Genomic DNA, 111979 nt, shown 5'->3' on the forward strand with positions numbered 1-111979 from the left:
GCTCGGCGGCGAGGCCGGCGACCATCCGCGTGGCCCGGAGATCGGCACGGTCAGCGTCGTGCTCGAGGAGGCCGCCGCCACCGACCCGCTGCTGGGCGGCCTGCCGGCGCGCTTCGCGGCCCACGCGGTGCACTGGCAGAGCGCGCTGCGCCTGCCCGAGGGCGCGGTGCGGCTGGCCGGCAGCGCGCATGACCCGGTGCATGCCTTCCGCGTCGGCGACAGCGCCTGGGGCGTGCAGTTCCATCCCGAGTTCGATGCCCACGCGATGCGCGACTACATCGATCGCCTGGCCGGCCCGCTGAAGACGGCCGGGCTCGACCCCGAGGCGCTGCGCGAGCGCGTGCAGGCCACCGGCGATTCCGCGCAACTGCTCGGCCGCTTCGCGCGCATCGCCGAGGCGCGCCAGGGCCTCTGAGCCTGGCAGCGCCTCAGTACTGCACGCGCAGCGACAGCGTCGCGTTGCGCGGCGACCCATACCAGCCCTGGTTGAAGAAGGCGACCTGCGAGTAGTACTTGCGGTCGGTCAGGTTGTTGATGTTCAGGGTCGCCGAGACGTTCTTGCGGATCTCGTAGCGCGCCATCAGGCTCACCAGCGCATAGCCCGACTGCGCGACCACGGTGGAGCGGTTGGCCGGCGGCGCCATGACGGTCTCGTAGGCGCGGCCCTGCCAGTTCACGCCCGCGCCCAGGGTCAGCGCGCTCCAGTCGCCCGGCAGCTGGTAGCTGCTGAAGATCTTGAGCTGGCTGCGCGGATGCCCGGTGTTGATCGGCGTGCCGTTCGCGGCGCGGGCACGGAAGTGGGTGTAGCCCGCGGCGAGGTTCCAGCCGCGCGCGATCTCGCCGCTGAGCTCGAGGTCCACGCCCTCCACCTTCGCGCCGGCCACCGCGCGGTAGGCCTGGGTGTTGGGCACGCCGCCCGCGGTCTGGCCGGCGATGGCCTCGGCCAGGTTGTCCTGGCGCGTCTGGAACAGCGCGAAGGCGCCGTTGAGCCGGCCGTCCGCGTAGGCGGCCTTGAGGCCCAGCTCGAAGCTCTTGCCGGTCACCGGGTCGAGGATCTCGCCGGCCGCGTCGCGGTTGTTCTGCGGCTTGAAGATGCTGGTGTAGCTGGCGTAGGCCGTGTAGGTGTCGTCGATGTCGTAGAGCAGGCCCGCGTAGGGCGTGATGCGGTCGCGGTGCTCGTACCTGCGGATCGCGCCGAAGTAGTTCTGGTCGGTCTTCCAGTTGCTCACGCGCGCGCCCACGATCAGGTGCAGCGGATCGGCCAGGGAGAAGCGCCCCACGGCATAGGCGCCGTCCTGGCGCGCGCGCATGGTGTCGGCCTGCGAGGGCACGCTCGACCACAGCGGTTCGGCGATGCGGTCGACGCGCCAGTCGAAGAAGCTGCCGATCGGCGGCTGGTTCAGCGCGCGGTACTGCGGCAGGTCGAGCCGGTCGTCGAAGCGCATCCAGCCGAGCGAGAACTCGTGGTCGCGGCCCAGCAGGCGGAACGGGCCGCCGAGCGTGGCGTGGGCGGCGCTGCGCTTCAGTTCGCCGTCGTAGTAGATGTACGACGGCGCCACGCTCATCGCGCCGGTGAAGGCATTGACCGCGCCGCCGCGGTAGAGGTGCTTCATCATCATGTCGGTGCTGGCGTGGCTGTAGGCCAGCCGCGCGGTCCAGCGGTTGGCGAAGCGGTGCGTGAGGTCGAGGAAGGCGGTGGTGGTGTCGGTCTCGGCCCGGGTCCATGTCGTGTTGCTGGCCACGGAGCGGTCGAAGTCGGTGCGCCGGCCGTCGGTGTAGAACAGCGGGAAGCCGGCACCGAAGCCGCGCGTCACGGTGTCCTGCTTGCTCAGGCCCAGCGTGAGTTCGGTGGCCGGCGTCAGGTCGGCGCTGAGCACGCCGTAGAAAGTGTTCGAGCGGTTGCCTAGAAAGGTCGTGTAGCTGTCGCCATCCGAATGGGCCGCCACCAGGCGCGAGCGGATGCGCCCGTCCTGCGTGAGCGGCGCCGAGATGTCGGCCTCGGCACGCCGGAAATTCCAGCTGCCCACCGACACGCCGGCCGAGGCCGCGAACTCGCGCAGCGGCCGCTTGCGCACGAAGTTGATCGCGGCCGACGGGTTGCCCGCGCCGGTCATCAGGCCGGTGGCGCCGCGCACCACCTCGAGCCGGTCGTAGATGGCGGTGTCGAGGTTGCTCTCGCCGAAGGACCAGGGCGACAGCACCGGGCTCACGAGGCCGTCGAACTGGTAGCTGTCGATCGCGAAGCCGCGCGCCGACACCGAGAGCCGGTTGGCGTCGCTGCGCGTGATCGAGATGCCCGTGACGCTGTTCAGCATGTCGCCCGTGGTCTGCAGGCCCTGGTCCTCGACGATCTGGCGCGTGACCACGCTGACCGATTGCGGCGTCTCGCGCGGCGAGAGCTGCAGGCCGGTCGCGGTGCGCGCGGCCTTCGTGGTGTACGACTGCGTGCCCTCGGTGGTGGGCGTGACGGCCGTGCCGGTCACCTCGATCGCGGGCAACGCGGCGCTCGATCCGGCATCGGGTGCCTGCGCCAGCGCGGACATCGAAGGCAGCGCCGCGCCGAACAGCAGGTGCAGGTAATGGCGCCGGAACGGCGCGGTAGAACGGAAGGCAGTCGGCATGGCGGCGGTGAGGACAAAGGGTTTAACGACAAATGAGAATTGTTACTATCTGGCGATGCACCGACCTATGCCGAAGCGCGGCAAACGTATGCCGGGCGCCGAAAGCGAAGCGCCCCTCGCGCCCGGCGTTTCGCCGCGCCGCTTCAGCGCCGCCGACTTCGACCGGCTCGGCCGCGACGCGGGCTTCCGCTACCGCCTGCCCTATCTGTCGGGCGCACCGCGCGACCCCGAGGCGCTGTGCATCGCCGAGGGCCGCGTCGAGACGCATGCGCTGGGCCCGGGCCTGACGCTGGCCGCCTCCGACATCGTGGTGCACCACCACTACGAAGCCACCTCGCAGGCGAGCCCCCGGTTCTCGGCCATCGTGGTGCTGCAGGGCCAGGCGCAGGCCGCGCTGGGCCGCGGCGACAGCGTGCCGATGCGCATGCACGGCGGCCTCAGCGCCGCCTATGGCGACGGGCTGTCGATGACCGGCATCCACCCGGCACGCCAGCGGCTGCGCAGCATCAACGTGTCGGCCGCCGCGCCGCTCGGCACGGGCGATGCGCAGCTCGACGAGCTGATCGCCGCCGCGCTGCGCTCGCCGGCCGGGCGACCGCGCCACTGGGCCGTGCCGCCGCACCTCGTGCAGGCCATCGAGCAGGTGCTCGGCGGCCAGTGGCAGGGCCCGCTGCAGGCGCTGCTGTGCCAGGGCGTGGGCCTGCAGCTGCTCGCGCATGCGCTGGCCGATGCAGCGCCCGCGGCACCGCCGCTGCCGTCATCGCGCGAGCGCCAGCTGCTCGAGCGCGTGCGCCAACGGCTGCACGACGCGCCCGAGGAACACCACACGCTCGAGGCGCTGGCCCGCCTCGCCTGCATGAGCCAGAGCACGCTGCGCCTGAAGTTCCGCGCCGCCTACCAGTGCTCGGTCTTCGAATGGCTGCACGAGCGGCGCATGGCGCTCGCGCGCGAACGGCTGGCGCAGGGCCTGAGCGTGCAGGAGGCCGCGCAGCTCGTGGGCTACCGCCACGCGACGAACTTCGCGACCGCCTTCCGCAAGCGCTTCGGCGTGGCGCCGAGCGGCCGCGAACGCCGCTGACGCCGTCCGCGCCCGCGCGTCGGAGCGCGACTACATCGGGGGCCCGGCGCTTCGGTTAAGGTTCGGCGCATTTCCGCAGTTCCAGAAGGCTCCATGAACCGCCCCGCTCCCGTGCGCAAGCACTTCTCGATGATCCGCGGCTTCCACCTCGCCGACGTGTTCACGCTCGGCAACGCGGCCTGCGGCGTGGGCGGCGTGTTCCTCGCGATGGCCTACATGGCGAGCCAGTCGCTCACCCACTTCTACTGGGCCGCCGCGCTCGCGCCCGCGGCCTTCGTGTTCGACGTGTTCGACGGCCGCATCGCGCGCTGGCGCCAGACCCATTCGGCGCTCGGGCGCGAGCTCGATTCGCTGGCCGACATCATCTCCTTCGGCGTGGCACCGGCCGCGCTGGGCTTCGCGGCCGGGCTCGACGGCGGCTGGGACTGCGTGGCGCTGGTCTACTTCGTCTGCTGCGGCGTAAGCCGGCTCGCGCGCTTCAACGTCACGGCCGAATCGCTCTCGGCCGGCGGCGACAAGGTCAAGTACTTCGAGGGCACGCCGATCCCGACCAGCGTGGTGCTGGTCGGCGTGCTCGCCTGGGCCGCCTCGCAGGGCCGCCTGGGCGACGCGCTGTGGGGCGGCGCCTGGAGCGTGGGCCCGTGGCAGCTGCATCCGATGGCGCTGCTGTTCGCGCTCTCGGGCACGCTGATGATCAGCAAGACGCTGCGCATCCCGAAGTTCTGAGCCAGCACCAACCCAAGAAAGACACCCTCATGACCATGAAGCTGTATTTCGACCCGCACAGCCGCGCGCAGGTCGCCAAGTGGATGCTCGACGAGGCCGGCGTGGACTACGAGATCGTGCCCACGCTGCTGCGCGAGAAGGCGCACAAGACGCCCGAGTTCCGCAAGATCAACCCCGCCGGCAAGCTGCCCGCGCTGGTCGACGGCCGCACGCGGCTGTTCGAGAACGCGGCCATCTGCCTCTACATCGCCGAGAAGTACCCCGCGAAGAAGCTGGCGCCGCCCGTGGGCACGCCCGCGCGCGGCCGCTTCCTGTCGCTGATGGTCTATTCGACCGCGCAGCTCGAGCCCGCGATGGGCGACAGCATGCTCAAGCTGCGCAGCAACAACAGCGCGCGCGGCTGGACCGACTTCGAGGAGGCCAAGGACGCGGTCGAGCGCGAGCTCGGCGACGGCCCCTACCTGTTCGGCGCGCAGTTCACCGCGGCCGACGTGATGATCGGCTCGATGTTCATCTACCTGCGCGCCTTCGGCGGCCGTTCCAACCGGCCCCGGATCGACGCCTACGTCGAGCGGCTGCAGGCACGCCCGAAGGGCATGCGCTTCGGCTGAAGCGAGACGTTCCGGCGCCGGCTGCCGCGCCGGCGACAGGTGGCGCGGCAGAGGCGGGCCTACGCTCGGTCCCCCGCTGTTTTCCAACGAAGGCTTCGCGCCGCACCACCATGCACAACACCAAGAGACAGGCAGCCACCCTTCCCCTTTCCCTGCTCGCCGCTGCCCTGCTGCTCGCGGGCTGCGCCAGCGCCCCGCCACCTTCGGGGCGCGCGGTCACGATCGAGCGCACCACCTACGGCATCGCCCACGTCACCGCGCCCGACTACGAAGGCCTGGCCTTCGGCGCCGCCTACGCGCATGCGCAGGACAACGTCTGCCAGACCGCCGAGCACCTGGTGACGATGCGGGGCGAGCGTTCACGCTTCTTCGGCGCGCAGGAGCGCGGCGCCTTCGGCCTGGGCCTGATGCCCAACGCGCAGATCGACCTGTTCGTGCGCTACCACATGGACGACGCCGCGCTCGCGCGCGCCGGTGCCACCACCAGCGCCGAGGTGCAGACCATGATGCGCGGCTACGTGGCCGGCTACAACCGCTACCTGCAGGACGCCGGCCCCAACGGCCTGCCCGCGGCCTGCCGCGGCAAGCCCTGGGTGCGGCCGATGACCGCGGCCGACCTGGCGCGCGCCACCGAGCAATCGATGATCCAGGGCGGCCTGGGCGCGCTCGCGGGCGCGGTGCTGGAGGCGGTGCCTCCCGCGCCGGGCGCGCGCACGGGCGCGGCGCCGGTGCCGCTCGACCAGGCCGTGGCCGAGATCGGCCGCCACAGCTTCAACGCCAACCCCGAGGGCGGCGAGCTCGGCTCCAACGGCTGGGCCTTCGGGCGCAACGCCACGCCCGACGGCCGCGGCCTGCTGCTGGGCAACCCGCACTTCCCGTGGACCGGCACCAACCGCTTCTGGCAGCTGCACCTGACGATCCCCGGCCGCGTCGACGTGATGGGCGCCACCGGCGGCCTGAGCCCGGTGGTGGCGATCGGCTTCAACAAGGACGTGGCCTGGACCCACACCGTGTCGACCGGCAAGCGCTTCACGCTCTACGAGCTGCAGCTCGATCCGGCCGACCCGACCGTCTACATCGTCGACGGCCAGCGCCGCCGCATGACGGCGCGCACCGTGACCCTGCCGGCGAGCGAGGGCGCGCCCGCGCTGCAGCACACCTTCTACGAGAGCGAATGGGGCCCCCTGATCGCGCTGCCCAAGGCCGGCCTGGGCTGGACCGCGCAGCGCGCCTATGCGATCCGCGACGCCAACACGCTCAACGTGCGCTCGGCCGAGGCCTGGATGGGCATGGCGCAAGCGCGCAACGTGGCCGAGCTGCGCGCCGCGATGGGCAACCAGGGCATGCCGTGGATCAACACCATCGCGGCCGACCGCGACGGCAACGCGATGTACGCCGACCTGTCGGTGGTGCCCGACGTCTCGGCCGAGCAGCTGCGCGCCTGCGCGCCCTCGCCGGGCGCCGCGGCGCTGCTCAACGCGGCCGGCCTCGCGGTGCTCGACGGCTCGCGCGCCGCCTGCGCCTGGCAGCGCGATGCCACCGTTGCGTCGCCCGGCCTCATCGCGCCCGTGCGCATGCCGGTCGTGGTCACGCCCGACTGGGTGCAGAACAGCAACGACAGCTACTGGCTCAGCAACCCGCGCATCGCGCCGATGGCGGGCGTGTCGCCGCTGGTCGGGCCGGTGGGCGTGCCGCAGCGGCTGCGCACGCGCAGCGGCATCCTCGAGATCGAGGGCCGGCTCGCGGGCGTCGACGGCCTGCCCGGCAACCGCATGGGCGCAGCCGAACTGCGCAGCGTGATCTTCCGCGACCGCAACCTCGCGGGCCTGCTGGTGATGGACGACCTGCAGGCCGCCTGCGCGGCCGCCGGCGGCGCGCTCGACGTCGACCAGGCGCTGGGCTGCCGCGTGCTCGCGGCCTGGGACCGCACCAGCAACGCCGACGCGAAGGGCGCGGCGCTGTTCCGCGAGTTCTGGCGCAAGGCCAAGGACATCCCGAAGGTCTGGCGCCTGCCCTTCGATCCGGCGCAGCCCGTGACCACGCCGGCCGGCCTCGACATGGCCGCGCCCGCCACCCGCGCCGCGGTCTTCAAGGCCCTGGGCGACGCGGTCGGCATCCTGCGCACCGCGGGCTTCGCGGCCGACGTGCCGCTGGGCGTGCCGCAGTCGCGCGAGGTGCGCGGCCAGCGCATCGCGCTGCATGGCGGCGACGAGTTCGAGGGCGTGCTCAACAAGCTCGAGTCGCAGGGCCAGTCGCTGATCGACCCGAAGGGCTACCAGGTCAACTACGGCAGCAGCTACATCCAGGTGGTGGGCTTCGACGAGCGCGGGCCGGTGGCGCAGGGCCTGCTGACCTACGGCCAGAGCAGCGACCTCGCTTCGCCGCGCGCCTACGACCAGCTGCCGCTGTTCGCGGCCAAGCAGTGGCACGCGCTGCCGTTCCACCGCGCCGACGTCGAGGCGCAGCGAGAGGGACGGCCGCTGCAGTTCGCGTACTGAGTCCGGCGGCGCTCAGCGCCAGGCGAGCACACGCCAGCCCGGCGCGCCCTTGCGGTCCTTCGCGAGGCAGGCGATGCCAGTGGCCTGTGGCGTGCCCGCCTGTGCGAGCAGGGCCGGCGGCACGAACGCCCGTTCGCCGCGCTGGGTGAGCAGGAAGCCGAAAGCCTGTCCCTCGCGCTGCTCGATGCTGCCCGACAGCGCGCGGCAGAAGCCCGCGATCGCCGGCTGCGCCGATAGCCGGAAACGGCTGGGCCGCCGCTCGCTGCCGAGATAGCCGAGCTCGACGATCACCCCGGGCTGCAGCTGCTCGACGCCCTCGAAGGCATCGAAGTGCAGCACCGTGCCCTCCGCCATCGAGAACGCGACATGCACCAGTGCCTTGGGCGCGTTCCGGTTGTCGACCACGCCCGCGCGCCAGGACAGCGGCCGCTCGTCGAGCGCCTGCAGGATCGCGGCCGCCTGGCCCGGCGCCACGGCCTCGTCGGCCAGCGCCGCGAGGTCGCCGCGCCGGGCGAACCAGCGCGAACCCGCAAGCTGCTGCAGCGCGGGCGGGATCCGGAAGCCGTGGTCGACGCGGTAGGCGAGCGCGTGATGCACCTGGATCGCGGCGGCGTCGAAACGCCCCTGCTGCGCCAGCAGGTCGGCCAGCGACACGCGGGTGTTGGCCACCTCCATCGGCTTCACGGCCAGCCGCACCGCCTCGGCATGGCAGGCGATCGCCTCGTTCGGCGACTGCGTCTCGAAGGTCTGGCCCAGCAGCGTCCAGGCCCATGCGGCCTTGCGCTGGCGCCGGACCACGGGCGCGAGGCAGCGCCGCGCCTCCTCGACGAGTCCTTCGTCGAGCAGCCGCTTGCTGCGGTAGTAGTGGAGCCAGGGGTCGTCGGGATGGCGTTCGAGCGCTGCGCGCTGCTGCGTCTCTGCCCAGTCCAGCAGCTCGCGGTCGCCGTCCGTCGACGGGCTCGACAGCGCCCGCCCGATCGCATAGTGCAGCCGCATCTCGAGGCTCGGTGCCTGCCTGCCGTCGGGCAGCGTGAAGGGCTTCTCGTCGTCGGCCGTGAGATGGCGCGGCTCCCACCAGCGCGCGAAAGCGAGGAAGCCGGGGCAGGCCCGGCTCGCCTTGACCGCCTGGTTCAGCACCTGCGAATACAGCAGGTTCGGCCGCTCGTTCGCACCGAAGACGCGGTATTCGTCGAGCCAGCCTTCGAAGCGCCGCGCGAACTGCGGCGCGGGCACGCGCTGGCGCTCGAAATCCTCGATCTCCTGCTTGAGGAAGGCGTGCAGCACCCAGCCGTAGGCGCGCTGGACGTGGATGTCGCCAGGCGCGGCGGCGTGGCCGGCGCGCGCCTGCGCCAGCGCCTCGTCCAGCCGGCCTTCCTTGCGCAGCCGGGTGATCTCGGGGCCGCTGCTCACCGCGCCGCGTCCACGGCGCCGCTCACCTGCTGGAAGATGCCCCGGCTGCCGCCGGGTCCGCCGACCTCGGTGGCGCGCGTCCAGCGCTTCTTGCCGTCGTAGTGGAAGTCGACCTGGCCGCGCCGCCCGTCGCCCTCGAAGGTGATGCGCAGGCGATAGCTGCCAGGCTCCGCGCTCAGGATGCGCAGCCCGTCGGCCGCCACGGCGCGCTCGAGTTCGCGCCTGAAGTCGTCGAGGAAAGCATCGGGCGCGGCCTGCGGTGCCACCGACAGCGCGCGCTGCACGGCCTCCAGGCACTCGCTCAGCAGTGCGGCATCGCAGGGCGCGCCGGGCATCGCGACGATGCTGCCCACGCGCTGGTCGCCCTTGTAGAAATACTGAAGGGCGGCACGCGCACCGCCGCGCTCGAGCCAGTACTTCTGGCAATACTGCGCATGCTGCTGGCGGACGATGCCCACGCCCGCGGCCGACAGCGCGGCGCGCAGCCGCAGATGGTGGGCGAACAGCAGCTCCTGCCCCGGGTTGAAGGAGTAGCGGTCCCAGTCGGGATCGTCCTGCGGGTCCGGCGCTTCGGCCTGCGCGCCCGTGACGGGTGGCGGCGCTGCGACGGCTTCGCCGAAGTCGATGCCAAGGCGGCTGAAGCGCGGCGGATCGACCAGCAGCAAGCTGCCGCGCGCGCGCGTGATTGCCGTGTAGGCCCAGCGGAAGAAGGCCTCGTTGCGCCCCGCATTGGCGTCCGGAAAGTGCACGACCACCGTGTCCCACTCGCCGCCCTGCGCCTTGTGGCAGGTGACCGCATAGCCGTACTTGACCTGCACCGCATTGAAGTACGGATCCTGGCGGATCGTCGCGCGAAACTCCGCGCTCTTCGGCTGCAGTTGCGGATGGCGCTGGCGGAAGTCCACCAGCAGCGCACGCAGTTCGAGCGGCGACAACTCCCGGTCGCGCGACTCGAGCAGGTTCTCCAGCACGACCTCCTCGACCTGCACCACCGCGCCGTCGCCGTTGCGATAGGCCATCGTCATGCGCCGGAACCGCAGCGCCACCGGTTGCGTCTCGCCGCGGATCGGCACCTGGCGCACTTCCGGTTCGGCGTCGGCGGCCAGCAGCTTGACGAGGTCGCCATTCATCAACTGCGCCATCGGCGCGTTGCGGTTGACCATCAGCAGGTCGCCGGCCCGCGGCGCGGCATGCTCGTCGCCCCACAGCCGCGCGCGGACCGCGCGGTTCAGCTCGAGCGCCATCGCGTTGGTGCCGGTGACCAGCACCGAGTTCGCGCGGCTGCGGAACGCCTGCGCCACGTGGTCCAGGGCCTCGGCGAGCGGCAGGTGCCGGATCTCGCGCGCCGCACCGTCACCGGCTTCGGCGAGATCGAAGGCGTTGAAATCCTGGCGGGCGATCGCATCGCGCAGCGCCGTCGCGCGCTCGAGGATGGCGCTGCCCGAGGACTGGCGCATGACCTCGGTCAGCTCATGCGACTCGCAGCGCAGGCCGAAGGTCTCGCGCAGGTAGTCCGACGACAGCGCTGGCGAACGGTTGTCGCCCACGGGGGCGAGCTGCGCCGGGTCGCCCACGAACACGATCCGCGCGCCGCGCGCCGGGTCGCGTCCCGGGCGGCTCAGCCGCGCGAACTCGACCAGGTCGGCCAGCAGCCGGCCCGAGCCGAAGCGCAGCACGTCGCCCTCCGCGGCCTTGTCGCCGACCATGGAGGATTCGTCCACGATGAACACCGTGTCGGCGGGATCGTCGGTGCGCAGCGGATAGAGGAAGCGGATGCCCGGGTCGTTGCGCGTCTGCGCGTCCTCGAAGACCTCCACCGTCTCGAGGCGATAGATGCCGCGATGCAGCGTGCCGGCCGCCGAGCCGGTCCGGGCGCCGAGGATGCGCGCCGCGCGGCCCGTGGGTGCCAGCGAAGCGTGGGGACGCTGGGAGGCATCGAGGTGGGCCAGCAGCGCGCTCACCATCGTCGTCTTGCCGGTGCCGGCGCTGCCTCGGAGCAGGAAGCACGACGAATCGCCGCGCAGGAAGTCCTTCAGACGCTGCAGCGCCGTCGCCTGCGAAGGCGTCAACGAGATCTCATGCATGCGGGGATCGCCAGGAAAAGTAAGAAAAACCGCGTATGTTATTGAATCCACCGCCCCGGCCCGTCCGGGGCGAGAGCCCGACTCTTCCAGTGCGGCACCTTTCATCCAGAGAATCGACCCATGTCCCTCTCCAGCACCGCCTCTCCCGCCGCCACGGCCCACCGGCCCTCGGGCCTCGACCAGCTGATCGCCCTCGCCGCCGCCCAGCCGCTGGCGCCGGCCTGCGACCACTTCTACTTCCTGCGCCACGGCCAGACCGGCCGCAACGCGCAGCGCATCTTCCAGGCCACCGACGAGCCGCTGAGCGAGCTCGGCCTGCAGCAGGCCGCGCGCGCGGCCGAACTGCTGGCGGGCGAGCCGATCCGCACCATCGTCTGCTCCGATGCGCGGCGCGCCTTCGACACCGCGCACGCCGTGGGCAGCGCGCTCAGGCTGGTGCCCACGGCGCAGGCCGTGCTGCGCGAGCGCAACTTCGGCGCGCTGATCGGCACCTCCTCGGCCAACATCGACTGGGCCTGCGAGCCCGAGGGCGGCGAGACGCTGGCCCAGTTCGTCGCGCGCAAGCGCGCCGCGCTGGCCGAGGCCCTGGCCCAGCCCGCGCCGGTGCTGGTGGTGGCGCACGGCGGCACGCTCTATGCGCTGGCCGCGCTGCTGGGCGTGCCGGTCGACCTGGGGCTGCTGGGCAACGCGCAGCCATTGCGTTTCGACCGCAACGGCCCCACATGGGCCGTGACGCCGCTGCTGCGGCATGCCGACGGCGACGCCGCGCTGGCCTAGGGTTCTCCGAGCGCCGCGCGCGAGCCGTCCCCACACCCCACACCAAGACCATGGAATTCAAGGACTACTACAGCGCCCTGGGCATCGAGCGCATCGCGTCGGACGACGAGGTGCGCAAGGCCTACCGCAAGCTCGCGCGCAAGTACCACCCCGACGTCAGCAAGGAGCCCGACGCCGAGCAGCGCATGCGCGACATCAACGAAGCCAAGGACGTGCTCGGCGACAAGGAGAAGCGCGCCGCCTACGACGCCCTGGCCGACCGCGTGGCGCGCGGCGGCCGCCCCGACGGCGACTTCCAGCCGCCGCCGGGCTGGGACGCCGGCTTCGAGTTCCACCGCGGACCGCGCCAGGGCCCGGCCGACCATGCCGACTTCAGCGAGTTCTTCTCCTCGATGTTCGGCGAGGCCGAGCGCCGCGGCGCCGCACGGCAGAACTTCCGCGCGCGCGGCGAGGACCACCACGCCGCGATCGAGATCGCGCTCGAGGACGCCATCGGCGGTGCCGAGCGCGAGATCAGCCTGCGCTCGCAGGTGCTCGACGCGCAGGGCCAGCCGCGCTGGGAAACGCGCACCCTGAGCGTGAAGATCCCGCCCGGCGTGCACCCGGGCCAGTTCATCCGCCTCGCGGGCCAGGGGCTGCCGGGCCATGGCGGCGAGCCGGCCGGCGACCTCTACCTCGAGGTGCGCATCGCGCCGCACCAGCTCTACCGCGTCGAGGCGCGCGATCTCTACATGACCCTGCCGGTCACGCCCACCGAGGCCGCGCTCGGCGCGCAGGTCGAGGTGCCGCTGCCCGGCGGCGGCGCGGTCGAGGTCACGGTGCCGAAGCAGGCGAAGAGCGGCCTCAAGCTGCGCCTCAAGGGCCGCGGCCTCGCGGGCAAGACGCCGGGCGACCTCTACCTGCTGCTCGACATCGCGCTGCCGCCCGCCGACAGCGAGGCCGCGCGCAGCGCCTACGAGGCGCTCGCGAAGGCCTCGGCCTCGTTCAACCCACGCCAGCACCTGGGAGTCTGAGATGGCGACCGTTTCCATCACCACCACCGCCGTCGGCCAACTGCATCCGCTGGCCGCGAGCGAACTCGCGCATGCCTGCGGTGCCGACACCGCCTGGGTCGTGCAACTGGTCGAGGTCGGCATCGTGCGCATCGAGACCGAGGAGGCGCAACCCGAGCGCTGGCGCTTCTCGAGCGCCGACCTGCAGCACGCGCTGGAGGCACGGCGGCTCGAGCGCGACTTCGGCATCGGCCTCGATGCCGCGGCGCTGATCCTCGACCTGCAGCACGAAGTGCGCAGGCTCAAGACGGTGCTGCAGGCGCACGGCCTGCGATAGGCCCACGCGCCGCAAGGAAAAGCCGCGCCGCGGCTTGACCTTGACACCGTGCGAGACCGAAGACTTCGGGCCTCTTCCACAGGAGGCCGCATGACCCCTCGCACCCTTCCATCGCCCGTCCACGCCGACACCGCGCCGCGGTTCGACCTCGAGGCCGCGCTCGCGCGCGCCGGCGTTTCGCAACGGCTGCTGCGCCAGTGCGAGGCGCGCGGCCTGATCGCCGCGACCGAGCCCCGCTACACGCACGCCCACGTCGCCGTGCTGCGCTTCGCGCGCCGTGCGCTGGCGCTGGGCTTCGCCATGGACGAGATCGAACGGCTGGTGGCGCTGTGGCGCGACGAGGAACGCACCAGCGCCGAGGTCAAGCGCCTCACGCTGTGCCGCGCCGAAGCGCTCGATTCGCGCATCGAGGAACTGCAGGCGACGAAGCGCGTGCTCGAGCGGCTCGCGGAGCTGTGCCTGGGCGACCACCGGCCGGCGTGCCCGATCCTCGACGAGCTGGTCGAGCTCCGGGGCTTTGCCGCTACTGCATCTGCGGCAGATTCCCGATCCGCACCAGCATCTCGGTGAACATCTGCATGTCCGCGTCGAGGTCGGGCACTTCCTTGTATTCCTTGGCGTTGTGCGCGGTGTACTTCTTGCCGGGCATCGCGGGGCCGAAGTTGATCGCGTTGGGCATCAGCTTGGCGGTGGTGCTGCCGGCCGTGGGCACGGGCTTGGCCTCCAGCCCGGTGGTGTCGCCGTAGATGTTCAGCAGCGTCGAGAGCCAGGCGCCCTTGGGGTCGCGCGCCATCCAGTTGCCCTGGTCGTACTGGAGCTCGAGCGGGACCTTGGCCGCATCGGCCCAGGCCTGCACCTTCGCGGTGACCTGGGCCTTGAGTTCGTCGGGCGTGCGGCCGCGCGGCATGCGCACGTTGACCGTGACCTCGACACGGCCGTCGGCGCCCGCGCGCACCAGGTTCGGCGAGAAGGTCAGCGGGCCCATGAAGTCGTCGGCATAGCCCAGGCCCAGCTTCTCGCCGAGGTAGCCGGTGCCGTAGAGCGCATCGAGGTAGTCGATCGCCTGGCGAAAGCCGTTGGGCGCGAGCGTCAGGCCCGATTCCTTGAGGAACAGCGCGAGGCGCGGCACCGGGTTCACGCCCTCCTCGGGCCGCGAGCCATGGGCCGAAACGCCGGTCACCTTGAGCTCGATGCTGTCGGCGCCGCGCGCGATGTCGATCGCGAACTTGCCGCCCTGGGCTTCGTACTTGCGCAGGAAGCCGGCCTTCGCGGCCTCGAGCGTCGCGGCCGCCGCGGCGAGGTCGCCACCCTTGAGCGTGGCGGTGGCGGTCTGCGCGATCGCATTGGCCGAGGCGGCACCGGCCATCGCGACGATGGCGGTGGCCGCGGGGTCGGCCGGCTGCGCGGGGAAGAACACCTTGAGCGCGCCCGAGCCCTTCTCGGCCACCACCGCCGGGTACTTGCTGTCGAGCACGATGTTGTAGGCCGGCAGCGCAGTCTTGTTGCGGTAGTAGAGCATCGCGTCGCCACCAGTCTCCTCGGTGGTCTCGATCATCAGGCGGATGCTGCGCTCGAGCGGCAGGCCGCTGTCCTTGACCGCCTTCATCGCATAGAGCACGGCGGCGATCGAGCCCTTGTCGTCGATGGTGCCGCGGCCGTAGAGCAAGTCGCCCACGCGGGTCATGGTGAAGGGATCGAGCTTCGTGCCGTCGTCGAGCACCCATTCGGACAGCACGGCGGGCACCACGTCGGCATGCGTGAGGATGCCGAACTCCTCGCTGCCGCGGCCCTGGAGGCTGACCTCGAAGATGCGGTTGTCGACGTTGCGCCAGGCCAGGCCGAAGTCCTTCGCCATCTTCTCGACCAGCCGGCCGAAGTCGAGGATCGCGGGGCTCTCGTGCGGCGGCACCTGCACGTTGCGCACGGTCGGGATCGCGACCATGGCACCGATGCTCGCGATCGCCGCCTGCTGGTTCTGCAGCCGGTTGTACAGGCCGAGCAGGCGCGCGATGTCGACCAGCGCATCGCCCGCGAGCGGCTGGCGCTGGCCATACGCGGACACGGCGGTGGCCAGTTCCTTGTTGGCGGGGTTCGCGGCCACCGCCTGGGCCAGGAAGGCATTGAAGTCCCTGGCGGTCTGGCCGGCCTGCCAGCGCGCGGCGAGCTGGTCGAGGGCGGGCTTCTTGAGCGTGTCGGCGACGGCCGTGCCGCCGAGGGCGAGCACGGCGCAGCCGATGGAAAGCACGGGCAGCGAAAGACGGTGGGGCATGGAGGATCTCCCTCGAAAAGCGAACATCCTCCGACGATAGCCGAGCCCGCGGCGCTACCAGCGGTAGGTGGCGGTGGCCACGAGCGAACGCCGCTCGCCGTAACCGCAGCTGTAGGCGTCGCAGTTGCGCCCGAGGTAGATCCGGTCGGTGAGGTTGCGCGCGTTGAGCGCCAGGGCCCAGTGCTCGAAGTCGTAGCCCAGCATCGCGTCGAACACGGTGTACGACGGGATCTTCGCGGGCGCCGTGCCGTTCGCGCCGTGCGTCGAGCCCATGAAGCGCACGCCCAGGCCGGCCTTCACGCCGTTGCCGAAGCGGTAGTCGGCCCAGGCCGAGACCTGGTTGCGCGGCGTGCCCACGAGCTGCTTGCCGATGCGGTCGGGGTTGCTGTCGCTGACCACCTTGGCGGACGGCGTCCAGCTGTAGGCCAGCACGACGTTGAAGCGCGGCATCGGCTCGAAGGCCGCCTCGAGTTCGAGCCCGCGCACGCGCGCCTCGCCGGTCTGGCGCGGCACGAAGTCGCGGTCGAAGGTCACGATGTTCTGCCGCCGCAGGTCGAACACGGCCGCGCTGTAGCTGTCGCGCGTGCCCACGGGCTGATAGCGCAGGCCGACTTCGTACTGCTTGCCGGTCTCGGGCTTGAAGGGCTGGCGCGTGTCGGGGTCGATGGTGGTCGAGGGCGAGAACGACTCCGAGTAGCTGACATAGGGCGCGAGGCCGCCGGGCGCGAGGTAGACCAGACCCGCGCGGCCGGTGAACTTGTGGTCGGACTGGCGCGTCGTGCTCTGGTCGAGGTGGTTGTCGGTGTCGACGCGCGCGCGGTCGTAGCGGCCGCCGAGCGTGGCGACCCAGCGATCGTTCCACTTGATCTGGTCTTGCAGGTAGATGCCGGTCTGGGACAGCCGCACCCGCGAGTCGGTGTTCGGCGCGGGCATCGAGAACGGCTGCCCGTAGACCGGCGCGAAGACCTCGAGCTGCGGCGCCTCGCCGAAGTACATGACCTGGTCGAACACGCTGCGCTGGTAGTCCAGGCCCAGCAGCACGGTGTGCTGCCAGTCGCCCGAACGAAGCTTGGCCTGCACCTGGTTGTCGAGCGTGAAGGTCTTGCCACGCTCGGGGCTGCTGGCGAACAGCGAGCGGTTGATGGTGTGGAAGTTCGACGGATCGAAGACGTTGTCGGGATCGTTGGTGACGAAGCCGTTGGCGTAGATCTGGCGGTAGTCGGTCTTGATGCGGCCGTAGCGCGCGTTCTGCCGCACGGTCCAGGTGTCGTCGAAGCGGTGCTCGAACAGGTAGCCGAGGTCCCACTGGTTCTGGTTGTAGCGGTCGAAGCCGGGCTCGCCGACGAAGGTCGAGCTCGGAATGCGGCCGTAGGGCGTGCTCAGCAGCGTGCCGGTCACGGGCAGGAAGCCGTAGGCATTGCCGGCGCGGATGCTCGCGTAGTGGGCCAGCACCGTCAGCGAGGTGTCGCCCGAGGGCCGCCAGGTCAGCGAGGGCGCGAGGAACTGGCGCCGGTCGCCCACGCGGTCGACCTGGGTCTGGCTGTCCTGCGACAGCGCCGTGAGGCGGTAGAGCCACTGGCCCTGCGCATCGAGCGGCCCCGAGAAGTCGGCCGCCACGCGCTTGAGCGAGCGGTTGCCGGCCTGCACCTGCACTTCGCGCAACGGCTCCTCGGTCGGCCGCTTGCTGACGACGTTGACCATGCCGCCGGGGCCGGTCTGGCCGTAGAGCACCGACGAGGGACCGCGCAGCACCTCGATGCGCTCGGCGCCGTAGCTCTCCATGCGCCAGACCGCGTAGCCCGCGTTGTTGCGCATCTGCATGCCGTCGAGGTAGAAGCCCGGCGAGTAGGCATCGAAGCCGCGCAGCGAGAGCCAGTCGTAGCGGCTGTCGTAGCCGTCGAAGGCCTTCACGCCGGGCGTGTAGGCCAGCGCGTCGGGCAGGCGTGCGGCGCCCATGGCCGCCACGCGGTCGGCCGTGACGACCGAGATCGACTGCGGGGTCTCGATCAGCGGCGTGTCGGTCTTGGTGCCGGTGGCGCTGCGCCTGGCCACATAGCCTTCGACATGGCTGCTCGCGGTCTCGGGCTGCGCGCCGGCGGTCACGGTCACCGGCGGCAGGCTGCCGCTGCCGGCCTGCGGCGCCGCGGCGCGCCGCTGCAGGATGAAGCTGCCGTTGGGCTGGCGCGCCGCCTGCAGGCCGCTGCCGGCCAGCAGGCTGTCGAGCCCGGCCTGCACCGTATAGCTGCCGCGCAGGCCGTTGCTGCGCAGCCCGGCGGTCAGCTCGGTCGGAAAGGACAGCAGGATGCCGGCCTCGCGGCCGAAGCGGTTGAGCGCGTTCTCCAGCGTGTCGGCGGGAATGTCGTAGCCGTGGGCCGGCGCCGCGGCCTGGGCGCGGACCGGCAGGGGCGCGACGGCGCCGAGAACCAGCGCGGCGGCGAGCGCCACCGGGCCGAGGGCGAGCCGCAGCGGCGCCCGTTGTTGTGTCTGACTCATGGAAATTCGACCTTTCGCGGCCATGGAAGATGGCTGTTCACCTTCCATGTCCCGCGAGAAAGCGAAACGGACCAGGTCGCGGCAACTTTTTTTTGCCCGCGCGTTTTTTCAACGCTGCGGCGCGCGCGCCGTCCTGCTCCGGGGCACCAGCACCACTTCGGTGGCGCGCAGGCCCCAGAAGCGCGTGACGGTCTGGATCTCGAGCGACAGGGTGGCGCTCAGCGTGTCGAGCACCTTGTCGACGTCGGCCAGCGGATAGGTGCCGGAGATGCGCAGGCCCGCGATCGCCGGGTCGCAGCGAATCGGCTGCGCGGCATGGCGGCTCAGCTCGGCCAGGAAGTCGGCCAGCCGCATGCCGCGCGCCACGATCAGGCCCTCGGTCCAGGCCGCGCTGCCGGTCTCGAGCGCATGCGGCGCATCGACCCCGGTGGCCGTGAAGCGCGTGGCCTCGCCGGCCTGCAGCACGCGCGTGTCGCCGGCGGCCTGCCGCGGCCGCAGCGCGACCGCGCCCTCGAACACCGCGAGCAGGCTGGCCTCGGGCAGCCGGCGCACCGAGAAGACGGTGCCCAGCGGCTGCGCCTCGCCATGCGCGGTTTCGACCAGCAGCGGGCGCGCGGCCGCGTCCTTGGCGCTCGTCACCAGCACCTCGCCCGCGATCAGGCGGATGCGCCGCTCGGCCGCGCCATAGCGGATGTCGACCGCGCTGCCGCTGTTGAGCACCAGCGCCGTGCCGTCGTCGAGCACGATGCGCCGGCGCTCGCCGGTGCCGGTGCGGTGGTCGGCGGTCCATTCGCGCCATGGGGTCTGCTCGGCGGCGAGCCAGGCGCCGCCACCGGTGAACAGCAGCGCGGTCAGCGCGCGCACCGCCTGGCGGCGGCGCAACGGTGCGGCCGCTTCCAGCGTGGCGCGCGCGAGCGCGGCATGGCCGGGCGCGGCCAGCGGGCCCAGGGCGGCGTCGACCGACTCGATGCGGCGCCAGGCACGCTCGTGCTCGGGATGCGCCGCGCGCCAGCGCCGCCACTCGTCGCGCACGCGCGCGGGCACGGATTCGCCCTGGAGTTCGAGCATCCACTCGACCGCGCGGCGCGCGACCTCGGCCGAGACGGGCGGCTCGGCGATGCCGGGAGGGGGAACGCTGCTCACCGGCCCGCCGGCAGCGCGTCCGGGAAATAGCACTGCAGGGCGGCCTTGAGCACGTAGCGCTTGACCGTGGTGACCGACAGGCCGAGCGCCTGCGCGACCTCGTCATGGTTCAGGCCATCGAGCCGCGTCATCAGGAAGGCGCGCTTCACGGCCAGCGGCAGGCCGTCGAGCAGGCGGTCGATCTCGGCGAGCGCCTCGAGCAGCAGCGCGCGCTCCTCGGGCGAAGGCGCCAGTTCGGCCGGCACGAGGGTCAGCGCCTCGAGGTAGGCCTGCTCGAGCTGCTGGCGCCGCCAGTGGTTGGCCAGCACGCGCTGCGCCACGGTCGTGAGGAAGGCGCGCGGCTCCTGGATCGCCAGCAGTTCCTCGCGCGCGAGCAGCCGCACGAACACGTCGTGCGCGAGGTCGGCGGCGCGGTGGCCGTCGCCGAGCCGGCGCTGCAGCCAGCGCCACAGCCAGCCGTGGTGGTGGCTGTACAGGGCTTCAACCTGCGTCTGCAGCGGAAGGTCGGCGAGCGGGAGGGACACGGTCACGGACAGGCGCGGGCCCGCGCGGCTTGAAGATGGGAATGATTCTTATCTTACAAGCTGCGCCGCGTTTTCCGCCCTGCTTTACAGCCTCCCAAAACGAAAAACCGGGCCACGCTCGTCGCGTGGCCCGGTTTCCCTAACCAATTCTCTTCAACAGAAGCGGCTTGCGCCGCCCGGCATCACAGGCCGGCTTGACGCGTCAGCGTGCGGGCTTGCGCGGGGATCACGCTGCCCGGGAACGATTCGCGGCGCAGGTTCTGGCCGGGAGCGTGGGCGGCTGCGACGGCTTCGCCACGGACCACGGCGCGGTCGGTGTTGCCGGCCACGACGGGTGCCAGGTTGGCGGTCGCGCCGTCGGCGTAGATGTTGCCTTCGCGGGCAGCGGCGGCAGCCTGGGGCGCCACGTCGGCGCGGCTGTAGCCGGAGGTCACCGAATGCACGCCTTCATAGGTTTCCGCGTGGGCGCCGGCAACGGCGATCAGCGACAGGGCGGCGGCAGCGAGGATGTTCGAGGTCTTCATGAGAGTCTTTCCTTTGGATGGTCTTCTTTTGGGTGAGGCGGAGTTTGCCTCATCAAACCAGGGAAAACCCTTGCTCCAATGAATCACGGTGTTCACGAAATTGAAACAATGACCGGGAACTTTCAGACGACGACGCCCAAATAGCTACATTCGGCGCCGAATCGCCGGGCTTTCCGCCCGCGCGCCGAATACCTTCCGCCTAGCGCGGCCAGGCGCGCAGCACCGCGCGGATCGCGCGCGTGTCGCCGGCCTTGACCTCGGCGCGGTAGCTGCCGACCAGCGCCTCGCGCTCGCCATCGGCCTGCGCATCGCCGCGCCAGGCGGCGAGCGCGGCGATCTCCTCGTCGCCGAGCGCCGACAGCCAGACCAGCGTGAGCTGCCGCTCGAGCTCGCGCGCGACGGTCAGCAGGTTGCGCTGGCGCGTCGAGGTCACGCCGCGCGACCACAGCGAGTCGATGGCGCCCTCGAGCGTGGCCTCGGGCAGCGAGGTGAACTGGGCCGCGTTGCCGCGCGCCAGCTGCTTGACCACGGCGCTCATCAGCAGCTCGCTCGAGAAGTCGACCTCGCGCAGCTCGGCCACCGCCATGCGATCGAGCAGCCCGGTGCGTGCCGGCCCCGGCGGGTTGGCCTGCTGGCGCTTGATGAAGTCGGCGCGCGCCGCGTCGTCCATCGCGCCATAGTCGGCGCGGACCTTCGAAAGGTGCGCGACCGCACCCAGCACCGCGGGCGACGGCGCCGCGCCGCCCTGCCCGGCCGCCGCCACGGCCGCCTGCACCGCGGCCAGCGCGGCATGGGCGTCGAAGGCATGGGCCGAGGCGGCATCGAGCGCCTTGAGCGCACCGCCCGCGATGGCCTCGTCGGCCGGATCGAGCTGCTGCTTCGCGCCGCGCGGCACGGCGCCGGGTGCGTAGGCGGCCTGGTAGCGCGCCGGCACGCCCTCGAACTGCAGCAGCGCCTGCGCGCGGTCCTGGGCCGCGGCGGGCGCGGCGGCCAGCAGCAGCGAGAGGGAAAGGCCGAGGGCCAGGGCGGCCAGGCAACGGGAGCGGAGGAACGACAGCATGGCGCGATTATTGGCGCCCACCCGGTGGGGCCGCGTCGGACGAGCGCCAGCCGGGCGCGCCGGAAAAATCGCGCGGCGCGCAGAACCGAACGCCGCCGCGAGGATCGCAATCCATCGCCGGTCACCGCGGCCCGCTAAAGTCCGCCCCGCTCCCGTTCAATGCCCACCGCGCCATGCGAACCCTCTTCCTCCTCCCGCTCCTGCTGACCACCCTGCTCGCCCTCCCCGGCCATGCCCAGCCGCGTGCCGAGGCCGCGCCGCGCCCGATCGCCGCGCGCGGCGCGCTCGGCGCCGACGAGCAGAACAACATCGCCGTGTTCAAGGCCGCCTCGCCCGCGGTGGTCAACATCACCTCGATCGGGCTGGAGCGCGGCCTGTTCTCGCTCAACGTGCAGCAGGTGCCGCAGGGCACGGGCACCGGCTTCGTCTGGGACACGCAGGGCCACGTCGTCACCAACTACCACGTGATCCAGAACGCGGCCGCCGCGCGCGTCACGCTGGCCGACCAGAGCAGCTACCGCGCGCAGCTGGTGGGCGTGTTCCCCGACCGCGACCTCGCGGTGCTGCGCATCGATGCGCCCGCGGCCAAGCTGCGGCCGCTGCCGCTGGGCACCAGCGCCGACCTGCAGGTGGGCCAGAAGGTCTACGCCATCGGCAATCCCTTCGGGCTCGACCAGACGCTGACCACCGGCATCGTGAGCGCGCTCAACCGCGAGATCGATTCGGTCAACCGGCGCACCATCCGCGGCGCGATCCAGACCGACGCCGCGATCAATCCCGGCAACTCGGGCGGCCCGCTGCTCGATTCGGCGGGCCGGCTGATCGGGGTCAACACCGCCATCTTCAGCCCCTCGGGCGCGAGCGCGGGCATCGGCTTCTCGATCCCCGTGGACGAGGTCAACCGCATCGTGCCGCGGCTGATCCGCGACGGCCGCTTCGTGCGGCCCGCGCTGGGCCTGACCTACGCGCCCAAGGAACTCAACAGCGCGCTCGACCTGCCGCGCGGCGTGGCGATCCTGCGCGTGCAGCCCGACAGCCCGGCCGCGCGCGCGGGCCTGCGGGCCTTCGCACGCGGCGAGCGCGGCATCGTGCCGGGCGACGTGATCACCGCGATCGACGGCGCGGCCGTCGCCAGCGCCGACGACGTGCTGACCGTGCTCGAGCGCCTGCAGCCCGGCGACGCGGTCGAGCTCACGCTGTGGCGCGCGGGCGCGACGCGGCGCCAGAAGGCCACGCTGGCGACCTCCGACGAATGAGCGCGAATGAGCGCTAGGGCGTGGCGATGCGCTGCAGCAGCTGCACGGTCGGATAGCCGTCGGCCGGCTCGCCCACGCTGCGCTGCCAGCGCCGGATCGCATCGCGCGTGGCCGGACCGAGCAGCCCGTCGGCCGTGCCCGCGCCGAAGCCGCGCGCATTGAGCGCCTGCTGCAGCGCGATCGTCTCGGCGCGCGACAGCGGCTGCAGGTCGCGCGGCCAGTCGGCGCGCACGCCGGGCCCGCCCGCGAGGCGCTGCGCCAGCAGGCCCACGCCCAGCGCATAGCTGGTCGCGTTGTTGTAGCGCAGGATGGTGCGGAAGTTCGGCCCGACCAGGAAGGCCGGCCCGCGCGCGCCGGCCGGCAGCAGGATCGAGGCATCGGCCAGCGCGGGCAGCGGCGTGCCCTCGTCCATGGCGCGCACGCCCTCGGCGGCCCATTGGCTCGCGGACTGGCGCTGCTGCCCGTCGGCGCGCGCGAGGTCGAAGCCCGGCGGCAGCCGCACCTCCACGCCCCAGGGCTGGCCGGCCTGCCAGCCCGAGTGCTGGAGGAAGTTCGCGGTCGAGGCCGTGACGTCGGCCATGCTGTCCCAGATGTCGCGCCGGCCGTCGCCGTCGGCATCGACCGCATGCGCGAGGAACACGGTCGGCAGGAACTGCGTCTGGCCCATCGCGCCGGCCCAGGAGCCGATCATGCGGTCGCGCGGGATGTCGCCGCGCTGCAGGATCTTCAGCGCCGCCATCAGCTGCTCGCGTGCCCAGCCGGCGCGCCGGCCCTCGAAGCCCAGCGTGGCGAGCGCGTCGATGGTCGAGATGTCGCCGTAGTTGGCGCCGTAGTTGCTCTCCATGCCCCAGATCGCGACCACGATCTCGCCCGGCACGCCGTAGCGCGCGGCCACCGCATCGAGCTGGGGCCGCAGCGCCTGCAGCCGTTCCTGGCCGCGCGTCACGCGCTGGGCCGACACCGCCGTGTCGAGGTAGTCCCAGACCGCGCGCACGAACTCGGCCTGGCTGCGGTCGCGCTCCACCACCTGCGGCAGGTAGCTCGCGCCGTCGAAGGCGCTGTGCAAGGTGGCCTCGTCGATGCCGGCGGCGCGTGCCTGGGTGCGGAACTGCGCGACCCAGCGTTCGAAGTCCTGCTGGATGCGGGCATCGTCGGCAGCGGGTGCGACCGGCGCAACGGGCGCAGGCGCGGCGGTGCGTGGCGCGGTGGGTGCGGGCTGGGTCTGCGTGCGCGCGGGCGACGCGGCACAGCCCGCGACGAAGGCGGCGAGCAGCAGGCTCGCCGATGCGCGGTACGACAGGCGATGCGGTAGACGTGAAGTGGCATGAGGCATGCCCCCATTCTGACGATGCGCGCAAAGGCCCCGCGCCCGGCTGCGGCAACGAAGTGCCGCGCGACATGTCCTACGCCGCGACGCGGCCTGCGCGCGCCGGGCGGCCGATGCACGGTCGCCACGCTGGCGGATCCGAAGCAAGGAGCCAGCGATGCCGACCCGAAAGACCAAGGGCCTCTACGCCAACATCCACGCCAAGCAGGAGCGCATCAAGCACGGCAGCAGCGAGCACATGCGCAAGCCGGGCAGCGAGGGCGCGCCCAGCGACGAAGCCTTCGAGAAGGCCGAGAAGACCGCCCACAAGCGCAAACAGCGGCACTGAGGCCGCTGTCCTTCATCGAGCCGCGCCCGCTCAGGGCTTCTGGAACAGCTTCAGCACGCTCGAGAAATCGAGCGCGCCATGCCCCGCGAGGCTGTGCGCGGCATAGAGGTTGCGCGCGATGCCGCCGAGCGGCGTCGAGGCGCGCACCGCGGTCGCGTTCTCCTGCGCCAGGCCCAGGTCCTTGAGCATCAGGTCGGTGCCGAAGCCGCCCGCGTAGTTCTTCGAGGCCGGTGCGGTCTCCATCACGCCGGGCATCGGGTTGTACTTCTCGAGCGCCCAGTTGCCGCCCGAGCTGCGGCGCATGATCTCCGACAGCACCTTGGGATCGAGCCCGTTGGCCACGCCGAGCGCGAGCGCCTCCGAGGTGCCGATCATCAGGATGCCGAGCAGCATGTTGTTGCAGATCTTGGCGGTCTGGCCCGCGCCCGCGGCGCCCGCGTGGAAGATGTTGGCGCCCATCTTCTCGAGCACCGGCCGCGCGCGCTCGAGGTCCTTCGTCTCGCCGCCGACCATGAAGGTCAGCGTGCCCGCGATCGCACCGCCCGTGCCGCCCGACACCGGCGCATCGATCATCGCGATGCCCTTGGCGGCCGCCGCCTCTGCCACCTTGCGCGAGGTGGCGGCGGCAATGGTGCTGCTGTCGATCACGAGCGCGCCGGCCTGGATGCTCTCGAGCAGGCCGGGCTTGCCCGCGCCGCCGAGGAACAGGCCCTCGACGTGCGCGCTGGCCGGCAGCATGCTGATCACGACCTCGGCGTCGGCCACGCTGTCGGCCGCCGACTTCGCGATCGGCAGGCCCTCGCCCGCGAACTTCTGGCAGGCGTCGGCCGAGAGGTCGAAGGCGCTGAGCGTGTGGCCGGCCTTGAGCAGGTTGAGGGCCATCGGGCCGCCCATGTTGCCGAGGCCGATGAATGCGATCTTCATGTGTTGTCTCCGAAGGATTGAGTGTCTTTATTTCAGCGTCGCCAGCTCCGCGGGCATCTCGCCGCGCGGGCGCAGGTGGTCGTCGATGAAGGCCTGGGTGATCTCCTCGATGCTCGCGGGCGACCACTGGGGGTTGCGGTCCTTGTCGATCAGCACCGCGCGGATGCCCTCGGCGAAGTCCTTGTGCGCGCAGAAGCCCAGTGAGGCCCAGTACTCGAGGCGGAACACCTCGGCCAGCGACATGCGGTGCACGCGCTGCCAGAGCTCGAAGCTCAGCGCGGCCGAGCTCGGCGCACCCTTCATGAAGGTCTTGGCGGCGCTCTGCAGCCAGGCGTCGTCGCTCTGCAACGCGCGCAGGCGCTGCGCGATGTCGAGCAGGTCGTCGCCGGCCATCAGCGCATTGATGGTGTCGTAGTGCTCGCGCACCTTCGACGGCGGCAATTCGGCGCCCTCACCGGCCTTGGCGAGGATGCGCGACAGCGTGGCGCGGTCGGCCTTGCTCTCGCCGGCCCAGCTCGCGGCGGCGATGGCCTCGAGCACCCGGCCCTTGTGCTCCTGCGGCACCAGCACATCGGCCAGGCCGCAGAAGATCGCGTCGGCGGCGTTGAGGTTCGCGGCCGTCAGCGCGAGGAACAGGCCGGTGCGGCCCGGCGTGCGGCGCAGGAACCAGCTGCCGCCCACGTCGGGGTACAGGCCGATGCTGATCTCGGGCATGGCGATGCGGCTCTGCGCGGTCACCACGCGATGCGAGCAGCCCGACATCAGGCCCACGCCGCCGCCCATCACGATGCCGTGGCCCCAGCAGAGGAAGGGCTTCGGGAAGGTGTGGATCAGGTGGTCGAGCTCGTACTCCTCGCGGAAGAAGTCCTCGGCGTAGGTGTTGCGCTCGGGGCCGCATTCGAGCAGCGTCTGGTAGAGCTGGCGCAGGTCGCCGCCCGCGCAGAAGGCCTTCTCGCCCGCGGCCTGCAGCAGCACGCCGACGATGCCGTCGTCCTTCGCCCATGCGCGCAACTTGGGCGTGAGCAGGCGCACCATGTCCACCGACAGCGCGTTGAGCGAGGCGGGTGCATTGAGCGTGGCAACGCCGAAGCGCTGGCCGCCGGCGGTCTTGATTTCGTCGAAGAGAACTACGGAGTCGGTCATTGTCTTGAGGGGTTCCGGATGCGGGGCGTCAGCGGATATCGCTGTCCCCTTCCAGCAATTTTCGCGCAACGATCACGCGCATGATCTCGTTGGTGCCCTCGAGGATCTGGTGCACGCGGGTGTCGCGCACCAGCCGCTCGAGCGGGAACTCGCTGAGGTAGCCGTAGCCGCCGTGCAGCTGCAGCGCGTCGTTGCAGACATTGAAGCCCGCATCGGTCGCGAAGCGCTTGGCCATCGCGCAATAGGTGCTGGCGTCGGCATGGCCGGCGTCGAGCTTGCTCGCGGCCAGCCGCACCATCTGGCGCGCGGCCACCAGCTCGGTCGCCATGTCGGCCAGCTTGAACTGCAGCGCCTGGAAGCTGGCAATAGGCTTGCCGAACTGCTGGCGCTCGTGCAGGTAGCGGCGCGCCGCGTCGAGCGCGCCCTGCGCCGCGCCCACCGAGCAGGTCGCGATGTTGATGCGCCCGCCGTCGAGCCCCTTCATCGCGATGCGGAAGCCCTCGCCTTCCTTGCCCAGCAGGTTCTCGGCCGGGATGCGCACGTTGTCGAAATTGATGGTGCGCGTGGGCTGGCTGTTCCAGCCCATCTTGTGCTCCTTCTTGCCGTAGCTCACGCCGGGCGCGTCGGCCGGCACCGCGAAGGCCGAGATGCCGCTGGCGCCCGCGCCGCCAGTGCGCGCCATCAGCACCAGCACGTCGGTGGACCCGGCGCCCGAGATGAAGGCCTTGCCGCCGTTGATCACGTATTCGGCGCCCTGCAGCTCGGCGCGCGTCTTGAGCGAGCCCGCGTCCGAGCCGGCGCCCGGCTCGGTGAGGCAGTACGAGGCCAGCTTGCGTCCGCTCGTGAGGTCCTCGCCCCACTGCTGCGCCACCGCATCGGTGGCCCAGGTGCCGAGCATCCAGGTCGCCATGTTGTGGATGGTGATGAAGGCCGTGGTCGACGGATCGACCGCAGCCATCTCCTCGAACACCAGCGCGGCATCGAGCCGCGGCAGGCCGAGGCCGCCGATGCGCTCGGGCGCGTAGAGGCCGCAGAAGCCCAGCTCGCCGGCCTTGGCGATGGCCTCCTTCGGAAAGAAGGCCTCGGCGTCCCACTGCGCCGCATGCGGCGCGAATTCGGCCTGCGCGAAATCGCGCGCGCTCTGCGCAAAGGCGTTCTGCTCTTCGGACAGTTCGAAGTTCATTGTTCGCGACCCTTCCAGCGATCCAGTTCGGCGGTCCGTTTCCGGGTCGATTTCTCCAGGCATGAATTGAATACCAGCGGCCACATGGAGCCGCCCTCGTTGGCCTTCGAGGCGCGCTTGCAGGCCGGGTCACGGCCCTTGAGCCAGGCGCGCTGCTCGTTGCGCAGCGCGGTGCGCATCTGCGGCGACAGCGTCTTCATCACCTCGCCATAGCGGATGTTGAGCGCCGCATCGGCGGCGCGGAAATCGCGCGCCGCGCAGGCATTCATCTGCTGCTGGTTCCCGTTGGGATCGCAGTCGTCCGCGCCGGCGTCGGCGGCCGCCCGCGCGCCGCCGGCGAGCAGCGCGAGCGTCGCCACCGCGCCCCAGGCCGCGACGCGAAGGCGCTTCCTCACTTGAGGCTGATGGTGGTGTTGACGCCGTGCGAGACGGTGCTGTCGTCGAACCAGCGTGCCGTCACGGTCTTGGTCTGGGTGTAGAACATGATGACCTGCTTGCCGTACGGGCCCAGGTCGCCGAGCTTGGAGGCGCGCGAACCGGTGAACGAGAACATCGGGACCGGCACCGGGATCGGCACGTTGATGCCGACCTGGCCCACGTCGATGTCTTCCTGGAAGCGGCGCGCCGCGGCGCCCGACTGCGTGAAGATCGCGGTGCCGTTGCCGTTCGGGTTGCTGTTGATCAGCTCGATGGCCTCGTCGATGGTCTCGGCGTCGGCCACGCACAGCACCGGTCCGAAGATCTCCTGGTCATAGATGGTCATGCCGGGCTTCACGCCGGTGAAGATCGTCGGGCCGACGAAGTTGCCCTTCTCGTAGCCGGGCACGCTGGGCTTGCGGCCGTCGAGCGCGAGCTCGGCGCCGTCGGCCAGGCCGCGTTCGATCAGGCTGTTGACGCGGTCGTGCGCCGCGCACGAGACCAGCGGGCCCACGTCCACGCCCTTCTCGGTGCCGGCACCGATCTTCAGGGTCTTGGCCTTCTCGATCAGCTCGGGCACCCACTTGCGCGCGTCGCCCACCAGCACCGCCACCGACACCGCCATGCAGCGTTGGCCCGCGGCGCCGAAGCTCGCGCCGGCCAGCGCGTTGAGCGTCTGTTCCTTGTTGGCGTCGGGCATCACGATGGCGTGGTTCTTCGCGCCCATCATGCATTGCACGCGCTTGCCGGCCAGGGTGGCGCGGTTGTAGACGTGGGTGCCGACCTTGGTCGAGCCGACGAAGCTGATCGCCTTGATGTCCTTGTGGTCGCAGATGCCGTTGACCACGGCCTCGCCGCCATGGACCACGTTGAGCACGCCGGCCGGGATGCCGGCCTCGAGCGCGAGTTCGCACAGGCGCATCGTGACCATCGGGTCCTGCTCCGAGGGCTTGAGCACGAAGGTGTTGCCGGTGACGATGGCCATCGGGAACATCCACAGCGGGATCATGGCCGGGAAGTTGAACGGCGTGATGCCCGCGCACACGCCCAGCGGCTGCAGCAGGGTGTAGGTGTCGACGCCGTTGGCCACGTTGTTGGCCAGCTCGCCGAGCTGCAGGTTGCCGATGTTCGAGGCGTGCTCGACCACCTCGAGGCCGCGGAACACGTCGCCCTCGGCATCGGGCAGGGTCTTGCCCTGCTCGGCCGTGAGGATCGCGGCCAGCTCGGCCATGTTCTCGCGGATCAGCTGCTGGTACTTGAGGAAGATGCGGGCGCGCGCGCCGAGCGGGGTCTTGCGCCAGGTCTTGAAGGCGTCCTTGGCCGAAGCGACGGCGGCGTCGAGTTCGTCCTGCGTGGCGAAGGGCACGCGGGCCAGCACCTGCTGCGTGGCCGGGTTGACGATGTCGCGCCATTCGGTGGTCTTCGACTCGACGAACTTGCCGCCGATCAAGAGCTTGACGGTGGCGATCTGGGTCGAGGGCTGGGTGCTGGCGTCCATGTGCTTGTCTCCTGTGAATGCGGTGCCGAAGGCGGCGGAACAGCGGGCATCGTAGCTTTGCAGTTTTGCTATGACAATAGACAAAATTGCGCTGGGGTTTTGCATAAATGCAGATCGCCCGAACCAAGGCGCCGGCGGCGGCGCCGCCCGGAGGAACACATGGACTGGGACAACCTTCGCTTCTTTCTCGAACTCGCGCGCTCCGGCACGCTGATGAGCGCCGCGCGCCGGCTCGAGGTCGACCACACGACGGTGGCGCGCCGCATCCAGGCGCTCGAGAAGGAGGTGGGCGCGCCGCTGTTCGCGCGCGAGGCCGGCGGGCACCGGCTCACCGAGGCCGGCCGGCGGCTGCAGCCGCAGGTGGAGGCGATGGAAAGCGCCTTCCTCGCAGTCGAGAGCACGGCACCGGCCTCGCAGGAAGGGCTGTCGGGGCTGGTGCGCATCGGCGCCACCGAGGGCTTCGGCACCGCGGTGCTGGCGCCGCAGCTCGCGCTGTTCGCGCGCCAGCATCCGCGGCTGACCATCGACCTGCTCGCGATGCCGCGGCTGGTGCACCTGTCGCGGCGCGAGGCCGACATCGTGATCTCGCTCGAGCGGCCGGCGCGCGGGCCAGTGCTGGTCACCAAGCTCAGCGACTACACGCTGCGCCTCTACGCCTCGAAGCCCTACCTCGCGGCGCACAAGCCGATCGCCACGCGCGAGGACCTGCGCGGCCACACCTTCATCAGCTATGTCGACGACCTGCTGTTCAGCAAGGAGCTGCAGTACCTCGACGAACTGCACCGCCCCGACAGCTTCGCGCTGCGCAGCACCAGCGTGCTGGCGCAGCACCGCGCGGTGGCCGCGGGCGCGGGCATCGCGGTGCTGCCGGCCTTCCTGGCCGAGGGCGACGGCAGCCTGCAGCCGGTGCTGGCGGGCCAGGCCAACTTCACGCGCACCTTCTGGATGTCGATGCCCGCCGAGACCAAGCACCTGGCGCGCATGAAGGCGACCTGGGAGTTCCTGCAGCAGACGGCGCAGGCACAGCGCGACCTGCTGCTGCCCGATGCCGGCGCCTAAGCCACGCCCTCCAGCGCCGGCTCGCCTCGTGCGGGCGCTTCGGCCCGCACCAGCTCCCCCAAATGGCGCCACAGCCGCTCGGCCTGCTCGGCCAGCGGCGCGCGCCGGCGCATCAGCATGAAGCGCAGCGGCACCTCGAGCGCGGTGCCACCGGCTCGCACCAGCCGCCCGGCATCGAGGTCCTCGCGCACCAGCGCCTGCGGCAGCCAGGCCACGCCCAGCCGCGACAGCGCCATGAAGCGCAGCCCGTCGGTCAGGCTGGCCTCGTGGTGGCGCTGCAGCCGCAGTTCGCCATGGCGCTCGAGCAGCGGCGCCAGCGACCAGCCGAGGTGGCATTCCTCGGCATAGCCAAGGAAGGAAACGGGCCCGCCCGCGGGATCGCGCAGGTCGAACAGCGGCCCGCCCGCGGCATTGGGCGCACTCACCGGCACCAGCCGTTCGCGTCCCAGCTCCAGCGACAGGCAGTCGCCCGCCTCGCAGGCCGAGCCCGCGCGCGCGGCCACGGCGCCGGCCTCGTCGAACAGCGCGACCACGTAGTCGGCCGAGCCCTCGGCCAGCATCTCGAAGCACTCGGGCAGGTTGTCGGAGCTGACGCTGAACTTGGCGCTGCGGAAGTCGTTGTGCAGCCGCGGCACCCAGTCGGGGAAGAACACGGCCGACATGATGTGGGGCGCCGCGAAGCGGATGCGCAGCTGGCGGTCCTCGCCATCGGCCTTGATCGACTTGCGCAACCCCTCCAGCGCATAGACCACCTCGGAGGAGATCGCCTGCAGCCGCTCGCCAGGCTGCGTGAGCTCGAGCGCCGCGGTGCGCCGGTCGAACAGCGGCGCGCCGATCCACTGCTCGAGCCCCTGGATGCGCCGGCTCAGTCCCGACACCGACACATGGCAGCGCTCGGCGGCGCGGCTGAAGCTGCGCGTCTGGCACAGGACCAGGAAATCCTTCAGGCTGACCAGGTCGATCATTTGCGGCTTTCTCAAAAGTGGGCGGCCATCCGAGTCTACTTTCGCCTCACTGAGGCTTGGTTACTTCGGCATTCCGATCTTTTGCGGCTTTCGCAAAACCCGGCGCCCGATCGGCAACCCGCTGGAGGCCTCGGCCCCCAAGAATTCCGGCACCCCGAACCCTTGCTGGAATCCAGATGCCGTCCCCCACTCCCCAACGCCTTCGCGGCGTGCTCGCCCCGGTCCTCACCCCCTTCGACGCCGCGCTGAAGCCCGACGCCGCGCGCTTCCTGCGGCTGTGCCGCTGGCTGGTGGCGCAGGACTGCGGACTCGCGATGTTCGGCACCAATTCCGAAGGCAACTCGCTCTCGGTCGACGAGCGCATCGAGCTGCTGCGGCAGGCCGTGGCCGCGGGCGTGCCCGCCGCGCGCATGCTGCCGGGCACCGGCAGCTGCTCGCTGGCCGACGCGGTGCGGCTCACCCGCTGCGCGGTCGACCATGGCTGCTCCGGCGTGCTGGCGCTGCCGCCCTTCTATTACAAGAGCGTCACCGACGACGGCCTGTTCGCCTTCTTCAGCGAAGTGATCGAGCGGGTCGGCGACAGCGGCCTGCGGCTGTACCTCTATCACATCCCGCCGGTGGCGCAGGTGGGCTTCTCCCACGCACTGGTCGAGCGCCTGCTCAAGCGCTACCCCGGCACGGTCGCCGGCATGAAGGACACCGGCGGCGACTGGGACTACACCGCGCGCACCATCGCGCAGTTCGGCCCCGAGGGCTTCGACGTCTTCGCGGGCACGGAGACCATCCTGCTCGATACCCTGCGCCACGGCGGCGCGGGCTGCATCTCGGCCACCGCGAACGTCAACCCCCGCGCCATCGTGCGCCTGTTCGACACGTGGCAGGACGCGGATGCCGACGCGCGGCAGGCGGCGCTCAACGCGGTGCGCGCGAAGTTCGCGGCCCATCCGCTGATTCCCGCCATGAAGTCGGCCATCGCGATGGCCACGGGCGACGCGCAATGGGCGCGCGTGCGGCCGCCGCTCGAGGCGCTCGATGCGCAACGGCAGGAGTCGCTGCGGCAGGCGCTGCGCGACCAGTCCTTCGATCTCGCCGCACTCGACGTCGATGCCAGCGATCGCCACTGAGCCGGTCGCGGCAGCGCCCTTCACCGAGGCCGAGCTCGCACGCCTGCGCCGTGACACGCCCGCCTGGGGCGCCGGCGCGCCCCCCGCGCACTTCGCGCACGGCTCGGCGAGCCTGCCGCCCGAACCCGTGCATGCGCAATGGCAGGCCTGGCTCGAGGCCGAGCGCACGCTGGGCACGCACCGCGCCGCAGAACGGCATGCGGGCGCGCTGCACGCGGTGCGCGACAGCGTGGCGCGGCTGGTCAATGCGCAGCCGCACCAGGTCGCGCTGCTCGGTTCCGCGAGCCAGGCCTGGGCCACCGCGATGAGCGCGGCCCACGCACCCCATGTGATCACGACCCACGACGAATACGGCGCGAACGCGCTCTACCTGCTGAATGCGGCGCGCCAGCAGCGGCTCGGCTTCTCGGCGATCGGCACGCGGCCCGGCGCGACACCGCTGACGCAGCGCCTGGATCACGCGCTGCGCCGCGTACCCACCGGCCGCCGCCCCGTGGTCTCGCTCGCCGCCGTGCCGACCGCCTGGGGCGTGGCCACGCCCATGGACGGCGTGGCGCGCTGCGTGCATGCGCATGGCGGCCTGCTGTTCCTCGATGCCAGCCATGCCGTGGGCCAGGGGCCGGTCGACATGCAGGCCCTGGGCTGCGACGTGCTGGTGTTCCCCACGCGCAAATGGCTGCGCGGCCCGCGCGGCGCGGGCGTGCTGTGCCTGTCGCAGCGCGCGCTCGAAGCGCTGGGCACACCCGATGCCATCGACGTGGCCGGCGCGCAGTGGCTGGAGGCCGAGCGCCTGCAGCCCTGGTCCGATGCGCGGCGTTTCGAGGGCCACGAGTTCCATCCGGGCCTGCGGCTGGCTCTGGGCGCGGCCTGCGACTACGCGCTCGCGGTCGACCCCGCGCGCATCGCGCGACAGAACGCGCGGGTGCGCCAGCGCCTCGCGCAGGCGCTGCAGGAGCGCTTCGGCTGGCAGCCGCTCGAGGCCGGCTTGCCCGATCGCAGCGCGCTGCTGACCTATCGCCTGCCCGAGGCCTTCGGCGATGGCGCGGCCTTCGTCCGCCGCCTCGCCGACGCGGGCGTCCACGCCTCCTTCGTCGGCCCGCAGCACGCGCGCTGGGCACTGGAGGTCGCGGGCCTGCCGGGCGTGCTGCGGCTCACGCCGCACTACCTCACGGACGAGGACGAGATCGCGCGCCTCGTGGAGGCCATCGAGACCACGAATCCCCGCGTCCACCGCTGACGCTTTTCCATCGACACCCAAAAAGGAGACAAGCATGAAGATCCATCCCCACCCCCTCGCCCGCCTGGCCACCGCGCTCGCGCTGTTCGCCACCGTCGCCGCGAGTCCGCCGGCCGCCGCGCAGGCCTATCCCTCGAAGCCCATCAGCGTCGTCATCCAGTACCCGGTCGGCGGTCCCTCGGATGCCCTCGCGCGCCTGCTCGCGCCGCGCCTGCAGGCCGCGCTCGGGCAGCCGCTGGTGATCGAGGCCCGGGTCGGCGCCGGCGGCAACATCGGCACCGACTTCGTGGCCAAGGCCAAACCCGACGGCTACACGCTGCTGCTGTCCTCGAGCGGGCCGCTGGCGATCAGCCCCTGGCTCTATCCGAAGCTGCCCTATCGCCCGCTCAAGGACCTGGTGCCGGTGGTGCAGCTCGCGGCGGTGCCGCTGGTGCTCGAGGTCAACGACGCGAACCCGGCGCGCAGCGCGGCGGAGTTCCTGCGGCTGCTGAAGGCCAACCCCGGCAAGTACAGCTTCGGCTCGTCCGGCAACGGCACGCCGCAGCACCTGTCGGCGGTGCTGCTCGGTTCGATGACCGGCGTGACGCTCACGCACGTGCCCTACAAGGGCCAGGCGCCGATGGCCACCGACCTGATGGGCGGGCAGATCGACTTCGCGATCGACAGCATGGTCTCGGCCATGCCCAACCTCGCGACCGGACGGCTGCGCGCACTGGCCGTCACCGGCCGCCAGCGCTCGCCGCTGCTGCCCGGGGTGCCGACGATGGAAGAGGCCGGCGTGCCCGGCTACGAGGCGCTCGCCTGGTACGGCCTGATGGCGCCGGCGGGCACGCCGCGCGCCATCGTCGAGCGGCTCAACGAGGCCGCGCGCCAGGCGCTCGACACGCCCGCCGTGCGCGAGCAGATCGCGCGGCTCGGCAGCGCGCCTGTGCACGGCACGCCCGAGCGCTTCGGCGCCTTCATCCAGGCCGAGTACGACAAGTGGGGGCCGATCGTGAAGAGCACCGGCGCCGTCGTCGATTGAGGCCGCACCGCCCATGAAGATCCTCAGCATCGCGGAACGCACCGTTCCCATCGCCTCCTCGCTGCGCAACGCGCGCATCGATTTCAGCGAGATCACCGCCAGCGTGGTGGCCGTCGTCACCGACCAGTTCCGCGACGGCCGCCGCGTCGTCGGCCATGCCTTCAACTCCTTCGGCCGCTACGGCTGCGGCGGACCGCTGCGCGAGCGCTTCATCCCGCGCCTGCTGCGTGCCACGCCCGCGGAACTCAACGACCCCGACAGCGGCATCGTCGACCCGCAACGCGCGCTCGACCTGATGCTGCGGCGCGAGAAGGCCGGCGCCCATGCCGAACGCTCGATGGCGGTCGGCACGCTGGAACTCGCGCTCTGGGACATCGTCGGCAAGATGCGCGGCCTGCCGCTGTACCGGGTGCTGGCCGAGCGCATGGGCGAGCCCGGCATCGAACCCGCGCGCTCGGTGCGCTGCTACGTGGGCGGCGGCTTCTACCGCGAGCACGACGACCTGGCCCGGCTCGGCGACGAGGTGCGCGGCCACATCGATGCCGGCTATACCGAGGTCAAGATCAAGGCCGGCGGCCTGCCGCTGGCCGCCGAGCTGCGGCGCATCGAGTCGGTGCTGGCGCTGGTGGGGTCGGGTTCGCGGCTGGCGCTCGACGCGAGCTGCGCCTTCGGGCGCGACGAGGCGCTGGCCTTCGCGCGCGCCATCGCGCCCTACGGCCTGCGCTGGCTCGAGGAGCCCTGCGACCCGGCCGACTTCGAGACCTACCGCGCGGTGAGCGAGGCCTACGCGGGCACCGTGGCCGGCGGCGAGAACCTGTTCTCGCACGAGGAGGTCGCCAACTTCCTGCGCTACGGCGGCTTCGAAGGCCGCGTCGTGCTGCAGCCCGATCCGCCGCTGGCCTACGGCCTGCTCGAGCTGCAGCGCATCGTGGCGCTGGCACGGGCGCACGGCGTCGCGCGCGAGAACATCGTGCCGCACGGCGGCAACCTGATGTCGCTGCATGCGACCGCGGGGCTGGGGCTCGGCAGCGCGGAGTCCTATCCGGGGTTGTTCGGCCCCTTCGGCGGCTTCAGCCGCGAGGTCCGCATCGAGAACGGGCGCGCCACCCTGCCCGAGTCGCCGGGCATCGGCTTCGAGGAACAGCCCGCGCTCTACCGCATCTTCCACGAACTCGCGGCCAGCCTGGGGGTGTGAACGCGCGCGCGCCGGCCGCAGAATGCGCAGACAACGCCTGCCAGGAGACGCCCGCATGCCACGCCACCGCCCCGCCCGCTTGACCCACATCGCCGGCATCGGCGTCGACCGCATGGGCGCCATCGCCGACGACGCCGAGGGCCCGCCTTTCCTACGGCTCGAGAACCTCGACGTCGACATCCCGCCCGATGCAGAAGCCGTGGCGCGCACCGTGCGCGCCGCCACCGAGGACGCCGACAACAGCTACCTGCCCTTCGTCGGCCAGGCGCGGCTGCGCGAAGTCGCGGCGCGCCATGTGTCGGAACTCTCGGGCGTGGCCTACGAGGCGCGCCATTGCGTGATCTCGGCCGGCGGGCTCTCGGGCATCCTCAATGCCCTGCTGGCCACGGTGGAGGTCGGCGACGAGGTGCTGGTGACCGACCCGACCTATGCCGGCCTGCTCAATCGCATCCGGCTCGCGGGCGGCACGCCGAAGTACGTGCCGTTTCGCTTCACGCCCGGCGGCGAATGGAAGCTCGACCGCGAGGCGCTGCGCGCCGCCATGGGCCCGCGCGTGCGCACCATGCTGCTGATGTCGCCCTCGATGCCTTCGGGCGGCTTCTTCGACGCCGACGACTGGCGCGCGATCGCCGCGCTGTGCGCGCAGCACGACCTGACGCTGATCCTCGACGCCGCGATGGAGCGGCTGCTGTTCGACGGCCGCGAGCTCATCCATCCGGCTGGGCTGCCCGGCATGGCCGAGCGCACCATCACCGTGGGCTCGTCGGCCAAGGAGTTGCGCATGATCGGCTGGCGCGTGGGCTGGACCGTGGCGCCCGAGAGCTACATGCCCGACCTGGTGGCGGTGTCGCTGGCCAACGTGGTGGTGCCGGTGGGCATCGCGCAGGACGCGGTCGCCACCGCGCTCGCGCAATCGCCGCGCACGCTGGCGCCCTACGTGGCCGAACTCGAACGGCGGCGCGACACGCTGCTCGACGAACTGCGCGGCCTGCCCGTGGGCGTGCCGGCCGGCGGCTGGTCGATGCTTCTGCGCGCCAGCGATTTCGGCATCGACGGCCAGACTCTCTCCGAGCGGCTGCTGAAGGCGCGCGTCTGCGCCACCGCCATGCAGGGCTGGGGCGAGACCCATGGCGCGCAGTACCTGCGCTTCGTGTTCTCGAACGAGCCGGTGGAGCGGCTGCGCGGCCTAGGCGACAAGGTGCGCGCAGCGCTCGGGGCCTAAGGCCACTCCGCGGGGTGGCTCCCCGGCGGCATCGAGGGCCGCGGCCAGGCGGCAGGCGTGCGCGCGAGCAGCGCGCTGTGGCGCAGGCCCGCGAGCTCGCCGAAGCCCGAGGGCTCGGTTTCCACATAGGGCGCGATATCGGGCCTGGCCGTGGCGAGCCCGCCGGGCACGCGGCCGAGTCCGCGCAGCCAGTGGCCGGTCTGCGCGAGCGACACGCGCACCAGCCAACTGCCGCCCTCGCGCTGCTGGCGATGCAGCGCGGCGGCCGCGCCGAAGGCGATCAGGTAGCCCGTGGCCTCGTCGAGGATCTGCATCGGCAGCGGCTTCGGCTTGCCGTCGCCGGCCGCCTCGCCCTCGGCCTGGTTGAAGCCCATGGCGGTCTGCACCAGCGAATCGAAGCCGCGGCGGCCGGCCCACGGGCCCTGCGTGCCATAGGCCGTGAGCGAGACGCAGACGATGCCGGGCCGCAGCGCCGCGAGCTGCGCCGGCCCGAAACCCAACTCCTCGAGGCCGCCGGGCCGGTAGCCCTGCACGAACACATGCGCATCCCCGGCCAGCCGGCGCAGTGCCGCCTGTCCTTCGTCGGTGCGCAGGTCGACATGCGTCGACAGCTTGCCGCGGCTGGTGTCGGCGATGGCCTCGATGTTGGGCAGCCGCGGCGAATTGACCAGCAGCACGTCGGCCCCGTAGGCCGCGAGCGCGCGCCCGCCGACCGGGCCGGCCAGGATGCGCGTGAGGTCGAGCACGCGCAGGCCCGCGAGCGGCCGCTGGTCCTCGCGCAGCGGCGGCAATGCAAGCGGTGCCGCGTCGCCGATGCGCTCGATGGTGAACAGCGGCTGCGCGGCGATCGCGCGGCCCTGCGGCGTGGCATCCCATTCGTCGAAGCGGCGCAGCGCGGTGGCCACCAGTCCGCGCGCGGCGGCGGCTTGCTCGAAGTCGAGCGCACGCCAGCCGGCCAGCGCGGCCTCGGCATCGGCGCGCACGGCCGTCGCGGGATCGAGCCCCAGCAGGCGCAGCGCGCCTTCGCGGTGGTGCGCGAAGTTGGCGTGGATGCGCACCCAGCCGTCCGCCGTGCGGTAGAGGCCCGAGAACGCGTCCCAGAGTTCGGGCACGCGGCCGTCGAGGCTGAACCAGCCGGTGCATTCGAGCGCGGCATGGCGCATGTCGACCGCGACCGCCTGCCGCGGCACGCCGCGCGCATGGCCTAGTTCGCAGGCCGCCAGCGCGGCCGCGGCGATGCTGCCCTGCGCCGCCGCGCCGACCGCGAAGGACGACGGCAGCACCGGGTCGGCGCCCGTGAGCCGCGCCAGCGGCAGTGCGTCGGCCGGCAGGCCGGCCTGGCGCCAGAGGTCGTGGAGGATGTCGCTCGCGCTCATCTTTCGTTCTCTCCAATGAAAAAAGGCAGGGCCCGCTCGCGCGGCCCTGCCCTTCGTTTGTCGTACCTGCCTTCGCCTTACTGGATCAGCTTGGCGCCGGTCTTGGCCTGCAGCGCATCGAAGCTCACGCCGGGCGCGAGCTCGATCACCTTGAGACCCTCGGGCACCACGTCCATCACGGCGAGGTCGGTGATGATGCGGTCGACCACGCCCACGCCGGTCAGCGGCAGGGTGCACTTCTCGAGGATCTTGAAGTCCTCGGTGCCGTCCTTCTTCTTCGCCACGTGTTCCATCAGCACGATCACGCGCTTCACGCCGGCCACCAGGTCCATCGCGCCGCCCATGCCCTTGACCATCTTGCCCGGGATCATCCAGTTGGCGAGGTCGCCCTGGGTGCTCACCTGCATCGCGCCGAGGATCGAGAGGTTGATCTTGCCGCCGCGGATCATCGCGAAGCTGTCGTGGCTGCCGAAGATCGCCGAGCCCGGCAGCGTGGTGACGGTCTGCTTGCCGGCGTTGATCAGGTCGGCGTCGACCTGGTCCTCGGTCGGGAACGGGCCGATGCCCAGCATGCCGTTCTCGCTCTGCAGCCAGACTTCCTTGGTGCCCGTGTGGTTGGCCACCAGCGTCGGGATGCCGATGCCGAGGTTGACGTAGAAGCCGTCTTCCAGCTCTTGCGCGGCGCGCGCCGCCATCTGGTCTTGGGTCCAGGGCATCTCAGGCTCCTTCTTTCTTGTTGACGACCTTGGCCGGCACTTCGCTGCCGGCGGCGGCCTGGGCGATCGCCGTCTGGGCCTCGACCTTGGCGGCCGCGGCATCGACGCCGGCGCTCACGGTGCGCTTCTCGATGCGCTTCTCGGGCGTGGCGTTGAGCACCAGGCGGTGCACGTAGATGCCCGGCAGGTGGATGTCGTCGGGGGCCAGCTCGCCCACCTCGACGATCTTCTCGACCTCGACGATGCAGATCTTGCCGGCCATCGCGGCCGCGGGATTGAAGTTGCGCGCCGTCAGGCGGAAGCGCAGGTTGCCCGACTTGTCGGCCACGTCGGCCTTGACCAGCGCCACGTCGGGCACCAGCGAATGCTCCATCACGTAGGTCTCGCCGTCGAACTCGCGCAGTTCCTTGCCCTCGGCGACCTGCGTGCCCACGCCGGTCTTGGTGAAGAAGGCCGGGATGCCGGCGCCGCCGGCGCGCAGCTTCTCGGCCAGCGTGCCCTGGGGCGTGAATTCCAGCGCGAGCTCGCCCGCCAGGTACTGGCGTTCGAATTCCTTGTTCTCGCCCACGTAGGAGGCGATCATCTTCTTGATCTGGCGCGTCTCGAGCAGCTTGCCGAGGCCGAAGCCGTCGACGCCCGCGTTGTTCGAGATCACGGTGAGGTTCTGCGCGCCGGAATCCTTGAGCGCCTCGATGAGCGCCTCGGGAATGCCGCACAGGCCGAAGCCGCCGACCGCGAGCATCTGCCCGTCGGCCACGACCCCCTTGAGCGCCGCCTCGGCGGAGGGATAGATCTTGTTCACTCGTGCTCCTTGAATGGCTGTGTCGAGAGTGGGTGGGAAAGCCCTGAACGATACTACGTACCCGCATACGTAGTATTTCGTAATGGTGACCCCCGATGCAGGAGACGACCGATCGCAAGGCTGAGGCGGCAACGCCCGACATCGACTACCGGCTTGCCTTCGAGCATGCCCCGGTCGGGATGGTGGTGTCGCGCCACCGCGCCATCGTGGCCTGCAACCAGCGCGTGTGCGAGATCTTCGGCGCAACGCCCTCCGCGCTGGTGGGGCATTCGTTCAGCATCCTCTACCCCAGCCTCGCCGAGTTCGAGCGCATCGGCAAGCGCATGGAGCCGATCATGAATGCCAGCGGGCACTATGCCGACAACCGCATGATGCGCCGCCTCGGCAGCCTGCACGGCGCGATCGCGGGCGAGACCTTCTGGTGCCACGTCACCGGCCATGCGATGAACCGCGCCATCCCGCACGAGTCGGGCATCTGGACCTTCGAGGACCTGGGCTCGCGCCGCGCGACCAAGGCCCAGCTCACGCCGCGCGAGCGCGAGGTGGCGGCCCAGGTGATGCGCGGCCTGACCTCGAAGGAGATCGGCAAGGCGCTGGGCATCAGCCACCGCACGGTGGAACTGCACCGCGCGCGGCTCATGCGCAAGTACGCGGCGGCCACCACGGCGGAGCTGGTGCAGAAGCTGATCGCTGGCTGACCCCTGCCTGACCGCGATCTCACGGGACCACGCCCCGATCGTTTCGCGCGCGCCGGGTTCCTTTGGATCGTTGCCGAAACGGAAACGCCGTGTCGATGAAAGGCACGAACCATGGCGCTTTCGCAGGACTATCGTTGCAGTCATGCGGACACGGTGTCCGCGTCACTGTTCAAGGAGTCGTCTCATGACCACAGCTCTTCATTCCGAAAAGGCCCTTCTGCAATCGCGCCTGGCCGCGCATGCCCATGTGCTCGCCGTGCACAAGGCACCGGTCGCGCTGACGCTGGCCGCCGTCATCCTGTCGGTGCTCGGCGTGCGCGCCTGACCCTGGCACCGCGCCAGGGCTGAACGAGAGGCGCCGCGCCGCACGCATCGCAGGATGCGCCCACGGCGTCCCTCATTCAGCGCTCATTCTTCGCTATGCTCTGCCCCCTTTGGCAGGCACGCGCATGGCGATCCCCGACGAGATCCTTCCCTTCTGGCAACGCTTCGAGGCCGCCCTCGGCAGCGAGGCCGCTTCGCGCTTCTGCGAAGCCTTCCACTTCGACGACAACGAGGCCGGCGCCACCGAGCTCGCGCAGCTCGTGCTCGAAGGCCGCAAGCGCGGCACGGCCAGCCTCGAATGGTCCTTCGCCGCCACGGGCCGCCCGCGGCCGCGCCCCGGCGACCTCAGCGTGGTGACCGACTGGCACGGCCGGCCGCTGTGCGTGATCGAGACGCGCGCGGTGGTGGTCATGCCCTTCGAGGAGGTCGGCGCGGACTTCGCGGCGGTCGAGGCCGAGGGCGACGGTTCGCTGCGCTACTGGCGCGAGGGCCACTGGCAGTACTTCAGCGGCGAGTGCGAGCGCATCGGCCGCACGCCCGACCTGCGCATGCCGGTGCTGTGCGAGACCTTCGAGATGGTCTGGCGCGATTGAGCGCCGGCGGCCCTACTTCTTCTTCGGCGCGATCGAGGCCTTCGCCTTGCCATCCGCCGACACGGCCGCCCCGGCCGCTTCAGGCGCCTTGACCCAGCCACGCAGCATCAGCCCCATCAGCAGGCCGGCCAGGAAGATCGCCCAGTAGACCCAGGCCGGCAGGTTCTCGGCGCCGCTGTGCAGGTTCATGCCGAAGACCGCGCCGATCGCCATCAGCGGAAAGGTCAGCGCGGCGATGGTGTTGAGCTTGTGCTGCGCGCGCGTGGCCTCCAGGGCCGCGCGCGCCTGCGCCTCGGCCGCATGGGCGAGGCGGAAGTCGAGCGACATGCGGGTGTCGGCCAGCAGCAGCTCGAGCCCGCGCGCGATCTCGACCGCGCGGTCGCGCAGGTCGACCAGCAGCGGATCGTCCTTCACCGCCTCGCGCGCCGCCTGCAAGGTGGCCTGCAGGTTGGCGGCCGCGCGCGACAGCGGGATCAGCGGCCCGAGGATCTGGAACAGGGCCTCGGCATCCGCGGCCGCCTCGTGGCGCTGCTCGAAGGTGACCAGCGCGGCGCGGTAGCTCTCGAGCAGCTTCGCGAAGGCGCGCTCGCCCGGCGTGCTGCCCTTGTGGAACCAGCCGCCATCGGGCTTGCGCAGGAACACCGAATGACGGCGCTCGCTGCCGCTGCCCGCGGGCGGCTCGTGCAGGATCACCAGCAGGTGGCCGTCCTCGTGCACGATGCGCTGCGCGCCGTAGCTGTCGCGGCCCAGCCGCTGCAGCATGGCGGGCGGCAGCTCCCAGTCGTAGTCGATGCGTCGGCTCATCGGTCTTCCTGCAGTTCGCGCCACAGCGTGTCGAATTCGTCGGCGAAGCGCCGCAGCAAGGTGGCGTCGTTGCTCAGCACCAGGTTCTCCTCGTTGAACTCGCTGGCGCTGCGGGTCCAGTTGTAGCTGCCGTTGAGCAGCCAGGCGCCGTCGAAGATCGCGAACTTGTGGTGCATGTGGGCATCGGTGCGGTCGACCGCCACCGGGATGCCCGCGTTGCGCAGCCGGCCCACGTCGCTGCCGAGGTCGTATTCCTTGTCGTTGTCGGTCACCAGCCGCACGCGCAGGCCGCGCCGATGGGCCGCGAGCACCTCGTCGCTGATGCGGTCGTCCGACAGCGTGAAGACGCAGAGGTCGGCGCTGCGGCGCGCGCCGCGCAGCTGCTGGACGATGGCCTGCAGGCAGGCCGTGCCCGGGCTGAAGAACACCTGCGAGCGCGGCGCGGCGCCGTCGGCGGTGCCGGGCGAACGGCCGACGTCGATGGCGCGCACCACGCCCTCGAGCCACTTGAGCAGCCCGAGCTGCTGCGGATCGGCGGTGCGCGCGCGCACCAGGTCGAAGGCCCGGTTGCGCAGCTGACGCAGGCCGTCCTCGGGCGGCGAGGCCTCGCGCAGCGTGTGCACCAGCACGCGCCGCTCGTCGTCGCTCAGGCGGTGGTCCGCCATGGCGGCATCGAGCTGCGCGAGCAGCACCGGCAGCGCGTCGTGCCGCTCGGCAGGTGGCGTGCTCATTGGTCCTTCTCCGGCTTGGCCGGAGGCCGCTTCGCCGCGGCCTTCGCGCTCTGCATCTCGGCCGCGAGGCGCTCCATGTCGTGGCGGATGGTGCGGTCGAGCTCGAGCCGGCGCTCGGTGGCCGTGACCAGCGGCAGGATCAGCTCGCGGTAGGTCACGGCGATCTGCAGCATGGCCTCGGCCAGGCGCTGGCTCTCGCTCGGCGTCTCCGGCTGCGGCTCGGCCGGCGCCTCGGGCGGCGGCGGCTTGAGCGCATCGACCGCGCGCGCCACGTCGAGCAGGCCGCTGGTGATGCGCTGGCTGGCGTCGGCATCGTCGCCGCCGAGCTTGCGGCGGCGCACGAACTCCTCGCAGATCGCGCTCCAGCGCGCGGCCTCCTCGGCCGTGGGGCTGCCGAGCAGCTGCGCGAGCCGCAGCAGGTTCTCCTCGGCGCCGGTGGTCAGCGTCTGGGCCTCGCCGCGGTAGTGGTCGCGCAGCAGCGCATCGAGCTCGTCGTCGCGCATCAGCGCCGTGACCTTGCCCGCGAGCTTGGTCATGTTGCGGTAGCTGCCCTGCAGCTTGAACGGCGGCGCGGCGCGGTAGTGCTCCTGCTGCGCGGCCGACTCGATGTACGCGAGGTTGACCTTGAGCAGCAGGTCGCGCACGCGGAACAGGCGCTGCAGCAGGCCCTTGATCTCCTCGAGCTCGACCGCGCTGTAGGGATGCGACAGCGCGCTGCTCGGCACCTCCTGGCCCTGCGCCATCTGCACCAGCAGCTGCACGTCCTTCGGATCGCGCGAGGCCAGCGGCATCAGGGTGGCGTTGGCCGTGAGGCTGTTCTCGATGTAGGACAGCGCGAACGCGGCCTCGCGCCCCGAGAGCACGTCGCCGAGGTTGTAGATGTCGGCCCGGTTGGCGAGCATGTCGGGGATCTTGAACACGTCGCCCGACTCGGTGTAGGGGTTGCCCGCCATCACGATCGCGAAGCGCTTGCCGCGCATGTCGTAGCTGCGCGGCTCGCCGTTCCACACGCCCTCGATGCGGCGCGTGCCGTCGGCCAGCGCGATGAACTTCTGCAGGAACTCGGGGCTGGTGTGCTGGATGTCGTCGAGGTACAGCATCACGTTGCTGCCCATCGCCAGGCCCAGGTTGAGCTTCTCGAGCTCCTGGCGCGCCGCGCTGTTGGGCGCGCTGGCCGGATCGACGGCCGTGACGCCATGGCCCAGCGCCGGGCAGTTGATGCGCACGAAGATCAGCCCGAGCCGGTCGGCCACGTACTCCATCAGCGTGGTCTTGCCGTAGCCCGGCGGCGAGATCAGCAGCAGCAGGCCCATGCGATCGGTGCGATTGCCTTCGCCCGCCGCGCCGATCTGCTTGGCGAGGTTGTCGCCCACGATCGGCAGGTAGAGCTCGTCGATCAGGCGGTTGCGAACGAAGGTCGACAGCGGCTTGGCCTGGAACTGGCCGAGCTTGAGCCGCGTCTTCTCGTGCGCGAGCAGTTCGTGGCGCAGCGCGTGCAGCGCCTGGAAGTCGGGCACCGCGTGCGCGGCATGGAACTGGAAGCGGCGCCAGAAGTCGTTGAGGTTGAGCGTGACGCGGCCCTCGGCCACGCGCGGATGCTCGCCGCGCAGGCCCTCGACCGTGCGGTCGAGCGCCGCGTTGACACGCACCCGCTGCACCGGGATGGCGAGCACGCTGGCCGCGTCGTCGACCCAGGCCAGCGACTGCGGCGACTGGTGCAGCGCATAGGCGCGCACCCAGTCGCGCGCCAGGCGCCAGCGCTCGGGCGGCGGCGCGCTGTCGAGGTCGTGCTGCCAGGCCTCGCGCCGGCCGCCGCGCTCGAGCTCGCGCAGCAGCGCGGTGGCGAGGTCTTCGCCCGCGCCCGACACCACCCAGTGCTCGCCGCCCTGCGCGCTCGCGAGCTCGCGCACCAGGTAGGCGCCGGCGCGGCCGCAGAGCGTGGTGACCTCGTCCTGGTGCGCCTCGAGCGCCGCGTCGTCGGCGGCAGGCTCGGGCAGCGGCAGCAGGTCGGGCAGGAATTCCTGCGCGAAGTGGCGCAGCACGCGCGCCATGTCGGCCTCGAGCTGCGCCAGTGCATCGCGCCGGCCGAACAGTTCCTGCATCTGCAGCGCGGCGCGCGCGCGCCGCTGCATCGATTCGCGCATCGCCACCAGGTGGCCGTGCTGCCAGTAGAGCAAGGCCAGCGCGCGCTCGGTCGGGCCCCAGGCCAGCAGGCCGGCCTCGTCCTGCATCGGCACCAGCGCGGCCAGGAGGCGCAGCGCGTCCTCGTCGTGCACGCCCTTCTGGTAGCCCTCCTGGTAGCGCGGCGCGGCGAAGCGGCGCACCAGTTCCAGCAGCTCGGGATGCAGCGGGTTCTCGGCCAGCAGCGCCAGCAGCTCGGCCCAGTTGCGCTCGGCCCGGCCCTGGAGCAGCGCCTCGAGCAGGCAGCCGGCCAGGTACTCGGCGCGCGACAGCGCGGGCGTCTCGGACACCAGCGCCTGGTTCCAGTAGCGCCGCAGCGGCAGCAGGCGCTCGTCGTTGACCGGGCTCAGGTAGTCGGTGCCCGTGACCTGGTAGGCCAGGCCCTCGCCATGCGCCACCAGCGTGAGATCGATCGGCTGCCGGTGCACGGTGAAGGCATGGCGGCCCAGCCGCAGCGTGTCGCCGCCCTCGCTCACCAGCTCGCGCTTGTCGCGCACCGCGCGCAGCGCCTGGTCGCGCGCGGTCTTCAGCCGCGTGTCGAGCTCGTCGGCCGGCACCGCCGAACCGAGCGCGCGCAGGTCGGCGATCAGCGCATGCAGCTTGGCGATCATCGGATCGGCCGCGAAGTAGCTGTGGACCTGGCCCAACTCGCCGAACTGCGCCACGCGGCGCGCGATGCCGTCGAGGATGCGGCCGGCCGCGTCGATCACGCCCTTGGCGCGCCGCTGGCGTCCCTCGACCAATGTCTGGCGCCGGGCCGACAGCGCCTCGTAGACCGATTCGCGCTTCTCGGCGATGTCGGCCAGGAAATCCTCCTGCTCGGCGAAGCGGCCCTCGATCTCCTCGAGCTGGGCCAAGAGGCGCGTGAGCGCGTCGTCGCACTTCTCGGGCGTGTCGGCGAACTCGAGCGCGTTCTCCACCGCCTGGCCGAACAGCTTGAACTGGGCGCCGAACTCGGCGCGCGCCTCGTTCGCGCCCAGCGACTTGCGGCGCGCGCGCGCATCGGCGCGCATGCGGTTGATGTCGGCGTAGATCAGCGAGATGCGGTCGAGGATCGAGGTGCGCACCACCGCGTCGCCGCCCGGCAGGCTGCCGAGCTGCTCGGTCAGCAGGTCGAGGCCCGCGGCCTGCTCGTCGAGGGTGGCGAGCAGCTTGCCGAGTGCGGGCGAAGTGCCGAGCTGCGGCAGCTCGAGCGCGAGCTTGTCGAGTGCCTGGCGCTGGCCGTCGAAGGCGGTGTCGGCCGCCAGGAACTGCATCGCGCGCTCGCCGATGCGCTGCTGCTCGGTCTCGAGCGCGGCGTCCATCGCGGCGATGCGCGGCAGGTCGGCGTAGCGCAGCTCCTTGAGCATCTGCAGCTGGCCGCGACGCTCGCGCAACCGCGCCAGCGCCTTGACGAAGTCGTCGGGCGCGCGCCACAGCGTGCTGGCAATGTCGACCAGCAGCGCATGCTGCTCGGCCTCGGCCTGCGCCAGCGCGCGCGCCGTTTCGCGCCGGATGGTGTCGACCTTCTCGAACTCGGCCAGCGTGCCGCGCGCCACCTCGGCGATGCTGCGCAGCTCGCCCGAGAGGTTGTCGGTCTCGGGCGAGTCGAGCCAGAAGTAGGCATCGCTCACGCGCGTGCACTGGCGAATCAGGTCCTCGTAGGCGGCGCGCGTGGGCGCCTGTTCGCGCACTGCGCGCGCGATGCCCATGAGGTCCGACACGCCGCGCACCAGCTCGGCATTGCCGATCTTGCCGAAGAAGCCGGTGGCCGGCGGCTGGGCACCGGCATGCTCCTCGCTCGCGAACGGCGTCTGCCACAGCTGCATCGGGTGCACGCGGGTCGGCTCGTTCTCGTCGCCGTTGAACACCAGGATGCGCCCGTCGGCGAAACGCGCATAGCCGTTGGCGACGATCGGCGTGGCCAACGTCTTGTCGATCAGGTTGTAGTTGAACAGCGCGTAGCGCCCGGGCTTGGGGTCGTAGAAGACATAGGCCACGTCCTCGCCGTTGGGCGAGCGCAGCATGCGCTTGAAGCGCAGGCTGCCGACCATGTCGGCCGGCAGGTCGAAGCGCTTGTGCTCGCCCGACTGCAGGTAGTAGCCGCCCGGGAAGATGATGCCGTGGTCCTCGGGCAGTTGCACGCACGAGCCGCCGATGGCGTCGATGCGCTCGACCTGCTGCGTGCGGATGTTGAACACCAGGTAGCGCGTGACCTGCTCGCGGTAGGGCTTCACGCGCAGCAGGATCAGCATGCCGAGCTTGGCCCAGGCGATCTCGGCATCGGTCAGCGACTGGCTGCGGTCCTCCACCGGTTCGTTGTAGATGCCCAGCCCGGTCTCGGTGTTGTTCTCGACCTTGATCGTGAGGTCGCCGCCCAGCGTCTCGACGAACACGGTGTCGAGCACGTTCACGTGCGGATGCTTGCCGCCCACGTGGTCCTCGCGCGTGGCGACGGTCCATTCGAAGTCGTGGCTGGCCGGCAGCGCGATGTCGCGCTCGCCGCGGTTGTCGATGTAGTGGATGGAGCCGTCGCGCTCGATGGCCCAGCGGAACACGCGCACGTCGTGCAGCTGCTGGCCGATCTGGAACGCGGCCAGCAGCTTGTCCTGCGTCACGCGCAGCTGCAGCAGCGTGGCCTGCTTGTAGTAGGCGTAGAGCTCGCGGAAGTCGGAGGCGAAGCGCGCGTCCTCGAGGAAGGTGCCGGCGATCGGCACCGGCTGCAGCTCGTCGGCATCGGGCGCGCCGAGCTGCGCCATGCGGTAGAGGCCGAACACGTCGCCCACCGCGGTTTCCTTGCGCAGGCCGATGAAGACGTTGTACCCGAACAGCAGCAGGTCGCCGATGCGCACGATGTCGCGCGCCACGGCGTTGTTCTCGGTGCGCGCGCGGGTGCGCAGCACCAGCGACTGCTCGGAGCGGCCGAACTCGGCCAGCCGCTTCTCGTTGAGCGCGCGCGCCTTCTTCAGCAGGCCCTCGCCCTGGGTCTCGAGGCGCTTCTTCAGCAGGTCGTAACTGCCGCTGCCCGAGACCAGGGCCTCGGTCGCATCGGCCGCGGCACCGGGCGGATGGCCCGGTTCGTTGGTGTCCATGGGTGGGTGCCGTGCGGGTCAGCCCGCGCTCAGTTGCGGAAGGTGGAGATCAGGTTGTGCAGCGCCGATTTCTGGGTCTCGCTGCCCTCGGTGGCGATCTTGTTCACGAGCGCCGCCACGCTCAGGTTCTGGATCTCGCCCGAGGACGAGCCGAGCGCGCCCACGATGTCGCGCAGGTCCTGCACCACGTCGCGGTTGCCCGAGAGCTGGTCCTTGAACGCGACCTGGATCGCATTGCTCTTGGAGATCACGCCGTCGATGCCCTTGCCCACCGAGAGCGAGCGCACGAAGCTGTCGAAGTAGTCGCCCTGCCCGCCCACGATGTCGATCTTGGCGTTCGACAGCGCGGTGCCCAGCACCTCGGCCTGCTCCTTGGCGATGGCCGTCTGGGCCTCGATGCCCTTGAGGGTCTCGATGTGCGACTTCTCGAGGCGCATGCGGAATTCCTCGTGGTCGCGGGTCTCGGGGCTCATGGACTTCATGGCCTCGAACTTCTCGTGCAGGCCCTTGGCCTCGGCACCGAAGCGCGCCTCGATCACCTGCGCATCGGCCTGGCCCGACTTGAGCGTGGCCTCGGCATCGGCCGTGCGCACGTTGACCTCGGCCAGGCCGAGCTTTTCCTTGCCCGAGGCCTCGGCCTCGAACTTGGCGCGCATGCCCGCGGCCTCGGCCTGCGAGCGCGCCTCGATCACCTGCGCATCGGCCTGGCCGGCCTTGAGGATCGCGTCGGCATCGGCGGCGCGCACGTGCACGTCGGCCAGGCCGATCTTCTCCTTGCCCGTGGCCTCGGCCTCGAAGCTGGCGAGCTTGGCCTGGGCGGTGGCGATCTGCACCTTGGCGGCGGCCAGGCCCGGCGCGGCGGAGATGGCCTCCACGCCCTCGGCCTCGCGCTTCTTCGACTCGGCGTCACGCTCGGCCACCTTGAGCTTGGCATCGGCCAGCGTGAGTTCCTCGGCCGCCTTGTGGCGCGCGCGCTTCTCCTGCGTCTCGGCCGCCTTCACGTCGAGCACCATCTTCTCGTCGGCCTGGCCCTCGGCCATGATCACCACCGACTTCTTGGTGCGCTCGGCCTCGGCCACCACGCGCAGCTCCTTGATCGCCTCTTCCTGCTCGGCCACGGTGCGCTCGACCACGATGCGCTCGCGGATCACGTCGGCGATGGCCTTCTTCTGCACTTCGACGGCCTTGTCCTTCTCGATGCGCTGCAGCGTCACTTCCTTCTCGCGGTCGACGATCTCGAGGTCGCGGGCACGCGTGACCTTTTCCTCCTCGATCGCCACCGCGCGCTTGCGGTTGTTCTCGGCCACTTCCTTCTCGCGCTGCACGTTCTCCTGCTGCACGGCCACGGTCTGCTCCGAGAGCAGGCGCGCGCTCTCGGACTTGGTGCGCTCCTCGGCCTGGATCTTCAGCGTCTCGGCCTCCTCGCGGGCGCGCACGCTGGCGATCTCGCGGTGCTGGCGCGAGGTGGCGTCGGCCTGCTGGCGCTCGAGCTCGAGCAGCGCTTCCTGCGTCTCGACGTTCTTCTTCTTGATCTGCATTTCCTCGTTGCGGCGCAGTTCGTTGGTGCGCACGTGCTCGACCGCCGTCAGCTCGGTGATCTTCTTGATGCCCTGCGCATCGAGGATGTTGTTGGCATCGAGCTCAGACAGCGGCGTCTGCTCGAGGAAGTCGATCGCCGCGTCTTCGAGCACGTAGCCCGAGAGGTCGTTGCCGATCTGGCTCACGATCTGGTCGCGGAAGTTGTCGCGCGCCTGGTAGAGGTCGACGAAGTCCATCGACTTGCCCACGGTCTTGAGCGCCTCGGAGAACTTGGCCGAGAACAGCTCCTCGAGCGTCTCGTGGTTCGAGGCGCGCGCGCAGCCGATGCCCTGCGCCACCTTGAGCACGTCGTCGGCCGTCTTGTTGACGCGCACGAAGAACTTCACCTTGATGTCGGCGCGGATGTTGTCGCGGCAGATCAGGCCCTCGTTGGCCGAACGGTCGATCTCGATCGTCTTGACCGAGATGTCCATCAGCTCGGCCTTGTGGATGATCGGGTAGACCATGCGGCCGGTGAAGGTGACCTCGGGTTCCGCGCGCAGCGTGTTCACGATCAGCGCGTGGCCCTGTTCGATCTTGCGATAGAACTTGGCGAACATCGCGAACAGGCCGAGGATGACAATGGCCAGCACGGCGACGGCAATGAGGATGGGCTCCATCTTTTTTCTCCAGTACTTGAAGCGGAAAACAGGGGATCGGGCGGGGGCCGCGCTCAGGACGCGAGGTCGTCGTGCGCGGCGATGAGGTAGCGCGCGGCCACCTCGTCGTATTCGAGGATCAGCGCGATCGAGCCGCGCTTCAGGGTGTTGGGCACGGGTGCCCAGACGCGGATGTTGAGGCTCGCGCCGCGGCGCGCCACCTCGGCGCGGCCGTCCTTCTCATTGACCACGCCGGTGACGACCTTGCAGGTCTGGCCGACCAGCGCCGCGTTGCTCACGGCCGTGTGGCTCACGAACAGGCCGCGCAGCGGCCGGATCGCCACCGCCGTGACCGGGATCGCCACCACGGCGCTCGCCACCAGCAGCGCGGTGCCCGCGACCAGCTTGAGCAGCGTGGTCGGGACCAGCGGCAGCAGCCACTCGCCGCCGAGGCACGACACCACCCAGGCCACCAGCACCAGCAGGCTCACCGCGACCGAGAACGGCACGCCGTTGAGGCCCATGGCCACCACGTAGCTCGCGAGGTCGCCGACGTCCTCGGCATCGCCGTCGGCGTGCGCGAGGTCGACGTCGATGCCGTGGTGCTCGATGTCGACCAGGCCCAGCATCGCCAGCACCCAGTAGATCAGCACGACGCCCAGCAGCACCGTGTAGATCGCGGTCGGGTAGCCCGTGACCGCTTCCATGAAATTGCCCATCGATCCTCCCCCGGGCCAGCCGGTGGTCTCTGCGTTGTTGTTATCGCCGCGCCGGCTTGCCGGTGCGGGCGCTCTGCTTCACGCCGTCGGGAGCGCTCTTGGCGGCGCTCTTCGCAGTGCTCTTCATCGCGTTCTTCGTCGTGCTGTTCGCCGCGGCCTTCCCACCGCCCGCGAATGCGATCAGGTCGCGCGTCGCCCGTTCCTTGATGGCGAGCCGGTCGTCGGCCGCCAGTCCGTAGCGCGCCGCCAGGAACTCGTAGTCTGCCGCACCGAGCGACACCGTGAGCCGCGGGCGCTTGGGGCCCGCGGTGGTCGTGAGGCCCAGCACCTGCCGGATCTGGTCGGAGGTCGACACGTGCCGGTCGAACGCCGCCTTGCGCACCGCCTCGAGCACCGCCTCCTCGACGTCGAAGGCCACCTGCACCGCGCGAATGGCGTCGTCCGAGCCCTGCCAGCGTGCCGGCTTGGCCCGCACGGTCATTGCGCGCCGGACTCCGGCGTGCCGCCGCCGGCCGCGCCCGCCTGGCGCGCGCGGATGCGGTCCATGACCTTGCCGGTGCGGTTGGCATCGCTGCCGATGCCGGCCGCCGCGAGCTTCTTCTCGAGCGCGGCGTGGCCCAGTTCGTTCTCGAGCGACTCGCTGGCCGCCATGCGGTCGGACAGGTCCTCGTGGCGCTTGCGGATGCGTTCGAGCGACTCGCGCGCATTGGCCAGCCGCGAGCCGCCGCTGCCGATGTTCTCGGAGATCGACTGCGTGGCGCGGTAGACGCTCTCGGTGGTCTTGGCGATGCCGATCTCGCGCTCGTGCTCGCGGATGCGCGCCTCGGCCGAGCGGATCAGCTCCTTGAGCTTGCCGACCTGCAGCGCATACGAGGCATGGGCCTTGGCCTGCTCCTCGAGCTCCTGCTCGATGGTGCCGATGCGCGCGGCCACGTCGAGCGCCAGCCCCTCCTGCGTCTTGTTGAGCGCCTCGAGCGCGAGGCCCTCGTAGCGCGCCACCTCGTTCTTGAGGCGCTCGATCTCGCGGGCCGACTGCATCTCCTTGGCCATGACGCCCGTGAGGTCGCCCTTGGCCTTCTCGATGCTGTGCTTGGCGTCGATGATTTCCTGTTCGTAGATGCGGGTCGCGTTGCTGTCGACCACGCTCTCGCCGATCTCGCGTGCGCTGCCGCGCAGCAGGGTGACCAGTTTCTTGATGACCGTCATGATGACCTCGCTTAGTTCAGGAATTCGGACAACGCATCGAGTGCATCGAGCGCGTTGTCGCTGAGCACCGCGACTTCGCGCGCGATGTCCTCGACGCGCGCATCGCGCCCGAGCGCACCGGTGAGCACGTAGCGGCCGTCGACGCGTCCGAAGGACGACAACGGCACGGAGGGATTGAGGTCGAGCAGCGACTCCAGCAGCTCGGTGCGCCGCTCGGCTTTGACGTCGGCCTCGGTCCACAGGTAGCAGATGCAGATGATCTGCATGTCGGAACTCGTCACGAAGATCGGGAGCTCGTCGCGGCCCTCGATGCTCACCTGGATCACGGGCGTCTGGCCCGGGATCGGCTGCAGCTGCACCGTCACGCCGCCCATCGCGGCCCCCGCCAGAACGTCCAGACCCTCGAGTTGATTCAGCAGCGTTTGCATACCCCTCCTGGTGATTGAGTGACGTGAAGGCGCTCTTGCCTCGGTGGGTTCACTATAGGGCTGCCGACATAACATGTCAAAAAATCTTTTGGCCTACGACCATGACTTTGGGCACTGGCGCGCTCCCTAGAATTCGACGATGGACACCTTCCTCCTCGTCGCGACCCTCGCCTCGCTGCTCGCGCTCAACGCGTGGATCACGCGGCGCATATGGGCCATCGACGAGACCGCGCTGCGCCGGAATCTGCTGATCGCGATGGCCTGGCTCGTTCCCTTCATGGGTGCGTTGATCGCGTGGACCCACTTGCCCAGATCGCCGCGAGGCGCCGGAAAGGACGCGGACGATGCCGCGCCGCCCCACGGCTTCGTCGCCGAAGCGGCACCGGCCGAGCTTGCCGTCGGCGCTGCGCCGGCGTTCTCCCTGCCCGCGAACATGGACACGGCGCAGGGTCTGCCGCTGCTGGATTGGCAAGCGCTCGAAGCCTGGGCCTCCTCGCAGGACGATCCCGACCTTCGACGCGAGGCGCTCGCTCGGGGACGGCGCGCATGGCTGCTGCATCTGCGGGATGCCCTGGGCCCTCACTTCCATCTGTACGAATCGGAACAGGCCTGGGTGCTGTCCTCGCTCGAGCCCGTGGTCGCGGCGGCCACGGCGGCCTATGTGGTCGCCACGCGCAAGCGGATCCAGCAGGTCCTGGCCGGCATCGCCCTGTTCGAAGCCGGCGACAGGAGCATCCTGCTGGTCGTGGACGACGAGGAGAGCTACTACGGCTACGTTTCGGGCTACTACCCGGAGCAAGGCGAATTCGCCTTCAGCGGCGGCATGTTCATCGACGCAGGCTGCCCGCACTTTCTCGCGAAGCGGGCCGATCTCTCGGCCATCGAGCCCGTGATCGCGCACGAGATGACGCACAACGCCCTGTCGCACCTGGACCTGCCCCGATGGCTCGACGAAGGCCTCGCGGTCAACACCGAGCGGCGGCTCGCGGGCGCCGGCCCCGCGATGCACACGCCGCAGGAATTGCGGCGCAAGCATCTCGCGTTCTGGGGCGAGGCGGAGATCCAGCAGTTCTGGTCGGGCGAATCCTTCTTCCGGACCGACGACGGCAACCTGCTGTCGTACGAACTCGCCCGCATCCTGGTCGAGCAGCTGGCCCGGGACTGGAACGCCTTCGCGCGCTTCGCCTCGAGCGCGCGACGCGAGGACGGCGGTGCCGAGGCGGCGCTCGAGGTCTTCGATGCGGACCTCGGGGCACTGGCGTGCGCCCTGCTCGAGCGGCAACCCGATCGCCAATGGTCACCGGCGCCCGCGACCTGGTTCGCCGCGGCGCAGGCAGCCGCGCCCGCCTGACGCGCCGCGCCTCAGTCGGTGCCCACCATCACGCTCGAGGCCTTGATCACGGCATAGGCCGTCTGGCCTTCCACCAGCTTGAGCGAATCGGCCGAGTTGCTGGTGATGGTCGAGACGACCTGGACGCCGGGCGCGATCTCGAGCGTGACCTCGGTGCTGACGGGGCCGCGGACGATGGAAATGACCTTGCCCGAAAGGACGTTGCGTGCGCTGATCTTCATGGGTGCTCCTGGTTGGATGTGAAAGCCCTCGACGGTCGCGATGCGCGCCGCCGAAGCGCGGGGCCATGGTAGCGCGCAGTTCTTTCGATAAGCCTCGCCTATCGCCGCATCGGATCAAACGATTGGCGCCGCCATGCCGTTCGCGAAACCATCTCTCCCGTGCAGCGATGTGCTGCCGCATCAACCAGGAGATGACTTTGGCCAAGATTGTTTGCGTGCTCTACGACGACCCCGTGACGGGCTATCCCACCACCTATGCCCGCGACGACCTGCCGCATCTGGAGCGCTATCCCGACGGACAGACCCTGCCCACGCCGCGGCGCATCGACTTCCAGCCCGGCACCCTGCTGGGCAGCGTCTCGGGCGAGCTGGGCTTGCGCAAGTACCTCGAGGCCAACGGCCACCAGCTGGTGGTGACCTCGAGCAAGGACGGCGAGGACAGCGTGCTCGACCGCGAGCTGCACGACGCCGAGATCGTGATCTCGCAGCCCTTCTGGCCCGCCTACATGACGGCCGAGCGCATCGCGAAGGCGCCCAGGCTCAAGATGATCGTGACGGCGGGCATCGGCTCGGACCACACCGACCTGCAGGCCGCCATCGATCGCGGCATCACGGTCGCCGAGGTCACCTACTGCAACAGCAACAGCGTGGCGGAACACGTGGTGATGATGACGCTGGGCCTGGTGCGCAACTACATCCCCTCGTACAACTGGGTGGTGAAAGGCGGCTGGAACATCGCCGACTGCGTGGCGCGCTCCTACGACCTCGAAGGCATGCAGGTGGGCACGGTGGCCGCCGGGCGCATCGGGCTGCGCGTGCTGCGGCTGCTGAAGCCCTTCGACGTGAAGCTGCACTACCTCGACCGCCATCGCCTGCCCGCGTCGGTCGAGAAGGAGCTCAACCTCACGCACCACACCAGCCTCGAGAGCCTGACCCAGGTCTGCGACGTGGTGACGCTGAACTGCCCGCTGCATCCCGAGACCGAGCACATGATCAATGCCGACAGCCTGAAGAAGTTCAAGCGCGGCGCCTACCTGATCAACACGGCGCGCGGCAAGCTGTGCGACCGCGACGCGATCGCCTCGGCGCTCGAGAGCGGCCAGCTCGCGGGCTATGCGGGCGACGTGTGGTTCCCGCAGCCGGCGCCGGCCGACCATCCGTGGCGCACGATGCCGCACCACGGCATGACGCCGCACATCTCGGGCACCAGCCTGTCGGCGCAGACGCGCTACGCGGCCGGCACGCGCGAGATCCTCGAGTGCTACTTCGAGAACCGGCCGATCCGCAACGAGTACCTGATCGTGCAGGGCGGCCAGCTCGCCGGCGTGGGCGCGCACTCGTACAGCGCGGGCAATGCCACCGGCGGCTCGGAAGAAGCCGCGCGCTTCAGGAAGTAGGCTGCGGCGCCGCGCCGAGCAGTCCGTCGACCCAGCCCTGCAGGTCGAGGTCGCGGAAGCTGCGCAGCGCGGCATCGAGCACCGGCGCATGCGGCTGCTGCGCCAGCACCACCAGGCCGATGTCGCGCTGCAGCTGCGGCGACATCGGCCGCCAGCGCAGTTGCTCGGCGCCCTCGGCCAGGCACAGCACGCTGTGCGGCAGGATGCCGTAGAGGCCGGCCTGGCGCACATGCGCGTAGAGCACCGTCATCGAATCGGTCTCGACCTGCGGCACGGCCTTCACACCGGCGGCGGCGAAAGCCGCGTCCATGCCGCGGCGGCACTGCATGTTGGTGGTGAACAGGCACAGCGGCAGGCTCGCGGCATCCGACCACGACATCGAGGCCGCGCCCTCGAACATCGCTTCGTCGGCCGCCACCAGCACATAGCGCTCGCGGAACACCGGCAGGGTCTGGAAGGCGCCGAGCCGGTCGTCGTCGAGGTAGCTCAGGCCGATGTCGAGCTCGAAGTCGGCGATCTTGCGCAGGATCTCGGCGGCCGACAGCGTGTAGACCTCGTGCTTGAGGCGCGGATGCCGGCGCAGGCAGTCCTGCGTGAGCCGCGGCACCAGCGGCAGCGCCGCGGGAATCGCGCCCATGCGCAGCACGCCCACGGGGTCGTTGCCGCCCGCGCGCGCGTCCTGCCGCAGGCCCTCGCAGTCGGCCAGCACGCGGCGCGCCCAGGCCAGCACGCGCTCGCCATCGGCCGTGAAGCCCTCGAAGCGCCGGCCGCGCTGCACGATGACCACGCCGAGTTCTTCCTCGATGCTGCGGATGGCGCCCGAGAGCGCGGGCTGCGAGACGTTGCAGGCCGCGGCGGCACGGCCGAAGTGCTGTTCGCGCGCGAGCGCGACGACGTAGTTCAGCTGGCGGATGAACATCGATGCGGTGGGCGCGCCCGGCTCAGCCGTGCCGCGGACAGATCGGCGACGTGCCGGACGGCCCGTCTTCCCTGCCCTCGCCCTGCGCCTGCGCGCCTTCCGCCGGCCCCGAGAAGGCCGCGGCGAAGCAGCCGATGCCCGCGCTGCGCAGCGGCATGTAGCGCACCTGCTGGCGCGTGCACACCCGCTTGAGGTTGTCCACCGATTCGTGGTCGATGCAGTCGACCGGAAACACCACCACATGCGCCCAGGAGACGGCCGCGGCCAGCAGGCCCGCACGGTCCTCGAGGCCGCCGCCGTGGCGCCGGAATTCCCCGCCGTGGCGCAGCACGAGATCGCGGATCGCCGGATAGGTGCTGGGCCGCCCACCCACGTAGAGGATGCGGCGGCCCTGCAGCTGCGCATCGAGCTGCGCCGACTGGTCGTTGCGCCCGCCGTCGTCCGCGTTGATCCGCAACTGCAACTCGGCGGCGCCGAGTTCGCGGCCCAGCGCCTGGGTGTGGCGGCGCAGGTGCTCGAGCGTCTCGGCCAGTTGCGCCGCCTCGGCCTGCGCGGCGGCGGCGGTCTGTTCGGCGCGCTCGCGGCGCGCGGTCTGCAGGGCGATCAGCGCGGCCGCCTTCTCGGCCTTCTCTGCCTTGTCGGTCTCCTCCGCCCTTTCCTGGCGCTCGGGCGCCGCGGCGGCCGTGGCCTCGATCAGTTCGCGGCGCAGCGCCGCGATCTGCCGGTCGCGCTCCTCCATCAGTTCCTGCGAACGCAGCTGCTGACGGTCGAGCTTCTCGCGCAGCTCGGCGTTGTCGCGCTCCAGCGCCACGAGACGGCGGATGTCCGCACGGTTGGCCGCGCCGACCAGGTGCGACAGCATGTGGACGTCGCCGAACACGCGCTGGCGCAGCGCGGGCGTGGTCTTGCGGTGCGTCAGCATGGCCCAGTAGGCGCCGGGCACCTCGCCCTGGTGCAGCGATTCGTCCCAGTAGGCGGTCAGCGCCTCGGCGTCGGCGAGCTTCGAGGCGCGCTGCAGTGCCGGCGCATGCCGGTGATCGAGCGCCTTCTGCAGCGCCTTCGCGACCTGCGGGTCGTGCGAGGTCTGCCGCACCGCGTCGTGGTGGATGTCGAGGTCGCTGGCGCCCTTCACGTCGGCGAAGCGCGCCATCAGCTTGCGCAGCTCGGCCGTGCTCAGACAGGTGCCGATCACCGAGCAATGGAGGTGGTGGTCGAGGTCCGCCAGCCGTGCGCGGCCGGCCGCGACGGCCTCGTGCGCCTCGGGCTCGGGCGTGGCGCAGCAGTCGACCGCGGCATAGCGCAGCGGCGAATCCGCGCGATCGACGCGCGTGAGCGCGGCATCGGCGGCGGCGAGAAGGCGAAAAGGCGGCTGCTGCATCGGCGGGGCGCGCGACGGCGCGGTCTGGCGAAAACGACACCGCAATATACGACGCAACATAGCGAAAGCCAAGCGCGAGGGCTTTCGGCCCGGATTCCGCCCTGGGGCGGAAAAGGCTCAGGCCTTGGCGCTGTCGCGCTCGCGCGCCTCGAGCACGGCCCATTCCTCGTCGGTGAACAGCCGCGAGCGGGTCAGGAAGCGCACGCCCTCGGGCCCTTCGAGCGAGAACATGCCGCCGCGCCCCGGCACCACGTCGATGATCAGCTGCGTGTGCTGCCAGTACTCGAACTGCGGGCCGCTGATGTAGAACGGCATGCCGCCGATGTGGCCCAGCAGCCGGTCGTAGTCGCCGACGATGAACTCGCCCTGGGCATAGCACATGGGCGCGCTGCCGTCGCAGCAGCCGCCCGACTGGTGGAACATCAGCGCGCCGTGCCTGGCGGCGAGCCGGTCGATCAGCGCCAGCGCCGCGTCGGTCGCGGTCACGCGCAGGACTTCTTGCGTCATGGAAAACCTTCCTTCGGGGATGCACGAACGCCCCGCGCGCCCCTTCGTGGGCCGCGCGGGGCGCGCGGGGCGTGCCTTGCGGCAGGGATCAGAAGAAGCCGAGCTTGTTCTCGCTGTAGCTCACCAGCAGGTTCTTGGTCTGCTGGTAGTGGTCGAGCATCATGCGGTGGTTCTCGCGGCCGATGCCCGACTGCTTGTAGCCGCCGAAGGCCGCATGCGCCGGGTACTGGTGGTAGCAGTTGGTCCACACGCGCCCGGCCTGGATGCCGCGGCCCATGCGGAAGGCACGGTTCATGTCGCGGCTCCAGACACCGGCGCCCAGGCCGTAGAGCGTGTCGTTGGCGATCGCGAGCGCCTCCTCCTCGTCCTTGAAGGTGGTGACCGAGACCACCGGGCCGAAGATCTCCTCCTGGAAGATGCGCATCTTGTTGTGGCCCTTGAACACGGTCGGCTTCACGTAGTAGCCGTCCTTGAGGTCGCCCGCGAGCGTGTTGCGCTCGCCGCCGATCAGCACCTGCGCGCCTTCCTGCCGGCCGATGTCGAGGTACGACAGGATCTTCTCGAGCTGCTCGCTCGAGGCCTGCGCGCCGATCATGGTCTCCATCTCGAGCGGGCTGCCCTGGCGGATCGCGGCCACGCGCTTCAGCGCGCGCTCCATGAAGCGGTCGTAGATCGATTCCTGGATCAGCGCGCGCGAGGGGCAGGTGCAGACCTCGCCCTGGTTGAGCGCGAACATCGCGAAGCCCTCGAGCGCCTTGTCGAAGAAGGCATCGTCCTTGTCGAGCACGTCGGCGAAGAAGATGTTGGGCGACTTGCCGCCGAGCTCGAGCGTGACGGGAATCAGGTTCTGGCTCGCGTACTGCGAGATCAGCCGGCCGGTGGTGGTTTCGCCCGTGAAGGCGATCTTGCCGATGCGGTTGCTCGAGGCCAGCGGCTTGCCGGCTTCCACGCCGAAGCCGTTGACCACGTTGAGCACGCCCGGCGGCAGCAGGTCGCCGACGATCTCCATCAGCACCAGGATCGACACCGGCGTCTGCTCGGCCGGCTTGATCACCACGCAGTTGCCGGCCGCGAGCGCGGGCGCGAGCTTCCACACCGCCATCAGCAGCGGGAAGTTCCACGGGATGATCTGGCCGACCACGCCGATCGGCTCGTGGAAGTGGTAGGCGAAGGTCTCGTGGTCGATCTCGCTGATGCCGCCTTCCTGCGCGCGGATGCACGCGGCGAAGTAGCGGAAATGGTCGATCGCCAGCGGCAGGTCGGCCGCGGTGGTCTCGCGGATCGGCTTGCCGTTGTCCCAGGTCTCGGCGGCCGCGAGCACGGCCAGGTTCTCCTGCATGCGGTCGGCGATGCGGTTGAGGATGTTCGCGCGCTCGGTGGTCGAGGTGCGGCCCCAGGCGGCCTTGGCCTTGTGCGCGGCGTCGAGGGCGCGGTCGATGTCGGCGGCGCTGGAGCGCGGCACCTCGCAGAAGACCTGGCCGGTCACCGGCGTGATGTTCTCGAAGTACTGGTTGTCCACGGGCGCCACCCACTCGCCGCCGATGTAGTTGCCATAGCGCTTCTTGAACGGCACCGCGGTACCGAATTTGCCCGGTTCGAGCATGTCCATGCGTGTCTCCATTGTGTTGAAGGCGCCGCGACATGCGGCGTCCCGCACGAAGGTCTGCAAGGCCCGTACCCGCCGGACTCGGTGAAATCCCGAAGGCCCCGGCCCTGGGCGCGGCGCTGTCGCAAGGGTTTTCTTTCGCAATCTGCGACATATCCGCGCGAACATGACGGCTAGCATGTCGCGAAAGGCGAACCGGGCGAACCGGCTCGCACCCCGAACCGACTGGAGCCGTGGATGACCGACTCGCAATCGCCCTCGTCGCAGGTGGAACAGGCCCGGGAGCTCTTCTTCGTGCAGGGCCGCGACCCCGAGCCCTGGATCGCGCCGCACATCTCGCGCTCGTGGCGCCGCAGCCTGCCGGTCGATCCGCGCGGCGGCGAGTGCGAGCCGATGGCGGTGGCGCTGCTGCGCGAGCGGCGCGAACAGGCGATGCGGCTGCTCGACTGCGCCCAGCCCGAGCTCGACGGCCTGGCCGAGCACGCCACCGGCAACGGCTGCGTGGTGGTGCTGTCGGACGCCAGCGGCCTGATCCTCGACGAGATCGGCAGCCCCGACTTCCTGCCCAAGGCCGAGCGCCTCGCGCTGCGGCCCGGCGCCGGCTGGTCGGAACACCAGCGCGGCACCAATGCCATCGGCACCGCGCTGGCCGAGCGCCAGGCGCTGATGGTGCTCGGCGGCGAGCACTACCTGGCACAGAACGGCACGCTGGGCTGCGCGGCGGCGCCGATCTTCACCGGCCGCGGCGAGGTCGCGGGCGCGCTCGACATCTCGGGCGAGACGGTGCGCGTCAACAGCCATGCGCTTGGGCTGGTGCGCATGGCGGCGCAGCAGGTCGGCCACCGCATGATGCTCAGCGAGGCCAGCGGCCACCTGCTGCGCTTCCATCCGCGGCCCTCGCTGATCGGCACCGCGCGCGAAGGCCTGATGGTGATCGCCGACGGCCGCATCGCCGCGGCCAACCACGTGGCGCTCGAGCTGTTCGGGCACTCGTGGCAGGAACTGCTCGACCTCGACGCCGCCACCTTCCTCGGCCGCGACTGGGCGCGCATGGAGCGCCGCCGCAGCCTGCTCACGCTGCCGGGCGGGCGCCAGATCGCGACCGTGCTCGAGCGCTCGGCCCGGCCCGGCGAACCGCTGTCGCGCGGCGCGCGGCGCCAGTGGACGCCCGAGGATTCGGCCGCCGCGCCGCCGCCCGACGACGTGCAGCCGCTGCTCGAGCGCGCGATGCGGGTGCTGAACCAGGGCGTGCCGGTGCTGGTCAACGGCGAGACCGGCAGCGGCAAGGAGGTGTTCGCGCGTCGGCTGCATGCGGCGAGCCGGCGCAGCGCCGGGCCCTTCGTCGCGGTCGACTGTGCCTCGCTGCCCGAGACCCTGATCGAGGCCGAGCTGTTCGGCTACGAGGACGGCGCCTTCACCGGCGCCCGCCGCCGCGGCGCGCCGGGCCGCATCCGCGAGGCGCATGGCGGCATGCTGTTCCTCGACGAGATCGCCGAGATGCCGCTGGCGCTGCAGACGCGCCTGCTGCGCGTGCTCGAAGAACGCACGGTGCGCCCGCTGGGTGGCGGCCAGGGCGTGGCGGTGGATTTCGACCTGGCCTGCGCCACGCACGGCGACCTGCCGGCGCTGGTGGCGGCCGGGCGTTTTCGCGCCGACCTGATGTACCGCGTGGCCGGCTTCACCGTGGCGCTGCCGCCGCTGCGCGAGCGCGCCGACCGGCATGCACTGATCGCGCGGCTGTTCCTCGAATCGGGCGCGGCCGCGCGCGGGCTGCGGCTCGAGGACGAGGCGCTCGAGGCGCTCGCGGCCTGCTCCTGGCCCGGCAACGTGCGCGAGCTGCGCAGCGTGCTGCGCTCGCTCGTCGCGCTGGCCGAGCCCGGCGATGCGATCGGCCTCGACGCGCTGCCGGCGAACCTGCGCGCGATGCCCGGCATGCCGGCCGCCCCCGTCCCGGACACCACGAGCCCCGGCTTCGGCGGCCCGCCGCCGCTCGTAGCGATCACGCGGCAGGCGATCGCGCAGGCGCTGCAGGACTGCGGGCACGACGTGGCCGAGGCCGCGCACCGGCTCGGCATCCACCGCAGCACCGTCTACCGGCACCTGGCACGCGAGCGCGGCCGGCGGCCGGGCGGCTGAGCCTGGCGATGTCCCGCTCCCGCCATGGCTTTCGCTATGCTTTTTAAAATATAGCGAATCCACTTGCGAATCCGCCGCCGTTTCCACGTCCCGTGTTCCCCATGATCAGTACCACCCCTCTCCACGGCCTGCTCGCGCTCGCCGACGAGCGCCACCTGGGCCGCGCGGCGCAGGCCAGCCGCATGTCGCCGGCCGAACTCGCGCAGGCCCTCCAGTCGCTCGAGGCCGAATACGGCCATGCGCTGCTGCGCACCTCGGCGCCGCCGGCCGAACGCGGCCAGCGCTTCGAGGGCTTCACGCCGCAGGGCGAACGGGTGCTGGCCTGGGCACGCGGCTTTCTCGCGCAGAGCGAGGCGCTGCGCCACGAACTCCAGGCCTCGCGCACCGAGGCCGCATTGGCGCCGCTGCTCGAGCGCCGCTCGGTCTCGCCCAAGCGACTGCGCCCGCCCGCGCCCACGGCAGAGCACATCGACGCGATGCTGCAGGCGGCATTGCGCGCGCCCGACCATGGCGGCCTGCATCCGTGGCGCGTGATCGAGTTCCGCGAGGCGCAGCGCGCCGCGCTGGCCGATCGCTTCGAGGCCGAGAAGCTGCGCCGCGATCCGCTGGCCTCGGCCTCCGATCGCCGCCGCGCGCGCGAGCATGCGACGCGCCCGCCCGCGCTGCTGGCCTTCGTGGTCGTGCCGCGCGCACGCAGCAAGGTGCCCGCGCGCGAGCAATGGCTGGCCGCCGGCGCCGCGCTCGGCAACCTGCTCAATGCCGCGCATCAACTGGGCTTCGGCGCGATCGTGCTGAGCGGCGAGCGCTGCTTCGATCCGGTGCTGGCCAGCGAGCTCGGCGTGCGTCCCGAGGAATTCCTCGCGGGCTTCGTGAGCCTCGGCAGCGTGGCCGAGGCACCGCCCGCGCGCGACCACGCGCTGCCCGGCGAGGTCTGGTCGGCCTGGGCGCCGCCGCGCGAGCATCTATCGCCGCATGCCGGCGATGCGGGACGTTCGTCGCCATGAGCACGGACCACGGCGCCACCGAGCGCCTGTTCTCCTACGGCACGCTGCAGCTCCAATCGGTGCAACTGGCGACCTTCGGCCGGCTGCTCGCGGGCCAGCTCGACCAGTTGCCCGGCTACCGCCTGGAACGGCTCGCCATCCGCGACCCCGCGGTGCTCGCGACCAGCGGCAAGAGCCACCATCCGATCGTCGCGCCCACGGGCTGCCCCGAGGACTGCGTGGACGGCGCGGTGTTCGCGATCACGCCGGCCGAGCTCGCGCAGTCCGATGCCTGCGAGGTCGAGGACTACCGGCGCGAACGGGTGCGGCTGGCCTCCGGCCTCGAGGCCTGGGCCTACGTGGACGCGCGCGGCCGGCCCGGCTGAGACGGCGGCGCGTCGATCCGCAGTTCAGGGCGTGTCCGCCGCGAACACCTCGATCGCGACCAGGTTCGACACCGAGCGGCCCTGCTTGACCTCGCCCGGCACCACCAGGCGCGCGACACCGTTGGCGCCGAGCCCCGCGCCGTTCATGTCGTAGGCGACGATCGCGCCCTTGTTGCCGAAGCCCGGATCGATCTCGCCGAGCGAGACCGCGGCGCGGTAGCCGTCGCTGCCGGTGGCCACGGCGTACATCGACAGGCTGGGGTTCTTGCCCGCGGGCAGGCGCAGGCCCAAGCCGTTGAGCAGCGTCCACAGGCTGACGCCGGTGTAGACGTTGGCGCCCACGGTCTGCGTGACCGGCACCATCGCCTGCAGCGCCTTGAGGTCGAAGCTCAGCGGCGTGCCGACCGCGCCCGACACCGCGAAGCTCGTCGACACGCCGCCGCCCGTGCCGGCGGCGGTGGCGGCCGAGGGCTGCACCCGCAGCCGCACGAGCTGCGAGACATAGCGCCCGCCCTTGATGTCGCCCGGCGCGGTGACGCGGAACGGTCCGTCGGCCGCGGCCAGCGGCCCCGAGCCGGCGCCGGTGGTTTCGGCATAGGCCACGATGGCGGGCTTGTTGCCGAAGTCGGGGCTCAGCTCGCCGAGCGCGAACACCACGCGGTAACCGTCGGCGCCGGTGGCCAGCACGTGGCGGCTCAGCAGGTCGTTCTTGCGCGTGGCGTCGGCCTGCAGGCCCGCGTCGGACAGCAGCGACCAGAGGCTGGTGCCGGTGTAGGTGCGGGTCTGCGGCGTGCTGCCGCTGTTGAAGTTCACCGTCTGCGTGAGGGCGGCGCGCGCGGCCAGGTCGGCCTCGGCGTAGTCGGCGGGACGGTCGATGGCACCTTCGAGCTTGACCGTGGGCGCCGGCGGCGCGGGCGGCGGCGGGGGAGAAGGCGGTGCGGGCGCGGGCGGCGGCACCACCGGCAGGAACACCGCGCCATCGCCACCACCGCCGCAACCGGCGACCACGACCGCCACCAGACCGGACACCACGCCCGCGGACCAATGTTTCATATCCACCTCGTCTCCATGTTTTTCGATATGTTTATTCTTACATAGCGAATTCATTCGAATCCAATAGCTCTCTTCGTATGCGATCCATCACTGTGCATGTATGGATATGGCGAACGGCCAATTTCCGCCGCGACTGAACAGCGCGCGCCCTTGCCCGTCTCTTCATCAGGCGAGAGACTTCGCCCCCGCCCTCACTTTCGATCCCGCATGCCCTCCGACGCCGCCCTGCCCGCTTCCGGCCTTTCGGCCGTGCCCTCGACGCTGCGCATCCCGCTGGCCGCGCGCGCCTTCGGCGATGCGATGTTTCCGCGCATGGCGATCGGCGACGCGAGCGCGGCGCGCCTGCTGGCCACGCTCGAGGACCAGGCCCCGCCGCTGCCGCGCGACCGCGCCACGGTCTATGGCGTGCTGGCGCGCACGCGCTGCTTCCGCGCGCTCGCGCGCGATTTCCTGCAGGCGCATGCCGGCGGCCATGTGGTCAACCTCGGCTGCGGCCTGAGCCACTACTTCCAATGGCTCGACGACGGCAAGGCGCGCATGACCGATGCCGACCTGCCCGAAGTGCTCGCGGTGCGCCGCGCGCTGCTGGCCGACGACGAGCCACGCCACGAGGTGCGGCCGCTCGACCTCACGGCCCCCGACTGGTGGGACGGCCTCGGCCTGCCCGCGCGCGACGGGCCGCCGGCGTTCCTGTTCTCCGAGGGCGTGCTGATGTACCTCGAGCCCGCGCAGGTCGAGGCCGTGTTCGCCACCTTCGGCGAACGCGCGCCCGTGGGCTCGGTGCTGGCCTTCGATGCCATGTGCTGGCTCGCCACCGGCCGCGCGCATCGGCATCCCTCGGTGCGGCCTACCGGCGCGCAGTTCCGCTGGGGCCTGCGCCGGCCGGCCGAGCTGGCGCGCGCGCATCCGCGGCTGCGGCTCGCGGGCACCCACGAGGTGATGGCCGGCTATGGCTTTCCGCACGGCATGCTGTCGCACGCGATCGGCGCCTTCTTCGGCGTGCCGATGTACGCGGTGTATGCGCTGCACGCGGTGGGCTGAGCCCGGCTCGATACACAAACGCACAATTTCACCGCATCGCCGGCCTTGTCCGATGGCGTTTGCGCGGAATGGCTGACGCGTCGCGGGCCGCGGTCGCGGCAAGCTTCAGACTCGTCCCGCCCGCCGAACCCGTGCCCTCCCGCACAGGCCGGTGCCTGCGGCGGAGGAGTTCCGCGTTGCATTAGGATCGTCCGGCTCGCCGCCGCGGCACCCCGTGTCCGCATCGGCGCCAGGCACCGGCCGCCACGCCAGCGCCCTCTTCTTCGTCCGTCTCCCGGAGTTCACCCGAACTCGTCAGAGAAATCGCAACCCTCAAGAAAACATGCTTGATCGCCGATCCTTCCTTGCCGCCGGCAGCGCTGCCGCCACCCTCGCCGCCCTCGGGCTGCCCGCCGAAGCGCTGGCCGCCAACGGGCTGCAACTGAGCCAGCCCCGGCCTTTCTCGTTCGACAACCTGGTCGCCGAAGCCAGGTCGCTGGCCGGCCGGCCCTACGCCGCACCGGCGCCGCTCGCGCCGCAGGTGCTCGAGAAGATCGACTACGACGCGCACGGCAAGCTCAAGTTCGACCCCGCCAACGCCCTGTTCCGCGACGGGCCCGGCGCCTTCCCGGTCACCTTCTTCCACCTCGGCCGCTTCTTCCAGACGCCGGTGCGCATGCACGTGCTCGAGAGCTCCGACGGCGACGGCTTCGCGCGCGAGGTGCTCTACAACCCCTCGTACTTCTCGATGCCCGCCGACAGCCCGGCGCGCGCGCTGCCCGAGGGCGCCGGCTTCGCGGGCTTCCGCCTGCAGGAAAGCCGCCTGGGCGACCAGGCCAAGCTCGACTGGCAGAAGAACGACTGGGTCGCCTTCCTCGGCGCCTCGTACTTCCGCGCGATCGGCGAGCTGTTCCAGTACGGCCTGTCGGCGCGCGGCATCGCGCTCGAGGTGGCCGTGCCCGACCGGCCCGAGGAATTCCCGGCCTTCACGCGCTTCTATTTCGAGACGCCCGCGGCCGGCAACACCAACTCGATGACGGTCTATGCGCTGCTCGAGGGACCGAGCATCACCGGCGTGTTCAAGTTCGTGATGCAGCGCGGCAAGGCCGTGATCATGGACATCGACTCGCGCCTGTTCCTGCGCCGCGACGTGGCGCGCCTGGGCCTGGTGCCGTTGACCTCGATGTACTGGTACTCCGAGACCGCCAAGCCCACCGCGATCGACTGGCGCCCCGAGGTGCACGACTCCGACGGCCTCGCGATCTGGAACGGCGCCGGCGAGCGCATCTGGCGCCCGCTCAACAACCCGACGCAGACCCGCGCCTCGGCCTTCGCCGACACCGGCCCCAAGGGCTTCGGCCTGCTGCAGCGCGACCGTTCCTTCGATCACTTCCAGGACGGCGTGTACTACGAGAAGCGCCCGAGCCTGTGGGTCGAGCCGCTGGGCGACTGGGGCGAGGGCTCGGTGCAGCTGATCGAGATTCCGACCGACGACGAGATCCACGACAACATCGTCGCCTTCTGGGTGCCCAAGGCCGATGCCAAGGCCGGTGCCAGCTACAACCTCAAGTACCGGCTGCACTGGACCGACCAGGAGCCCTACCCCTCGCCGCTCGCGCGCTGCGTGGCCACGCGCATCGGGCGCGGCGGCCAGCCGGGCCAGCCGCGACCGCCGGGCGTGCGCAAGTTCATGGTCGAGTTCATCGGCGCGCCGCTCGCCAACATCCCGTTCGGCGTCAAGCCCGAGCTGGTGCTCACGGCCTCGCGTGGCAAGTTCTCCTACATCTTCGCGGAGGCGGTGCCCAACGGCGTCACCGGCCACTGGCGCGCGCAGTTCGACTTCACGGCCGAGGGCAACGAGCCGGTCGACATGCGCCTGTTCCTGAAGAACGGCGACCAGACGCTGACCGAGACCTGGCTGTACCAGTACCAGCCAGGCTGAGGCCGACGGGCCTCTGCCTCTTTCAGCGCGGCTTGCGCTGCCGGTCGTAAGGCGCGAACAGCTCCACCGCCCAATCGACGAACACGCGCAGCTTGGCGCTCAGGTGCCGGTTGGTCGGGTACACCACGTGCAGCGGATAGGGCTCGGGCGCAAAGCCATGCAGCACCTCGACCAAGGCACCGCTCGCGAGATACGGCGCGGCCATCAGGTCGAAGGTCTGCGCCAGGCCCATGCCCGTGAGCATCGCGCTCAGGTGCGCAGTGCTCTCGTTCACGCCCACCACCGTGTGGCCGTGGATCTCGATGCGGTCCTCGCCGCGGCCGTAGCGCAGCGGCACCGGCCGGTTGCTCAGCGACGAGAAGTAGCCCACCACGCGGTGCCGACCGTCGCCGATGTCGGCCGGGGTCTTCGGCACGCCATGGCGCTCGAGATAGCCGGGCGTGGCGCAGGTCACGAAGGGCATGGTCGCGATGCGGCGCGCCACCAGCGTCTGGTCGTCGAGCGGGCCCGCGCGGATCACGCAGTCCACCGCATCGCCGACCAGGTTCACGGGCCGGTCGCCCACGCCGATCTCGAGCTCGATCTCGGGATAGCGCGCATGGAAGGCAGGCAGTTGCGGGATCAGGATCATGTTGGCCAGCGAGGAGCCGACATCCACGCGCAGCCGCCCGCGCGGATTGGCCTGCGCGTTCGTGAGGTCCGATTCGATGTCCTCGAGCTCGGCCAGCACGCGCGCGGTGCGCTCGTAGTAGGCCGCGCCCTCGGGCGTGACCGTCACGCGCCGGGTCGTGCGCTGCAGCAGCTTCACGCGCAGATGGGTCTCGAGCTGCTGCACCATCTTCGTCACGGTCGGCTTGGGCATCTGCAGCGAATCGGCGGCGCGCGTGAAGGTGCCGGCCTCGACCACGCGGGCGAAGACGCGCATGGCAGCGATCTGGTCCATCGGCCGATTATTAGTGATTCGTGAATAAACAAGTGGCGCGCGGCGTCTTGGTCGACGTGGGGGTCGCGCCCAAACTTCCTTCCATCGTCAACGCCGCCTCGCGGCATCACCCAAGGAAAGAAGTCATGTCCACCTCTTCGCTCAAGCTCGATGGAAAGATCGCCCTCGTCACCGGCGGCACCAGCGGCATCGGCCTGGCCACCGCGCAACGCTTCGTGGCCGAAGGCGCCCACGTCTTCGTCACCGGCCGCCGCCAGGCCGAACTCGACGCGGCCGTGAAAGCCATCGGCCGCAACGTCACGGGCGTGCTCGGCGACGTCTCGAAGCTCGACGACCTCGACCGCCTCTACGACACCATCCGCGCGCAGAAGGGCCGGCTCGACGTGCTGTTCGCCAACGCGGGCGGCGGCAGCCTGGTGCCACTGGGCCAGATCACCGAGGAGCATTTCGACAAGACCTTCGGCATCAACGTGCGCGGCCTGCTGTTCACCGTGCAGAAGGCGCTGCCGCTGATGGGCAAGGGCTCGTCGATCGTGCTGAACGCCTCGATCACCAGCATCAAGGGCACCCCGGCCTTCAGCGTCTACAGCGCGACCAAGGCCGCGGTGCGCAGCTTCGCGCGCAGCTGGGCCGTGGACCTGAAGGATGCCGGCATCCGCGTCAACGCGGTGAGCCCGGGCGTGGTGCCGACCCCGGCCTACGAGCTGCTGGGCCTCACGCCCGAGCAGGTCGAGGGCTTCATCGAATCGCAGGCCCAGGCCATTCCGCTGGGCCGTGTCGGCACGCCCGACGAGATCGCCAAGGCCGTGGTGTTCCTGGCCTCGGACGACAGCAGCTTCGTGAACGCCACCGAACTCTTCGTCGATGGCGGCATGGCGCAGATCTGAAGCTCAGCGCTTGGTGACCGAGATCAGTTCGATCTCGAAGTTCAGCGTGGCGTTGGGCGGAATCACGCCGCCCGCGCCGCGCGAACCGTAGGCGATCGACGGCGGGCAGGTCAGCTTGGCCTTGCCGCCCGGCTTCATCTTCTGCACGCCCTCGGTCCAGCACGGGATCACGCCGTTGAGCGGGAACTCGGTGGGCTCGTTGCGCTTGTAGGAGCTGTCGAACTCCTTGCCCGAATCGGGGAAGGTGCCGCGGTAGTGCACCTTGACCACGTCGGTCGCGGCCGGCGAGGCGCCCGTGCCTTCCTTGAGCGACTGGTAGATCAGGCCGCTGGCCGTGGTGACGGGCGCGGACTGGGCCCACGCGGCGGACACGGCGCAGAAGGACACGAGAGCGGCACAGAACAGGGACTTCACGGAATACCTCGAGGGAATGGTGGGAAAGGGCCGATTATGGCCAGCGCGCATGAAGCGCCGAAGCCGGCGATGGAACGGCCCTTGCTTCGCGGCGGGGGTACTGTCAACATCCCCCGAGAGAGGAACTCCCATGCCTTCCATCGAAGCCACGCCCGCCGCGCCCTCCCCCGGCGGCAGCGGCCATCTGAAGAAAGTGCTCGGTCCCCTGCAGCTCTGGGGCATCGCGGTCGGCCTCGTGATCTCGGGCGAGTACTTTGGTTGGAGCTACGGCTGGAACACCGCCGGCACGCTGGGCTTCCTGGTCGCCACGGTGCTGGTGGCGACGATGTACACCACCTTCATCTTCAGCTTCACCGAACTCTCGACCGCCATCCCGCACGCCGGCGGTCCCTTCGCCTACGCGCGCCGCGCCTTCGGCCCGCACGGCGGCTTCGTGGCCGGCTTCGCCACGCTGATCGAGTTCGTGTTCGCGCCGCCGGCCATCGCGCTGGCGATCGGCGCGTATCTCAACGTGCAGTTCCCGGGCATCAACCCGAAGTGGTTCGCACTCGGCGCCTACGTGATCTTCATCGGCCTCAACTGGATCGGCATCGGCATCGCCGCGGCCTTCGAGCTGTTCGTGACCGTGCTCGCGATCTTCGAGCTGCTGGTGTTCATGGGCGTGGTCACGCCGGGCTGGTCGATGGCCAACTTCGTGGCCAACGGCTGGGCCGGCGGCAGCGTGCTGAACGGCGCGGCCATCGCGGGCATCTTCGCCTCGATCCCGTTCGCGATCTGGTTCTTCCTCGCGATCGAGGGCGCGGCCATGGCGGCCGAGGAGGCGCGCGATCCGCATCGCACGATCCCGATCGCCTACACCACCGGCATCGTCACGCTGGTGGTGCTGGCCTTCGGCGTGATGATCTTCGCGGGCGGCGTGGGCGACTGGCGCAAGCTCGCCAACATCAACGACCCGCTGCCGCAGGCGATGAAGGCCGTGGTGGGCGACAACAGCGGCTGGCTGCACATGCTGGTGTGGATCGGCCTGTTCGGGCTGATCGCCTCCTTCCACGGGATCATCATGGGCTACTCGCGCCAGATTTTCGCGCTGGCGCGCGCCGGTTACCTGCCGCGCTACTTCGCGGGCCTGAGCCCGCGCTTCGACACGCCGCACCGCGCGCTGCTGGCCGGCGGCGTCGTCGGCGTGGTGGCGATCTTCAGCGACGAGTGGGTGCAGTTCGGCGGCCAGACGCTCACGGCCAACATCGTGACCATGGCCGTGCTCGGCGCGATCGTGATGTACCTGGTCTCGATGGCCGCGCTGTTCAGGCTGCGCCGCACCGAGCCCGCGCTGCCGCGCAGCTACCGCGCGCCCTTCTACCCGGTGTTTCCCGCCATCGCGCTGGGCCTGGGCCTGGTGTGCCTCGGCGCGATGGTGTGGTTCAACCCGATGCTCACCCTGCTGTTCCTCGTGCTGATGGCGCTGGCCTACGGCTACTTCCTCGCGACCTCGGCGCAGCGCCGCGCGGCCGCGCCCGACGAGATGCTGTCGGCGCCCACCTCCACGCCCGCCGCCTGATCGAACGATGCGCTACCGCACCACCATCGCCGGCCAGGGCTTTTCCTTCGACGACCTGCGCCAGGTCATGGCCGCGGCCAGTCCCGCGCGCTCGGGCGACTACCTCGCGGGCATCGGCGCGGCCACCGCGCAGCAGCGCATGGCCGCACGCCACGTGCTGGCCGACACGCCGCTCGCGCAGTTCCTCAACGAGGCGCTGATCCCCTACGAGAGCGACAACATCACGCGGCTGATCATCGACGGCCACGACGCACGGGCCTTCGCGCCGGTCTCGCACCTCACGGTCGGCGACTTCCGCAACTGGCTGCTGTCGGAGCAGGCGGACACCGCGGCGCTCACGGCCCTCGCGCCGGGCCTCACGCCCGAGATGGTGGCGGCGGTGTCGAAGCTCATGCGCAACCAGGACCTGGTCTCGGTCGCGAAGAAGTGCAACGTGGTCACGCGCTTTCGCGACACCATCGGCCTGCCCGGCCACCTCGCGGTGCGGCTGCAGCCCAACCATCCCACCGACGACCTGCGCGGCGTGGCCGCCTCCACGCTCGACGGCCTGCTCTACGGCGCGGGCGACGCGGTGATCGGCCTGAACCCGGTGTCCGACAGCCTGCCGGTGCTCGGTCGCCTCTTGCACATGCTCGACGAGTTGATCCAGCGCTTCGAGATCCCCACCCAGAGCTGCGTGCTCACGCACGTCACCAACACGCTACGGCTGGCCGAGGCCGGCGCGCCGGTCGACCTGGTGTTCCAGTCGATCGCGGGCACCGAGAAGGCCAACCTCTCGTTCGGCGTCACGCCCGAGCTGCTGGCCGAGGCCCACGACGCCGCGCAGTCGCTCCAGCGCGGCACCGTCGGCGACAACCTCATGTACTTCGAGACCGGCCAGGGCAGCGCGCTGTCGGCCAATGCCAACTTCGGCGTCGACCAGCAGACCTGCGAGGTGCGCGCCTATGCGCTGGCGCGCCGCTACAAGCCGCTGCTCATCAACACCGTGGTCGGCTTCATCGGCCCCGAGTACCTGTACGACGGCAAGCAGATCATCCGCGCCGGCCTCGAGGACCACTTCTGCGGCAAGCTCATGGGCCTGCCGATCGGCTGCGACATCTGCTACACCAACCATGCCGAGGCCGACCAGGACGACATGGACAACCTGCTGGTGCTGCTGGGCACCGCGGGCATCAACTTCATCATGGGCATCCCGGGCGCCGACGACGTGATGCTCAACTACCAGAGCACCTCGTTCCACGACGCGCTGTTCCTGCGCCAGACCCTGGGCCTGAAGCGCGCGCCCGAGTTCGAGGCCTGGCTGCAGCGCATGCAGATCACCGATGCGGCGGGGCGTATCGCACCGCCCTCCTCCAACCGGCTGCTGGCCGGCATGGGCGCCCTGTCGGCGCTGTCCTCATGAGCGATTCGGTCACGCCCAACCCCTGGAGCCAGTGGCGCTCGGCCACGCCCGCGCGGCTCGCGCTGGGCCGCGCCGGCGCCGGCATGCCGACCGACGAGACGCTGCGCTTCGGCTGGGCCCATGCGATGGCGCGCGATGCGATCCATGCGGCGCTCGACGTCGATGCGCTCGAAGCCGCGCTGCATCACGACGGCTGGCGGGCCACGCGCGCGCGCAGCCGCGCCGAGGACCGTGCCACCTACCTGCGGCGGCCGGACCTGGGGCGGCAGCTCGATGCCGGCGATGCGGACCGCTTGCGCGCCGACGTCGACGCACCAGCCGATGTCTGCATCGTGATCGGCGACGGCCTGTCCTCGCTCGCGGTCGCGCGCCACGCGGCGCCGCTGCTCGCGGCACTGCGCCCTCACCTGCCGCCCGATACCCGCTTCGCTCCCGTCGTCATCGCGACCCAGGCGCGCGTCGCGCTCGCCGACGAGGCGGCCGAGTTGTTCGGCGCCACGCTCTCGGTGATGCTGATCGGCGAACGGCCCGGCCTCAGCTCGCCCGACAGCCTCGGCATCTACCTGACCCACGCGCCACGCAAGGGCCGCCACGATGCCGAGCGCAATTGCATTTCGAACGTGCGGCCCGAAGGCCTGTCGTACGAACTCGCGGCCTTCAAGCTGGCCTGGCTGATGCGCGAGGCGCTGCGGCGCGGGCTCAGCGGCGTGGGGCTCAAGGACGAGAGCGATCTGGCGGTGCTGGAGGCGGGGGGCGGGTCGCCGGCGCTGCCAGGCGGGTAGCCACCGGGCCGGCGTGCCTATGATGGCGCGCAGAACCACCGGAGACACCATGACCACCCGCTACCCCCTCGCCGAACTCGCCGACCTGCCCGAAGACATCCGCACCGCCATCCTCGCGGTGCAGGAGAAGGCCGGCTTCGTGCCCAACGTGTTCCTCGCGCTCGCGCGCCGACCCGCCGAATGGCGCGCCTTCTTCGCTTACCACGACGCGCTGATGCTCAAGGAGGAAGGTTCGCTGACCAAGGGCGACCGCGAGATGATCGTGACCACGACCAGCGCGGCCAACCAGTGCCTCTACTGCGTGGTGGCGCACGGCGCGCTGCTGCGCATCTACGAGAAGAAGCCGCTGGTGGCCGACCAGGTGGCCGTGAACTACCGCAAGGCCGACATCACGCCGCGCCAGCGCGCGATGCTCGACTTCGCGATGAAGGTCTGCGAACGCTCGCACGAGATCGACGACAGCGACTTCGCGCCGCTGCACGCGCACGGCTTCGACGACGAGGACATCTGGGACATCGCGGCCATCACCGCCTTCTTCGGGCTCAGCAACCGGCTCGCGAGCTTCAGCGGCATGCAGCCGAACCCCGAGTTCTTCCTGATGGGACGGCTGCCGCGCGAAAAGAAATAAGCGGCGCGGCCGGCGCTCAGGCCGCGCCGCCCTTGCGGCAGGTGGCCAGCGCATCGAGCGCGGGCTTGTAGGTCGGCGTGTTGACGTCCATCAGGCCCAGCACCGTGTGATAGAGGTTGTCGTGCGTGAGCGGCGCATCGAGGCCGGCCTCCATGCACGGGCGCGACAGCTTGCGGCGCTCGCTCAGGCCGGCGCTGAACCAGGTGACCATCGGCACGTGCTTCTGCGCCTCGGGCGCGAAGCTGTAGGGCACGCCGTGCAGGAACAGGCCGAACTCGCCCAGCGACTCGCCATGGTCGCTCACGTAGAGCAGGCCCGGGTCGTACTGCTTCGACTGGCCCTTGAGCCAGTCGATGGTGCGGCCGAGGAAGCGGTCGGTCTGCGCGATCGAGTTGTCGTAGACGTTCATCAGCTCGGTATGGCCGCACTCGGCGAGCGCATTGGTCTTGCACTCGGGCTGGAAGCGCTTCATGTCGGCGCCCGAGCGCTTGTAGTAGGCCGGCCCGTGGCTGCCCATCTGGTGCATCACCAGCACCACGCCCTTGGCGCGGCGCTCCGCCGGCAGCGCGGCGATGCGCGCATCGAGCCCCTCGAGCATCACGTCGTCGAGGCACTCCTCGCCGTCGCACAGCGCGCTCTTGGCGGCCGGCGGCAGGTTGTCCAGGGCCGAGGCATTGGGAATGCGCGTGCAGACGTCCTTGCAGCCGGCCTGGTTGTCGAGCCAGAACACCGCCAGCCCGGCGGCCTGCAGCACGTCGACCAGGTTCTCGTAGTCGTCCTTGCGCGATTCGTAGCCCTGCTTGCCCAGCGGCGAGAACATGCAGGGCACCGAGGCCAGCGTATTGGTGCCGCAGGAATACACCGTGCGGTAGCTCAGCACGTCGCGCTTCGCGAGTTCGGGCGTGGTGTCGCGCGCATAGCCGTTGAGGCCGAAGTGGTCGGCGCGCGCGGTCTCGCCCACCACCACCACGAACAGCGGCGGTTTCTGCTGGGCCGCGTAGCTGGCACCGAGCGTGGTGCCCGCGGTGATCGGGATCAGCTTGCCGCTGCGCTTGAACAGCGGCTTGATGAACACCGCGCCGGTCGAGTAGAGGCTCGCGATCGGGTTCATCATGTAGCGCAGGTGCACGTTGTTGCGCATCAGCGGCGCCAGCTGCCGGTTCATGGCCACGGCCGCGACCAGCGCGACGACCACCATGAGCAGCAGCAGCACGGCGTTGCGCCACAGCTGCGAGATCCAGCGCATCGGCGCGATGCGCGCGAACCACAGCACGACGGCGACCGGCGCGATCACCACCAGCAGGTTGAAGCCCATGCGCCAGCTCAGCAGGTCGCGCGCCTCGTTGGGATCGGTCTGCAGCACGTTGGCGATCATGGTCGGGTCCATGACCACGCGGTACTCGAGCATGTAGTGCTGCACCAGCGCCGCCAGCACGGCCACCGCCAGCCACAGCGGCTTCATCCAGCGCGTCCAGGCGGTGAACGAGAGCATCGCCACCGTGCCGCAGAAGCTCAGCAGGCTCATCGCGGCGATGGTCGGCAGGTAGGTGCTGGGCGCGCCGCCGATGCGGGCCAGTTCGTTCCACAGCGGCCAGTTGGCGGCCACCCCCAGGTACAGGGCCAGCCACAGCACCATCTGGCGGGCCGATCGCGGCCGCTCCAGCCATTGGCGCACCGCCTCCCAGGGGGTTTCGGACGCGGGGCCCGACGAGGATTCGGAGATCGAGGGGAGGCCGGACCGGAGCGGCGCGGGCTCTATGCGCGTGACAGACATGCGACAAATGTAGGAAGCGGGCCTGAAAGGAGCCTGAACTTGCAGTTCAGGCAGCGTTCAGGCTTGCTGCAACGCAACAACATCCGTCGAGCGGCGGGCGCGACGGATCACCGTGTCGATGGCGAGGCCCACCGTCCAGCAGACCCAGCCGCTCCAGAGCGTGTGGCTCATGTAGTGGGCGCCGCGCAGTTGCTGCGTCACGCCGAGCAGCAGGCCGCCGACCAGCGCGGCGGCCAGCCATATCGATGCGATGCGGGGGGCGACGCGCCGCAGCACGAAATAGCCGCCCAGGTAGGCGAAGGCGGTGGAGGCATGGCCGGCCGGGAAGCAGCCGCCCGGGCCGCCGTCGCGCACGCCCCAGGACCAGTGCGAGACGTAGTGCGCCATGCCGCCGAACTCCTGCAGGTCCCAGGGGCAGCTGGTGTGGCTCGCGTGCTTGAGCAGGCTGACGGCGAACACCGAGGCCAGCACCGTCAGCGCCAGCTGCGCGCGGCTCGCGCGGTCGAGCCGCCGCAGGAAGCCGACGGGCCAGCGGATCGCGAGGAACAGCGCGACCAGCAGCGCCCAGCTCAGGTTCTTGGCGCCGGTGTGCATCACGTGGACCAGGAACGGGTTCTCGCGCAGCGGAAAACCCATCGGCGTGCCCATCCAGCGCGCCAGCGGCAGATCGGCCCCGGCGGCATCCCAGAGCAACAGCAGCGCAAACGAGATCAGGGTCCAGGCGCCCAGGCGAAGGTTCGGGATACGGCGGGTCATCGAAGGAAAAGCGGCCATCGGCAAAAATAGGGGCCAGCCTAGGCCGCGCGAATGAACCAGGGCTGAAGCCACCTGAACCGAAGCTGAAGCCGGCTGAGCGGAAGCTGACCGCGGCCCGGACGCTAGACTGCGGCTTTCCCACCGAATCCGAGGAGTGCCACCGCGTGCGCATACTGCTGGTCGAAGACGATGTGGCGCTGGCGGATGCCGTCTGCGGCTACCTGCTGGCCAAGGCCTTCGTGGTCGACGTGGCGCCCAGCCTCGCCGATGCGCGCGGCGCGCTGCTCTCGGTACAGTACGCGGCGGTGCTGCTCGACCTGCACCTGGGCGACGGTGACGGCCTCTCGCTGCTGCCCCAGGTGCGCGCGCTGCGCGAACCGCCGATCGTCATCGTGCTGACCGCGCGCGACCAGGTCACCGACCGCATCCGCGGCCTCGATGCCGGCGCCGACGACTACCTGATCAAGCCCTACGACCCGGCCGAGCTGCTGGCGCGGCTGCGCGCGGTGGAACGCCGGCGCAGCGCGGGCAACTCGCCGGTGCTGCAGCTGGGCACGCTCGAGATCGACATCGCGCACGACCGCGTGCGCCGCGACGGCCAGCCGGTGACGCTGACGCAGAAGGAATGGGCGCTGCTGCGCGTGATGGCCACGCGGCCCGAGCGCATCCACACGCGCGAGAACCTGGCCGATGCGCTCTACGGCTTCGGCGACGAGGCCGACAGCAACACGCTCGAGGTCTTCATCAGCCGGCTGCGGCGCAAGCTCGGCCGCAGCCACATCCAGACCCTGCGCGGGCTCGGCTACCGGCTCTCGGCCGACGAGGAGGAATAGCCGATGACCGAAGCGGCAGCACCTCGCGCGCGCAGCGAGCGCGACACCCTGGCCGGCCGGCTCACGCGCACGCTGATCCTGTGGGTCGGCGGCGTCTGGCTGCTGTGCGTGTTCGCGGTGGTCTGGTACGTGGACCGCGAGATCAACCACAACTTCGACAATGAGCTGGTCGAGGTCTCGCACCGCATGTTCGCGATGGCGGTGCAGGAGCTCGAGAAGCTGCAGCACCCGGGCCAGGAGCCGCCGCGCGCGCCGCTGATCGCGCCCAAGCAGCTGTTCTCGGAGGACGCGGTGATCTACCAGATCGTCGACCTGCACGAGCACGTGCTGCTGCGCTCGGCCGAGGCGCCCGAGGACACCTTCGACGTGCCGCTGGCCGCCGGCTTCGCGAACAACCCGAACTGGCGCATCTACACCGTGCGCCATCCCACGCTGGGCCTGTTCTTCCAGGTCGCCGATCCGCTCGACGAGCGCCGCCGCGCGCTCAACCGCACGCTGTTCGGCCTGATCATCCCGTTCGGCGCGGTGCTGCCGCTGCTGGCGCTGGTGCTGCGCAACGTGGCGCGCACCGAGCTGCGCGTGCTGCAGCGGCTCACCGGCGAGATCGAGCAGCGCAGCGGCGCCGACCTGCGCCCGATCGCCCTGCCCAACCTGCCGCGCGAGCTGCGCACCGTGGGCGACCACGTCAACCTGCTGCTGGAGCGCCTGTCGCATTCGCTCGACGTGGAGCGCGCGCTCGCGGCCAATGCCGCGCACGAGCTGCGCACGCCGCTCGCGGCCGCGCGGCTGCGGCTGCAGACCGCGCTCGAGCACGACCTGCAGCGCAACGACGTGCAGGCCGCGCTCGACGCGCTGCGCACCCTGAGCCACCGCGCCGAGAAGCTGCTGCAGCTCTCGCGCGCCGAATCGGGCGCCTCGCTGGCGCGCGCGCGGGTCGACCTGGTGCAGCTGGCCGGCACGGTGGCGCAGGAGTTCTGGCAGGACCCGCAGCATGCCGAGCGCCTCGCGCTCAAGGTGCCCGACAGCGTGGCGCCGGTGGCCCTGGGCGACGTCGACGCGCTCGCGATCGCGCTGCGCAACCTGGCGGAGAACGCGCTGCGCTACGGCGGCGAGGGCCGCGTGGTGATCGAGGTGATGGCGCCCTGCGTGCTCGCGGTGCGCGATGCCGGCCCCGGCGTGAACGCCGAGCAGCTCGCGACGCTGCGCGAGCGCCATGTGCGCCACAGCTCCGACCGCGCGGGCTACGGCCTGGGCATCTCGATCGTGAGCACCATCGTCGAGAAGCACGGCGCGAAGCTCGAGCTGGCCTCGCCGCCGGCGGGCGCGGCCCAGGGCTTCGAGGCGCGGATCGTGCTGCGGCCGGCCTGAAGGCCGGCGCCCGCGCTCAGTCGCCGCTGACCAGCGCGCGCAGCCAGTCGGGCAGCGCCAGCGCCTTCTGCTTCGGGAAGTCGACCCAGATCGTGGTCGCGCCGCCCGCGGCGCAGATCACATCGGGCTGGTCGGCACGCGCCATCGTGGCCCAGCTCTCGAAGGTGGTGCGGCCCGGATCGCTCACGTACATCTTGAGCAGCACGTTGCCCGGGTACTCGATCTGGCGGTAGAAGTTGCAGAAGGCATTCACGATCACCATGCCCTCGCCGCCGGGTTCGGGTTCGAAGCCGATCGAATGCATCCAGTCGATGCGCGCGGTCTCGAGGTAGCGGAAGTAGGTGCCGTTGTTGAGGTGGCCCATCGCGTCCATGTCGCCCCAGCGGATCGGGATCGACATTTCGTAGACCAGTTTCTTCTTCTCGGGGATTTCGATTCTCATCGGTGGGCCTTGATCGAGGCGAGGATGCCGAGGACGAACAGCAGCGCCGCCACCAGCTCGGTGGCCTGCGGCCAGCGGCCGTCCCAGACGAAGGAATAGACCAGCGCGAACAGCGTCTCGCTCACGATGAGCTGGCCGCAGAGGCTGGCCGACAGCCGCTGGCTCGCGACGTTCCAGAGGATGGTGGCGAGCCACGAGGAGCCGAAGCCGCCCGCGAGCGCCAGCACGACGAACAGCAGGCCGTCGGGCTGGGCCTGCAGCGCCGCGAGGTCGCTGCCGGCCGCGAGCCAGAGGCCGATGGCGCCGAGGCCGGTGGCGATGCCGAGCCAGTTGGCCCAGTCGGCCGCGTGGATCTCGGTGTGGCGCTGCAGCCAGGCCGCGTTGAGCAGGCCGTAGACGGTCCAGCTCGCCATCGCGCCGAGCGAGAGCACGATGCCCCAGGCGAAACGCCCGCCGCCATGCGCACTGCCCTGCTGCGCCGACCACGCGCCCCAGATCATCAGCGCGATGCCGGCGCCGGTGAGCAGCAGGCCGGGCAGCAGCGCGGCCATGCGCAGCCCCGGCGGGCGGCCCAGCAGCATCATCCAGACCGGGATGGTGCCGATGATGAGGCTGGGCACCTCGGTGCCCGCGGCCACGATGCCGAAGGCCAGCAGCAGGTAGTAGCCGCTGAAGCCCAGCACGCTGAGGCCGAGGGCGGCCAGCGCCTGGCGGCCCGTGGGCCAGCGCCGCGCCGCGGGCCGCGCGAACACGGCCAGCGCCGACACGGCGCCGAAGACGGCGAAGCGCGCCGAGACGATGTCGACCATGGCGAAGTGCCCGACCATGCGCGGCACGACGAACACCAGCCCCCAGAGCGCCCCCGCGCCCAGGCCGGCCGCGACCCCGAACCAGGCGCGCGGGCTCAGAGTGCGAACCCGTCGTCGGCGGCGATCACGGCGCCGTTCACGAAATGGCTCTCGCCACTGGCCAGCAGCACGATCAGGCCATCGAGGTCCTCGGGCTTGCCCACGCGCTTGCGCGGCAGCATGCTCACGAGCTTGGCGCCGCCCTCGGTGCTCCAGTGCGATTCGTTGATCTCGGTCTCGATGTAGCCCGGGCACAGCGCGTTGACGTTGATGCCGAAGCGGCCCCATTCGAGCGCCATGGCCTTGGTCATCTGGATCAGCGCTGCCTTGCTCATGGCGTAGACGCCGATCTGCGGCAGCACCTTGAGCCCGGCCACCGAGGCGATGTTGATGATGCGCCCGCCGATGTAGGTGCCCGGCGCCGCGCCCTTGGCGCGCGCCAGCATGCGCTTGCCGACCTCCTGCGCGACGAAGAAGGAGCCCTTGAGGTTGGCGTCGAAGATGAAGTCGTAGTCCTCGGGCGTCACGTCCTGCAGCCGCTGGGTGGTGCTCACGCCCGAGTTGTTGACCAGCACGTCGATGGCGCCGACCTCGGTCTCGGCGCGGGCCACCGCCGCCTTGATGCTGCCGATGTCGGTCACGTCGAGCTCGACCACGTGAGCGTCGCCGCCCTCGCCCTGGATGCGCGCGCGCAGTTCCTTGAGCTTGTCGACGCGCCGGCTCGCGAGCACCACGGCGGCACCGGCGCGCGCGAGCGTTTTCGCGAACTGCGCGCCGAGGCCGCTCGAGGCGCCGGTGACGAAGGCCACGCGGCCCGAGAGATCGATGCTGTACGCCATGGAGTGCTGTTCCTGTGGAGTCGCGAAGGCGACGTGAAAACACGGGCGACACGCCCCGCGGGGGCGGCCCGTGGCGCCCGCATAAAATGCCCGGCAGCCACGAAGCGCCAGTGCCTCCCATCATATCGACGAGACCCCCATGACCCACGACGAAATCCTTGCCCAGTACGGTCCCCGCGAAGCCATGGAGTACGACGTCGTCGTCGTCGGTGGCGGGCCGGCCGGACTCTCGACCGCGATCCGCTTGAAGCAGCTCGCCGCCCAGAACGAGAAGGAGGTCTCGGTCGTGGTGCTCGAGAAGGGCTCGGAGCCCGGCGCCCACATCCTGTCGGGCGCCATCATGGACCCGCGCGCGCTCAACGAGCTGCTGCCCGACTGGAAGGAACTCGGCGCACCGCTGAACCAGCCCGTGACCGACGACGCGATGGTGTTCCTCGGCGAGAAGGCCAGCCTGCGCACGCCCAACGCCTTCCTGCCCGACTGCTTCCAGAACCACGGCAACTACATCATCAGCCTCGGTGCCTTCACCAAGTGGCTGGCGCAGCAGGCCGAGAACCTCGGCGTCGAGATCTTCCCGGGCTTCCCGGCCGCCGAGGTGCTCTACGACGAGAAGGGCGCCGTGCGCGGCGTCGCCACCGGCAACATGGGCGTGGGCAAGGACGGCGAGCCGACCGAGAACTTCCAGCTCGGCATGGAGCTGCTGGGCAAGTACACGGTGTTCGCCGAGGGCGCGCGCGGCCACCTGGGCCGCCAGCTGATCGCCAAGTTCAAGCTCGACGAGGGCAAGGATCCGCAGACCTACGGCCTGGGCGTCAAGGAAGTCTGGGAGATCGATCCCAAGCGCCACGAGCCCGGCTTCGTGCTGCACACGGCCGGCTGGCCGATGAAGAGCGACACCTACGGCGGCGCCTTCCTCTATCACATGGAGGACAACAAGGTCACGATGGGCTTCATCACGGGCCTGGACTACAGCAACCCCTACCTGAGCCCGTTCGAGGAAATGCAGCGCTGGAAGCTGCACCCCAACATCCGCTGGTATCTCGAAGGCGACGAGGCCAAGGGCATCAAGCCCGCCAAGCGCATCGGCTACGGCGCGCGCGCGATCACGGCCGGCGGCCTGCAGTCGCTGCCCAAGACGGTGTTCCCGGGCGGCGCGCTGGTCGGCTGCGAGGCCGGCTACCTCAACGTGAGCCGCATCAAGGGCAGCCATGCCGCGATCAAGACCGGCATGCTGGCCGCCGAAGCCGCCTTCGACGCGCTGCAGGCCGGCCGCCAGCACGACGAGCTCACGGCCTACCCGGCGGCCTTCGAGAAGAGCTGGCTGCATGCCGAACTCAAGAAGGCGCGCAACTTCAAGGCCTGGTTCAAGAAGGGCCTGCTGGTCGCGACGCTGATGAACGGCATCGAGCAATGGCTGCTCAAGGGCAACATCCCCTGGACCCTGCGCCGCACCAAGCCCGACCACCAGTACCTGAAGCCGGCCTCGGAATGCCAGCCGATCGCCTACCCCAAGCCCGACGGCAAGCTCACCTTCGACCGGCTCTCGAGCGTGTTCATCAGCAACACCAACCACGAGGAACAGCAGCCGGCCCACCTGACGCTGAAGGACGCGTCGGTGCCGGTCAACGTCAACCTCGCGAAATTCGCGGGCCCCGAAAGCCGCTACTGCCCGGCAGGCGTGTACGAGTTCGTGCCCGACGAAGGCAGCGCGGGCAAGCAGCGGCTGCAGATCAACGCGCAGAACTGCGTGCACTGCAAGACCTGCGACATCAAGGATCCGACGCAGAACATCGTGTGGGTCACGCCTGAAGGGGGCGGTGGGCCCAACTACGTGGGGATGTAAGGTCTGTTTTTCTGAGGCCCTCTTCGGAGGGCCTTTTTGCTTCTGGCCGTTCTTGTTCGGGGTGCGTGCACAGGACAGCGGGTACTTCCCTCCGCGAATGTCCCCCGGCCTTCGGCCTCCTCCTTGATTTCGCTGCGGGAAGCACCCGCTGCCCTGCGCACGGGAGGCGCTGAGGGGCTGTCGGTCAAGCGAGGTACGTGGCTACCTCTTCGGCCGTGAGGAAGCGCACCAGGCTCACTTGCGGCTTCTGTTCCGAGTGGAAGTTTTGGTTGAAACCGTTCCAGCCGCGCGCGGGCTTGTCCTCGGTCTCCAGCGCGACGAGCACCAGCCGCCCCTGCCGACGCGCGTTCTCTCGCAAGGTCCCCTCGCCCCAGGCCCAGGCCATGCGGTCGACGAGTTCACCACCGGCATAGGCCTTGGCCTGCAGCCAGAGGTACTGGGCCGAATCGCTGTCGCGCGGCTCGTCATCGGCGCCGAGGCGGTCGGCCAGCGGCTGCCTGATGCCCAAGGTCTTGGCATGCTCGCTGAATAGGTCCTGCAGCAGCGAGAAGGCGTGGAAGTTGTTGTTGATGCCGTGGGCGCGCACGATCATCCCGGCGTTCGAGGCGGGCAGCAGCACGACCATTTCGTCCTCGTAGGCCATCTGGGCGGCGCGGTGCAGGAAATGCAGCTCTTCAAAGGGCAAGGTGCCGTTGACCGACAGCGCCTCGATGCGCGCGCGCAGCGCCTCGTCGGCCAGCAGGTCGCGGTGGTTGCGGACATCGCGCATCAACATCGCCATCAGCGGCAGCACCAGCAAATCGACCGCTTGCCGGCTCGCCTCGACCTGCAGGCGCTCGGCCGGCGGCAGCGCCTCGAGCGCGGCTTCGGCGGCGCGCCAGGCGAGGACGTCGGCCGGCTCCTCCTCCGGCGCTTCCTCTTCATCGTCGTCCTCCATCGGCTCCGCGGCGCAATAGGGTGCGAGCGATGCGAGCAGTTGGGCCAGGCGCCGCAGCGCCGCCGGAAACAGCAGCCGCGGATCGGCACCGTTCTCCACCAGCCCGCCGCAAAGAATCGCGAACAGCGCGGCGCGCAGTGGATGCAGTTCGGGCAGCAGCGCGGCCGCGGCCTGCAGCACCTCGTCGCCCGTGCCTTCCTTCACCGTGGCGCGGTAGAGGTCGGACACCGCATCGTGGTCGTAGAAGCCCGCCTGCGCATCGAGGTCGTCCTCATGCAGCACGGGCAGGCGCAGAACGTCGAGAAAATCCTGAGGCAGCGCTTTCATGCGCGAGAGCGTAGCGCAGCCACCCCTGCCGGCCCGATGCGTTCGTACTTGGTCACGCAATGCATGCCGTGCCCTTGCTCGGCCACGAACAGGCTGCCATCGGCCGTGCCCCACAGGCCATGGCCATACACGCCGAAAGTGCGAAAGCGCCCCAGCACCGCGCCCGAGAGATCGAGCCGGCTCACGCGCGGCGCCTGCTCGGTCACGAACACCTCGCGGCCGTTCGACCAGATGTCCATGGGCCGCAAGAGGCCCGTCCACTGCGTCAGATAGCGACCCACGCGGTCGAAGAGCTGGATGCGGTCGTTGTCGCGGTCGCACACGGCCACGCGGTCATCGGACAGCACCCACACGCCATGTGGCGTCGAGAACTCGCCGGGCCCCTGCCCCACGCCGCCCCAGGTCTGCAGATGCCGCCCCTCGGCCGAGAAGCGATGCACACAGGCATTGCCATATCCATCGCTCACATAGATCTCGCCATCGGGCGCCACCGCCACGTCGGTCGGATGATTGAACGGCGCACCCCAGCGCGGCGCATTGAAGTGGCCGAGTTCGAAACGCGTTTCGAGCGCGGCATCGAGCGCCAGCACCTGGTGGGCGTCGTACGACACAAGGTAGACGTTGTCGACGCCATCGATGAAGAGTCCATGGCCGCTGGTGAGCCTGGGGTTTTCGTAGACCGTATCGAGTTCGCCATCGGGTCCGTAGATCAGCAGTTGCGGTGCCGACCGTTGAAGCACGAACACCCGGCCGCGGCTGTCGAGCGCCAACTGGCTGATCACGCCGACATTGCCGCGTGGCGAGGGCTTCTGCCAGGGGCGCACCATTCGGTAGTCCGACTGGCCGTCGGTCATGAAGAAATCTGGTGCTTCGTTGGCTGGCATGGGGATCCTTGCTGGGTCTTGCGAGCGTAGGGGCGTTGCTCCATCGCGTCCAACCAGTTTTTCTGTTGGGCTGGGACAGTTTTTTTGTTGCGGCTCGGGGCGCGTGCACAGGACAGCGGGTACTTCCCTCCGCGAATGTCCCCCGCCCTTCGGGCTCCTCCTTAATTTCGCTGCGGGAAGCACCCACTGCCCTGTGCACGGAGGCGCTCGGGTTGTGCCGGCCGATCAGGCGCTGCGCGTCTGGCGCGCGCCGGCGGGGTACTCCCCGCAGCGAAATAAAGGAGGAGGCCGAAGGCCGGGGGACATTCGCGGAGGGGAGTACCCCGTCGGCGCGCGCCCGCCCCAACCTCAACCCAAAGCAGCGCCCCAACCACCCCCACCAGGCGTCTCGATCACGAACACATCCCCCGCTTCCATCTGAACCTGCCCGATGTGATCAAGCGCCTCGACACTCCCATCGGCCCGCTCGACACGGTTGATGCCCACCGCCCCCGCTTCGCCACCAGAACCACCAAACGCACCATGGTGCCGCCCATTGCTGAGGATAGAAGCCGTCATCGGCGCAAGGAACCGAACCCGCCGCACACCCCCATCACCACCACGCCAGCGCCCCGCGCCACCCGACCCCGAACGCAGGCTGTAGCTGTCGAGCCGCACCGGGTAGCGGAACTCCAGAACCTCCGGATCGGTGAGCCGCGAGTTGGTCATGTGGGTCTGGACCACGCTCGTGCCGTCGAAGCCTTCGCCCGCGCCGGAACCGCCCGAGATGGTCTCGTAGTACTGGTGCGCGCCGTCGCCGAAGGTGAAGTTGTTCATCGTGCATTGGCTCGCCGCCATCACGCCGAGCGCACCGTAGAGCGCATTGGTCACGCAGCTCGAGGTTTCGACGTTGCCGGCCACCACCGCCGCGGGCGGCAACGGGTTCAGCATGCAGCCGATGGGCACGATCACCTCGATCGGCTTCAGGCAACCCGCGTTGAGCGGAATGTCGTCATCGACCAGCGTGCGGAACACGTACAGTACCGCCGCCATCGTGATCGCACGCGGCGCATTGAAGTTGTTCGGCAGCTGCGCGCTCGTGCCGCTGAAATCCACCGTCGCCGAACGCGCGGCCGCATCGACCTTCACGCGCACCTGGATGCGCGCGCCGTTGTCCAGCGGCAGCACGAACTCGCCGTCCTTGAGCGCCGTGATCACGCGCCGCACCGACTCCTCGGCGTTGTCCTGCACATGGCCCATGTAGGCGGCCACCGTCTCGCGGCCGAACTGCGCCACCATGGCCTGCAGCTCCTGCACGCCCTTCTCGTTGGCTGCGATCTGCGCGCGCAGGTCGGCCAGGTTCTGCTCGATGTTGCGCGAGGGATGCGCGCCGCCGCCGAGCAATGCGCGGAGTTCGACCTCGCGCAGCCGGCCGCCCTCCACCAGCTTGAAGTTGTCGATCAGCACGCCCTCCTCGCCGATGGTCTTCGAGAACGGCGGCATCGAGCCCGGCGTGATGCCGCCCACATCGGCATGGTGGCCGCGCGAGGCCACGTAGAACGAGGGCCGCGCATCGGCCGCGTCGAGGTAGACGGGCGTCACCACCGTGATGTCGGGCAGGTGCGTGCCGCCATGGTAGGGGTCGTTGAGCACGAACACGTCGCCGGGCTTCATGTCGGGGTTGCAGGCGATCACGGTCTTGATCGACTCGCTCATCGAGCCCAGGTGCACCGGCATGTGCGGCGCGTTGGCGATCAGGTTGCCCTCGACGTCGAACAGCGCGCACGAGAAGTCGAGCCGCTCCTTGATGTTGACCGAGTAGGCCGTGTTCTGCAGCCGCAGCCCCATCTGCTCGGCGATGTTCATGAAGAGGTTGTTGAAGACCTCGAGCATCACCGGGTCGGCGCGCGTGCCGATCGCGTGGCTGGTGGCGCGCTCGCGCACGCGGTGCAGCTCCACGCCGTCGGCCGTGGCACGTGCCTGCCAGCCGGGTTCGACCACCGTGGTGGCGTTGCGGCCGGCCAGGATCGCCGGGCCGTCGACCACCGCGCCGGGGCGCAGCGCGGCCTCGTCGAACAGCGCGGCATCGCGCCAGCCCGCGGCGGCTTCGTCGGCCTCGCAGTACATGCGCACGGCCGCGAGCGACTCGGGCACATGCGATTCGGCTGTGCCGGCCGCGGCGGCGGCGCGCGTGCGCTCACCCGCGCCGACGGCCTCGACCGCCACCGCCTCGATCACCAGCGCGCGCTCGCTCATCAGGAACGCGAAGCGCCGGCGGTAGGCCTGCTCGAACTCGTCGCGCATCGCGGCGATGGCTTCGGCGGCCGGCGTGTCCATCGGCAGCGCGCAGGGCAGTGCCGTGTCGGTGCCTTCGTAGCGCAGTTGCACGCGGTGCAGCACGCTGATCGCGGCCTCCGCCACGCCCTGCCCGCGCAGTTCCTCCACGGCCTGCCCGGCCAGGCCGATCGCGGCCTCGCGCGCCTCGGCCAGGCCCGCCGCGTCGAGCCGGCGCTCGAGCGCGCGCTCGCGCAGCGCCAGCTGGTCGGCCAGCCCCATGCCGAAGGCCGAGAGCACGCCCGCCAGCGGATGCAGGTAGACGCTGCGCATGCCCAGCGCATCGGCCACGAGGCAGGCATGCTGGCCGCCCGCGCCGCCGAAGCACTGCAGCGTGTATTGCGTGACGTCGTAGCCGCGCGCCACCGAGATCCGCTTGATCGCATTGGCCATGCTCGCCACCGCGATGCGCAGCGCACCGCTCGCGACCTCCTCGGCACCGACCGCGCGGCCCGTGGCCTCGGTCATGCGCTGTGCCATCGCGGCGAAGCCGCGCTCGGCCGCGTCGCGGTCCAGCGGCTGGTCGGCGCCCGGGCCGAACACCCGCGGGAAGTGCGCGGGCTGGATCTTGCCGAGCAGCACGTTGGCGTCGGTCGTGGTCAGCGGGCCGCCGCGGCGGTAGCTCGCCGGGCCGGGATTGGCGCCAGCCGACTCGGGTCCCACGCGCAGCCGCGCGCCATCGAAGGAGACGATCGAGCCGCCGCCGGCCGCCACCGTGTGGATGCTCATCATCGGCGCGCGCATGCGCACGCCGGCCACCTGGGTCTCGAACGAGCGCTCGAACTCGCCCGCGTAGTGCGACACGTCGGTGGAAGTGCCGCCCATGTCGAAGCCGATCACGCGCGCATGGCCGGCATCGAGTGCGGTGCGCACCATGCCGACGATGCCGCCGGCCGGGCCCGAGAGGATCGCGTCCTTGCCCTGGAAGCGGTTCGCCTGCGTGAGCCCGCCCGAGCTCTGCATGAAGAACAGCGGCACGCCCGGCATCTGCTGCGACACCTGCTCGACATAGCTGCGCAGGATCGGGCTCAGGTAGGCGTCGACCACCGTCGTGTCGCCGCGCGGCACCAGCTTCATCAGCGGGCTGGTCTTGTGCGACACCGACACCTGCGTGAAGCCGATGGCGCGCGCGATGCCTTCGGCCGCGAGCTCGTGCGCCGTGTGGCGCCAGCCGTGCATGAAGACGATGGCGCAGGCGCGCAGGCCCTCGTCGAAGGCGGATTGCAGCTGCGCGCGCAGCGGCGCCTCGTCGAGCGCCTGCACCGTGCCGCCCTGCGCATCGATGCGCTCGTCGGCCTCGATCACGCGCCGGTACAGCAGCTCGGGCAGCACGATGCGGCGATCGAACAGGCGCGGGCGCGCCTGGGTGGCGATGCGCAGCGCGTCGCGGAAGCCCTTCGTCGTGACCAGCACCGTGGGCTCGCCCTTGCGCTCGAGCAGCGCGTTGGTGGCCACCGTGGTGCCCATCTTCACGCACTCCACGCGCTCGGGCGTCACGGCCTCGCCCGGCGCCAGCTTCAGCAAGCGGCGGATGCCCTCGACGGCCGCGTCGCGGTACTGCTCGGGGTTCTCCGACAGCAGCTTGAGCGTGTGCAGGCCGCCTTCGGGATCGCGGCCCACGAGGTCGGTGAAGGTGCCGCCGCGGTCGATCCAGAACTGCCAGCGGGACGGGAGAAGGGTTTGCGTGGTCATGGGGAACAAGGATAGGTCTTCGCGAGGAGAAAAAGCGGAGTCGGGTCAGTTCTGGCGCAGGTCGCGGCCACGGGTTTCGGGCAGGCACAGCGCCACCACCACGACCATCGCATAGGCCACCGCCGCGCAGACGCCGATGGCCGTGCCCAGCGGCAGGTGCATGCGGTCGCTCAGCACGCCGACCAGCGCCGGGAAGGTGGCGCCGATGCCGCGCCCGAAGTTGTAGCAAAAGCCTTGCCCGGAGCCGCGCAGCTCGTTGGGGAACAGCTCGGCCAGGAAGGCGCCCGCGCCGCTGAAGATGCCCGACATGAAGAAGCCGAGCGGGAAGCCCAGCAGCAGCATCAGGCCGTCGGTGATCGGCAGCAGCGTGTAGGCATAGACCAGCAGGCCCGCGCCGATGGCGAACAGGATGAAGGCGCGGCGGCGGCCCAGGCGGTCCGACAGGTAGGCGCCGCAGAGGTAGCCGACGAAGGCGCCGACGATGAACATGAACTGGTAGCCGCCCGAACTCAGCACCGTCAGGTGGCGCTCGTTCTTCAGGAAGGTCGGCAGCCACACGCCGATGGCGTAATAGCCGCCCTGCATGCCGGTGAACAGCAGGCTCGCGAGCACCGTGGTGCCGAGCACGCCGGGCTTGAAGATCGCGAGGAAGTTGCCGCTGCGCTCGCCGCGCGCCACCGCGGCGCGGGTCTGCACGTAGATCTCGGGGTCGCTGATCGAGCGCCGGATGAAGACGATCAGCAGCGCGGGGAGCAGGCCCAGCAGGAACATCACGCGCCACGAGACCTCGGGCGGCAGGAACGAGAACAGCGCCATCGACACCAGCACCGCCGCGCCCCAGCCCACGGCCCAGCTGCTCTGCACCAGCCCGACCGCCTTGCCGCGGTAGGCCGGCCGGATCATCTCGGCGATCAGCACCGAGCCCACGGCCCATTCGCCGCCGAAGCCCAGGCCCTGCAGCGTGCGCGCCACCAGCAGCTGCCCGGGCGTCTGGGCCAGGCCGCAGGCGAAGGTGAAGATCGCGAACACCAGGATCGTGAGCTGCAGGATGCGCACCCGGCCGTAGCGGTCGGCCAGGATGCCCGCGGCCCAGCCGCCGAGCGCCGAGGCCACCAGGGTGGCGGTGCCGATCAGGCCGACCTCGGTCTTGCTCATGCCCCACAGCGACAGCAGGATCGGCGTGACCAGCGGCAGCGTGTAGTAGTCGAAGGCATCGACCGCGTAGCCGCTGAACGAGGCCGCGAGCGTGCGCTTCTCGTTCGGGTTCAGGGTGCGCAGCCAGTTGGCGTCGCCGGCGTCCGCCGGGCCGTCGACGGGCGTCGGCGCGGTGGCCTCGAGGGTGCTGTTTTTCATGGTGTGTCTTCTCCAGGGTGGGTCGGGGCGGGAACGGCGCCGCGCGGTCCCTGCCCAGGGGACCGGCGGCGATCGGAACCAGGGGCGGCGCGCTAGAGCGCGGCGAGCCGGTGGTGCGGCAGGTCGGTGACCAGCATCGCGCCCGGCGCATGCGTGATCGCCAGCGGCAGCCGCGCGGCCGCGAGCGCGGCCTGGGGCGTCACGCCGCAGGCCCAGAACACGGGCAACTCGTCGGGCATCACCTCGACGGCATCGCCATAGTCGGGGCGGCCGATGTCGCGGATGCCGATCAGCGCGGGATCGCCCAGGTGCACCGGCGCGCCGTGCACGGCCGGAAAGCGCGAGGTGATCTGCACCGCGCGGATCGCATCGGCGGCGCGCAGCGGCCGCATCGACACCACCAGCGGCCCGCTGAACGGACCGGCCGGCACCGTCTGCAGCCCGGTGCGGTACATCGCGACGTTGCGGCCCTGCGCCACGTGGCGCAGCGCGATGCCCTCGGCCAGCAGCGCATGCTCGAAGGTGAACGAGCAGCCGATGACGAAGCCGACCATGTCGTCGCGCCACAGCGCGCGCACGTCGGTGGGCTCGTCGACCAGTTCGCCCTCGCGCCAGACGCGGTAGCGCGGCAGGTCGCTGCGCAGGTCGATGTCCTCGCCGAGCGCAGGGAGCGAGGGATCGCCGGCCTCGGTCACGCCGAGCAGCGGACAGGGCTTGGGGTTGGCCTGGCAGAAGCGCAGGAAGTCGCCCGCATGGGCCTGCGGCAGGATCACGAGGTTGCCCTGCACGTGGGCGCTGGCGAGGCCGCTGGTGTGGCCCCTCAGGCGGCCGGCCCGGGCGGCTTGCCGCACGTCGCGTGCGCTGCTCGCGCCGGTGGGCAGGGAGGTCGATTCGTCTGTGGCTGGCATGGCGTTGGCGAGCGGCTGCTTGTCTCTTCGTTGTGGTGGGCGGATTGTGGGAATCCGCGCGCCCGAACGCCAACGCAAAGTTTCTTGCTCAGCTCATCGATTTTTTCGATGACCCAGCGCGGTGCGATCCGTGCACCACGGCGGAACTCACAGCGGCTTCGAGCAGCAGCGAAGATGGATCGTCCCGGTAGCTCGCATAGATCGGCAAGGGCTCCAACGTGCCTTCGCTCGGCAGCACGCGCAGCGGCAGCCGCCGCGCGAGGCCATCGACCACCGCGCGCGGCAGGGTGGCCACGCCGAAGCCCGCCTCCACCAGTTGCGCCATCGCCGAGATCGAGGAGATCGCATGCACGCGCGGCGCCGCGCCGCCGGCCTCGCGGAAGAACTCGAGCAGCGCCACGTGCGGCTGCGAGCCGCGCTGGAAGGTCAGCAGGTCGAGCGACAGCAGGTCGGCGATGCGGTAGCGCCGCCGCAGGTGCAGCTCGCGGTGGCCGACGAAGCACATGGCCATCGGCGGCACCGCGCGCGTGCGCACGCCGTCGCCCACCGCGGGCAGCGCGGCGAACACCAGGTCCTGCTTGCCGCGCTGCAGCTGGTCGACCAGCACCGGCGTGGTTTCGACCGTGAGCTCGAGCTCGAAGTCCGGGTAGGTGGCCTGCATGTGCTTGAGCCAGCCCGTGAGCCAGCTGTGCACCACCGACTCGATCGCGCCCACGCGCAGCACCGTCTCGCGCACCGCGCCCGAGCCCATCTCGGCCTTGATGTGCATCTGCATCTCGAGCAGCTTCTGCGCGAAGGCATGGAAGCGCTGGCCCGCCACCGTGAGGCGGAACTGCTTGTCGCGGCGGTCGAGCAGCAAGGTGCCGAGCTCGCGCTCGAGCGCGGCGATGCGGCTGGACAGCGCGGACTGCGTGAGGTGCAGCTTCTCGGCGGCGCGCGTCACGCTCTTGAGGGCCACGGCCCAGTGGAAGGCTTCCACGAATCGGAGGTTCATCGTTCGGCTCGGCGGACTGGCGAAGCCCCGAGTGTCGCGCCGGCCGCGCTTATCCTCGGACTCTCGACAAGGAGACAAGGACCGACATGCAGATCGTCATCACCGGCGGCGCCGGCTTTCTGGGCGCCCGCCTCGCCCGCACGCTGCTCGCGCAGGGCCGCCTTTCGCTCGCGGGCGCGGCCCCCGCCCCCATCGTCAGGATCACCCTGGTCGACCGCGCGCCGCCGCCGGCCGACCTCGCGGCCGACCCGCGTGTCGCCTTCGTGACTGGCGACCTCAACGACCAGCTCGGCGCCGATGCCGACGCCACGCCCTGGCGCGAGGCCGAGGCCGTGTTCCACCTCGCGGCCGCGGTCAGCGGCGAGTGCGAGGCCGACTTCGACCTCGGCATGCGCAGCAACTTCGCCGCCACCCATGCGCTGCTCGAGCGGCTGCGCGCGCTCGGCACCCGGCCGGTGCTGGTGTTCTCGAGCTCGCTCGCGGTGTTCGGCGATTCGCCCGAGCAGCCGCTGCCGCCGGTGATCGACGACCACACGCTGCCCACGCCGCAGACCAGCTACGGGATCCAGAAGTTCATCGGCGAGCAGCTGGTGGCCGACTTCACGCGCAAGGGCTTCATCCGCGGGCGCAGCGTGCGCCTGATGACGGTGAGCGTGCGCCCCGGCAAGCCCAACGGCGCGGCCTCGGGCTTCTTCAGCGGCATGATCCGCGAGCCGCTGGCCGGGCTGCGCGCGGCCTGCCCGGTGCCCGACGAGACGCCGGTGGCCGTCGCCTCGCCGGCGCGCACCATCGAGGGGCTGATCCGCGCGGCCGAGGCGAGCGAGGCCGAATGGGGTCCGCGCACCGCCGTGAACCTGCCCTCGCTGTCCACGACCGTCGGCGAGATGGCCGCGGCCCTCGAGCGCGTGGCCGGCCCGGCCGCGACCGCGCTGCTCGACCGCACGCCCGAGCCGACGATCCGGCGCATCGTGAAGTCCTGGCCCGGCCGCTTCGACACGCCGCGCGCCCGCGCGCTCGGCCTGGGGTCGGACGAGAGCTTCGACGCGGTGATCCGCGAATACGTCCGTGAAAATCCCGACGCGGTGAAGCTACCAACTGTTGCATAGTCATACCTTTGCGGTACGGCGCGCCTCGCGCCACTCGCTTCCCCCCAATCCCAGGAGACTCCGAATGAAATTGACCCGACTGGCCGCTGGCCTGGTGCTGGGCATGGGCATGGCCTGCGCGGCCTTCGCGCAGACGACCATGAAGATCAGTATCTCCGTGGCACAGAACTCCCACCAGGGCGTGGCCATCGACACCTTCGCGAAGGAAGTCGAGAAGCGCACCGGCGGCCGCTACAAGGTCCAGACCTTCTACAACGGCTCGCTCGGCGGCGAGCGCGAGTCGATCGAGGCGGTGCAGCTGGGCACGCAGGAGCTGGCCTTCTCCTCCACCGGCCCGATCCCCAACTTCGTGCCCGAGACCAAGATCCTCGACGTGCCCTTCCTGTTCCGCGACAAGGCGCATGCGCGCGCGGTGCTCGACGGCCCGATCGGCCAGGACCTGCTGACCAAGTTCGACGCCAAGGGCTTCAAGGCGCTCGCGTGGGCCGAGAACGGCTTCCGCCACATGACCAACAGCAAGCGCGACGTGAAGGCGCCCGAGGACCTCAAGGGCCTGAAGATGCGCACCATGGAGAACCCGGTGCACATCGCGGCCTACAAGGGCTTCGGCATCATCACCACGCCCATGGCCTTCCCCGAGGTGTTCACCGCGCTCCAGCAGGGCACGGTCGACGGCCAGGAGAATCCGCTGCCGGTGATCATCTCGGCCAAGTTCGACCAGGTGCAGAAGCACCTGTCGCTGACCGGCCACGTCTACTCGCCGTGCATCTTCGTGATGAACAAGGCGGTGTTCGACAAGCTCAGCGCCGCCGACAAGCAGGCCTTCATCGACGCCGCCAAGGAAGGCACCAAGGCCAACCGCGCGCGCGTGGACGAGGACGACGCCAAGGGCGTGGCCGACCTGCGCGCCAAGGGCATGACGGTGATCGACAACGTCGACAAGGCCAAGTTCGTGGCGGCGCTCGCGCCGGTCAACGCCCAGTTCGAGAAGGACTTCGGCAAGGCCAACCTCGACAAGATCCGCGACTTCAAGTGAGAGCGATGGCCCGCGCCGCGTGAGCGTCGAAGCTTCGACCCGCGCCCGGCCGAAGCCGCGCCCGCCAGGCAGGACGCCCGGCGGGCGTTCCTGTTTTTGACTTCCCTTCCGGGACCTTCCTGATGAAAAACAAGTTCCTCGGCCTGGAACGATGGACCACGATGGTGTCCATGGTCCTGGCCTGCGCGATGCTGCTGGTCGCCGCCTCGCTCGGCATGTTCCAGATCGTCACCCGCTTCGTGCTCGAGCAACCCGCCGAGTGGAGCGAGATCCTGATCCGCGTGAGCCTGATCTGGATGGTCTTCCTCGGCATCCCGATGGCCTTCCGCCAGGGCGCCATGGTCAGCGTCGACGTGCTGTACCGCTGGAGCTCGCCGCGCACGCGCCGCATCCTCGACGCGGTGGTGAGCGTGGCCGCCCTCGCGCTCATGCTGGTCGTGCTGTGGTGGGGCTGGGACTACGCGATCCGCGGCCGCGTGCAGAGCATGGCCGGCCTCGAGAGCATCTCCATGATCTGGGCCTACATGGCGCTGCCGGTCGGCGCGGTGTTCTCGCTGTTCGGCATCGTGGGCAACTACCTCGATCCCAAGCGCCTCGAACTGGAGACCGCGCAATGACCACGACCATGATCGCGACGATGGTGCTGTGCTTCGCACTGTCGGTATCGGTGGCCGTCTCGATCGGCCTGGCCTCGATCCTGGGCATCCAGGTCACGAACGCCAACATGCTGATCTCCGCCAAGGAGATGTTCAACTCGATCAACAAGTTTCCGCTCGCGGCGATCCCCTTCTTCATTCTGGCCGGCAACCTGATGGAGACCGGCGGCATCTCGCGCCGGCTGGTGGAGTTCGCCAAGAGCATCGTGGGCGGCATCCAGGGCGGGCTGCCGATGACCTGCGTGCTGACCTGCATGATCTTCGCGGCGGTCTCGGGCTCCTCGGTGGCCACCACCTTCGCGATCGGCGCCATCCTGATCCCGGCGCTCATCAAGCACGGCTACCCGACCTCCTACGCGGCCGCGCTGCAGGCCACCAGCGCCGAGCTCGGCGTGATCATCCCGCCCTCGATCCCGATGATCCTGTACGGCGTGAGCGCCGAGGTGTCGATCGGCGAGCTGTTCATCGCGGGCTTCGGCCCCGGCATCCTGATCAGCCTCGCGCTCATGCTGTTCGTGTGGGTCTACTGCAAGTGGAAGGGTTGGGGCAAGACCGACGGCGAGGGCCGCATGCCCTTCGGCCGCGCGCTGTGGCAGGCCGGCTGGGCGCTGCTGATGCCGGTCATCATCCTCGGCGGCATCTACGGCGGCATCTTCACGCCGACCGAGGCCTCGGCGGTGGCGGTGTTCTACGCGCTGATCGTGGGCATGGTGATCTACCGCGAGATCAAGATCACCGACCTGTTCGCGATCCTGCGCAAGTCGGTGCTGTCCTCGGCGGTGATCATGTTCATCATCGCCAACGCGGGGCTGTTCGCCTTCCTGATCACGCGCGCCGGCGTGCCCGACGCCATCGGCCACTGGCTGCAGGAAGTGCTGCAGTCGCCCGCGATGTTCCTGCTGGGCGTGAACGCGGCGCTGTTCGTGATCGGCATGTTCATCGAGACCAGCGCGGCGATCATCGTGCTCGCGCCCATCCTCGCGCCGGTGGCGCAGCACTTCGGCATCGACCCCGTGCACTTCGGCCTGATCATGGTGGTGAACCTGGCGCTGGGCATGATCACCCCGCCCTTCGGCGTGAACCTGTTCGCGGCCTGCACCGTGGCGCGCATCTCGCTCGACCGGATCGTGAAGCACCTGGTGCCCTTCGTGCTCGTGATCCTGGCCTGCCTGATGGTGATCACCTACGTGCCGTGGGTCTCGCTCGCGCTGCGCGACCTGGTGTACGCGCGCTGAGCGGGTTCGCTCATCCGGCCCCCTCGGCGGGGCCGGGCGCCTGCAGGTACTGGCTCGGCGGCATGCCCAGCGTGCGGCGGAACATCGCCGCATAAGCGCTCGGGCTGTCGTAGCCGTGCGCCAGCGCCACCTCGAGGATCGAGGCGCCGGCGGCCAGCCGCGGCAGGCTCAGCAGCAGCCGCGCCTGCCGGCACCAGGCGCCGAAGTTCATGCCGGTCTCGCGCTGGAACAGGCGCGCCAGCGTGCGCGCGTTCATGTGCAGCCGCTTCGCCCAGGCCTCGAGCGAGGCCGGCAGCGCGGGATCGCGCACCAGTTCCTCGCACAGCGCCGCCAGGCGCGCATGGCGCGGCATCGGCACGTGCAGCGAGAGCGCGGGCGCACGCTCGATCTCGTCGAGGATCAGCTCCATCACGCGTTCGTCGCGCCCGCCCTGCGCATAGTCCAGCGGCAGCGCGATCGCGGCCACGATGAGCTCGCGCAGCAGCGCATCGACCGGGATCACGCGGCAGTCGGGGCCGAGGCCGGCGCGGGTGCCGGGCTCGACGAAGACGGTGCGCATGCGCACGTCGCCCGCCATGCGGATGCCGTGCACCATGCCGGGCGGCAGCCAGGCGCCGCGCCCCGGCGGCACCACCCAGCTGCCGGCCTCGGCGCTCACGATCATCACGCCCGAGATCGCGTGGATCAGCTGGCCGCGCCGGTGGCTGTGCAGCGGAATGACGGCGTGGCCCTCGGCATCGGTCGCCAGCACCGCGACGGCGCGCGGCGTCGATTCGCCATGCTCGGGGCGCAGGTCGAATTCGGCGGGCGGCTGCAGCTTGTCCATTTCTCGACGATCCTTGTTCTTTCGTAGCGAGATCATCTTCGCACGGCTTCCTAGCATGGCCCGGCCTCGACACGAGGTTTCACAGAAAGGGCTATCGCATGCAATGCAATCCGCCGCCGGCCACGCCGGGAGGCCGCCGATGAACAAGGGCCGCCTCGGGCTTCTCACCGGCACCCACGCCGTCAACGATCTCTACCAGGGCCTGGTGCCCGCGCTGCTGCCGCTGATGGTGCTGGAGCGCGGCTACAGCTACACGGCCGTGAGCGGGCTGATGCTCGCGGCCACCGGGCTGTCGAGCGTGGTGCAGCCGCTGTTCGGCCTCTATGCCGACCGCCATCCGCGGCCCTGGCTGGTGCCGGTGGGCTTCCTGGTCGCGGCGCTGGGGCTGGTGCTCGCGGGCCTGGGCTCGAACTACCTCTGGACCTGGCTCGCGACCGTGCTGTGCGGCCTCGGCATCGCGGCCTACCACCCGAGCGCCACCGTGGCCGCGCGCGCGGCCGGCGGCGCCTCGCAGAAGGCGATGAGCGTGTTCTCGGTCGGCGGCACCATCGGCGCCTCGTTCGCGCCGGTGCTCGCCACCACGGTGGTCGGCGGCGGCGCGCTGTCGCGCAGCTACCTGCTCGGGCTGCCCGCGCTGGCGATGGGCGCCGTGTGGCTGCTGGCCAATCGCGGCCAGGGCGCGGCGAACGCGGCACGGGCCGGCGCGGCCCGGCGCGCGCAGGCCGCGGCGCAGCGGGCGCCGAACGACTGGCGCGCCTTCGCGCTGCTGGTGGCCACCATCGTCGGCTGGTCGATCCCCTACGTGACGGTGCTGTCGATGCTCTCGCTGCGCATCACGCGCGACCTGCACGGCTCGGCCTTCCAGGGCGCGGTGGCGCTGACCGGCTTCACCGCCGCCGGTGCCGTGGGCACCCTGCTGGGCGGCTGGCTCGGCGACCGCCTCGGGCGCATGGGCACGATCCGCGCGGGCTACCTGCTCGCGGTGCCGGCCATGGCCGGGCTGGTGCTCGCGTCCTCGCCCGCCTGGGCGCTGGCCTGCACGGCGCTGCTGGGCCTGTGCATGTTCCTGCCCTTCGCGGCGCAGGTGACGTTGGCGCAGGACTACCTGCCGCGCAACCCGGCCACGGCCAGCGGCATCACGCTGGGACTCGCGCTCTCGGTCGGCGGCCTGGTGTCGCCGCTGTTCGGCCTGCTGTCCGATGCGCGCGGATTGGGCGTGACCTTGAGCGCGGTGCTGTGCGTGCTGTGCGTGGCGGCGGTGCTGTCGCTGCGCATGCGCAACCGCACGCTCGATGCGGCCGTGGTCTCGCCGCGCCCCGCGCGCGCCGCCTGAACCACCGGAACCGGTGAGTGCGCGAGGGCCTGTCGTTGCGGCGGCCGTACAGCCGCGACGATCCGACACATGCGGGCCGGGTTTCACTGCCAGAATCGAAAATCGCCCTCGGCGACCGGTTCCGACATCAACACAACCAGGACATGCGCATGAATCGATTCCTTCCCCGTCCCTCCGCAGGTGCCGTGCTCGCGGCGGCGGCCCTGGCCGGCCTCTGTGCAGTCGCACCGGCCGTGGCGGCCGATGCACCCGCGAAGGCACCCGCACCGGCAGCGGCGCCGGCCCCCGCTGCGGCCCCTGCGGCAGCAGCACCGGCCGCTGCCGCACCGGCTCCCGCCGCTGCACCCGCGCCTGCGCCCGCCGCGGCCGCCGCCGCGCCGGCCGAGGTCGAGGCCGCCGTGCGCGCCTGGGCTGCCGCCTGGGCCTCGAAGGACGTCGACAAGTACCTCGCCAGCTACGCGAGCGACTTCCAGCCCGCCAAGGGCAGCAGCCACAAGGCCTGGGAAGAAGAGCGCCGCAAGCGCATCGGCAACAAGTCGAGCATCAGCGTGAAGGTCGACAACCTGGTGGTCAGCATCAACGGCAACACGGCCACCGCGAAGTTCAAGCAGAGCTACGCCGCCGACAAGATCAAGGAGAGCGGCCGCAAGACGCTCGAGCTGCAGCGCGTCGATGGCCGCTGGCTGATCCGCAAGGAAAGCGCGGGCGGCTGAACGCCGCCGCAGGTCACCGGCGTTCGACGAGACGGCGCGCGCTCGCAGCGCAGCGCCGCGCCGGTCGCACGTCCCAGGTCGAATTGATCCGCTAAATACGGAGCATCCAAAGAATAGATTTTGCGGATGCCCACCGCGAATCGATCATCGCTGCCACAAGAGCGCGGCGATTCCCTTGCCGTGCCGTCGCAGGGAGACAAGCATGCAATGGGATGTGATCGTGGCGGGCGGTGGGCCATCGGGCCTGACACTGGCGGCCGAACTGGCGGGTTCGGGCGCGCGGACCCTGGTGTTGGAGCGGCGCCAGGGCGGCGTTCAATCGCGAGCCGGCACCGTGCTGCCGCGCCTGCTCGAACTCTTCGATGCGCGCGGCATCGCCGAGCGCTTCATCGAACGAACGCGCGAGATCGCGGCCTACCCTTTCCGTCCCACGCACATCTGGGCCGGCTTCACGCCGATCGAGTGGCGCCATCTCGAAACGCGCTTCGGCTTCACGCTGGGCCTGCCGCAGAACCACACCGAGGACATCCTGCGCCAATGGGCCGGCGACAGCGGCGCCGAGATCCGGCACGGCACCGCGCTCCAGGCATTTCGCGAGGACGGAGACGGCGTGCAGGTGGAGGCGCTCGACGCATCGGGCGAAAGCCACACGCTGCGGGCGCGCTACCTGGTCGGCGCCGACGGTGGCCGCAGCACCGTGCGCGAACTCGGGGGCTTCGCGTTCGAGGGCCACGCGGGCACCTTCCGGGGCCTGGCCGTCGATGCCGAACTCGAAGCGCCCTGGCCCGGTGGGCGCATCGACATCGACAACCACATGGGCTGGGTGCGCGGCTACGTGTTCGGCGCGGGCATCACGCGCTTCAACATCGTGCACCGCGACCGCCGCCATGCGCCCAGGGACGAGCCCGTGACAGTGGACGAAGTGCGCCAGTGCATCCGCGACGTGCACGGCACCGACTACGGCATCGAGCGGCTGCGCTGGGCCTCGCGCTTCGATGACCAGATGCGTGCCGTCCCGTGCCTGCGCCGGGGCCGCGTGTTCCTGGTCGGCGAGTCGGCGCGCGTGCACTATCCGGCCAGCGGCGTCGGCATGAACTTCTGCCTGCAGGATGCATTCAACCTCGGCTGGAAGATGGCGAACGTGATCCAGGGCATCGCGCCCGAATCCACGCTCGACAGCTACCACGCCGAGCGCTATCCGGTCATGCAGGCGCTGCTGGCCAGCGTCAGGGCGCAATGCGCGCTGCAGTTCAACTTCTCGCCCGAAGGCGTAGCTCTCAAGCGCCGCTTCGCGCAACGCCTGCTGCCCCTGCCCGAGGTACAGCGCCAGCTGGTGCGCGAGCTGTGCGGGCTCGAGAACCCCTATGACACCGGACCGGGCAACCATGCGCTGGCCGGCCGATGCCTGCCCGACTTCGACGTGATCACGCTCGACGGCCGTTCGCGACGGGTCGCGCAGATGCTGCGCAACAGGCGCTTCGTGCTGCTCGACCTCGAGGGCTACAGCGGCCAGTTCGCGCAGCTCGATCTCACGGGCCTGCCGGTCGACCTGGTGCCGGCGCGCCTGGGCCGTCCCCCCGCGTCGATGACTGGCGTGAAGGCCCTGCTGATACGCCCCGACGCCTACGTGGACTGGGCCAGCGACGAGCTCGCGGGGACCGCGCAGCTCGAGGCACGGCTCGCCCGCTGGTTCGAGCGCTAGGCCTTCCCGCATTCCGCCCAACGAGTCTTCGCAGCGCCGCACGACGAGCTGCGCGAAGGACTCGCGACCTCCTCATTCGCAAAACCCCACGATCCATGACAAGCCTTGCCTGCCCTCCTGCGCTCGCGGCCCTGCTGCTGGCCGCGCTCGCCGCCGACAGCGCCGCCCAGTCCTCGGCCACCCTCTACGGCACCATCGACCTCGGCATTCGCAGCGTGCACAACGGCGGCCTGGGCTCGAAGACCACGCTGTCCAGCGGCGGCTACCGCATCAGCCGCCTGGGCCTGCGCGGCAGCGAGGAACTGGGCGCGGGCTGGCAGGCCGGCTTCCGCCTCGAGGCGCTGATCAACGCCGACACCGGCAAGCTCGGCTCGCCCACGCTGGCCGAGCATTTCTGGAACCGCCATTCCTATCTCGAGATCGGCAGCGGCACGCATGGCAGGCTGCGCCTGGGCTACGACAACACGCCCACCCACCGCCTCTGGCTCGACAGCGAGCCGTGGCTGATCGGCATCGGCAGCTCGGGCAACCTGTTCGACACGCCGCAGAACGGCCCCTGGCGCGAGGTGTTCGGCCCGGTCTCGCGCTTCGAGACCACCATGTACTACGCGCGCAACATGCTGCAGTACCTGAGCCCCCGCTTCGGCGGTTTCTCCGGCGAACTGGCCTACGCCTTGCGCGAGGGCGATGTCTCGGCCAGCGGCGCGGCCGGCATGCGGCAGTACCGGCTGAGCTACGACGCCGGCCCCTTTGCCGCGGGCTTCTCGCAATCCCGTTCCGAGGCGCAGGTGGTGGCCGGCGGGCCCGCGCGGCGCTTGACCGACAGCGTGGCCTCGGTGTCCTACGACCTCGACGGCGCCAGGCTCGCGCTGTCGTGGCGGCAGTTCCGCGCGGCCGGCAGCAAGGAGTCGGTCGTCCGGTTCACGGCCATCCTGCCGATGCCGCACGGCTACCTCAATGCCTCGTATGCGCGCAGCCGCCAGGCGGGCCGCATCGATGCCCATCCCGCTCCCGGCACCCGCGCCGGCCCCATCGACGGCAACGGCAGCACGCAGCTCGCGCTCGGCTACGTGTACCCGTTGTCGCGGCGCACCTCGCTCTACGCCAACGTCGCGCGCCTGTCGAACCGCGGCGCCTCGTTCCTGGCACTGCCCGGCGGACCGCCCACCACCGCGGGCAACTTCGCCGGCGGCCGCTCCACCGGCGTCGACGCGGGCATCACGCACGCGTTCTGACATCGCTTCCTCCCACCGAGACAACAGCCATGACACTGACTCCCCTCCCTCCGGTCCACCGCGTGGTCACCGGCCACGATGCCACCGGCAAGGCCATCGTCGCCATCGACGGAGCGCTGCCCACCGTGGTCGAGCTCGCGGCCATTCCGGGCACCGTGTTCCACGAGCTCTGGAACACCAGCGCCAGCCCCGCGGCCATCGACAACGGCCCCGACCCGACACCGGGCCCGTTGACGCTGGCGCCCGCGCCGCGCGGCACCCGCCTGCGCTTCGTCGACATGCCGCCCGACACGCCCGAGTTCCTCGCGCAGGGCGCGCAACGCATGAAGGAACTGTTCGCGCGCACCGGCAACGACGCCCACTCCACCGCGCGGGCCGGCTCGCCGCATCCGCTGATGCACCGCACCGCCTCGCTCGACTACGGCATCGTGATGGAGGGCGAGATCACGCTGGTGCTCGACGACTCGGAAGTGAAGCTGGCCGCGGGCAGCGTGGTGGTACAGCGCGGCACCAACCACGCGTGGGCCAATCGCTCGCAGCGGCCCTGCCGCATGCTGTTCGTGCTGATCGACGGCGCGCTCGATCCCGGCATCGCCGCGACCTTGGCCACGGCCGCGCCGGACGGAGACCGCGATGCGCGCTGACAACGCCGAACTCGCGCGCCACTGGCGCCTGCTGCTGGGCTCGACGCTGGGCATCTGCGTCAGCTCGTCGGCCCTGTTCTATTACACGAGCTCGGTCTTCTTCGCCGAGCTGAACCATGCGCTGGGCTGGTCGCGCAGCGAACTGGCGCTGGCCAACGTCGTGCACACCGCGGCCATCGCGCTGCTGTCCCCGTTCGCGGGCCGGTTCATGGACCGGCACGGCATCCGCGCACCGATCGTGTTCTCGCTGTGCGCGCAGGCGGCCTGCTATGCCGCGATCGCGCTGCTGCCGGCCACGCTGCCGCTGTTCCTGAGCCTGCAGGCCCTGCTGTCGCTGCTCGGCGTGGCCGCGACGCCGGTGGGCTACTCGCGCGCCATCAGCGCGCGCTTCGATGCCAAGCGCGGCCTCGCGCTCGGGCTGGCCATGAGCGGCCTCGGCGTGGTGGCGATCCTCGCGCCGCTCGTGCTGCCGCGGATCGTGGAAGCGGTGGGCTGGCGCGGCGGCTACCTCTCGCTGTCGGCCTTCGTCGTGCTGCTCGGCGCGCCCGCGATGTGGCTGCTCGGGCCCGAGGTGGACCGCGCGCCCGTGCGGCCTGCGGCCGCGCCGGCCCAGGCCACGCACGATCTGCCGCTGCACCGGCGCCCGCTGTTCTGGCTGCTGATCGCCGCCTTCGTGCTGCCGATGCTGTTCGGCTCGGGCTACATCGTCCACTTCATCGCGATGATGCGCGACCGCGGCCTGAGCGCCACCGAGGCGGGCACGATGGCGGCGCTGATCGGGGTGGCGGTGCTGCTGGGGCGCCTGGTCACCGGGCTGCTGATCGACCACCTGTTCGCGCCGCGGGTCATCGCCGTCGTCATGCTGCTGTTCGCGGGCGGCCTGCTGCTGCTGACGACCGGCCACCCGATGCTGGCGCTGCCCGCGGCGTTCACGATCGGCTTCGCGATGGGCGCCGAACTCGACGTGCTGGCCTACCTGGTCTCGCGCTACTTCCCCATCGCGCGCTTCGGCCGCACCTACGGCATCTTCTACGGTGCCCTCATGGCCGGCGGCGCCTGCAGCGCCCTGCTGATCGCCCAGCTGCATGCGCGCACCGGCAGCTACGAAGCACCGCTCGTCCTGTCGGCGGCCATGCTGGCCCTCGCGGCCGCGCTGTTCCTGCTGGCACCCCGTTTCCCTTCATCGCCCGCGTCCTCGTGACCGGCCCGCAACCCTGGCTCGACAAGGAACACCCCATGCGCCCCTTCACCCTGGTCTCTTACATGGACGCCAACGATCGCAGCCGACCGGGCCTCGCGCTCGGCGACACGATGGTCGCCTGGAGCGACCTCGCCACCGCGCACGGTCTGCCGCTGGCCGAGGCCACGATGCCCGAACTCATCGCGGCCTGGCCGATGCTCGAACCGCGGCTCGCCGCGGTCGAGGACGGGTCGCTCGCCACGCCGCGCGACCTGGCGCAGGTGCGGCCGGCGCCGCCCGTCGTCGGCGGCGGCCTGTTCTGCAGCGGCCCGAACTACCGCTGCCATCTGAACGAGATGACGGCGGGCCAACGCAGCGACATCGACAAGAAGGTCGCCGCCCCCTTCTTCTTCTCGAAACCCGCGGCCCATTCCATCATCGGTCCCGGCGCGCCGATCGTGCTGCCCGCCGGCTCGCACAAGCTCGACTGGGAGGCCGAACTCGCCGTCGTCATCGGCCGGCCCGCGCGCGACGTGCCGGTGGAACGCGCGATGGACCATGTGTTCGGCTATTCCATCCTCAACGACCTGTCGGCGCGCGACCTGTTCCGCCGCGAGGAATGGCCAGGCTGGCTGGACTGGCTCGGCTGCAAGGGCTTCGAGGGCTCCGCCCCGCTGGGACCGGCCATCGTGCCCGCGCACCAGGTCGCCGATCCCTACGACCTGACGCTACGGCTCTGGGTCAACGACGTGCTGCAGCAAGAGGCGTCGACCGCCCAGATGATCTTCAGCATCGCCGAGCAGATCGCCTACCTCAGCCGCCGCGTGACGCTGCGCCCCGGCGACCTCATCGCCACCGGCACGCCGGCCGGCGTCGGCATGCCCCGGAACGTCTTCCTTCAACCCGGCGACGTGGTGCGCGTCGAGATCGAAGGCCTGGGCATCGGCCCGCTCGTCAATCCGGTCGTCGCCCACCCTCTTCATTCCCCAAGGAGCCTCCAGCCATGAGCACCCTCAAGTTGAACCGCCCGCTGCGCCTGTCCCACGGCACGCTGAGCTGCCGCGATCTCGCGGCCTCGCGCCGCTTCTACGAGGAATTCCTCGGCCTCGACTGCGTCGAGCATGTCGCCGGACGGGCCATGATGATCCGCCTCGGCGGCTACTGGACCGTGGTCTGCCTGCCCTCGCCGCGCGAACAGAAGCTCGACGTGCACAACCACTGGGGCCTCGACCTCGAATCGCGCGCCGCGGTCGACATCGCGCGCGCGCTCGCGCTGCAGCACCAGGAGGACTACGGCATACGGCGCGTGCTGCCGGCGCGCGAACTGCACGGCGACTACGGCTTCTACCTCGAGGACCGCGACGGCAACTGGTGGGAATTCCAGTGCCTGGGCGGGCGCGACTACGACGACATCTTCCGCGCGGGCGACCAGGTCCGTGCGCCGGAAGGTCCCCGGCCATGAACGACCACCGACTCGACATGCCGCCCGCGCGCGCCTATCGCCGCATCGCCACCGAGGAGGCCTATGCCCCGCCCGAACTGATCCAGGCCTACCGCCGTCTGATCGACGGCGGCCACAGCGACGACCCCGGCTTCACCAGTTCGTGGCGCTACTTCCTGAACAATCCCTCGCCGCGCACGCAGTCCATCATCGCCAAGCTGCAGGACCTGGGCGAGGGGCGCCTGCGCGACATGGATGCCGCGGGCATCGACATGCAGCTGCTGTCGCTGGCCTCGCCGGGCATCCAGGTGTTCGACGCACCCACGGCCAGCTCGCTCGCGATCTCGTTCAACGACGCATTGGCCGAGCACATCGCGCACCACCCCGACCGCTATGCCGGCCTGGCGGCGATCGCGCCGCACGCCCCGGAGCGCGCCGCGCGGGAGCTGGAGCGCGCAGTCCGCACGCTGGGCCTGAAGGGCGCCATCGTCAATTCCCACACGCACGACAGCTACCTCGACGACCCGCGCTGCTGGCCCATCTTCGAGGCGGCGCAGGCGCTCGACGTGCCGATCTACCTGCATCCGACCTCGCCCTCGCGCGGCCTGATCGCGCCGCTGCTGGCGCGCGGCCTCGACGGCGCGATCTTCGGCTTCGCGGTCGAGACCGGCATGCATGCGCTGGCGCTGATCGTCTCGGGCGTGTTCGACCGCTATCCGCGGCTCAAGCTGGTGCTCGGCCACCTCGGCGAAGGCCTGCCGTTCTGGCTCAGCCGGCTCGACTTCATGTACCGGGCCGGTGCCGCCACCGGCCGCTATGGCTCCTGGGCCAAGCTGGAGCGCAAGCCCAGCGACTACCTGCGCCAGAACATCTTCGTCACCACCAGCGGCATGGCGTCCGCGCCGGTCATCGCGTTCTGCCAGGCCCAGCTGGGTGCCGACCGCGTGCTCTACGCCATGGACTATCCCTTCGAGTACGTGGCCGACGAAGTCCATGAAACCGAGGCCACCGCCTGCAGCGCGCAGCAGATGGCGCAGCTGTTCGAGACCAATGCCCGATCGCTGTTCAAGCTGTGAGCCCGCCATGACCGCTTCGACACTCGACGCCATGGTGCACACCCTGCGCCACGAAGCCGAGGGCATCCTCGGCGTGGAGTTGCGGCCCGCCGGCGCGGGCCTCGCGTTCCCGCCCTTCGAAGCCGGCGCGCACATCGACCTGCACCTGCCCAACGGCCTGGTGCGCAGCTACTCGCTGTGCAATGCGCCCGGCGAACGCCACCGCTATGTCGTGGCCGTGCTCGACGAGCGCAACGGCCGCGGCGGCTCGCGTTGCGTGCATCGGCAGCTGCGCGTGGGAGACCGCCTCGCGATCTCGCCCCCGCGCAACCATTTCGCGCTGCACGCCGACGCGCCGCGCAGCGTGCTGGTCGCCGGCGGCATCGGCATCACGCCGATCTTCTGCATGCTCCAGCACCTGGTCGCGCAGGGGCGGCCGGTGGAACTGGTCTACTGCGCGCGCAGCGCGAGGGAAGCGGCCTTCAGGGAAGCGATCGCGGCCCTCGGCCCGCGCGCGCGGGTCGCCTGGCATTTCGACGACGAGCAAGGCGGACCGCCCGACCTGACCCGCCTGCTCGCGGGCCGGGGCAGCGACAGCCACTACTACGGCTGCGGCCCGGCGCCGATGCTCGAAGCCTTCCTGCAAGCCTGCGAGCGGCATCGATATCCGCACGCCCACATCGAACGCTTCACGGCGCTCCAGCCGGCCGCCGCGGCAACGGGCCAGGGCTTCGAGGTGCTGTGCCGCAGGAGCAACCGGTCGGTGCGGGTCGCCGCGGGACAGTCGGTGCTCGATGCGCTGCTCGAGGCCGGTCTCGACCCCGCGCATAGCTGCAAGGGCGGCGTGTGCGGTGCCTGCGAAACCCCGGTGCTGGACTTCGATGGCGCGCTCGAGCACAACGACGGCATCCTCTCGCGCGAGGAACAGCAGTCGGGCAAGACGATGTTGATCTGCGTCTCGCGCTGCACCGGCACGCGGCTGGTGCTCGACCTCTGAACGGCCCTTCGGCCGGCAGGTTCAGGCGGCCGCGGTCGCGGCCGGCTTCGCGGCACGGCGCCGGCCCGGCGCCGCAACGCTCCCACCCCCGAGCGCGGCCAGCGCCGGCATCGCCTGGCCTATCTCCAGCAGCAGCGCGCGCAGCCACCCCAGCGCCGGGTCCCGCTCGAGGAACTTGTGCCATTGCAGCACTTGATGAAAGTGCGGCAGCTCGATCGGGCAGGGCAGCACGCGCAGCGGCAAGCGTTCGGCCATCTTCAACGCCACCCGGGTGGGCAGGGTCGCGATGCGCGAAGTGCCGAGCACCATCTCCGCCATCAGCGCGAAGTTGGGCGCGATGACCTCCTGGCGCCGCTTGTGCCGCCCGATCTCGACCACGTGGGCGTCCACCGTCACGCGCCGTCCGTCGGGCCAGGCCAGGCCCACGTGCCCGCAGTCGAAGTACTGCGCCACGTCCAGCCGGTCGCGCACCGTCGGATGGCCGGTCCATACCGCGCAGGAGAACGACTCCTCGTACAGCGGCTCCATCGGATGGCCGGGCACGGCCGCGAAATCGGGGCAGATCAGCAGCTCCATGTCGCCGCTGTCCAGGTGCTCCTTGGAGCGCGCGCCGAGCAGGCGCAGATCGAATTCCATCAGCGGCGCGCGCAGCGCGGCCTGGCGCACCGCTTCCTGCAGGAACACCAGGATGACGTTGTCCGACGATTCGAGCGTGAAATGCCGTGCCGAGGTCGTCGGATCGAACGAGGGCCGGATGCGCGTGATGGTCTGCACCTGCAGCAACACGTCGCGGATCGGCTGCTGCAGTTCGCAGGCCAGCGGCGTCAGCGCCTGGGCCTTTCCGACCATGACCAGCAGGTCGTCCTCGAAGTACTCGCGCAGGCGGCTCAAGGCGCAACTGGTGGCGGGCTGGCTCAGGTAGAGCCGCCTGGCGGCACGCCCGACGCTGCGTTCGGACAGCAGGGCATCGAGGATCACGAGCTGGTTCAGATCGAGCTTGTGGAAACGCATGGCTGACTCCCTTTGTTGATTTTCGCGAGGCGAAGAAATTGAAGCACGGAGCCCGGCTGCCATGGCAGCGGTACAACCCTTTGGCGGATCGACATTCCTTGAGGCCTTTGGTTTTCGGCGCTTCATGAAGGTGTCACGCGCATCCCCGAAGCTCGGGCTCCATCCCGGACCCGGCGGCACCGCATGTTTCCCACCAAGACCGACAAGGCGCGCGACGAACTCCAGGGCGGACAGCGCACCCTGAGCCAGCGCGAACGGGCGTTGCTGCTGATGGCCGACGGCCGCCGTTCGCTGACCGACTTCAGCCCGCTGTTCGCGAGCCACGGCGAAGCCGAGCAGACGCTGATGACGCTGGTGGAGCGCGGCTACCTGCACGATCCGAAGGCCGCCGAAGCCGCGGCCGTGGCCGAAGCAGCGCCGGCACCGCAGCCCGCGCCGGCCGTCGAACCCATCCACGTCTCGACCGCCGCCGACACCTTCGACGGCAAGCGCTCGCTGGCCACCACGCGCATGTTCCTGTTCGACATCTGCGAGCGCATGTTCGTGCGCCGCGATCCACGCTTCGCGCTGCAGATGCGCGACGCGCTGCGCGAGGCGCGCGACCGCGAGGCCATGCTGACCATCGCCGCGCTGATGCTGACCGAGGTCGAGAAGACCGCCGGCACCGAGCGCGCCGAGTCATTGCGCGAGCGCATCGACCGGCTGCTGCCGCCGGCCGAAGTGGTGCACTGAGCTCAGGCGCGACGCCGCGGCGCCGCTGAACGCGCGGCCTTCAGGCTCTTCAATTCGGGCAGCCCCTGCGCGGTCTCGCGCAGCAGCGAGCGCAGCCAGACGATCGCCGGATCACGGTCCTGGTGTTTGTGCCACTGCAGCTTCTCGGTGAAGCCCGGAATCTCGACCGGACAGGGCTGCACCTGCAGCGGAAAGCGCCGCGCCATCTGGTGCGCCAGCCGCGTCGGCAGGGTGGCGATGCGCGCGGTGCCGAGCAGCAGCTCGGGCACCAGCGTGAAGTTGGGCGCGATCACGTCCTGGCGGCGCGTGCGCCGGCCCGTGGAGATGAGCCGCGCGTCGAAGGTCACGCGCCGGCCGCCGGCCCATTCGATGCCGACGTGGGCGGACTCGAAGTACTGCTCGGCGCCGAGCCGCTTGCCCTTCACGGCCTGGTCGAGGCACAGCAGGCACGAGAAGGTGTCCTCGAACAGCGGCTCGGACGGATGCCCGGGCACGATCGCGAAATCGGGCGAGATCAGCAGCTCGATCTCGCCGCTGTCGAGGTGCTCGCGCATCTGCGGGCTCATGGCGCGCAGGTCGAACTGCATCAGCGGCGCGAGCGTGGCGGCGCGCCGCACCACCTCGGACAGCAGCACGCTGATCACGTAGTCCGAGGACTCGATGGTGAAGCGCCGGGTCGAGGTGGCCGGGTCGAAGCCGGGCCGCGCGCGTGTGATGGTCTGCAGCTGCAGCAGCACGTCGCGCACCGGCTTCATCAGCTCGTTGGCGAGCGCGGTCGGCACCTGCGTCTTGCCGACCGGCACCAGCAGTTCGTCCTCGAAGTATTCGCGCAGCCGGCTCAGCGACAGGCTGGTCGCCGGCTGGCTCAGGTACAGCCGCTCGGCGGCGCGGCTCACGCTGCGCGTGGTCAGCACCGCATCGAGCACCACCAGCAGGTTGAGGTCGAGTTTGTTGAAGCGCATGGGTCGTCTCCTTGATTCGCGCGAGATCTTCCAGGAATTTGCGCGGCAAATGCATCGAATTTAAAGAATGAATTTTGCATATGCATCGCCGGCCCGGATCATCCGCCACCAACGAGCCATCGCCAGCTCGCAGAACAAGCAACCGGAGACAAGACAAGATGCAAGACCAACGCAAGCGCGCACGCGCGCAGTGGGCCCTGGTGGCCTGCCTGACCCTGCTGAACATGCTGGCCCAGATCGACAAGAACATCCTGGTTCTGATGGTCGGTCCGATCCAGCGCGACTTCGGCGTCAGCGACATCCAGATCAGCTTCCTGATCGGCACCGCCTTCGCGGTCGCCAACATCCTGGTCGGCCTGCCGGCCGGCTGGCTGGCCGACCGCTTCGACCGCCGCCTCGTGATCGCCACCGGCGTGCTGGTCTGGTCGGCGGCGGTGGCGGCCAACGCGGCGGCCACCGCCTTCATCGCGCTGGTGATCGCGCGCGCCGTCGTCGGTGCGGCCGAGGCGCTGACGCCCCCCTCTTCCTATTCGCTGATCCGCGACGGCGTGGACGACCGGCGCCGCGCCCGCGCGCTCTCGGTCTACACCATGTCGATGATGCTGGGCACCGGCCTGTCGCTGGTGCTCGGCGGGCCGCTGCTGCACCTGGTGCAGGCCTCGGGCATCCATGCGCTGCCCTTCGTCGGCGAAGTCTCGGCCTGGCAGCTGACGCTGTTCATGATCGGCGTGGCCGGCCTGCCGCTGAGCCTGCTGATCTTCTGCTTCAAGGATCCGCGCTCGCAGCGCGATGCGGCCACCCGTCCGCAGGAGGGCCTGCGCACCGTGCTGCGCTGGCTGGCCGGCCAGCGACGGCTGTTCGTGCCGCTGTTCGCCTTCGCGGTCGGCAGCTCGATGATCGGCTTCGGCATGGCGGCCTGGATACCCACCATGATCGCGCGCCGCTGGGGTCTCGAGCTGCGCGACATCGGCCTGATGCAGGGCGGCCTGCTGCTGACGATGGGCCCGCTCGGGCTGTGGCTGGTCGGCGTGGCGCTCGACCGTGCCACCGGACTCGCGGCGGTCGCGCGCATCGGCGCGGTGGTGGCCGCGGCCACCACCGTGTTCAGCGTGTCGATGTGCCTGACGGGCGACCTCACGGCCTTCTGGCTGCTCGATGCGCTGGTGGTGCTGTGCTCGTGGAGCTTCATGGCGGTCGCCTCGACCTTCGTGGCGCGCACCGTGCCGGCCGGCGGCATCGGCATGGTGATGGCGATCGTGCTGGTGCTCAACGGGCTGATCGCCCAGTCGGGCTCGCCCACGCTGATCGCACTGGTGGCGCGCCATCTCTACGGCGGCCAGGCGCTGGCCCTGCCCTCGGCGATGGCCACGGTGTTCGCGCTGTCGGGCTGCATCGCGGTCGGCGCGGCGCTGCTGCTCGGCGGCCGTCTCGCGCGGCGCGAGACGTCGGGCGTGACCCTCGAGCGGCGGATGCCGTCGTGATCCCGCAGCAGCCTTCCGGGAGCCACACCCTCATGATCCAACGCAACACCCAGGCCCTGCTGCTCGCCCTGTCGGGACTCTCGCTGGCGCAGGGCGCGCAGGCGCAATCGGAACTCAAGCTGTCGGGCCTGCTCG

At 70.6% G+C, this 111979-nt stretch carries 101 protein-coding genes (2 of these 101 running past the window's edge); 52 read left to right on the top strand and 49 right to left on the bottom strand.

Going from position 1 to position 111979, the window contains the following annotated elements:
* Positions 1–415 carry the 3' portion of a glutamine amidotransferase gene (locus BM109_RS17300; RefSeq protein WP_093344704.1) on the top strand. Its footprint begins 323 nt before the window's first position, so the window shows 415 of its 738 coding nt (coding positions 324–738); its start codon lies beyond the left edge, outside the window; it ends in the stop codon at positions 413–415.
* A gap of 13 nt (positions 416–428) precedes the next feature.
* Here the strand turns inward: BM109_RS17300 and BM109_RS17305 are convergent, their stop codons facing one another.
* A complete protein-coding gene (locus BM109_RS17305; RefSeq protein ID WP_093344706.1) occupies positions 429–2621 on the bottom strand; it encodes a TonB-dependent alcaligin siderophore receptor FauA in 2193 nt (730 codons plus the stop codon).
* An 88-nt stretch (positions 2622–2709) separates the two neighbouring features.
* Here BM109_RS17305 and BM109_RS17310 point away from each other — a divergent pair, with 88 nt between their 5' ends.
* The 4 genes from BM109_RS17310 (at position 2710) to BM109_RS17325 (ending at position 7534) form a co-directional block, all read left to right on the top strand.
* A complete protein-coding gene (locus tag BM109_RS17310) occupies positions 2710–3699 on the top strand; it encodes a helix-turn-helix transcriptional regulator (RefSeq protein ID WP_093345061.1) in 990 nt (329 codons plus the stop codon).
* A gap of 93 nt (positions 3700–3792) precedes the next feature.
* Positions 3793–4425, top strand: coding sequence for a CDP-alcohol phosphatidyltransferase family protein (locus BM109_RS17315; protein ID WP_093344709.1), 633 nt, complete (start codon positions 3793–3795; stop codon positions 4423–4425).
* 29 nt (positions 4426–4454) lie between these two features.
* The gene (locus tag BM109_RS17320) at positions 4455–5036 is read left to right on the top strand and encodes a glutathione S-transferase family protein (protein ID WP_093344712.1); all 582 of its coding nucleotides are present in this window, start codon (positions 4455–4457) and stop codon (positions 5034–5036) included.
* Between the two features lie 110 nt (positions 5037–5146).
* On the top strand, positions 5147–7534 hold the full coding sequence (locus BM109_RS17325) for a penicillin acylase family protein (RefSeq protein ID WP_093344714.1): 2388 nt from the start codon (positions 5147–5149) through the stop codon (positions 7532–7534).
* A 12-nt stretch (positions 7535–7546) separates the two neighbouring features.
* Here BM109_RS17325 and BM109_RS17330 read toward each other — a convergent pair whose 3' ends face one another.
* Both BM109_RS17330 and BM109_RS17335 read right to left on the bottom strand, forming a co-directional pair.
* A complete protein-coding gene (locus tag BM109_RS17330; RefSeq protein WP_093344717.1) occupies positions 7547–8944 on the bottom strand; it encodes a DUF7017 domain-containing protein in 1398 nt (465 codons plus the stop codon).
* Positions 8941–11028 carry an ATP-dependent DNA helicase gene (locus tag BM109_RS17335; RefSeq protein WP_177239368.1) on the bottom strand — a complete coding sequence of 696 codons (2088 nt, stop codon included), beginning with the start codon at positions 11026–11028 and terminating at the stop codon, positions 8941–8943. Before BM109_RS17335 ends, BM109_RS17330 begins: the two co-directional genes overlap by 4 nt.
* A gap of 120 nt (positions 11029–11148) precedes the next feature.
* Here BM109_RS17335 and BM109_RS17340 point away from each other — a divergent pair, with 120 nt between their 5' ends.
* From BM109_RS17340 to BM109_RS17355, 4 genes are all read left to right on the top strand, one after another.
* On the top strand, positions 11149–11805 hold the full coding sequence (locus tag BM109_RS17340; RefSeq protein ID WP_093344722.1) for a histidine phosphatase family protein: 657 nt from the start codon (positions 11149–11151) through the stop codon (positions 11803–11805).
* A 50-nt stretch (positions 11806–11855) separates the two neighbouring features.
* Complete coding sequence (locus BM109_RS17345; protein WP_093344724.1) at positions 11856–12818, top strand: DnaJ C-terminal domain-containing protein; 963 nt, start codon at positions 11856–11858, stop codon at positions 12816–12818.
* Position 12819: 1 nt separating this feature from the next.
* Entirely contained in the window at positions 12820–13134 is a 315-nt protein-coding gene (locus BM109_RS17350) for a chaperone modulator CbpM (protein WP_093344727.1), read from the top strand.
* A gap of 90 nt (positions 13135–13224) precedes the next feature.
* On the top strand, positions 13225–13704 hold the full coding sequence (locus tag BM109_RS17355; RefSeq protein ID WP_093344728.1) for a MerR family DNA-binding protein: 480 nt from the start codon (positions 13225–13227) through the stop codon (positions 13702–13704).
* On the opposite strand, the gene BM109_RS17360 is transcribed toward BM109_RS17355, so the two are convergent.
* The 6 genes from BM109_RS17360 to BM109_RS17385 form a co-directional block, all read right to left on the bottom strand.
* A complete protein-coding gene (locus BM109_RS17360; RefSeq protein WP_093344731.1) occupies positions 13658–15403 on the bottom strand; it encodes a dipeptidase in 1746 nt (581 codons plus the stop codon). The two genes, BM109_RS17355 and BM109_RS17360, sit on opposite strands and share 47 nt — an antisense overlap.
* 54 nt (positions 15404–15457) lie before the next feature.
* Positions 15458–17896, bottom strand: a complete 2439-nt coding sequence (locus tag BM109_RS17365; protein ID WP_093344733.1) for a TonB-dependent siderophore receptor — start codon at positions 17894–17896, stop codon at positions 15458–15460.
* A 108-nt stretch (positions 17897–18004) separates the two neighbouring features.
* Entirely contained in the window at positions 18005–19039 is a 1035-nt protein-coding gene (locus tag BM109_RS17370) for a FecR domain-containing protein (RefSeq protein ID WP_256222619.1), read from the bottom strand.
* Positions 19036–19563: a sigma-70 family RNA polymerase sigma factor gene (locus BM109_RS17375; protein ID WP_093345067.1), complete on the bottom strand. Its 528-nt coding sequence runs from the start codon at positions 19561–19563 to the stop codon at positions 19036–19038. Before BM109_RS17375 ends, BM109_RS17370 begins: the two co-directional genes overlap by 4 nt.
* Positions 19564–19745: 182 nt before the next feature.
* Positions 19746–20087: a hypothetical protein gene (locus BM109_RS17380; RefSeq protein WP_057595065.1), complete on the bottom strand. Its 342-nt coding sequence runs from the start codon at positions 20085–20087 to the stop codon at positions 19746–19748.
* A gap of 199 nt (positions 20088–20286) precedes the next feature.
* Positions 20287–21147 carry a hypothetical protein gene (locus BM109_RS17385; RefSeq protein WP_093344736.1) on the bottom strand — a complete coding sequence of 287 codons (861 nt, stop codon included), beginning with the start codon at positions 21145–21147 and terminating at the stop codon, positions 20287–20289.
* 173 nt (positions 21148–21320) lie between these two features.
* On the opposite strand from BM109_RS17385, the gene BM109_RS17390 reads away from it, so the two are divergent.
* Positions 21321–22403 carry a S1C family serine protease gene (locus tag BM109_RS17390; protein ID WP_093344738.1) on the top strand — a complete coding sequence of 361 codons (1083 nt, stop codon included), beginning with the start codon at positions 21321–21323 and terminating at the stop codon, positions 22401–22403.
* 13 nt (positions 22404–22416) lie between these two features.
* Here the strand turns inward: BM109_RS17390 and BM109_RS17395 are convergent, their stop codons facing one another.
* Positions 22417–23736 carry a lytic murein transglycosylase gene (locus BM109_RS17395; RefSeq protein WP_093344740.1) on the bottom strand — a complete coding sequence of 440 codons (1320 nt, stop codon included), beginning with the start codon at positions 23734–23736 and terminating at the stop codon, positions 22417–22419.
* A gap of 151 nt (positions 23737–23887) precedes the next feature.
* On the opposite strand from BM109_RS17395, the gene BM109_RS41225 reads away from it, so the two are divergent.
* Complete coding sequence (locus BM109_RS41225; protein ID WP_177239369.1) at positions 23888–24058, top strand: hypothetical protein; 171 nt, start codon at positions 23888–23890, stop codon at positions 24056–24058.
* 30 nt (positions 24059–24088) lie between these two features.
* On the opposite strand, the gene mmsB is transcribed toward BM109_RS41225, so the two are convergent.
* Genes mmsB through BM109_RS17420 form a run of 5 tightly spaced genes read right to left on the bottom strand, consistent with a single transcriptional unit; the run spans position 24089 to position 29223 of the window.
* The gene (mmsB, locus tag BM109_RS17400) at positions 24089–24982 is read right to left on the bottom strand and encodes a 3-hydroxyisobutyrate dehydrogenase (RefSeq protein WP_057595062.1); all 894 of its coding nucleotides are present in this window, start codon (positions 24980–24982) and stop codon (positions 24089–24091) included.
* 27 nt (positions 24983–25009) lie between these two features.
* The gene (locus BM109_RS17405) at positions 25010–26125 is read right to left on the bottom strand and encodes an enoyl-CoA hydratase/isomerase family protein (protein WP_093344742.1); all 1116 of its coding nucleotides are present in this window, start codon (positions 26123–26125) and stop codon (positions 25010–25012) included.
* 28 nt (positions 26126–26153) lie between these two features.
* Positions 26154–27308 carry an acyl-CoA dehydrogenase family protein gene (locus BM109_RS17410; RefSeq protein ID WP_093344745.1) on the bottom strand — a complete coding sequence of 385 codons (1155 nt, stop codon included), beginning with the start codon at positions 27306–27308 and terminating at the stop codon, positions 26154–26156.
* Positions 27305–27667 carry a lysozyme inhibitor LprI family protein gene (locus BM109_RS17415; protein WP_256222620.1) on the bottom strand — a complete coding sequence of 121 codons (363 nt, stop codon included), beginning with the start codon at positions 27665–27667 and terminating at the stop codon, positions 27305–27307. Before BM109_RS17415 ends, BM109_RS17410 begins: the two co-directional genes overlap by 4 nt.
* 32 nt (positions 27668–27699) lie before the next feature.
* Positions 27700–29223: a CoA-acylating methylmalonate-semialdehyde dehydrogenase gene (locus tag BM109_RS17420; protein WP_093344750.1), complete on the bottom strand. Its 1524-nt coding sequence runs from the start codon at positions 29221–29223 to the stop codon at positions 27700–27702.
* A 159-nt stretch (positions 29224–29382) separates the two neighbouring features.
* Here BM109_RS17420 and BM109_RS17425 point away from each other — a divergent pair, with 159 nt between their 5' ends.
* On the top strand, positions 29383–30282 hold the full coding sequence (locus tag BM109_RS17425; RefSeq protein ID WP_093344752.1) for a LysR family transcriptional regulator: 900 nt from the start codon (positions 29383–29385) through the stop codon (positions 30280–30282).
* Here BM109_RS17425 and BM109_RS17430 read toward each other — a convergent pair.
* Positions 30279–31247 carry a LysR substrate-binding domain-containing protein gene (locus BM109_RS17430; RefSeq protein WP_093344755.1) on the bottom strand — a complete coding sequence of 323 codons (969 nt, stop codon included), beginning with the start codon at positions 31245–31247 and terminating at the stop codon, positions 30279–30281. The two genes, BM109_RS17425 and BM109_RS17430, sit on opposite strands and share 4 nt — an antisense overlap.
* A gap of 209 nt (positions 31248–31456) precedes the next feature.
* Between BM109_RS17430 and BM109_RS17435 the strand changes: the two genes are divergently transcribed.
* The 5 genes from BM109_RS17435 to BM109_RS17455 are packed head-to-tail and all read left to right on the top strand — an operon-like array spanning position 31457 to position 37049.
* The gene (locus BM109_RS17435; RefSeq protein ID WP_371268818.1) at positions 31457–32371 is read left to right on the top strand and encodes a dihydrodipicolinate synthase family protein; all 915 of its coding nucleotides are present in this window, start codon (positions 31457–31459) and stop codon (positions 32369–32371) included.
* Complete coding sequence (locus tag BM109_RS17440) at positions 32352–33608, top strand: aminotransferase class V-fold PLP-dependent enzyme (RefSeq protein WP_093344760.1); 1257 nt, start codon at positions 32352–32354, stop codon at positions 33606–33608. The genes BM109_RS17435 and BM109_RS17440 overlap by 20 nt, the downstream gene beginning before the upstream one ends.
* Positions 33609–33642: 34 nt before the next feature.
* The gene (locus tag BM109_RS17445; protein WP_093344764.1) at positions 33643–34632 is read left to right on the top strand and encodes a Bug family tripartite tricarboxylate transporter substrate binding protein; all 990 of its coding nucleotides are present in this window, start codon (positions 33643–33645) and stop codon (positions 34630–34632) included.
* Positions 34633–34645: 13 nt separating this feature from the next.
* Positions 34646–35827, top strand: coding sequence for an enolase C-terminal domain-like protein (locus BM109_RS17450; protein ID WP_093344768.1), 1182 nt, complete (start codon positions 34646–34648; stop codon positions 35825–35827).
* Positions 35828–35882: 55 nt separating this feature from the next.
* Positions 35883–37049, top strand: coding sequence for a pyridoxal phosphate-dependent aminotransferase (locus tag BM109_RS17455; protein WP_093344771.1), 1167 nt, complete (start codon positions 35883–35885; stop codon positions 37047–37049).
* Here BM109_RS17455 and BM109_RS17460 read toward each other — a convergent pair.
* From BM109_RS17460 to BM109_RS17470, 3 genes are all read right to left on the bottom strand, one after another.
* Positions 37046–38425, bottom strand: coding sequence for a CoA transferase (locus tag BM109_RS17460; protein WP_093344773.1), 1380 nt, complete (start codon positions 38423–38425; stop codon positions 37046–37048). The two genes, BM109_RS17455 and BM109_RS17460, sit on opposite strands and share 4 nt — an antisense overlap.
* A gap of 77 nt (positions 38426–38502) precedes the next feature.
* Positions 38503–39141, bottom strand: coding sequence for a 3-oxoacid CoA-transferase subunit B (locus tag BM109_RS17465; RefSeq protein ID WP_057595049.1), 639 nt, complete (start codon positions 39139–39141; stop codon positions 38503–38505).
* Position 39142: 1 nt separating this feature from the next.
* Positions 39143–39943: a CoA transferase subunit A gene (locus BM109_RS17470; RefSeq protein ID WP_093344776.1), complete on the bottom strand. Its 801-nt coding sequence runs from the start codon at positions 39941–39943 to the stop codon at positions 39143–39145.
* Between the two features lie 95 nt (positions 39944–40038).
* Between BM109_RS17470 and BM109_RS17475 the strand changes: the two genes are divergently transcribed.
* The 3 genes from BM109_RS17475 to BM109_RS17480 all read left to right on the top strand — a co-directional run bounded on the left by BM109_RS17475 (position 40039) and on the right by BM109_RS17480 (position 41558).
* The gene (locus tag BM109_RS17475; protein ID WP_057595047.1) at positions 40039–40641 is read left to right on the top strand and encodes a LuxR C-terminal-related transcriptional regulator; all 603 of its coding nucleotides are present in this window, start codon (positions 40039–40041) and stop codon (positions 40639–40641) included.
* Positions 40642–40825: 184 nt separating this feature from the next.
* The gene (locus BM109_RS41230) at positions 40826–40966 is read left to right on the top strand and encodes a hypothetical protein (RefSeq protein WP_172705439.1); all 141 of its coding nucleotides are present in this window, start codon (positions 40826–40828) and stop codon (positions 40964–40966) included.
* Positions 40967–41090: 124 nt separating this feature from the next.
* Positions 41091–41558, top strand: coding sequence for an ASCH domain-containing protein (locus BM109_RS17480; RefSeq protein WP_093344778.1), 468 nt, complete (start codon positions 41091–41093; stop codon positions 41556–41558).
* A 12-nt stretch (positions 41559–41570) separates the two neighbouring features.
* On the opposite strand, the gene BM109_RS17485 is transcribed toward BM109_RS17480, so the two are convergent.
* The 8 genes from BM109_RS17485 to BM109_RS17520 are packed head-to-tail and all read right to left on the bottom strand — an operon-like array spanning position 41571 to position 52875.
* The gene (locus BM109_RS17485; RefSeq protein ID WP_256222621.1) at positions 41571–42362 is read right to left on the bottom strand and encodes a hypothetical protein; all 792 of its coding nucleotides are present in this window, start codon (positions 42360–42362) and stop codon (positions 41571–41573) included.
* Positions 42359–43093 (bottom strand): phospholipase D-like domain-containing protein, encoded by a 735-nt coding sequence (locus BM109_RS17490; RefSeq protein ID WP_093344782.1) that lies wholly within the window; start codon positions 43091–43093, stop codon positions 42359–42361. The genes BM109_RS17485 and BM109_RS17490 overlap by 4 nt, the downstream gene beginning before the upstream one ends.
* Positions 43090–48345 carry a DNA repair ATPase gene (locus BM109_RS17495; RefSeq protein ID WP_093344784.1) on the bottom strand — a complete coding sequence of 1752 codons (5256 nt, stop codon included), beginning with the start codon at positions 48343–48345 and terminating at the stop codon, positions 43090–43092. The genes BM109_RS17490 and BM109_RS17495 overlap by 4 nt, the downstream gene beginning before the upstream one ends.
* A gap of 29 nt (positions 48346–48374) precedes the next feature.
* Positions 48375–50543, bottom strand: a complete 2169-nt coding sequence (locus tag BM109_RS17500) for a flotillin family protein (protein ID WP_093344787.1) — start codon at positions 50541–50543, stop codon at positions 48375–48377.
* A gap of 53 nt (positions 50544–50596) precedes the next feature.
* Entirely contained in the window at positions 50597–51229 is a 633-nt protein-coding gene (locus BM109_RS17505) for a ubiquinone biosynthesis protein (protein ID WP_256222622.1), read from the bottom strand.
* A gap of 52 nt (positions 51230–51281) precedes the next feature.
* Positions 51282–51722: a hypothetical protein gene (locus tag BM109_RS17510; protein WP_256222623.1), complete on the bottom strand. Its 441-nt coding sequence runs from the start codon at positions 51720–51722 to the stop codon at positions 51282–51284.
* Entirely contained in the window at positions 51719–52447 is a 729-nt protein-coding gene (locus BM109_RS17515; protein WP_093344793.1) for a PspA/IM30 family protein, read from the bottom strand. The genes BM109_RS17510 and BM109_RS17515 overlap by 4 nt, the downstream gene beginning before the upstream one ends.
* Before the next feature lie 11 nt (positions 52448–52458).
* A complete protein-coding gene (locus tag BM109_RS17520; protein WP_093344797.1) occupies positions 52459–52875 on the bottom strand; it encodes a YjfI family protein in 417 nt (138 codons plus the stop codon).
* Positions 52876–53014: 139 nt separating this feature from the next.
* Between BM109_RS17520 and BM109_RS17525 the strand changes: the two genes are divergently transcribed.
* Positions 53015–54226 (top strand): hypothetical protein, encoded by a 1212-nt coding sequence (locus BM109_RS17525; RefSeq protein ID WP_093344800.1) that lies wholly within the window; start codon positions 53015–53017, stop codon positions 54224–54226.
* A gap of 11 nt (positions 54227–54237) precedes the next feature.
* Here BM109_RS17525 and BM109_RS17530 read toward each other — a convergent pair whose 3' ends face one another.
* Positions 54238–54447 carry a TOBE domain-containing protein gene (locus tag BM109_RS17530; protein ID WP_093344803.1) on the bottom strand — a complete coding sequence of 70 codons (210 nt, stop codon included), beginning with the start codon at positions 54445–54447 and terminating at the stop codon, positions 54238–54240.
* A gap of 197 nt (positions 54448–54644) precedes the next feature.
* Between BM109_RS17530 and BM109_RS17535 the strand changes: the two genes are divergently transcribed.
* A complete protein-coding gene (locus BM109_RS17535) occupies positions 54645–55844 on the top strand; it encodes an NAD-dependent formate dehydrogenase (protein ID WP_093345069.1) in 1200 nt (399 codons plus the stop codon).
* On the opposite strand, the gene BM109_RS17540 is transcribed toward BM109_RS17535, so the two are convergent.
* The 4 genes from BM109_RS17540 to adh form a co-directional block, all read right to left on the bottom strand.
* The gene (locus BM109_RS17540) at positions 55834–56763 is read right to left on the bottom strand and encodes a LysR family transcriptional regulator (protein ID WP_093344806.1); all 930 of its coding nucleotides are present in this window, start codon (positions 56761–56763) and stop codon (positions 55834–55836) included. The two genes, BM109_RS17535 and BM109_RS17540, sit on opposite strands and share 11 nt — an antisense overlap.
* A 22-nt stretch (positions 56764–56785) precedes the next feature.
* Complete coding sequence (locus BM109_RS17545; protein WP_177239370.1) at positions 56786–58141, bottom strand: DUF2325 domain-containing protein; 1356 nt, start codon at positions 58139–58141, stop codon at positions 56786–56788.
* A gap of 117 nt (positions 58142–58258) precedes the next feature.
* Positions 58259–58648 (bottom strand): DUF779 domain-containing protein, encoded by a 390-nt coding sequence (locus tag BM109_RS17550; RefSeq protein ID WP_093344811.1) that lies wholly within the window; start codon positions 58646–58648, stop codon positions 58259–58261.
* 88 nt (positions 58649–58736) lie between these two features.
* A complete protein-coding gene (gene adh, locus BM109_RS17555; RefSeq protein WP_093344814.1) occupies positions 58737–60257 on the bottom strand; it encodes an aldehyde dehydrogenase in 1521 nt (506 codons plus the stop codon).
* 234 nt (positions 60258–60491) lie between these two features.
* Here adh and BM109_RS17560 point away from each other — a divergent pair, with 234 nt between their 5' ends.
* The 3 genes from BM109_RS17560 to BM109_RS17570 all read left to right on the top strand — a co-directional run bounded on the left by BM109_RS17560 (position 60492) and on the right by BM109_RS17570 (position 63759).
* Positions 60492–62390 (top strand): sigma-54-dependent Fis family transcriptional regulator, encoded by a 1899-nt coding sequence (locus BM109_RS17560; RefSeq protein ID WP_093344816.1) that lies wholly within the window; start codon positions 60492–60494, stop codon positions 62388–62390.
* A gap of 101 nt (positions 62391–62491) precedes the next feature.
* Positions 62492–63394, top strand: a complete 903-nt coding sequence (locus BM109_RS17565) for a nitroreductase (protein ID WP_093344819.1) — start codon at positions 62492–62494, stop codon at positions 63392–63394.
* Positions 63391–63759: a gamma-glutamylcyclotransferase family protein gene (locus BM109_RS17570; RefSeq protein ID WP_093344822.1), complete on the top strand. Its 369-nt coding sequence runs from the start codon at positions 63391–63393 to the stop codon at positions 63757–63759. Before BM109_RS17565 ends, BM109_RS17570 begins: the two co-directional genes overlap by 4 nt.
* Positions 63760–63783: 24 nt before the next feature.
* Here BM109_RS17570 and BM109_RS17575 read toward each other — a convergent pair whose 3' ends face one another.
* Positions 63784–64812, bottom strand: coding sequence for a molybdopterin-binding protein (locus BM109_RS17575; protein ID WP_143129186.1), 1029 nt, complete (start codon positions 64810–64812; stop codon positions 63784–63786).
* Positions 64813–65019: 207 nt separating this feature from the next.
* Here BM109_RS17575 and BM109_RS17580 point away from each other — a divergent pair, with 207 nt between their 5' ends.
* Together BM109_RS17580 and BM109_RS17585 are read left to right on the top strand one after the other, a co-directional pair.
* The gene (locus tag BM109_RS17580) at positions 65020–65853 is read left to right on the top strand and encodes a class I SAM-dependent methyltransferase (protein ID WP_177239371.1); all 834 of its coding nucleotides are present in this window, start codon (positions 65020–65022) and stop codon (positions 65851–65853) included.
* Between the two features lie 322 nt (positions 65854–66175).
* Positions 66176–67774, top strand: coding sequence for an OpgD/OpgG family glucan biosynthesis protein (locus BM109_RS17585; protein ID WP_093344826.1), 1599 nt, complete (start codon positions 66176–66178; stop codon positions 67772–67774).
* A gap of 22 nt (positions 67775–67796) precedes the next feature.
* Here BM109_RS17585 and BM109_RS17590 read toward each other — a convergent pair whose 3' ends face one another.
* Positions 67797–68717: a LysR family transcriptional regulator gene (locus tag BM109_RS17590; protein ID WP_093344829.1), complete on the bottom strand. Its 921-nt coding sequence runs from the start codon at positions 68715–68717 to the stop codon at positions 67797–67799.
* A gap of 125 nt (positions 68718–68842) precedes the next feature.
* On the opposite strand from BM109_RS17590, the gene BM109_RS17595 reads away from it, so the two are divergent.
* Positions 68843–69604: a glucose 1-dehydrogenase gene (locus tag BM109_RS17595; RefSeq protein ID WP_093344831.1), complete on the top strand. Its 762-nt coding sequence runs from the start codon at positions 68843–68845 to the stop codon at positions 69602–69604.
* A 3-nt stretch (positions 69605–69607) separates the two neighbouring features.
* On the opposite strand, the gene BM109_RS17600 is transcribed toward BM109_RS17595, so the two are convergent.
* The gene (locus BM109_RS17600; RefSeq protein ID WP_057597061.1) at positions 69608–70018 is read right to left on the bottom strand and encodes an FKBP-type peptidyl-prolyl cis-trans isomerase; all 411 of its coding nucleotides are present in this window, start codon (positions 70016–70018) and stop codon (positions 69608–69610) included.
* A gap of 130 nt (positions 70019–70148) precedes the next feature.
* Between BM109_RS17600 and eat the strand changes: the two genes are divergently transcribed.
* Genes eat through BM109_RS17620 form a run of 4 tightly spaced genes read left to right on the top strand, consistent with a single transcriptional unit; the run spans position 70149 to position 74388 of the window.
* Positions 70149–71576 (top strand): ethanolamine permease, encoded by a 1428-nt coding sequence (gene eat, locus BM109_RS17605; protein ID WP_093344834.1) that lies wholly within the window; start codon positions 70149–70151, stop codon positions 71574–71576.
* Positions 71577–71583: 7 nt separating this feature from the next.
* Complete coding sequence (locus tag BM109_RS17610; protein ID WP_093344836.1) at positions 71584–72978, top strand: ethanolamine ammonia-lyase subunit EutB; 1395 nt, start codon at positions 71584–71586, stop codon at positions 72976–72978.
* A complete protein-coding gene (gene eutC / locus BM109_RS17615) occupies positions 72975–73760 on the top strand; it encodes an ethanolamine ammonia-lyase subunit EutC (RefSeq protein WP_093344839.1) in 786 nt (261 codons plus the stop codon). Before BM109_RS17610 ends, eutC begins: the two co-directional genes overlap by 4 nt.
* 49 nt (positions 73761–73809) lie before the next feature.
* Complete coding sequence (locus tag BM109_RS17620; protein ID WP_093344841.1) at positions 73810–74388, top strand: peroxidase-related enzyme; 579 nt, start codon at positions 73810–73812, stop codon at positions 74386–74388.
* Positions 74389–74404: 16 nt separating this feature from the next.
* Here the strand turns inward: BM109_RS17620 and BM109_RS17625 are convergent, their stop codons facing one another.
* Both BM109_RS17625 and BM109_RS17630 read right to left on the bottom strand, forming a co-directional pair.
* A complete protein-coding gene (locus tag BM109_RS17625; protein WP_093344843.1) occupies positions 74405–76162 on the bottom strand; it encodes a phosphoethanolamine transferase in 1758 nt (585 codons plus the stop codon).
* A 57-nt stretch (positions 76163–76219) separates the two neighbouring features.
* Positions 76220–76918, bottom strand: coding sequence for a phosphatase PAP2 family protein (locus BM109_RS17630; protein WP_093345074.1), 699 nt, complete (start codon positions 76916–76918; stop codon positions 76220–76222).
* A 164-nt stretch (positions 76919–77082) separates the two neighbouring features.
* Here BM109_RS17630 and BM109_RS17635 point away from each other — a divergent pair, with 164 nt between their 5' ends.
* On the top strand, positions 77083–77751 hold the full coding sequence (locus tag BM109_RS17635; RefSeq protein ID WP_093344845.1) for a winged helix-turn-helix domain-containing protein: 669 nt from the start codon (positions 77083–77085) through the stop codon (positions 77749–77751).
* A gap of 3 nt (positions 77752–77754) precedes the next feature.
* Complete coding sequence (locus tag BM109_RS17640) at positions 77755–79119, top strand: sensor histidine kinase (RefSeq protein ID WP_093344848.1); 1365 nt, start codon at positions 77755–77757, stop codon at positions 79117–79119.
* A gap of 16 nt (positions 79120–79135) precedes the next feature.
* Here the strand turns inward: BM109_RS17640 and BM109_RS17645 are convergent, their stop codons facing one another.
* From BM109_RS17645 to BM109_RS17655, 3 genes are all read right to left on the bottom strand, one after another.
* Positions 79136–79561 (bottom strand): acyl-CoA thioesterase, encoded by a 426-nt coding sequence (locus tag BM109_RS17645; RefSeq protein ID WP_093344850.1) that lies wholly within the window; start codon positions 79559–79561, stop codon positions 79136–79138.
* Positions 79558–80388: a DMT family transporter gene (locus BM109_RS17650; protein ID WP_256222634.1), complete on the bottom strand. Its 831-nt coding sequence runs from the start codon at positions 80386–80388 to the stop codon at positions 79558–79560. The genes BM109_RS17645 and BM109_RS17650 overlap by 4 nt, the downstream gene beginning before the upstream one ends.
* Positions 80389–80465: 77 nt before the next feature.
* Positions 80466–81248 carry an SDR family oxidoreductase gene (locus tag BM109_RS17655; protein WP_093344855.1) on the bottom strand — a complete coding sequence of 261 codons (783 nt, stop codon included), beginning with the start codon at positions 81246–81248 and terminating at the stop codon, positions 80466–80468.
* 139 nt (positions 81249–81387) lie between these two features.
* Between BM109_RS17655 and BM109_RS17660 the strand changes: the two genes are divergently transcribed.
* Positions 81388–83091: an electron transfer flavoprotein-ubiquinone oxidoreductase gene (locus BM109_RS17660; protein WP_093344857.1), complete on the top strand. Its 1704-nt coding sequence runs from the start codon at positions 81388–81390 to the stop codon at positions 83089–83091.
* Between the two features lie 184 nt (positions 83092–83275).
* Here the strand turns inward: BM109_RS17660 and BM109_RS17665 are convergent, their stop codons facing one another.
* The 6 genes from BM109_RS17665 to BM109_RS17690 form a co-directional block, all read right to left on the bottom strand.
* Positions 83276–84355: a hypothetical protein gene (locus tag BM109_RS17665; protein WP_093344859.1), complete on the bottom strand. Its 1080-nt coding sequence runs from the start codon at positions 84353–84355 to the stop codon at positions 83276–83278.
* Positions 84352–85239 carry an NHL repeat-containing protein gene (locus BM109_RS17670; RefSeq protein WP_093344862.1) on the bottom strand — a complete coding sequence of 296 codons (888 nt, stop codon included), beginning with the start codon at positions 85237–85239 and terminating at the stop codon, positions 84352–84354. The genes BM109_RS17665 and BM109_RS17670 overlap by 4 nt, the downstream gene beginning before the upstream one ends.
* A gap of 348 nt (positions 85240–85587) precedes the next feature.
* Entirely contained in the window at positions 85588–89244 is a 3657-nt protein-coding gene (locus tag BM109_RS17675) for a hydantoinase B/oxoprolinase family protein (protein WP_093344864.1), read from the bottom strand.
* A 45-nt stretch (positions 89245–89289) separates the two neighbouring features.
* Complete coding sequence (locus BM109_RS17680; RefSeq protein ID WP_256222624.1) at positions 89290–90597, bottom strand: MFS transporter; 1308 nt, start codon at positions 90595–90597, stop codon at positions 89290–89292.
* 92 nt (positions 90598–90689) lie between these two features.
* Positions 90690–91505 (bottom strand): putative hydro-lyase, encoded by an 816-nt coding sequence (locus tag BM109_RS17685; RefSeq protein ID WP_093344866.1) that lies wholly within the window; start codon positions 91503–91505, stop codon positions 90690–90692.
* An 88-nt stretch (positions 91506–91593) separates the two neighbouring features.
* Positions 91594–92499 (bottom strand): LysR family transcriptional regulator, encoded by a 906-nt coding sequence (locus tag BM109_RS17690; RefSeq protein ID WP_057597662.1) that lies wholly within the window; start codon positions 92497–92499, stop codon positions 91594–91596.
* 86 nt (positions 92500–92585) lie between these two features.
* Between BM109_RS17690 and denD the strand changes: the two genes are divergently transcribed.
* The 4 genes from denD to BM109_RS17710 all read left to right on the top strand — a co-directional run bounded on the left by denD (position 92586) and on the right by BM109_RS17710 (position 96532).
* Positions 92586–93605 carry a D-erythronate dehydrogenase gene (gene denD, locus BM109_RS17695; RefSeq protein ID WP_093344868.1) on the top strand — a complete coding sequence of 340 codons (1020 nt, stop codon included), beginning with the start codon at positions 92586–92588 and terminating at the stop codon, positions 93603–93605.
* A gap of 64 nt (positions 93606–93669) precedes the next feature.
* The gene (locus BM109_RS17700) at positions 93670–94641 is read left to right on the top strand and encodes a TRAP transporter substrate-binding protein (RefSeq protein ID WP_093344871.1); all 972 of its coding nucleotides are present in this window, start codon (positions 93670–93672) and stop codon (positions 94639–94641) included.
* Between the two features lie 122 nt (positions 94642–94763).
* A complete protein-coding gene (locus BM109_RS17705) occupies positions 94764–95258 on the top strand; it encodes a TRAP transporter small permease (protein ID WP_093344873.1) in 495 nt (164 codons plus the stop codon).
* Complete coding sequence (locus tag BM109_RS17710) at positions 95255–96532, top strand: TRAP transporter large permease (protein ID WP_093344876.1); 1278 nt, start codon at positions 95255–95257, stop codon at positions 96530–96532. Before BM109_RS17705 ends, BM109_RS17710 begins: the two co-directional genes overlap by 4 nt.
* A gap of 10 nt (positions 96533–96542) precedes the next feature.
* On the opposite strand, the gene BM109_RS17715 is transcribed toward BM109_RS17710, so the two are convergent.
* Positions 96543–97358: an AraC family transcriptional regulator gene (locus BM109_RS17715; RefSeq protein WP_177239372.1), complete on the bottom strand. Its 816-nt coding sequence runs from the start codon at positions 97356–97358 to the stop codon at positions 96543–96545.
* A 139-nt stretch (positions 97359–97497) separates the two neighbouring features.
* On the opposite strand from BM109_RS17715, the gene BM109_RS17720 reads away from it, so the two are divergent.
* The 10 genes from BM109_RS17720 (at position 97498) to BM109_RS17765 (ending at position 107658) form a co-directional block, all read left to right on the top strand.
* Complete coding sequence (locus BM109_RS17720) at positions 97498–98691, top strand: MFS transporter (RefSeq protein WP_093344881.1); 1194 nt, start codon at positions 97498–97500, stop codon at positions 98689–98691.
* Positions 98692–98840: 149 nt separating this feature from the next.
* Entirely contained in the window at positions 98841–99404 is a 564-nt protein-coding gene (locus tag BM109_RS17725) for a L,D-transpeptidase Cds6 family protein (protein WP_256222625.1), read from the top strand.
* Positions 99405–99606: 202 nt separating this feature from the next.
* Positions 99607–101106: an FAD-dependent monooxygenase gene (locus BM109_RS17730; protein ID WP_093344886.1), complete on the top strand. Its 1500-nt coding sequence runs from the start codon at positions 99607–99609 to the stop codon at positions 101104–101106.
* A 95-nt stretch (positions 101107–101201) separates the two neighbouring features.
* On the top strand, positions 101202–102341 hold the full coding sequence (locus tag BM109_RS17735; RefSeq protein WP_093344889.1) for a porin: 1140 nt from the start codon (positions 101202–101204) through the stop codon (positions 102339–102341).
* 29 nt (positions 102342–102370) lie between these two features.
* A complete protein-coding gene (locus BM109_RS17740) occupies positions 102371–102985 on the top strand; it encodes a cupin domain-containing protein (protein ID WP_093344892.1) in 615 nt (204 codons plus the stop codon).
* On the top strand, positions 102975–104186 hold the full coding sequence (locus tag BM109_RS17745) for an MFS transporter (RefSeq protein WP_093344894.1): 1212 nt from the start codon (positions 102975–102977) through the stop codon (positions 104184–104186). Before BM109_RS17740 ends, BM109_RS17745 begins: the two co-directional genes overlap by 11 nt.
* Positions 104187–104221: 35 nt before the next feature.
* On the top strand, positions 104222–105172 hold the full coding sequence (locus BM109_RS17750) for a fumarylacetoacetate hydrolase family protein (RefSeq protein ID WP_143129187.1): 951 nt from the start codon (positions 104222–104224) through the stop codon (positions 105170–105172).
* Positions 105169–105627 (top strand): VOC family protein, encoded by a 459-nt coding sequence (locus BM109_RS17755; RefSeq protein ID WP_093344899.1) that lies wholly within the window; start codon positions 105169–105171, stop codon positions 105625–105627. Before BM109_RS17750 ends, BM109_RS17755 begins: the two co-directional genes overlap by 4 nt.
* Positions 105624–106682 (top strand): amidohydrolase family protein, encoded by a 1059-nt coding sequence (locus tag BM109_RS17760; protein ID WP_256222626.1) that lies wholly within the window; start codon positions 105624–105626, stop codon positions 106680–106682. The genes BM109_RS17755 and BM109_RS17760 overlap by 4 nt, the downstream gene beginning before the upstream one ends.
* A 7-nt stretch (positions 106683–106689) precedes the next feature.
* Entirely contained in the window at positions 106690–107658 is a 969-nt protein-coding gene (locus tag BM109_RS17765) for a PDR/VanB family oxidoreductase (RefSeq protein WP_093344904.1), read from the top strand.
* A gap of 21 nt (positions 107659–107679) precedes the next feature.
* On the opposite strand, the gene BM109_RS17770 is transcribed toward BM109_RS17765, so the two are convergent.
* The gene (locus tag BM109_RS17770; protein ID WP_093344906.1) at positions 107680–108669 is read right to left on the bottom strand and encodes a LysR family transcriptional regulator; all 990 of its coding nucleotides are present in this window, start codon (positions 108667–108669) and stop codon (positions 107680–107682) included.
* Positions 108670–108852: 183 nt separating this feature from the next.
* On the opposite strand from BM109_RS17770, the gene BM109_RS17775 reads away from it, so the two are divergent.
* A complete protein-coding gene (locus BM109_RS17775) occupies positions 108853–109401 on the top strand; it encodes a hypothetical protein (RefSeq protein ID WP_093344909.1) in 549 nt (182 codons plus the stop codon).
* Positions 109402–109403: 2 nt separating this feature from the next.
* On the opposite strand, the gene BM109_RS17780 is transcribed toward BM109_RS17775, so the two are convergent.
* Positions 109404–110363, bottom strand: coding sequence for a LysR family transcriptional regulator (locus BM109_RS17780; protein WP_093344912.1), 960 nt, complete (start codon positions 110361–110363; stop codon positions 109404–109406).
* A 158-nt stretch (positions 110364–110521) separates the two neighbouring features.
* Between BM109_RS17780 and BM109_RS17785 the strand changes: the two genes are divergently transcribed.
* Both BM109_RS17785 and BM109_RS17790 read left to right on the top strand, forming a co-directional pair.
* The gene (locus BM109_RS17785; RefSeq protein WP_256222627.1) at positions 110522–111844 is read left to right on the top strand and encodes an MFS transporter; all 1323 of its coding nucleotides are present in this window, start codon (positions 110522–110524) and stop codon (positions 111842–111844) included.
* Between the two features lie 32 nt (positions 111845–111876).
* On the top strand, positions 111877–111979 hold the beginning of the coding sequence (locus BM109_RS17790; protein WP_093344915.1) for a porin. It continues 971 nt past the right edge of the window; only the first 103 of its 1074 coding nucleotides appear in the window; the start codon lies at positions 111877–111879; its stop codon lies off the right edge, out of view.

The organism is Variovorax sp. PDC80, assembly GCF_900115375.1.
Taxonomy (GTDB): Bacteria; Pseudomonadota; Gammaproteobacteria; order Burkholderiales; family Burkholderiaceae_C; genus Variovorax.

Bases quoted from the DNA above. Each gene is read 5' to 3' on its own strand.
- BM109_RS17305 (WP_093344706.1), bottom strand. From the start codon at position 2,621: ATGCCGACTGCCTTCCGTTCTACCGCGCCGTTCCGGCGCCATTACCTG.
- BM109_RS17310 (WP_093345061.1), top strand. From the start codon at position 2,710: ATGCCGGGCGCCGAAAGCGAAGCGCCCCTCGCGCCCGGCGTTTCGCCG.
- BM109_RS17315 (WP_093344709.1), top strand. From the start codon at position 3,793: ATGAACCGCCCCGCTCCCGTGCGCAAGCACTTCTCGATGATCCGCGGC.
- BM109_RS17320 (WP_093344712.1), top strand. From the start codon at position 4,455: ATGACCATGAAGCTGTATTTCGACCCGCACAGCCGCGCGCAGGTCGCC.
- BM109_RS17325 (WP_093344714.1), top strand. From the start codon at position 5,147: ATGCACAACACCAAGAGACAGGCAGCCACCCTTCCCCTTTCCCTGCTC.
- BM109_RS17335 (WP_177239368.1), bottom strand. From the start codon at position 11,028: ATGCATGAGATCTCGTTGACGCCTTCGCAGGCGACGGCGCTGCAGCGT.
- BM109_RS17340 (WP_093344722.1), top strand. From the start codon at position 11,149: ATGTCCCTCTCCAGCACCGCCTCTCCCGCCGCCACGGCCCACCGGCCC.
- BM109_RS17345 (WP_093344724.1), top strand. From the start codon at position 11,856: ATGGAATTCAAGGACTACTACAGCGCCCTGGGCATCGAGCGCATCGCG.
- BM109_RS17350 (WP_093344727.1), top strand. From the start codon at position 12,820: ATGGCGACCGTTTCCATCACCACCACCGCCGTCGGCCAACTGCATCCG.
- BM109_RS17355 (WP_093344728.1), top strand. From the start codon at position 13,225: ATGACCCCTCGCACCCTTCCATCGCCCGTCCACGCCGACACCGCGCCG.
- BM109_RS17360 (WP_093344731.1), bottom strand. From the start codon at position 15,403: ATGCCCCACCGTCTTTCGCTGCCCGTGCTTTCCATCGGCTGCGCCGTG.
- BM109_RS17365 (WP_093344733.1), bottom strand. From the start codon at position 17,896: ATGAGTCAGACACAACAACGGGCGCCGCTGCGGCTCGCCCTCGGCCCG.
- BM109_RS17380 (WP_057595065.1), bottom strand. From the start codon at position 20,087: ATGAAGACCTCGAACATCCTCGCTGCCGCCGCCCTGTCGCTGATCGCC.
- BM109_RS17385 (WP_093344736.1), bottom strand. From the start codon at position 21,147: ATGCTGTCGTTCCTCCGCTCCCGTTGCCTGGCCGCCCTGGCCCTCGGC.
- BM109_RS17390 (WP_093344738.1), top strand. From the start codon at position 21,321: ATGCGAACCCTCTTCCTCCTCCCGCTCCTGCTGACCACCCTGCTCGCC.
- BM109_RS17395 (WP_093344740.1), bottom strand. From the start codon at position 23,736: ATGCCTCATGCCACTTCACGTCTACCGCATCGCCTGTCGTACCGCGCA.
- BM109_RS41225 (WP_177239369.1), top strand. From the start codon at position 23,888: ATGCCGACCCGAAAGACCAAGGGCCTCTACGCCAACATCCACGCCAAG.
- mmsB (WP_057595062.1), bottom strand. From the start codon at position 24,982: ATGAAGATCGCATTCATCGGCCTCGGCAACATGGGCGGCCCGATGGCC.
- BM109_RS17405 (WP_093344742.1), bottom strand. From the start codon at position 26,125: ATGACCGACTCCGTAGTTCTCTTCGACGAAATCAAGACCGCCGGCGGC.
- BM109_RS17410 (WP_093344745.1), bottom strand. From the start codon at position 27,308: ATGAACTTCGAACTGTCCGAAGAGCAGAACGCCTTTGCGCAGAGCGCG.
- BM109_RS17420 (WP_093344750.1), bottom strand. From the start codon at position 29,223: ATGGACGCCAGCACCCAGCCCTCGACCCAGATCGCCACCGTCAAGCTC.
- BM109_RS17425 (WP_093344752.1), top strand. From the start codon at position 29,383: ATGGACTGGGACAACCTTCGCTTCTTTCTCGAACTCGCGCGCTCCGGC.
- BM109_RS17430 (WP_093344755.1), bottom strand. From the start codon at position 31,247: ATGATCGACCTGGTCAGCCTGAAGGATTTCCTGGTCCTGTGCCAGACG.
- BM109_RS17440 (WP_093344760.1), top strand. From the start codon at position 32,352: ATGCCAGCGATCGCCACTGAGCCGGTCGCGGCAGCGCCCTTCACCGAG.
- BM109_RS17445 (WP_093344764.1), top strand. From the start codon at position 33,643: ATGAAGATCCATCCCCACCCCCTCGCCCGCCTGGCCACCGCGCTCGCG.
- BM109_RS17450 (WP_093344768.1), top strand. From the start codon at position 34,646: ATGAAGATCCTCAGCATCGCGGAACGCACCGTTCCCATCGCCTCCTCG.
- BM109_RS17455 (WP_093344771.1), top strand. From the start codon at position 35,883: ATGCCACGCCACCGCCCCGCCCGCTTGACCCACATCGCCGGCATCGGC.
- BM109_RS17460 (WP_093344773.1), bottom strand. From the start codon at position 38,425: ATGAGCGCGAGCGACATCCTCCACGACCTCTGGCGCCAGGCCGGCCTG.
- BM109_RS17465 (WP_057595049.1), bottom strand. From the start codon at position 39,141: ATGCCCTGGACCCAAGACCAGATGGCGGCGCGCGCCGCGCAAGAGCTG.
- BM109_RS17475 (WP_057595047.1), top strand. From the start codon at position 40,039: ATGCAGGAGACGACCGATCGCAAGGCTGAGGCGGCAACGCCCGACATC.
- BM109_RS41230 (WP_172705439.1), top strand. From the start codon at position 40,826: ATGACCACAGCTCTTCATTCCGAAAAGGCCCTTCTGCAATCGCGCCTG.
- BM109_RS17480 (WP_093344778.1), top strand. From the start codon at position 41,091: ATGGCGATCCCCGACGAGATCCTTCCCTTCTGGCAACGCTTCGAGGCC.
- BM109_RS17485 (WP_256222621.1), bottom strand. From the start codon at position 42,362: ATGAGCCGACGCATCGACTACGACTGGGAGCTGCCGCCCGCCATGCTG.
- BM109_RS17490 (WP_093344782.1), bottom strand. From the start codon at position 43,093: ATGAGCACGCCACCTGCCGAGCGGCACGACGCGCTGCCGGTGCTGCTC.
- BM109_RS17495 (WP_093344784.1), bottom strand. From the start codon at position 48,345: ATGGACACCAACGAACCGGGCCATCCGCCCGGTGCCGCGGCCGATGCG.
- BM109_RS17500 (WP_093344787.1), bottom strand. From the start codon at position 50,543: ATGGAGCCCATCCTCATTGCCGTCGCCGTGCTGGCCATTGTCATCCTC.
- BM109_RS17505 (WP_256222622.1), bottom strand. From the start codon at position 51,229: ATGGAAGCGGTCACGGGCTACCCGACCGCGATCTACACGGTGCTGCTG.
- BM109_RS17510 (WP_256222623.1), bottom strand. From the start codon at position 51,722: ATGACCGTGCGGGCCAAGCCGGCACGCTGGCAGGGCTCGGACGACGCC.
- BM109_RS17515 (WP_093344793.1), bottom strand. From the start codon at position 52,447: ATGACGGTCATCAAGAAACTGGTCACCCTGCTGCGCGGCAGCGCACGC.
- BM109_RS17520 (WP_093344797.1), bottom strand. From the start codon at position 52,875: ATGCAAACGCTGCTGAATCAACTCGAGGGTCTGGACGTTCTGGCGGGG.
- BM109_RS17525 (WP_093344800.1), top strand. From the start codon at position 53,015: ATGGACACCTTCCTCCTCGTCGCGACCCTCGCCTCGCTGCTCGCGCTC.
- BM109_RS17530 (WP_093344803.1), bottom strand. From the start codon at position 54,447: ATGAAGATCAGCGCACGCAACGTCCTTTCGGGCAAGGTCATTTCCATC.
- BM109_RS17540 (WP_093344806.1), bottom strand. From the start codon at position 56,763: ATGTTCATCCGCCAGCTGAACTACGTCGTCGCGCTCGCGCGCGAACAG.
- BM109_RS17545 (WP_177239370.1), bottom strand. From the start codon at position 58,141: ATGCAGCAGCCGCCTTTTCGCCTTCTCGCCGCCGCCGATGCCGCGCTC.
- BM109_RS17550 (WP_093344811.1), bottom strand. From the start codon at position 58,648: ATGACGCAAGAAGTCCTGCGCGTGACCGCGACCGACGCGGCGCTGGCG.
- adh (WP_093344814.1), bottom strand. From the start codon at position 60,257: ATGGACATGCTCGAACCGGGCAAATTCGGTACCGCGGTGCCGTTCAAG.
- BM109_RS17560 (WP_093344816.1), top strand. From the start codon at position 60,492: ATGACCGACTCGCAATCGCCCTCGTCGCAGGTGGAACAGGCCCGGGAG.
- BM109_RS17565 (WP_093344819.1), top strand. From the start codon at position 62,492: ATGATCAGTACCACCCCTCTCCACGGCCTGCTCGCGCTCGCCGACGAG.
- BM109_RS17570 (WP_093344822.1), top strand. From the start codon at position 63,391: ATGAGCACGGACCACGGCGCCACCGAGCGCCTGTTCTCCTACGGCACG.
- BM109_RS17575 (WP_143129186.1), bottom strand. From the start codon at position 64,812: ATGAAACATTGGTCCGCGGGCGTGGTGTCCGGTCTGGTGGCGGTCGTG.
- BM109_RS17580 (WP_177239371.1), top strand. From the start codon at position 65,020: ATGCCCTCCGACGCCGCCCTGCCCGCTTCCGGCCTTTCGGCCGTGCCC.
- BM109_RS17585 (WP_093344826.1), top strand. From the start codon at position 66,176: ATGCTTGATCGCCGATCCTTCCTTGCCGCCGGCAGCGCTGCCGCCACC.
- BM109_RS17590 (WP_093344829.1), bottom strand. From the start codon at position 68,717: ATGGACCAGATCGCTGCCATGCGCGTCTTCGCCCGCGTGGTCGAGGCC.
- BM109_RS17595 (WP_093344831.1), top strand. From the start codon at position 68,843: ATGTCCACCTCTTCGCTCAAGCTCGATGGAAAGATCGCCCTCGTCACC.
- eat (WP_093344834.1), top strand. From the start codon at position 70,149: ATGCCTTCCATCGAAGCCACGCCCGCCGCGCCCTCCCCCGGCGGCAGC.
- BM109_RS17610 (WP_093344836.1), top strand. From the start codon at position 71,584: ATGCGCTACCGCACCACCATCGCCGGCCAGGGCTTTTCCTTCGACGAC.
- eutC (WP_093344839.1), top strand. From the start codon at position 72,975: ATGAGCGATTCGGTCACGCCCAACCCCTGGAGCCAGTGGCGCTCGGCC.
- BM109_RS17620 (WP_093344841.1), top strand. From the start codon at position 73,810: ATGACCACCCGCTACCCCCTCGCCGAACTCGCCGACCTGCCCGAAGAC.
- BM109_RS17625 (WP_093344843.1), bottom strand. From the start codon at position 76,162: ATGTCTGTCACGCGCATAGAGCCCGCGCCGCTCCGGTCCGGCCTCCCC.
- BM109_RS17630 (WP_093345074.1), bottom strand. From the start codon at position 76,918: ATGACCCGCCGTATCCCGAACCTTCGCCTGGGCGCCTGGACCCTGATC.
- BM109_RS17640 (WP_093344848.1), top strand. From the start codon at position 77,755: ATGACCGAAGCGGCAGCACCTCGCGCGCGCAGCGAGCGCGACACCCTG.
- BM109_RS17645 (WP_093344850.1), bottom strand. From the start codon at position 79,561: ATGAGAATCGAAATCCCCGAGAAGAAGAAACTGGTCTACGAAATGTCG.
- BM109_RS17650 (WP_256222634.1), bottom strand. From the start codon at position 80,388: ATGGTCGGGCACTTCGCCATGGTCGACATCGTCTCGGCGCGCTTCGCC.
- BM109_RS17655 (WP_093344855.1), bottom strand. From the start codon at position 81,248: ATGGCGTACAGCATCGATCTCTCGGGCCGCGTGGCCTTCGTCACCGGC.
- BM109_RS17660 (WP_093344857.1), top strand. From the start codon at position 81,388: ATGACCCACGACGAAATCCTTGCCCAGTACGGTCCCCGCGAAGCCATG.
- BM109_RS17665 (WP_093344859.1), bottom strand. From the start codon at position 84,355: ATGAAAGCGCTGCCTCAGGATTTTCTCGACGTTCTGCGCCTGCCCGTG.
- BM109_RS17670 (WP_093344862.1), bottom strand. From the start codon at position 85,239: ATGCCAGCCAACGAAGCACCAGATTTCTTCATGACCGACGGCCAGTCG.
- BM109_RS17675 (WP_093344864.1), bottom strand. From the start codon at position 89,244: ATGACCACGCAAACCCTTCTCCCGTCCCGCTGGCAGTTCTGGATCGAC.
- BM109_RS17680 (WP_256222624.1), bottom strand. From the start codon at position 90,597: ATGAAAAACAGCACCCTCGAGGCCACCGCGCCGACGCCCGTCGACGGC.
- BM109_RS17685 (WP_093344866.1), bottom strand. From the start codon at position 91,505: ATGCCAGCCACAGACGAATCGACCTCCCTGCCCACCGGCGCGAGCAGC.
- BM109_RS17690 (WP_057597662.1), bottom strand. From the start codon at position 92,499: ATGAACCTCCGATTCGTGGAAGCCTTCCACTGGGCCGTGGCCCTCAAG.
- denD (WP_093344868.1), top strand. From the start codon at position 92,586: ATGCAGATCGTCATCACCGGCGGCGCCGGCTTTCTGGGCGCCCGCCTC.
- BM109_RS17700 (WP_093344871.1), top strand. From the start codon at position 93,670: ATGAAATTGACCCGACTGGCCGCTGGCCTGGTGCTGGGCATGGGCATG.
- BM109_RS17705 (WP_093344873.1), top strand. From the start codon at position 94,764: ATGAAAAACAAGTTCCTCGGCCTGGAACGATGGACCACGATGGTGTCC.
- BM109_RS17710 (WP_093344876.1), top strand. From the start codon at position 95,255: ATGACCACGACCATGATCGCGACGATGGTGCTGTGCTTCGCACTGTCG.
- BM109_RS17715 (WP_177239372.1), bottom strand. From the start codon at position 97,358: ATGGACAAGCTGCAGCCGCCCGCCGAATTCGACCTGCGCCCCGAGCAT.
- BM109_RS17720 (WP_093344881.1), top strand. From the start codon at position 97,498: ATGAACAAGGGCCGCCTCGGGCTTCTCACCGGCACCCACGCCGTCAAC.
- BM109_RS17725 (WP_256222625.1), top strand. From the start codon at position 98,841: ATGAATCGATTCCTTCCCCGTCCCTCCGCAGGTGCCGTGCTCGCGGCG.
- BM109_RS17730 (WP_093344886.1), top strand. From the start codon at position 99,607: ATGCAATGGGATGTGATCGTGGCGGGCGGTGGGCCATCGGGCCTGACA.
- BM109_RS17735 (WP_093344889.1), top strand. From the start codon at position 101,202: ATGACAAGCCTTGCCTGCCCTCCTGCGCTCGCGGCCCTGCTGCTGGCC.
- BM109_RS17740 (WP_093344892.1), top strand. From the start codon at position 102,371: ATGACACTGACTCCCCTCCCTCCGGTCCACCGCGTGGTCACCGGCCAC.
- BM109_RS17745 (WP_093344894.1), top strand. From the start codon at position 102,975: ATGCGCGCTGACAACGCCGAACTCGCGCGCCACTGGCGCCTGCTGCTG.
- BM109_RS17750 (WP_143129187.1), top strand. From the start codon at position 104,222: ATGCGCCCCTTCACCCTGGTCTCTTACATGGACGCCAACGATCGCAGC.
- BM109_RS17755 (WP_093344899.1), top strand. From the start codon at position 105,169: ATGAGCACCCTCAAGTTGAACCGCCCGCTGCGCCTGTCCCACGGCACG.
- BM109_RS17760 (WP_256222626.1), top strand. From the start codon at position 105,624: ATGAACGACCACCGACTCGACATGCCGCCCGCGCGCGCCTATCGCCGC.
- BM109_RS17765 (WP_093344904.1), top strand. From the start codon at position 106,690: ATGACCGCTTCGACACTCGACGCCATGGTGCACACCCTGCGCCACGAA.
- BM109_RS17770 (WP_093344906.1), bottom strand. From the start codon at position 108,669: ATGCGTTTCCACAAGCTCGATCTGAACCAGCTCGTGATCCTCGATGCC.
- BM109_RS17775 (WP_093344909.1), top strand. From the start codon at position 108,853: ATGTTTCCCACCAAGACCGACAAGGCGCGCGACGAACTCCAGGGCGGA.
- BM109_RS17780 (WP_093344912.1), bottom strand. From the start codon at position 110,363: ATGCGCTTCAACAAACTCGACCTCAACCTGCTGGTGGTGCTCGATGCG.
- BM109_RS17785 (WP_256222627.1), top strand. From the start codon at position 110,522: ATGCAAGACCAACGCAAGCGCGCACGCGCGCAGTGGGCCCTGGTGGCC.